Raw genomic sequence first — 115,343 nt, 5'->3', positions numbered from 1 at the left:
CGCATCGCGGATCAGCGAACCGTCGTGCCCACGCTCGGCCAGCGTGACGATGATGCCGCGCTCGGTCTCGCAGTCGGTCTCGCGAACGATGACGTCCTGCGACACGTCGACCAGACGACGGGTCAGGTAACCCGAGTCGGCGGTACGAAGAGCGGTGTCCGCCAGACCCTTACGGGCGCCGTGGGTGTTGATGAAGTACTCCAGCACCGTCAGGCCCTCGCGGAACGAGGACTTGATGGGGCGCGGGATGAACTCACCCTTCGGGTTGGTCACCAGACCCTTCATGCCGGCCAGGGTGCGGGTCTGGGTGAGGTTACCCGTGGCGCCGGACTTCACGATCGTGATGATCGGGTTGTCCGCCGGGTAGTACTCCTCCATCGCCTTACCGACCTCTTCGGTGGCGTCCTGCCAGATCTTGACCAGCGACTCGTTGCGCTCGGTGTGGTTGAGCGCGCCACGCTGGTACTTCTTCTCGATCGCCTCGGCCTCGGCCTCGTGGCGCTCCAGGATCTCCTGCTTCTGCGGCGGCACCAGAACGTCGGCCATCGAGACCGTGACACCCGAGCGGGTGGCCCAGTGGAAGCCGGCGTCCTTGAGCTTGTCGACGGTCTGCGCCACCACGATCATCGGGTAACGCTCGGCCAGATCGTTGATGATCCGGGCCTGGACCTTCTTGTGCATCTGCTCGTTGACGAACGGGTAGCCCTTGGGCAGCAGCTCGTTGAAGAGCACCCGGCCCAGCGTGGTTTCGGCAACCCACGCGTCGCCCGGCTTCCAGCCGTTCTCGAACAGGCGGGCCTCGACGTCGGCAGGCGGCCGCAGATCGGTGAGCCGCACCTTGATGCGAGCGCGCACCGACAGTGCTCCGCGGTCGAGCGCCATGATGGCCTCGGCCGGGCTGCTGTACACGCCGGTCTCCGGGGTATCCGTACCGGCCGGGGTGTACTCGCCGGTGTCACCGGCGACCTCGGTGGTCAGGAAGTACAGCCCGGTCACCATGTCCAGACGCGGCATGGCCAGCGGCTTGCCCGACGCAGGCGACAGGATGTTGTTCGAGGACAGCATCAGGATGCGGGCCTCGGCCTGGGCCTCTGCCGACAGCGGCAGGTGCACGGCCATCTGGTCACCGTCGAAGTCGGCGTTGAACGCCTCACACACCAGCGGGTGCAGCTGGATGGCCTTGCCTTCCACCAGCTGCGGCTCGAAGGCCTGGATACCCAGGCGGTGCAGCGTAGGTGCACGGTTCAGCAGCACGGGGTGCTCGGCGATGACCTCTTCGAGGACGTCCCACACCTGCGGCCGCTGACGCTCGACCATGCGCTTGGCGCTCTTGATGTTCTGCGCGTGGTTCAGGTCGACCAGACGCTTCATCACGAACGGCTTGAACAGCTCGAGTGCCATCAGCTTGGGCAGACCGCACTGGTGCAGCTTGAGCTGCGGGCCGACGACGATGACCGAACGGCCCGAGTAGTCGACACGCTTACCGAGCAGGTTCTGACGGAACCGGCCCTGCTTGCCCTTGAGCAGATCGGACAGCGACTTGAGCGGACGGTTGCCCGGACCGGTGACCGGCCGGCCACGACGGCCGTTGTCGAACAGCGCGTCCACCGACTCCTGAAGCATGCGCTTCTCGTTGTTGACGATGATCTCGGGCGCGCCGAGGTCGATCAGTCGCTTGAGCCGGTTGTTGCGGTTGATGACGCGGCGGTACAGGTCGTTCAGGTCGGAGGTCGCGAACCGGCCACCATCGAGCTGAACCATCGGGCGCAGTTCCGGCGGGATCACCGGGACGGCGTCGAGGACCATGCCCATGGGCGAGTTGCCCGACTGCTGGAAGGCCGCGACGACCTTCAGACGCTTGAGCGCGCGCAGCTTCTTCTGGCCCTTGCCGTTCTTGATGGTGTCGCGCAGCGACTCCGCCTCGGCGTCGATGTCGAAGTTCTCGATGAGCTTCTTGATCGACTCGGCACCCATGGCGCCGGTGAAGTACTCGCCGTAGCGGTCCTGCAGCTCGCGGTAGAGCACCTCGTCGACGATGAGCTGCTTGGGAGCCAGCTTGGTGAAGGTGCTCCAGATCTCGTCGAGCCGGTCCAGCTCACGCTGGGCCCGGTCGCGGAGCTGACGCATCTCACGCTCGCCGCCGTCGCGCACCTTGCGGCGCACGTCGGACTTGGCACCCTCGGCCTCGAGCTCGGCCATGTCGGCCTCGAGCTTCTGGGCCCGGGCCTCCAGGTCGGCATCGCGCTGATCCTCCACGGCCTTGCGCTCGACGGCCATCTCGGCCTCGAGCGTCGACAGCTCGTTGTGCCGCATCTCGTCATCGACGGAGGTGATCACGTAGGCCGCGAAGTAGATGATCTTTTCCAGATCCTTCGGGGCCAGGTCCAGCAGGTAGCCCAAGCGCGACGGGACGCCCTTGAAGTACCAGATGTGGGTGACGGGGGCGGCCAGTTCGATGTGGCCCATCCGCTCACGGCGCACCTTGGCGCGAGTGACCTCGACGCCACAGCGCTCACAGATGATGCCCTTGAAGCGGACGCGCTTGTACTTACCGCAGTAGCACTCCCAGTCGCGAGTCGGTCCGAAGATCTTCTCGCAGAACAGGCCGTCCTTTTCCGGCTTGAGCGTGCGGTAGTTGATGGTCTCCGGCTTCTTGACCTCGCCGAAGGACCAGTTACGGATGTCGTCCGCGGTGGCGAGGCCGATGCGGAGTTCATCGAAGAAGTTGACGTCTAGCACGTAACTCCCTTTCCCCTTTCGGGACTAGAAAACAACTCAGGCGAGATCTTCGACAGAGGCGGACTCGTTGCGCGACAGGTTGATGCCGAGGTTGGCAGCGGCACGCTCCAGGTCCTCGTCGTCACCGTCACGCATCTCGATCGCCGCGCCGTCGCTGGAGAGCACCTCAACGTTGAGGCACAGCGACTGCAGCTCCTTGAGAAGCACCTTGAACGACTCGGGGATGCCGGGTTCAGGGATGTTCTCGCCCTTGACGATGGCCTCGTAGACCTTCACGCGGCCGACCGTGTCGTCGGACTTGATCGTCAGCAGCTCCTGCAGGGTGTACGCAGCGCCGTAGGCCTGCATGGCCCAGCACTCCATCTCACCGAAGCGCTGGCCACCGAACTGCGCCTTACCACCGAGCGGCTGCTGGGTGATCATCGAGTACGGGCCAGTGGAGCGGGCGTGGATCTTGTCGTCCACCAGGTGGTGCAGCTTCAGGATGTACATGTAGCCGACCGTCACCGGGTACGGGAACGGTTCGCCGGAACGCCCGTCGAACAGCGTCGCCTTGCCGTCGGCGTCGACCATGACCTCGCCGTCGCGGTTCGGCAGCGTCGACCCGAGCAGGCCCTGCAGCTCACCTTCCTGCGCACCGTCGAACACCGGGGTGGAGACGATGCTGTCGCGCGGCGCGCTGTACAGATCCTCGGGCAGCTTGGCCGCCCACTCCGGAGTACCCGCGGCCACATCGATGTTCCAGCCGGCCTTGGCGACCCACCCGAGGTGGGTTTCCAGGATCTGGCCGATGTTCATACGACGCGGCACACCGTGGGTGTTCAGGATGATGTCCACCGGGGTGCCATCGGGCAGGAACGGCATGTCCTCGACCGGCAGGATCTTGCCGATGACGCCCTTGTTGCCGTGGCGTCCGGCGAGCTTGTCGCCGTCGGAGATCTTGCGCTTCTGGGCCACGTACACGCGGACCAGCTCGTTGACGCCGGCGGGCAGCTCGTCGTCGTCCTCGCGCGAGAACACGCGGATGCCGATGACCTTGCCGGACTCACCGTGCGGCACCTTCAGCGACGTGTCACGAACCTCGCGGGCCTTCTCACCGAAGATGGCACGCAGCAGGCGCTCTTCCGGGGTCAGCTCGGTCTCACCCTTCGGGGTGACCTTGCCGACCAGGATGTCGCCGTCGCGGACCTCGGCGCCGATGCGGACGATGCCGCGCTCGTCGAGATCGGCCAGCACCTCATCGGAGACGTTCGGGATGTCCCGGGTGATCTCCTCGGCGCCCAGCTTGGTGTCGCGGGCATCGATCTCGTGCTCTTCGATGTGAATCGAGGTGAGCACGTCCTCTTCCACCAGGCGGTTGGAGAGGATGATCGCGTCCTCGTAGTTGTGGCCTTCCCACGGCATGATCGCCACGAGCAGGTTCTTGCCCAGCGCCATCTCACCGTTCTCGGTGCACGGCCCGTCGGCGATGACCTGACCGGCCTCGACACGCTGCCCGGCGTCCACGATCGGGCGCTGGTTGGCGCACGTGCCGTGGTTCGAGCGGGCGAACTTGCGCATCCGGTAGGTGTGCCGGGTGCCGTCGTCGGCCATCACGGTGACGTAGTCGGCGGACACTTCCTCGACCACACCGGACTTGGCCGTGACCACCACGTCACCGGCGTCGATCGCGGCACGGAGCTCCATACCGGTACCGACCAGCGGGGCCTCGCTGCGCACCAGCGGAACCGCCTGGCGCTGCATGTTGGCACCCATCAGGGCGCGGTTGGCGTCGTCGTGCTCGAGGAACGGGATCATCGCGGTCGCGACCGACACCATCTGGCGCGGCGAGACATCCATGTAGTCGACCTGGTCGGCCGCCACGAACTCGACCTCGCCGCCCTTCTTGCGGACCATGACGCGGTCCTCGCTGAAGCGACCATCGGCGTCGGTCGGCGAGTTGGCCTGCGCCACGACGTGGCGGTCCTCCTCGTCGGCAGTCAGGTAGTCGATTTGGTCGGTGACGACACCGTCGACGACCTTGCGGTACGGGGTCTCGATGAAGCCGAACGGGTTCACCCGCGCGTACACCGACAGCGAGCCGATCAGACCGATGTTCGGGCCTTCAGGGGTCTCGATCGGGCACATGCGGCCGTAGTGCGACGAGTGCACGTCGCGGACCTCGAGGCCGGCGCGCTCACGGGACAGACCACCGGGGCCCAGCGCCGACAGACGACGCTTGTGGGTCAGACCCGACAGCGGGTTGTTCTGGTCCATGAACTGCGACAGCTGGCTGGTGCCGAAGAACTCCTTGATCGCCGCCACGACGGGACGGATGTTGATCAGGGTCTGCGGCGTGATCGCCTCGACATCCTGGGTGGTCATCCGCTCGCGGACGACGCGCTCCATACGCGACAGGCCGACCCGGATCTGGTTCTGGATCAGCTCGCCGACGGTACGCAGACGACGGTTACCGAAGTGGTCGATGTCGTCGACCTCGACGGGAACCTCGACGCCGCCGGGGACGGTCATCGTGGTCTGGCCCTCGTGCAGGCGCACGAGGTACTCGATGGTGGCGACGACGTCCTCTTCGGTCAGCGTCGACGACGTGATCGGCTGGCCGGCGTTGAGCCCCAGCTTCTTGTTGACCTTGTAGCGGCCGACGCGGGCCAGGTCGTAGCGCTTCTCCTTGAAGAACAGGTTCTCCAGCAGGGTCTGCGCGGACTCCTTGGTCGGCGGCTCGCCCGGGCGCAGCTTGCGGTAGATGTCCAGCAGCGCCTCGTCGGTGCCTGCGGTGCTGTCCTTCTCCAGCGTGCCCATCATGATCTCGGAGAAGCCGAAGCGCTCGGTGATCTGCTCGCTGGTCCAGCCCAGCGCCTTGAGCAGCACGGTGACCGGCTGACGGCGCTTGCGGTCGATACGCACGCCGACGGTGTCGCGCTTGTCGACGTCGAACTCCAGCCACGCGCCGCGGCCCGGGATGACCTTGACGCTGTGCAGGGTCTTCTCGGTCGACTTGTCGATGCTCTCGTCGAAGTACACGCCCGGCGAACGGACCAGCTGGCTCACCACGACACGCTCGGTGCCGTTGATGATGAAGGTGCCCTTCTCGGTCATCATCGGGAAGTCACCCATGAAGACCGTCTGGCTCTTGATCTCACCGGTGTTGTTGTTGATGAACTCGGCCGTGACGAACAGCGGGGCCGCGTACGTCATGTCCTTGTCTTTGCACTCGTCGACCGGAGCCTTGACCTCGTCGAAACGCGGGTCGGAGAAGCTCAGCGACATCGAGCCGGAGAAATCCTCGATCGGCGAGAGCTCGGCGAGAACCTCTTCGAGGCCGCCGACGGGGTTTTCTTCGCCGCGGTCGACGGCGTTCTGACGCCACCGGTCGGAGCCGACCAGCCACTCGAAAGAATCGGTCTGAACGTCGAGAAGCCCCGGAACCTCAAGCGGCTCGCGGAGCTTGGCAAATGAAACTCTGTTCGGTGCTCCTGGGACGGAGTTATTGGTGTTAGCGTTCGCTGTGCTCTGGCTAGAGACTGCCAAGATGCATCCTTCCAGCACCTCATGCGACGATTCGGATGCCGGAATGAACCGGTCCTGCTGTCGCTCTGTTCTGCGTCGGTTCGGCTGGCTTCTCCTGCTTCAGCCCCGTCCAAAATTCCCGGACGCAACGCACGCGACTAGGTGCTGAGCAATGCTCAGGCTAGGACCACGATGTCAGGTACAGGTGAGGTGGGCAGGATGCAGCCAGCGCAACGTCCAACGATAGCGCAGAACGGCGCATTCCTCAACCACCACAAATCCATGCCATGAGATGGGTCACTTGGCGCTGGCTGGCGTCCTGTACCCGTTCACACATGCTGCCCAACAGATTGGCCCGTTTGGGCTCGTCCGTCAAGAGTCCACACGCTTCTTGAGCCGGGAAACTTGTCGGGATATCTCACTTCCGGTCGATCAGCCGGGCAAGCACAGGCCCTCCGGAATGCAGCAAATCCGGCGTGCCTGCGCGGGCCCGCCGGATTTGATGGTGCAGCGACTCAGTGCTGGCTGGGCACCTCGATGACGCCGGTCGGGTCGTCTTCGCCCGAACGCTGATGACGCGCTGTCGGCTCGTCGTACTCGTGGACGGGGAACTTGTGGGTGCCTTCCAGGTCGTCGAGGATCGCGGCCTGGGCGGCAGGCGGCAGGGTGTGCAGGATCTCGCGCACGCGGGCCTGGCGACGCGCCACGGCCTTGCGCTCGGGCATGCCCGGGGTCGCCATGAGCTGCGGCGGCACGCCCTCGATCTCTTCGACGCCACCGTCGTGCTGACCCAGGTCCAACATGGCCTGCTCGGCAGCCGCGGTCGCCTCGTCCTTCTCCTCGGACATACCGATCGGCCCGATCCGGCGGCCGTTGAGGAACTGCTTGACCACCGGCTCCTCGCTGGTCAGCAGCACCTCACGCGGGCCGAACATGACCAGATGCTTGCGGAACAACATGCCCATGTTGTCGGGCACGGTACGGGCGATGTTGATGTTGTGCGTCACGATCAGGATCGTGGCGTCGATCTGGGCGTTGATGTCGATCAGCAGCTGCGACAGGTAGGCGGTACGGACCGGGTCCAGACCCGAGTCCGGCTCGTCACACAGGATGATCTTGGGGTCGAGCACCAGCGCGCGGGCCAGGCCGGCACGCTTGCGCATACCGCCGGAGATCTCACCGGGGAACTTGTGCCCGTCGTTGGGCATACCCACCAGTTCGAGCTTCTCCATCACGATGTTGCGGATTTCGCTCTCGGACTTCTTGGTGTGCTCGCGCAGCGGGAAGGCCGTGTTGTCGTAGATGTTCATCGAGCCGAACAGCGCGCCATCCTGGAACAGCACGCCGAACAGCGTGCGGATCTCGTAGAGCTCCTTGGCCGAGCACTGGATGATGTCGGTGCCGTCGATGACGATCGAGCCACGCTCAGGGCGCAACAGCCCGATCAGAGACTTCAGGAAGACAGACTTACCGGTACCCGACGGGCCCAGCAGCACGCTGACCTCGCCGGCCGGGATGCTCATCGTCACGTCTTCCCAGATCTTCGACGATCCAAATGACTTGCTGAGCCCGGTTACGTCGATTTGGACGCCCATCAAAGATCCTTCCGCCTACGCCTGACCGCGCCACGGACTGCGGCCTGTGGCTTGAGTCACCATAACCTACGCACTACCACCGCCACACGGTTGTGTCTATTGAAATCGCACACACATGCCAGAACAGCAAAGATCCCCGGATCCCATGGGATCCGGGGATCTTTGACAAGCAGCGAACTACTTGACGGTGACCGAAGCGCCGGCAGCCTCGAGCTTGGCCTTGGCGTCGTCGGCGGCCTCCTTGGTGACCTTCTCCAGCAGCGGCTTGGGAGCGGAGTCGACCAGATCCTTGGCTTCCTTCAGGCCCAGGCCGGAGACGATCTCGCGGACGACCTTGATGACGCCGATCTTCTTCTCGCCGGCACCCTCGAGGATGACGTCGAACTCGGTCTGCTCCTCGGCGGCCTCGGCGGCGGCCGGGGCGGCACCGGCGGCCGCGACGGCGACCGGAGCGGCGGCGGTGACGTCGAAGGTCTCCTCGAACTGCTTGACGAACTCAGAGAGCTCCAGCAGCGTCATTTCCTTGAAAGCGTCGAGCAGTTCTTCGGTGGACAGCTTGGCCATGTTGATGGTCCTTCCTTATTTCTTACGGATGTATGGGGAAAGCGGTGGTCTCTACGCGGCGTCTTCTGATGCCTTCTTCTCCTGCAGCGCGGCAGCGAGCCGTGCGACCTGAGAAGCGGGGGCGACGAACAGTGCCGCGGCCTGCGATTGCTTCGCCTTGAGTGCGCCGGCGAGCTTGGACAGCAACACCTCGCGCGACTCCAGGTCGGCGATCCGCTCGACCTCGGAGATCGAGAGCGGACGGCCGTCCATGTAGCCGCCCTTGATGACGAGCGCCTTGTGATCCTTGGCGAACTTCTTGATCGCCTTGGCGGCGTCGACGGGCTCGCCCTGGACGAACGCGATCGCCGTGGGACCGGCGAACAGATCGTCGAGGCCTTCAATGCCGGCTTCCGAGGCGGCCCGCTTCACCAGGGTGTTCTTGGCGACGGTGTACGTGGCCGAGTCGCCGAGTGAACGACGGAGTTCAGCCAGGTTTGCCACGGTGAGCCCGCGGTACTCAGTGACGACGGTGGCCGTCGCCCCCTTGAACTGCTCGGCAATGTCGGCAACCGCCGTGGCCTTGTCAGCCTTGGCCATGCATGCCTCCTTGTGGTGGGTATCGGTTGCTCCACCAGGGCCGCCGGCCTCGAACACTCTTGAAGGGCCATGAAATGACGAACGCCCCGACGCAGACAGGTCGGGGCGTGGAAAATACGCGGGCGTTCACCCGCACATCGAACTAGCCTCGTCCTCCTGCGTGGGCCGCTGGGTTACCCCAGGCCTTCAACCGATTACTCGGTGACCGACGGTCTTCGGTGGAACCCGACCAGAGTAGCCGAACACCCGCCCGACTTCCTAATTCGCGCCTCACGTTGCCCCGCGACCGTGCGCCCCGCGTTGCCCCACGTTGCACCGCGACCGTGCGTGTCTGCTGCCCGCCACGCCGCACGCCACCGACACTCTGCGCACGCTCGCGGCCGCTCAGCGTGCGCCGGCGACCACGAGCAACGCGAACCCCACAGCCAACAGGGCCACCCGCAGCCAGTGCAACCGGTCCCATCGATGCGCCAGTTCCCGGACGGGCACATCCTCGGGACCACCACCCACCGACGCGGTGACGCGATTGTTGATGGGCACCAGCGTGGTGACCGTCAGGGCAATGGTCACACCCATCACCGCGACCGCCGCAATCGCCAGCGGCGAGCGTCCCAGCCACCACACACCGACCAACAGGGCCGCCGCGCCGAAGTACCAGAACGGCATGACGGTGCCGAGGATCCGGCCGCCGGTGGCGCGGGCCTGTCGATAGGCGTCGTCGGGCAAGCGCTCCACGATCGGATTGGTGAATGCCGCGACCCCGAACTCGACGCCGACGAGAGTTCCCATGACGAGTACCGCCACGATCTGCACGATCATTTCCATAGCCTCGACCCTGGTCACTATGCTGACAAAAAACAAGGTACTGACAAATTAGTCAGCACAGCGTGACGAGGAGGCGCAACCGTGGCGGTCTCGAAGAAGGAAATCGGCGAATGCCCGATCGACGCCACCCTCTCCGTGATCGACGGCCGCTGGAAGGGCACCATCCTGTGGCGGTTGTTCGACGGGCCGATGCGCACGGCCGAACTTCGCCGCAGCATCCCCGAGATCACCGAGCGCATGCTGATCCGGCATCTGCACGACCTCGTCGATGCCGGGATCATCGATCGCCACGACGCGGGCACCGTGCCACCGTGCGTGCACTATTCGATCTCCGAGTACGGCATGACGCTGGGACCGGTGCTGCAGGTCCTGTGCGACTGGGGACGCACCCACATGCAGCGCCAGATGAAGAAGCCTCAGGGCCGCAGGAGGGCGGCCGCACCGACCAGCCCGGCGTCGCCGCCCAGTTCGGCGGGCACGACGCGCAACGTGCGCAGAAACGTCAGCCCGGCATAACCCGCAAGCGCGTCCCGGATGGGCGTGAACAGCAGGTCTCCGGACTTGGCCACCCCGCCGCCGATCACGACGAGGTCCAGGTCGCACACCGCTCCCACCGACGCGATCATGGCCGCAATGGCGGCGGCCCCTCGTCGAAAAGCCTTGATTGCCAACGGGTCACCCGACTCGGCCGCCGCGGCCAGCGCCTTGGCGTCGGCACCCTCCGGCGCAGCCCACCCCTGTGCGCGCGCCCACTGCACCAGGTGCGGGCCGGAGGCGATGGTCTCCACGCAGCCTCGCCCGCCGCAGGTACACGGCGCCCCGTCGTCCGGCGCGACGATCACGTGCCCGACGTGCCCGGCATTGCCGGTGCGACCGGCGTACGGTGCGCCGTCGAACACCAGGCCGCCGCCGATCCCAGTCGACACCACCATGCCAAGCATGTACCGCGCGCCCCGACCGGCACCCCGCCAGTGCTCTCCCAACGCCAGGCACAACCCGTCGCCCCCGAGTCGCACCGGCAACCGCGATACCGACTCGACGCGTTCGACGATCGGAAAGCGTTGCCACTCAGTGATATTGATGGGGCTGACGGTGCCACTCGGCAGGTCCACCGGCCCAGCCGATCCGATGCCGACGCCGCGCACCGCCCCCTCGGCCAAGCGCAATGTGTCCACGAGCAATTTCTCGACGGCGGCCCAGATGGCCTCGGCGTCCCCGTGCGGGGTCGGCGCAGTGGCGTGGTGCACCAAGGCGCCGCGGGAGTCGACAAGGCCTGCGGCCACCTTCGTCCCACCGATGTCCAGGGCCAGGGTGAGTGCGCTCATCAGTGCAATCTCTTCTTCGCGCAAGCGCTCATCAGTGTTGTCTCTTCTTCGCGCAAGCGCTCATCAGTGCCTATGGGTGTTGTCCGGCTGCCGCGGATCCCCCGGATGCTCATACCCGGGCGCAAGCTCGACCAGTTCAGCACACCGCACGTCGAGCCAGAGCCGGAAGGCTCGGCGCCGCGCGGCGGCCAGCAGGTGCGCTGCGACCTGATCGCGCACCTCACCGAGCCCGGCCGGCACCGGTTTGGCTCGCCAACCTTGTTGCTGCACGGCAGGTTTCGACGCGAAGCGCAACGGGTTGCGGGCGTGGTACGCGGTGACGTCCTCGTCGCTGATCTCCACAGCCTGAGTGACCTCAGCGAACACCGCCCGCGCGAGCGGCGTGGCCAGCACCGCGGCCGCCACACTGCCGATCTCCAAGCGTGCGGCGACATCCGGCAGCAGTTCATCTTCGCCGACCGCGCCGGCCGGACTCGCCCCGCGGGCGGCCGCCTCCGCGGCGACGACGCGCTCGGCGGCGACAAGCTGTGTCAGCCAACGACGCAACTGCCTGCCCTCGCTCGTGCCTTCACGCGGCAGCGCCGACGCGAGGTTGCCTGCCCGCACCATCGCCTCCCTTTCGTCGATCTCACTGACCAGCACCGGCTTACCGGCGACCATCGCGGCCACACCCATCGAGGCCCCGTGATTCATCGCACCACCACCCGGACAGCAGGGGTGTACAACAACCTTCCGGCACAGCCCACTCTGATCAGCGCCCACCATTGACCCGGGTCCACCCATTCCGGTGGAGACACGTCGAAATCGATCTGCGCCGCCCCACCGGCCGGAAGTTCAAACCCTACGGCAGGCGGCCCCATCCAATCCCATGTGCCCCACGGACTGATCAAGTGCGCCTCGGCGCTCAAGCCGGCTCGGGCATCGGTTCCCACCTCGATCGAAATCTGGCCACTGTCACCGGCTTTGACCTCTACCGGTTGCGGTTCGGCGCTCAGCTTGAGCACCGAACCGCCCGGTTCACCGACGGTGACCAGGCAGACGTCTTCGACCACCTGGCGCCAGGATGGCGGCAGGGCGGCCCCGTCGGTGCCGGTGACCACGAGTTCCGCGCGGATCGGGTACAGCCCGGGCGCGACGCCGGCCGGCATGCCCACCGTCACCTCGGTTTCCAGATGCTCGTCGGGCGGAAGCACAAACGGGAGTTCGGCAGGCTCGGCGGTCCACCCCGGCGGAACGATGACCCGGACCCGGCCGTGCAGCGGGGCGTCGGTACAGTCGCTGGCCGCCGTCAGGCGTAGCACCACCGGGGAATCCACTGACACGGTGAGGTTTTCCGGAAACAGATGCGCTACGGCGGGCAACCCACCGAGCGGTGCCGGACCCCGGTTGTGCAACCAGTAGCGGGCGTAGAGCGGTTGGGCGACTTCGGCCTCCGGAGCCAGTATGCGGTGCTCCGCACGCAGCACCCGAGGCAGGTTCAGCCGCGCCGCGACGGTCGCGATCTCAAAACCGTGTAGCCGCAGCTTATCCCGCGACCTCGGTGACTTCCGCGGCTCCTCGAGCAGGTCCAACGGCGTCGTCTCGGCGGACCGCAAGCCGGACCTCAGCTTGACATCCGTTGCGCTGCCTGCGGTTTCGACCAGCCGGACGGTGATACCGGCCGCCGGTTCGGCGAGCCGCACACTGCCGGAGGCCAACGGGTTGCCGGTGGGCTTGAGCGCAGCGAGTTGGACGTGTCCGGCCGGCTCGACCTCCAGCAGTGAACCCCACGCCGGCAGGCCACCTGCGTGGCTACGCCGAGTCGGGACCGCCCGCAACGGCCGGTTGAACTCCGCCCCGCGCGCGCAGACGCCGACCGCGCGCCAGTCGCCGTCGCCTGCCAGCAAGGCGTAGTCGAAAGTGTGTGTCCAGTGCTGCAATTGGAAGTTCGAACCGTCGGGCGTGGTCCGTCGCGGCGGGTCGATCCACGTGCCCGAGGGCCAGCCGGTGCAGGACCGCATGAGCGAGGTGTGCAGGGTACCGTCAGAGCCGACGGCAAATCCCGGCATGCCGCGGTTGAGTACCGCTACGGTGCGTTGCTCGAACGCTTCAGCTGCGGCCGGCACGTGCTGGTCGACGACGATCTCGGCGTCGGCCAGGTCGTCGACCACGGCCGCGAGATCACCGGCCAAGATCAGCACAGGTAGCGCCCGTGGGGCACGCAGGTCGGCGTCGGGCACCCACTGCTCGCGCAGCGGCGCCGTCGCGGGCACCCACACCCTGGCAGATCCGGTCGCGTCCAACTGGCGCTTCAGTTCATTGCCGTACGCATCGTCCGATTCGGCGAGAACTGCTGCGGTGAACGAGTTTTCACTGGGTCCGCCGAGAGCGAGCCGGGTGTCGGGCAGGTTGGAATCCACTGCTAGGTTGCCGTAGCGCGGTTTGTCCCCCCTGCTGCAGGTGGCGGTCACACCGGCGCGGGCCAGCGCCACCACCAACTCTCGCGCGTCAACGACGTCGGACGAATCGATGAGGTCGGGGGTCACCACCTCGGCCACCGACACCGCACGCACCGCGTCGCCGACCTTGATGCGCACCGCCGAGGACAAGCCGAACCAGCCGTAGGCGGGATTGTCCAGGGTCCACGGATGCTGGGCTGAGTCGACCGCCGTCGGCTCGTGATCGTGCATCAGCCCGAACCCGCGCCCGATGACGGCGTCGCCGACCTCGCTGACCGGCAGTGCCCCGGGCACCGGACACGGCCAGCGCAGCCGCAACAGCTTGTCGGATCCGGTGAAGTCGTCGATGATCGTCCGGCAGTCGACACGGTCCAAGCCTCGCCACAGGGTGATGGTCTGGGTGTAGCGCAGCAGCCCCTCGATACGGCCGCGGACGGTCACGCGTTGTCCCAAAGCGCTTTCTTGACAAAATGTTTCGTCGGCCGCAGTGCCCGACGAGCAGACCACCGGACCCTTGGGCAGCAGGTGCCACGGCCCCTCGCCGGCTTGCGGATGCGCCGAATACTCGTCATAGACCGCGAGTTCGTTGCCCACCGCACCGTCGGCGAGCAGTTCCCGGCCGGACCGGAGAAGCGAGGCCACCCCGCCGCCGCGAGCCGGGTCGACCGTCAGCCGGTAGTGGTCGTTCTCGATGGTGCACCCTGCCAACGGTTTCCACTGCGCCGCGGCGCCATCGGCGAACCGGTAGGCACGCCAGCCCAGTGAGGGCACGTCGCGGGCCAGCCAGCTCACGGTCCTGCCGCCGTGCTCGACCAGCACGGGCACCTCTGAGCCGTCGGTGTCGAGCAGCACGCCACCCACTGGAGCGTCCAGATGGAGGGTAACGACATCGGTACGGTTGTGTGCCAACGAGTTCCACACCACCACGGACCCGTCCACCGCTTCCGAGAGCAGTTCCAGCGCATTGTCGCGGGCTGCGCGGCCCAGTTCCCAGGCGTCGCGCCAGCCGGTCAGCAGGTCGAGGTAGACCTGATCGGACTCCGATCCGGTGATGGCGTCGTGGTGGGCGCCGTAGGCCAGCTGAACCCAGGCTTTGGACAGCGCCGCCTGCGGATAGTCGGCACCGCCGAGCAGCCCCGCGAACACCGCGAAACGTTCGGCGTCGAGCACGGCATCCTCGGCGGCCCGGTTGGCCTGTTTGGTGTCGATGTAGGACACGTCCTTGCCCGTGTAGATCGGGTTCATGTCCCGGGTCTGCGGCGACGGCTTGACGCCGCGTGAGTCGAGTTCGGTTCGTACCGCGGCGAAGAACTCGCTGGGCAGAGCGCACACGAACCTCGGCCAGACGTAGCGGGCGTTCCAGTCGCGGTGGATCTCGGTCACCCATTTGTTGGGCGGCGTGTAGTCGGTGCCGACCGGCAGCAGCACGTTGCGGGTCAACGCGACGCGCTTGAGCTTGGCGAACAGCCGGTAGGTGGATTCTTCGGCCTCGGCCAGCGTCGCCGCGGAATCCATCCACCAGCCGGCCGAGTAATGCGCAGGCATGTAGTGGGTGAGCAGCCCCCGACCCGACGGGGCGATCCACTCGAATTCGCTGGCGAACTGCATGCGCTCGGGATCGCCGTCGTTCTGCATCGGACCCCACTGGTGATGCGGTCCGCGGGCCCAGGAGCTGGACGTCAGGCCCACGTCGGCCGCCATGCCGGGGAACTGCGGGTCGTGCCCGAACACATCGAGCTGCCAGGCCGTCGCAGGGTTCGCACCCAGCACCTGGCGCTGAAAACCGATGCCCGCCACGAAGTTTCGGATGGCGGTTTCCGGGCTGGTGAGGTTGGTGTTCGGTTCGTTGTAGGTGCCACCCATGATCTCGACGCGGCCATCAGCCACGAACCGCCGCAGGTCGGCGCGGTCTTCGGGATGCGCGTCCCAGTAGGGCTTGAGGTAGTCCACCTCGGCCAGCACGAACTTGTATTCCGGTTCGCGGCGCGCCATTTCCAGGTGGGCCGCCACCAGGTCGAATCCGTTGGTCTGCCGGCATCGGCCGGGCGGGTCTTCGGTCCACACGCTGGTGTAGGCGGCTTGGGTGTTCCACCACACCGGGTCGTAATGGAAGTGGCTAATCATGTACATGGTCCAGCCGGGTTCGGCGACGGTGAACTCGAATTCGAATCCCTCGACCACCGCGAGGCGGGTGTCACCGGGTCCGGCGTCGCGCACGGTCACCGGGACCTCGACCACACCATCGCCCGCGTCTGCGACGGCCTGCCCGGACAGGCCGTCGCCGTCCACCCGGATGGTCGTCGCAGCCGTGCATCCCGTGTAGGACACCCGGGCCAGTTGCACCGGCAGATCCGAGGAACCGATGAACAATTCCGTCGACTCCGCGGCGATGACGCGCATGCAGCGAACCTTACGTTCGCGCGGCGCTCCGGGACAGGCGTTCGGCCATTGCCCGAACGGCGGAGGCCAGCTCAGGCGGTTCCAGCACCTCGAAATCGTGACCGAGGGTGGCGAAGTACACCACCATGCGTTCGGGGTCGTCGGCGCCCGCGGTGACGATGCAGGCATCCGGGCCGTCCGCCTCGACCGTGGCCGAAGCGGGTGAAAACATCGGTGCCACAACGTCTTGTGGGGCCGCATAGCGCACTCGCGCCACATACCGATACGGCGATGAGCTGATCGCCCGACGCACGTAGTCTGCCGGGTCGGGAGCGTCACGTGGCGTGAAGGTGCTGCCCAACGCCCTGACCTCGGACATCCGGTCCAGCCGCAGCGTGCGCCAGTCGGCACGGTCGCGGTCGTAGGCCATCAGGTACCACCGGCGCCCCGTCGTGACGAGCTGATAGGGCTCCAGCCTGCGTTGCGTGCTGTTGCCGCGGATGTCGGTGTACCCGGCGGCGACATGTTCGCGGTCGCGGCAGGCGCGGGCCAGGGTCATCAGCACATCGGGCTCGACCGGTGCGTCCGACGAGTTGGGCGACAGGGTGACGGTGGCGTCGTGCACGGCCGATACCTGTGAGCGCAGCCGCGCCGGCATCACCTGGTCGAGTTTGGTCAGGGCCCGCAAGGCCGATTCCCCGACGCCCGCGACGCTGCCGCCGGCGGCCAAACGCAGGCAGACGGCCATCGCGACGGCTTCGTCCGGGTCGAGCAGCAGCGGTGGCAGCGCCGCCCCGGCGCCGAGTTGGTAGCCGCCGCCGTGCCCCTTGCTGGCATGCACGGGATAGCCGAGATCACGCAGTCGTTCGATGTCGCGCCGAACGCTGCGGCCCGTGACGCCGAGCCGCTGGGCCAGTTCCTCGCCCGACCAGACGCGGCGCGACTGCAGCAGGCCGAGCAGTTGCAGCACCCGACTGGTCGTTTCGCCCATGCGGCAAGTCTGTCGCACTCTTAGGACAAAAACTGTCCTCTATGGGTGCGAAGGTGGCTTCATGCAGAGAAACCCGCTGGCCGATCAGCTGGACTACCACTGGACCCACCAACTGCGTCCCCGGCTCGACGGACTGACCGATGACGAGTACCTGTGGCAGCCGGTCCCCGGTTGCTGGACGATCCATCCCGACGGTGCTATCGACTTCAGCTATCCCCCACCGCAGCCGGAGCCGTTCACGACCATCGCGTGGCGGCTGGCGCACGTCATCGTCGGTGTCTTCGCCATGCGCAACCACTCACACTTCGGCGGAGCGCCTGCCGACTACCAGACCTGGCCGTACGCCACCGACGCCGCCACGGCCCTGAGCCAACTCGACGACGCCTACCGAATCTGGATCGACGGCGTCCGCTCGCTGGGCGAGGATGACCTCAAGCAGCCGTGCGGGCCCGCGGAGGGTCCATGGGCCGAGTACTCGATGACCGAGCTGATACTGCACATCAACCGGGAGGCCATCCACCACGGCGCCGAAATCGCCTGCATCCGCGACCTTTACGTCCATTCAAACCACAACCAGGAGAACTGAACATGCCCGGAATGCCCCCACCCGCTGCCGACGAGCGTCAGAACCTCATCGAGTTCCTGCGCCACAATCAGAACGCGTTCGTCGCGGTGTGCCACGGCTTGACCGACGAACAAGCCCGGTCCACTCCGTCGGTGAGCGCGCTGTCGGTCGGCGGCTTGATCAAACATGTCACCGCCGTGCAGCGCAGCTGGGCTGATCGCGTCAGGTCGGCACCGGATTTTCCGCCGCCGGATCCACGGCCCATGGAGGAGATCATGGCCGAGTACGCCGACCAGCACGTGATGCGCGAGGACGAAACCCTCGCCGATCTGGTCGCTGCGTTGACGGCGGAGAACGCCGCCACGCTGCAGGCCTTCGCCGACGCCGACCTGGGTGTGCCCGTGCCGGTGCCGCAGGAGGTGCCGTGGTTCCCCAAGGACGTCGAGCACTGGTCGCCGCGCTGGGTGGCCATGCATCTCGTGGAGGAGCTCGCCCGGCATGCCGGGCACGCCGACATCATCCGTGAATCCATAGACGGCGCAACGATGTACGAGTTGATGGCCGCTGTGGAGGAATGGCCGGAGACCGAGTGGATCAAGCGGTGGCGGCCCGCTGAAGTCTGATTGGCGGCCCGCCGCCGAGTCTGATGGGCGGCCCGCCGCCGAGGGCTAGCGCGCCAACACCAGGCGCAACGCGTGCTCGACCACGGCGTCGAGATCGTCGCCGAGGTGCCCGGCCAGCCACTGCTGGGCCAGCTCGGCCATCGCGCCGGTGTACATGGCGGCGCCGACCTGGGCGGCCACCGGGTCCGAGCCGGGATGCAGGCGGCCGCCCTCGGTCAGGACCGCTTCGCGGAGCAGGTCCTGGGTGGCGGTGCGACGCGCCGCCAGCACGGGGTTGGCCCTGGCGTCGGTGAACAAGACGCGGCCGCGCCGCGGATCGGCGGAGCTGAAGCCCAGCACCGCGGCGATCCCGGCGCGGGTCCGTGTCCGCACCGAATCACCCGCTCCCGCCATGGCCGTCTCGAGTTCGGCCGCAAGAGCCGCGGCCACCTGGTCGTACACGGCGCCGAGCAGGTCGTCGGTGTCAGCGAAGCTCTCGTAGAAGTAGCGGGTGTTCAGGCCGCATTCGCGGCACACCGAACGCACCGACAGCGCGGCCTCGCCGCCGTCGCCGAACAGGCCGAACGCCGCGTCGATGAGCCGCGCGCGGCGTTCGGCGCGGCGGTCCGTCAGCGGCACGCCCGCCCACCGGGTCGGAGATGACATCAGTACAGACTAAGTCTGGTCACGGGTGTAGCCAAAATGTATTGTGGTTACGACCGTAGCCAAACCGTGAGGAGAGCCCCCGCCGTGCTGAGTCCGAGGTCCGTGCCCTTCATGCCGTTCGTCGGGCAGTGGCTGAATCAGAAGTTCGACGCCGACATTCGCCGGAACTATTTCCGTGGGATGGATTTCGAAGGGCCCGCGGGTGACCCGGGGTGGTTCGGCCCGGGCAGCGCGGTGTGGCACGTGCACTCTCACATGCACGCCCTGATCTTCGGGTTGCAGTGCGCGGCCTACATGGAGCGCCTCGATCCGTCGATCTACTGGATGGGCATGCACCACTCCCGGCTGGTGAAGCGCGACGAGGACGGACAGGCCATCCCCCAGATCGACCCCAAGGGCGCCGCCGTACGCCTGGGCCACTCGATCGCGTTCTTCATAGGCACCGCGTACGGCTCCACCGAGACCGCCGAACGGCTGGCCAAGGCTGTGCGGGCCATGCACCACACCATCAAGGGCGTCCGCCCCGACGGTGCACCGTACGACGCCGACGATCCCGACTGGTTGCGCTGGAACTACGCCACGGTGGTCTGGGGCCTGGCCACCGCGCACGAGCTGTATCACCCACAACCCTTGCGCGGCAAGAAACTCGACCGCTACTACGGCGAGTTCATCCGCGTCGGGCACGCCCTTGGTGGCACCGGCCTTCCCGCCACGAAGGCCGAGACGCTCGACTGCCTCACGTCTTACCTTCCCAAGCTCGCGCTCACCCACGGGGCAGCCATGGCCACCGGGCCGAATGTGCCGATGCCGCAGAGCGCGATCGACTGGGCCATCCGGGACACCATGCCGAAGTGGGCCATGCAGCTGATTGCACACCAGTCCCCCAACATCATCGAGCGCACCGCACGCCGGGGCCTGGTGTGGTCGACCATCAACGGTCTGGAGTTGGCGGCCGGGTCCATTCCGGAGTTCCGGCAGGCCCAGGCCCGGGTGGCCGGCGGCGTGGACCCGGCCTTGGCGCCGCATACCGAGCCGTCGTACGTACCAGGCAGCGACCCGGTCCGCAGCCGCGAGGAGGTCGAGCACAGCTTCGCCTGAGGCAGGCGAAATACACTGAGCCCCTGGCCTATTGGCCAGGGGCTCAGTGTATGGGTGGAGCGGGTCAGCTGCGGTGTTCGCCGCGGTGGCCGTAGAAGGAGTGGTCCCAGTGGTGCCACGGCCAGAAGCCCCAGAAGCCCCAGTCGCGGTACTCGCGGTGCTCGCGGTGGTCGCCCGAATCGTGCCGGTAGTCCACCGAGTAGCTGCGGGAATGATCCGAGGGGCCCGGATCGGCGTTGGCGCCTGCCGCCAGCCCCAGTGCGGCACCGCCAAGGATGCCTGCGGCGGCGACCGGAGCCGCAACGAAGCGGGCGAAGAAGCGGGACTTGGTGTTGGTGGTTGTCATCTGAGTTCTCCTGTGTGAGCTGGATTTTGATTGTTTGTGACGCTGTCACGTCTACGAAACTACGGGGCCGCCCAGCCGGTGTCGCGGTTGTGCGCACAACCCGCGCAACATCCGCTTTCCGGTAGATTCGCGCATTGTGCTCAAGCGTTCGTCTGCGCCAAATCGACTGAGCCCCTGCTTGATTCGAATCGAGCAGGGGCTCATCGGTGCAACATGGAGCGCAGATCTACTGCAGAACAGCACCTTTCGTTTCCGGCAACGCCGATGTGCAAACCAGGCTGACCAGGACGACCACGGCCATCATGGCGCCGACAGCAGGCGTGCCCCAGGCGGCCAGTAGCGGTGCAGCGACGATCGTCGGCACGGCTCCGCCGATCAACCCCGCGAGGTTCAGGGACAGCCCGGCACCGCTGTAGCGGTACCTGGTCCGGAAGATCTCCGGTATGAACGCGGCCATCGGCCCGTACGAACTCGCGGCGATCGCGTAAGTACCCGACATGGCGAGCGTGAACAACGCGGCATTGCCGGTGTCGATCAGCGGAAGCACGACGAACGTCCAGGGGACACCGGCGGCCAACGCCACCATGATGACGCGTCGCCGGCCGAACCTGTCGCTCAGCACAGCACTCAGCGCGTTGAACACCACCACGATCACTCCACCGAGCAACCCCACCTGCAGGATCAAATCCGGCGAAAAGCCAACGCGGGTATGGGCGTAGCTCATCAGATACGCGTTGGCCATGTAGCCCAGCGCGAAGAATCCGACCATGCTGCCCGCAGCAAGGAGCACTTCGCGCCGCTGTCCACGTAGCAGGGCGGTCAGCGGTGTAACGGGCGCAGCGCCGCGGGCCTGGCCGGTGAACACCGGGGTCTCCGCCACGTTGAGCCGGACATAGAGCGCGATGACCACCAGCACTGCGCTGAAGAGAAATGGGATCCGCCAGCCCCATACGACGAACGCGTGGCTGGATTCGCCGATGGTCTTGTTCACCGCGAGAAACAGCAGGCTGCTCATGACCAGTCCGCTGCCCACACCCATCTGCGTGAACATTCCGTAGCGGCCGCGCTCGGCAGGCGGTGCGTACTCGGCCGACAGCAGCGCGGCACCGGCCCATTCGCCACCGACCGCGAATCCCTGCACGAGCCGCAGTGTGAGCAGGATCAGCGGCGCGGCCATGCCGATGGTCGCCGCGCTGGGAACCGTGCCGACGGCGACCGTGGACAGGCCCATGATCAACAGGGTGGCGATCAGCGTCGACTTGCGGCCCAGCCGGTCGCCGAAATGCCCGAAGAACGCCGCACCCAGCGGCCGCGACAGAAACGCCGCCGCGAAGGTCGCCATCGACGCGACGGTTGCCATCGTCGTACCGAGATGCGGGAAGAACACCTTCGGGAACACCAGCGCCGCCGCCGTGCCGTAGATGTAGAAGTCGTAGTACTCGATGGCAGATCCGACGAAGCTGGCCATCGCCACGCGCTTCATCGGGGTGCCCTGGGATTCCTGCAGAATCGTGGCCATGTTCGCTCCTCAACCAGTCGTTTTGGCTGAAGCTACGAAGCGCGGGCACCGGTGGCGCGGTTGTGCTCACAAGCGGCCCTAACCAGCGATCTTGAGGTTCTGCGCATTCTGCTCACGCGGCGTCCCTGTGATACGCAGCACACCCATTTTTGGCGGTACCGGCGGTTTTGAGACACTGCCCTAATGAGCACTCCCCCCTCGAAAACAAAACAGCGCGAGGGAGCCAAACTGGATCGGGTGCCCCTGCCGGTCGAGGCCGCACGCATCGGCGCGACGGGTTGGCAGATCACCCGTACGGGCGCCCGCGTGGTCACCAACCTTCTCGGCAAGGGCTCTCTGCAGCAGAAGATCATCAAGCAGGTCCCGCAGACGTTCTCCGATCTCGGCCCCACCTACGTCAAGTTCGGGCAGATCATCGCGTCCAGTCCCGGCGCTTTCGGCGAACCGCTGAGCCGCGAGTTCCGCAGCCTGCTGGATCGGGTGCCCCCCGCCGACACCGACGCCGTGCACAAGCTGTTCAAAGAAGAACTCGGCGACGACCCGCAGAACCTGTTCAAGTCGTTCGACGAGAAGCCGTTCGCGTCGGCCTCGATCGCCCAGGTGCACTACGCGACCCTGCACTCCGGCGAGGAGGTGGTGGTCAAGATCCAGCGGCCGGGCATCCGCCGTCGCGTCGCCGCAGATCTGCAGATCCTCAAGCGCGGCGCGCAGATCGTCGAGCTGGCCAAGCTGGGCCGCCGCCTCTCGGCCCAGGACGTGGTCGCCGACTTCGCCGACAACCTCGCCGAGGAGCTCGACTTCCGCCTCGAAGCTCAGTCGATGGACGCATGGGTGTCGCACATGCACGCCTCACCGCTGGGCGAGAACATCCGGGTGCCGCAGGTGTACTGGGACCTGACCAGCCAGCGGGTGCTGACGATGGAACGCGTGGAAGGCATCCGCATCGACGACGTGGCCGCCATCCGTAAGGCCGGTTTCGACGGCACCGAGCTGGTGAAGGCGCTGCTCTTCAGCGTTTTCGAGGGCGGCCTCAAGCACGGCCTGTTCCACGGCGACCTGCACGCGGGCAACCTGTACGTGGATCACGAAGCCAAGATCGTGTTCTTCGACTTCGGCATCATGGGCCGCATCGATCCGCGCACCCGCTGGCTGCTGCGTGAGCTGGTCTACGCCCTGCTGGTCAAGAAGGACCATGCCGCCGCCGGCAAGATCGTGGTGCTGATGGGCGCGGTCGGCACCGTCAAGCCCGAGGGCGACGCCGCCAAGGACCTCGAGGCGTTCGCCACCCCGCTGACCATGAAGTCGCTGGGCGATATGTCCTATGCGGAAATCGGCAGGCAGCTCTCGGCGCTGGCCGACGCGTACGACGTCAAGCTGCCCCGCGAGCTCGTGCTCATCGGCAAACAGTTCCTCTACGTCGAGCGGTACATGAAACTCCTCGCCCCCAAGTGGCAGATGATGAGCGATCCGCAGCTCACCGGCTATTTCGCCAATTTCATGGTCGACATCAGCCGCGAGCACAAGGACATTGACGAGGTCGACGCGTAGATGACCGACGAGCGCTCGCGCGAGGAGCATTGATGCAAGTTCGTACCGGCTATGCGAAGTCCGGCGATCTCGACATCTATTACGAGGACATGGGCGATCCGAACGACCCCGCGGTCCTGCTGATCATGGGGCTCGGCGCGCAGTTGCTGTTGTGGCGCAACGGTTTCTGCGAGAAGCTCGTCAACCAGGGGTTGCGCGTCATCCGCTACGACAATCGCGATGTCGGGCTGTCGACCAAGTTGTCCGGCCAGCGCGTCGACACCCCGTTGCCGTTGCGGATGGCCCGCTCATTCCTGGGATTGCGCAGCCCGTCGGTGTACACGCTCGAGGACATCGCCGACGACGCCGCGGCCCTGCTGGACCACCTCGGCATCGACAGCGCGCACATCGTCGGCGGCTCGATGGGTGGGATGGTCGCGCAGGTGTTCGCCGCGCAGTACCGGCACCGGACCAAGACCCTCGCGGTGATCTTCTCCAGTAACAACAAGGCGCTCCTGCCGCCGCCGGGGGTCAAGCAGCTGCTGTCGCTGGTCACCGGCCCGCCGCCGGGTTCGACGCGAGATGCCGTCATCGACAACGCCATTCGGCTCGGCAAGCTCAACGGCAGCCCGGCCTACCCGACGCCCGACTACCAGATGCGCGCCGAGGCCGCGGAACTCTACGATCGGTCGTACTACCCGGCAGGCGTCGCGCGGCATTTCGCCGCGATCCTCGGCAGCGGCAGCCTGTTGCGCTACGACCGGCGCATCACGGCTCCCACCGTGGTGATCCACGGCCTCGCGGACCGGTTGATGCGGCCGTTCGGCGGACGGGCCGTGGCCAAGGCGATCGCGGGCGCCCGCCTGGTATTGATCGACGGCATGGGCCACGAGCTACCAGAACCGGTGTGGGACGAAGTCGTCGGTGAGCTCAAGACGAACTTCGCCTGCGTGAGCTGATTCGTGAGTCTGCAACAAGACTCCTCCCGCGGCGCATTTGCCGGGCCCGTGAAGCTCGGTAGCTGGGTAATGCCGGTTTAGGCTTTGCTGCAGTCTGGGGCGGACTCATCAAATCGTGATGCAGCGCAGCCCTCGGACGACTCCGAGAGGCAACACCATGGCCAAAAATCCGGCCAAGCTCACGCCGAAATTCGAAGACGTACAGGCCCACTACGACCTGTCCGACGACTTCTTCGCGCTGTTCCTGGACTCCAGCAGGACCTACAGCTGCGCATACTTCGAACGCGACGACATGTCACTGGACGAGGCCCAGCTGGCGAAGATCGATCTGTCCCTCGGCAAGTTGGGGCTGCAGCCGGGCATGACGTTGCTCGACGTCGGATGTGGTTGGGGCGCAACGATGATGCGCGCCCTAGAACGTTACGACGTCAACGTCGTCGGCCTCACGCTCAGCCGCAATCAGCTGGCGCACGTGCAGCAGTTGTTCGACAGTTCGGACAGCCCGCGCAGCAAGCGCGTGCTGCTCAGTGGCTGGGAGCAGTTCACCGAACCGGTGGACCGCATCGTGTCGATCGGCGCCTTCGAGCATTTCGGTCACGAGCGCTACGCCGACTTCTTCCGGTTCGCCCACGACGCCCTGCCGCCCGACGGCGTGATGTTGCTGCACACCATCACGGGCCTGCATCCCAAGCAGGCGCAGGAGCGCGGCATCCCGCTGACGTTCGATATGGCGCGGTTCATCAGGTTCATCGTCACCGAGATCTTCCCGGGCGGGCGTCTCCCGTCGATCGAGATGGTCGAGGACCACGCCGGACAGGCCGGGTTCACCCTGACCCGCAGGCAGTCGCTGCAATCGCACTACGCACGCACCCTGGACCTGTGGGCGGCGGCGCTGCAGGACCACCGCGACGAGGCCATCGCGATCCAGTCAGAAGAGGTCTACGAGCGGTACATGCACTACCTCACCGGCTGCGCGAAAGCCTTCCGGATCGGCTACATCGACGTAAATCAGTTCACCCTGCAGCGCTAGGCGTGTCGTCTCAGCTTCGCTATCGCGCCGCAGGCGATCCGATTCCCGCTGGCACCGTTGATGCAGTAGACAAAGTGGCGCCCATCACATGTTTGCCAGGTCAAATCGTTGACAGCAGTCAAGGCCCACCGGGCCTGACCTGCTGTAGGCTGACTTTTCGCGAGGGAAATCTATAGGCTTGGAGCAATTTCGAACATGTCAGAATTGACGCCGAAATACGAAGAACTGCAGTCGATCTACGACATTTCGAACGAATTCTACGAACTGTTCCTCGGCCCGACAATGGGCTACACCTGCGGGTACTTCGAACGCGAAGACATGACCGGCGACGAGGCGCAGATCGCCAAGTTCGACCTCGCGCTGGGCAAGCTCGGCCTGGAACCCGGCATGACGCTGCTCGACATCGGTTGCGGGTGGGGCGCCTGCATGGCACGAGCCATCGAGAAGTACGACGTCAACGTCATCGGCCTGACCCTGTCCGGCGAGCAGCGCGAATATGCCATCAAGAAGCTCGCGAAGGTTCCCACCGACCGCAAGGTCGAGGTGCGCCTGCAGGGCTGGGAAGAATTCGAGGACAAGGTCGACCGCATCGTGTCGATCGGCGCGTTCGAGCACTTCGGATTCGACCGCTACCCGGCCTTCTTCAAGATGGCCTACGACGCGCTTCCCGACGACGGCACCATGCTCCTGCACAACATCACCGGGTTCGACCTGCGTCAAGGCCAGAAGCTCGGCCTGCACATGACGTTCGAGGACGCCCGGTTCGCCCGGTTCATCATGACCGAGATCTTCCCCGGCGGCCGGCTGCCCTCGGTTGAGATGGAGAAAGAGCGGGCGCTCGAAGCCGGGTTCAAGCTCACCCAGCTGCAGGAGATCGGCCCGCACTACGTCCGGACCCTCAAGATCTGGGCCGACGCGCTCGAGGCCCACAAGGACGAGGCCATCGCGATCCAGGGCCAAGAGGTCTACGACCGCTACGACAAGTACCTCAACGGCTGCCAGAAGTACTTCGCCTCGGGTCACATCAGCGTCCATCAGTTCACGCTGCAGAAGTAATTTCTCCCGAGCTGTCGGATCGGGGCGGCGTCGTTCGTCGGATGGGTAGAGAGTGGGGACAACAGGTTCTCACTCGCTGACACCGGGAGACGACGATGCACTACTTCGCCCTACTGATCAATCGGGAGAACGCACTCACCCCTGAGCAGGGTGCCGCCGAGATGTCGGCCTACCTGGACTTCCACGCCAAAGCTGCGGCGTCCATACGTGCAGGCGATGCGCTGACCCCGGCCGCGGGTGCTGTCCGCATCTCCGGCGGCCCGGACAATCCGGCCATCACCGATGGTCCGTTCGCCGAGAGCGCCGAGGTGGCGGCCGGTTACTACGTATTCGAGGCAGACAACCTCGACGAGGCGCTCGCGCTGGCCCGCGACATCCCGGCAGCCAAGTACGGCGCGGTCGAGGTGTGGCCGATGGTCCACTGGCGGGCACCCGAGCAGCCGCTGCGCAACGACTGGCTGGCCCTGCTGCTGGAACCGCCGGAGTCCGTGAACGTGCCCGGCACCGACGAGTGGAACAAACAAGCGGCTCTGCACATGGAGCTGGCCAACACCATCGGCGACAAGACGCTTGCCGGTGCGCCGCTGCATCCGCCGTCCACCGCGACCACGGTGCAGGTGCGCGACGGCAAGGTGACCTTCACCGACGGCCCGTACGCCGAGGGTGCCGAGGTGGCCAACGGGTTCTACGTGTTGCGTGCCGCCGACCGCGACGAGGCCGTCAAACTGGCATCGATGATCCCGGCCTCGGCCATCGAGGTTCGGCAGTTGTCCGGTATCGCGGGGTTGTAGTCCCCCGGTGTCCCAGCTGGACGGCGTCTTCCGGCGGGAGTGGGGCCCCGCCGTGGCCACCATCGCGCGGTGGTCCGGCGATCTCGGTGTCGCCGAAGACGCCGTCCAGGACGCCTGCGCGCAGGCGCTGCAGAGCTGGCCGGCCGACGGGATGCCGGCCAATCCGGGCGCGTGGTTGACGACCGTCGCACGCAACCGGGCCCTCGACCGCCTGCAGCGTGAATCATCGCGTGCGGGAAAGGAATTGGCCGCAGTGTACGAGGCACGGGGCGGGGCGACGGGATATGGCACCGGGGCGAGCGAACTGCATCCCGTTCGCGACGACGAATTGCGGATGATGTTCACCTGCGCCCATCCGGCACTCGACCGGGCCTCGCAGTTGGCTCTCACGCTTCGGCTGATCTCCGGGCTCACGGTGGCCGAGATCGCCCGGGCGGTGCTGCAGTCCGAGGCTGCGGTAGGCCAACGGCTCACCCGCGCCAAACACAAGATCCGCCAGGCGAATATCCCGTTGCGAGTGCCGCCGCCGGAGCTACTGCCCGAACGCACGCCGCACGTGATGGCCTGCGTCTATTCGGTATTCACCGAGGGCTACTGGTCCAGCGGCGGCCCGTCGGCTATTCGGGACGAGCTGTGCGACGAGGGTGTGCGACTGGCCGGTGAATTGTGTTCGCTACTGCCTGCGGACCGGGACGCGCACGCATTGGCCGCCCTTGTCCTGCTGCATGATTCGCGTCGGCAGACCCGAGTGGACGACGAGGGCGCACTGGTGCCGCTCGACGAGCAGGACCGAAACCGTTGGGACCGTGGCCGTATCGCGCGCGGCCTGGATCAGCTGCGGCTCGCCGAAGGAGCGGCCGGACCCTATCTGCCGCAGGCGGTGATCGCGGCCCTGCACGCCACCGCACCGAGCTGGCAGCTCACCGATTGGTCCGTCATCTGCCAGGCCTACGACCGGCTGCTCGAGCTCGGCGAATCCCCGGTGGTACGCGCCAATCGCGCTGTGGCCGTTGCGTTTCGCGACGGCTTCGACGCCGGGCTGGCAGCGCTCGACGAGGTGGCGGACGATCCACGGCTGGCCCGCTCCAACCTTGTCGCCTCGATCCGGGCGGATCTGCTGCGCCGCGCCGGACGCAGCCGAGACGCCAAGCACTGGTACGGGATCGCGCTGGAGAGTGACAACGTCTCAGCACCGGCCGCGGCGTTCCTGCGTCGCCGCATCACCGAGTGTTGACTGCCCAGCACTGCCCAACAGACACAAAAGTCCCCCGACAACGGCGTGTCGGGGGACTTTTGTGTCTGCTCGCGCAGGGAGAAAATTACGCCTCGGTGAAGTTCCGGGTCACCGCCGGGTCGACCGGGATGCCCGGGCCCGTGGTGGTGGAGACGGTCACCTTCTTGAGGTAACGACCCTTCGAGGACGACGGCTTGGCGCGCAGCACCTCGTCGAGCGCGGCGCCGTAGTTCTCGGCCAGCTTGGCCTCGTCGAAGGACGCCTTGCCGATGATGAAGTGCAGGTTGGCCTGCTTGTCGACGCGGAAGTTGATCTTGCCGCCCTTGATGTCCTGAACGGCCTTGGCGACATCCGGGGTGACGGTGCCGGTCTTGGGGTTCGGCATCAGCCCGCGCGGGCCCAGCACGCGAGCGATCCGACCGACCTTGGCCATCTGGTCCGGAGTGGCGATCGCGGCGTCGAAGTCCAGGAAGCCGCCCTGGATCTTCTCGATCAGGTCGTCGCTGCCGACCACGTCAGCGCCGGCGGCAACAGCCTGCTCGGCCTTCTCCCCCACGGCGAACACCGCGACGCGCGCGGTCTTACCGGTGCCGTGCGGCAGGTTGACGGTGCCGCGGACCATCTGGTCCGCCTTGCGGGGGTCGACGCCCAGGCGGATGGCCACCTCGACGGTGGCGTCCTGCTTCTTGGACGACGTCTCCTTGGCCAGCTTCGCGGCCTCGAGCGGCGTGTAGAGCTTGTCCCTGTCGACCTTTTCGGCCGCTTCGCGATATGCCTTGCTGTTCTTGCTCATTGAGTCTCCTTGGTTCAGAAGTTGTGGTTGCGAGCCGATGCCAGCTCTCCCACGCAGTGCTTGCTGTCGAGCTACTCGACGGTGATGCCCATCGAGCGGGCGGTGCCTGCGATGATCTTCGCCGCGGCGTCGATGTCGTTGGCATTGAGATCGGCCTTCTTGGTCTCGGCGATCTCGCGCACCTGATCCCAGCTCACCTTGGCGACCTTGGTCTTGTGCGGTTCACCCGAACCCTTGGGCACGCCGGCAGCCTTGAGCAGCAGCCGAGCGGCGGGCGGGGTCTTGAGGGCGAACGTGAAGCTGCGGTCCTCGTAGACGGTGATCTCCACGGGGATGACGTTGCCGCGCTGCGACTCGGTCGCGGCGTTGTACGCCTTGCAGAACTCCATGATGTTGACGCCGTGCTGACCAAGCGCAGGGCCAACCGGCGGGGCAGGGTTGGCCTGCCCGGCCTGGATCTGCAGCTTGATGAGCCCGGCGACCTTCTTCTTCGGGGCCATGCTGTGGTGTTCCTTACTCGCTTATCCGAGGGCGCGTGCCGCGCCCGCTGTTCTAGCCGTTACCGGCTAAATCTTGGCGACCTGGGTGAAGGTCAGTTCGACAGGTGTTTCGCGGCCGAAGATGGACACCAGCACCTTGAGCTTCTGCTGTTCGGCGTTGACCTCGCTGATGGAGGCGGGCAGCGTCGCGAACGGACCGTCCATGACGGTGACGGACTCGCCGACCTCGAAGTCGACCAGGATCTCCGGACGCTCCAGCGTGGCCTCGGTGGAGGCGGCGGCAGCAGCAGCGGGTGCCTTGCCGGCCGCGGCCTTCTTGGCGGCACCCTGCGGCAGCAGGAACTTCACGACGTCGTCGAGCGCCAGCGGGGACGGCCGCGAGGTGGCACCGACGAAGCCCGTGACACCCGGGGTGTTGCGCACCGCGCCCCACGACTCGTCGTTGAGTTCCATGCGCACCAGGATGTAGCCCGGCAGCACCTTGCGGTTGACCTGCTTGCGCTGGCCGTTCTTGATCTCGGTGACCTCTTCGGTGGGCACTTCCACCTGGAAGATGTAGTCGCCGACGTCGAGGTTCTGAACGCGGGTCTCGAGGTTGGCCTTCACCTTGTTCTCGTAACCGGCGTAAGAGTGGATCACGTACCAGTCGCCGGGCCGCAGACGCAGGTCCTTCTTGAGTGCGACAGCCGGGTCTTCGTCTTCGTCGGCCGCGGGAGCTTCCTCGGCAGCCGGAGCGTCCTCGTCGGCCGCAGGCTCTTCGTCGGCGACAGCCTCCTCGGCGTCGCCGTCGGCGGTGTCCTCACCACCCGTGGTCTCTTCGACTGTTTCGTCGACGGTCTCCGCCACAACGGCATCTCCACCGTCTTCGACACTGACGGTCTCGTCGGCGAACGTCTCGTCGCCGTCGAACGTGGTCACGTTGTCAGTCCTCTCTCAAATTCCGGGTCAGGTGCCGAACACCAGCGACACCAGCCGCGCCAGGCCCAGGTCCACACCTGAAATCAGCGCGACCATGAACGCCAGGAAGACCAGCACCACCGAGGTGTAGCTGACCATCTGCTTGCGGTTGGGCCAGATCACCTTCCGAAGTTCGGCAACAACCTGCTTGAGGTAGTTGATGACGAACATGATCGGATTGCGCGACGGCCCGCCGGCAGCCTTCTTGGTCTTCTTGGCCTTGCCGGAGCCGTTCTTGGCGGCATCCTTCGACTCGGCGGTGTCCTCACCGCTGTCGGTCTCGTCGCCCTCAGCCTCGCTGGGCACTCCACGGCGGGACCGCTTACCGGTCGGGCGCAGCGGCCTGGTCACAACCGCGGTCTGACCGTGGTTGTCGCCGGAGCCATGGGCGTCGGTCCCAGTGTCGTCTGCGGAGCCGGCACCTTCGCGCTCGTCGCTCACCGCATGCCTTTCATCCTGGTTGCGTGGTCACCTTCCAGTGTCCACACCTTGTCGAATATTCAGTTGAGCAGGGGCGACAGGACTTGAACCTGCAACCTGCGGTTTTGGAGACCGCTGCTCTGCCAGTTGAGCTACGCCCCTTCAGCGATGGCAAGGTTTTACCTCGTCATCACGTCTTTCGTCCGGGGCTCACACAATTCGCGCGCTCCCCGTTCGCTCGATCAAGCCGACGGACAGCGCGCTGAAATGGGAAAAACCCCGAGAGCCGAGTGTACCCCGGCGTGGGTATCAACCACCAATCGCGTCGGCCACCCGGCTATTCCCCGACTGCCTTGCGGATGACCTGGCCGGTTTCCGGATCCCACTTGACCTGGATGGAATGGTCGCCTTCGTGACCCATCATCGTCGTGAAGGCCTCCAGCACGATCTCACCGTCGTCGTCGGTGCAGACGTTGTGGGTGACGACGATGTCCGCGCCGAACCGTTCGTCGACCGATTTGATCTCCATGACGGCGTGCAGCTGGTCGCCGGCCTTGAGCGGCCTGCGGTAGACGAACTTCTGATCCACCTGGACGATCTGCATGGTCTCCATGCCGACGTCGACGTGCTTGAAGAAATGCTGCTGAACCAGAAGCGCAAGAGTCGAGGCGAAGGTCAGCGGTGCGACCAGTGCGTCGTGACCCAGTTCGGCCGCGGCCGCCTCGTCGTGACTGGCCGGGTCGAAGGCCTTCACCGCCTTGGCGTACTGGCGGATCTGCTCACGGCCGATCAGGAACGGGTCCGGGTATTTCCAGACCATGCCGCGGATATCGGTCTTGAGAGCCATGCCCCCAACCTCCCTAAGCCAGTTGTGCGGTGGCGACAGCGCGCCCGAAGATCTTCTTCCCGCCGGTGGTGGCCGAGATGGCGATGGTGACCAGCTTGTCCTCGGGGTCGACGGACTTGATCCGGCCGTTGAAGACGATCTCCGCGCCGACGCCGTCGTTGGGCACCGGTACCACTGCGGTGAACCGGACGTTGTACTCCTTCACCGCGGCGGGATCGCCGACCCAGGAGGTGACGTAGCCGCCGCCGAGGCCCATGGTGAGCATGCCGTGCGCGATCGCGGTGTCGAGGCCGACCTGCTTGGCGATCTCGTCGTCCCAGTGGATCGGGTTCAGGTCGCCGGAAACACCCGCGTAGTTGACCAGGTCACTACGGGTCAACGGGATGACCTTCTCCGGAAGCGTGTCCCCGACCTTGACCGAACTGAACTCACGCAGCGCCATCAGTAAAGCCCTCTCCATCTTCGCCCGTGCGGCCCGCAAGGGCCGTAAAGGTCTCCTGCACAACGTCACCGGCGTCATCGGTGATGATGGTCTTGAACACGATGAGATCGGTGCCGTGCGCCTGCCGAACCGAGTCCACGTAGACATCCGCGTAGAGCTTGTCACCCGCGAAGATCGGCTTGAGGAACTTCAATGCCTGGTCGACCTGGACGATCTGGGCGTCCTCGACGGCGATCTTGGCGTCGTTCAAGAACGCCAATTGCGCCTGGTAGCCGAAAATGCAGATGAAGGTCAGCGCCGCAGGCAGCTTGGTGTGCCCAAGTTCAGCCGCGGCCTTCTCGTCGTGAAAGTACGCTTCGTCGTTCTTGACGGCGAGCGCGTGCTCCCGAATTTTCTCGCGACCGACCTCGTAGTGCTCGGGATAACGAAAATGCTTCCCGACGAGCTTCGACGATAGAGCCACGAGCGTTGGGCTACCGCGACTCTTTGTGCGGCTGGTGGTGTCCGCAGTTCGGGCAGAACTTCTTGATTTCCAGCCGGTCGGGGTCGTTGCGGCGGTTCTTCTTGGTGATGTAATTACGGTGCTTGCACACCTCGCAGGCCAAAGTGATCTTCGGCCGAACGTCCGTACTCGACGCCACGTCAGCTGCCCTCTTTCACGTCTTACTTGTCCCTGTAGCGGTGGGGGGGCTCGATCCCCCGACCTCACGATTATGAGTCGTGCGCTCTAACCAGCTGAGCTACACCGCCCCGATAGGCACGGGCATCGCTCCGCGACCACCGAGCCCCCTAACGGAATCGAACCGTTGACCTTTTCCTTACCATGGAAACGCTCTGCCGACTGAGCTAAGGGGGCCTACCTACTTCGGCCCGCGGCTGTAAGCCGTGGGCCTTAAAGAGGGTACAGCCTCCCCGGCAGCCGCACCAAACCGCTGGTCAACACGGCTGCCGGGAGGCTTTTTCGGCGCCGGCGGTCAGTCGAGCAGCCAATCGTTGGGCGCGAACAACTCGCAGTGCACCCGCTCAAGGCCGATCCCCCGCTCGCTCAGCTGGCTCCGTACGGCCGCGACGAAGCCCGCGCCACCGCACAGGTAGATCTCGGCGTCCGCCGGCAGTTCGATACCCGCCAGGTTCAGCAGGCCCGGGTGCACGCCGGGGGTGCCCGCGGTGATGCCGTCCTCGTACCAGACGTCGAGGACGGCGTTGGGCAATGCCTCGACCAGCTCGTGCTGGCGTTCCCGCAGCGGATGACTGGTGTCGCTGCGATCCGCGTGCAGCACCCGCACGTGGGTCTCCGGCCGCTCGGCGGCGACGTGCTCAAGGATCCCGATCATCAGGGTGATGCCGATGCCCGCCGAGATCAGCACCAGCGCCTTGCCCTCGGCACCGGACGCATGCAGGTCGCCGAACGGTACGGTGACGTCGAGCAGATCTCCGACGCACAGGTTGGCGCGAATCCAGTTCGACACCTCACCTGCGGGCTGGGCCGAGGTCCCGTCGACCGGCTTCACCGCGAAGGTCAGATCGGTGGTTCCGGCGTCGTTGACGAGGCTGTACTGCCGCAGCTGACGGGCGCCGTCGGGCAGCGTCACACCCACCGAAACATATTGTCCTGGAAGGAAATTCACGGGCGCATCGGAGCGGACCGTGACAAGCACGGCGCCCGACGGGTCGTCGACGCGCGAGACCACCCGCAGCCGGCGGAACACGTTCCCGGACTCGACACCCGCGTCGGAGTAAAGCCCGTTCTCCAGCTCGATGAGCGTGTCGGCCATGATCCAGTACACGCGGTCCCAGGCTTCGGCCACCTCGGCCGTCACCGTCTCGGCGCCCAGCACGTCGACGATCGCCGCGAACAGATTCTCGTGGACTACCGGGTACAGGTCGGCGGTCACACCCAGCGACGCGTGCTTGTGCCCGATCCGCGACAGCAGTTCGGCCGGATGCGGCAGCGCCGGGTCGACCAGATGTGTGGCGAACGTCGCGATCGACGCGGCCAGCGCGCGCTGCTGCGATCCCTGCGCCTGGTTGCCGCGGTTGAACAAGTTGCGCAACAGCGCCGGATGGCTGCCGAACAGCCGGCGGTAGAACTCCGTGGTGATCTCGTCGATGTGGGCACCGATCAGCGGCAGTGTCGCCGTGACGATCTCGGCGTGGTGCGGCTCGAGCTCGACCCTTACGGCTGAGGGTTCGGGCGTGGTGACGGTCATCATTGGGTCCTTTCTCCGGTGAGTTGCAGAACAATCGGGAGGCCGGCCGAAAAGCCGATGCCTCCAGACAGATCGGCGACCGTGTAGCGGTCGAGTTCGGCGTAGAACGCCGCTTTGGCCTCGGCCAGCGCGCGGCGCAGCCGGCATGCGGCGATCAACGGGCACGGGTTGTCGCCGCCGCATTCGATGACCTCGCGGTCGCCTTCGAGTTCACGTACCAGCGCGCCGATCGATGCCGTACGGCCCGCCTCGGTCAGCACCAGGCCCCCGACCCGGCCACGCCGGGCGTGCACCATGCCGAGCTCCGCCAGCCTCGATACGGCCTTGGCGACGTGATGTTCGGACGCGTTGGCGCTCACCGCGATGGTGCGCGTGGTGACCCGGCGGCCGGCCGACTCCGCCGAGGCCAGCAGCATCAGCGTGCGCAGGCCCAGGTCGGTGAACCGGGTGAGTTGCATGGCTTGACGCTATTAAATTCCGCATTCACCATGCGACTTTTAGCGCTGTGCTCTTAAACACCGCGTGACGTGCGGTTTTTTGACCTGCAATGATGGGCAGATGCCTCAGGACCGCCTCTACTTCAAGCAGCTGTTGTCCGGCCGCGACTTCGCCGCGGACGACATGATCGCCCAGCAGATGCGCAATTTCGCCTATCTGATCGGCGACCGCGAGACCGGCGAGGCCCTGGTGGTCGACCCCGCCTACGCCGCGGACGATCTGGTCGACGCACTGGAAGCCGACGGCATGCGCTTGGCGGGCGTGCTGGTCACCCACCATCACCCCGACCACGTCGGCGGGTCGATGATGGGCTTCGAGCTCAAGGGCCTGGCCGAACTGCTGGACCGCATCGAGGTGCCCGTGCACGTCAATACCCATGAGGCCGACTGGGTTTCGCGCGTCACCGGCATCCAGCTGAGCAGCCTGACCCGCCACCAGCACGGCGACAAGGTCAGCGTCGGCGCCGTCGACATCGAATTGCTGCACACACCCGGCCACACCCCCGGCAGTCAGTGCTTCCTGCTCGACGGGCGGCTGGTCGCCGGCGACACGCTGTTCCTCGAGGGCTGTGGCCGCACCGACTTTCCTGGCGGCAACGTCGACGACATGTTCCGCAGCCTGCAAGCGCTGGCCCAGTTGCCCGGCGACCCGACGGTGTTTCCCGGCCACTGGTACTCGGCCGAGCCCAGCGCGCCACTGGCCGAGGTCAAGCGCAGCAACTACGTGTACCGCGCTTCGGACCTGCAGCAGTGGCGCTCGCTGATGGGTGGCTGACGGCCGCCTGCAAGGCTCGCCGAGCACGGATCTGAGCGGCTTCCCGACCGGGCTGCACGGAACTTTCCTGCATGTCGCGGTGCTGTAGCCGACTTCGTCGGCAATACCGTTGCATACGCAAAAACCCGCGTGAATGGGCAAATAGAGTAGCGCAATACTCAGGACACCGTATCGATACCCCGGCAAACTGATTGAGCAGTCTTCCTCGTTTGTTCGGTCGGGGGTCGTTGTGAAAAACATAGTGCTGTGTTTCGACCACACAGATGAGCGTCCCGGTCCCCGAGACGCGACCAACACTGAGGCGTTGTTCCGGTTGCTGGACATCGACGACGAGCAGCTCGGCTGGTATCACTCGGGCGCTACGTCGTCGCGCGTGAGATTCTCCCGGCGCCGTCGCGCCACCGCGGTGACCGAAGCCCGCAGCGCACTCCTGGAGGCCTACCGCTTTCTCGCTGACTGCTGGGAACCCGGCGATGCCATCTACCTTTTCGGCGGCGCGGACGGCGGCCATCGGGCCCGCGAGCTGGCAGCGCTGCTCGGATCGGTGGGGTTGTTGCCGGAGGGGTCCGACGATCTGGTCAGCTACGCGCTGGCCACCTACGCCCTGCCCCGCACGGCACGCACTCCGCAGGACTGGGAACATGTCAAAGGGTTGGCCGCCGAGTTGATCGGCAATGCCGAAAGCACCGTTCCCGTAAGGTTTTTGGGCCTTTGGGATGCTGCCAGGATTCCCGGTGCCGGCCGCCGGACCGCCCCGCTGACCAATGTCGAAAGCGGGCGCCACGCGCTGGCCATCGACGCGCTGCGCCCGGCGTGGCGTGACGATGGCGCCATCGACGAGGTGTGGTTCCGCGGCGGGCATTGCGACATCGCAGGCGGCACCGGCGCGTGCTGGGCGCTCGCCGACATCGCCATGGACTGGATGCTCGACGGCGCCGTCGAGGCGGGCCTGCGGGTGCCTGTGCGCCTGTCCACTCCCACCGACCTGGATGCGCTGGCCGGTACCGCCCCGACCTTCGGCATGGTCCGGCCGCCGCTGGACGCGGCCGTGCACGCCAGTGTCGAGCTGTATCTCCGCGCGCATCCGCAGTACTGGCGGCGCCTGCCGGCCCGCATCGAGTGGGCCGATGCCGACTGGCTGGCGCGCGGCGAGCGACTGCTGCCCGTGCCGGTCAAAACCGAGCCCGAGGCGCCCGTCGTCCTCACGGCGGCCGCTTCCTGAAACTTTGCTGACCGCGTTCGGCCCGGCACTCTTCCGTACGTGATATAAGCCTGTGGTGGGGACTTTTATGCGCATCACGGGTTCAATCACCGATCGGGGGCGCGAGTTGGCTGAGTTCGATCCCGGTGCGTGGACGGCGCTGGCGGCGTGGGTCGCCATCGCCGTCGTCGTCGCCGCACTGATCTACGGGTGGCGGCAGTACCTCAAGGCCAGGGACAAGCGCGCCGAACTGACCCAGCCGAACGTCTCGATGTTCATGGAGCCCAGCGGCTCCGACTGGCATCTGGTCGAGCTGGTCGTGCGCAACTACGGCCAGACCCCCGCCTACGGGCTGCGCTTCGAATTCGCCAACCCGCCCACCGTCGGCAAGTACGAGAGTTCCTACGACGACAACTACGTCGACATCGTGCCCCTCAATCTGCCCGCGGAGATTCCCTATCTGGCCCCGTCGCAGGAATGGCGGATGGTGTGGGATTCGGCGCTGGACCGCAAACAGCTCGGCGAGGCCATCGCGTCGCGATTCGACGGCGCCGTCACCTATTACGATCAGCCGCCCTCCGGCGGCAAGCCTGCCGGCAAGAAGTTCCGCAACACCGCCGTCCTCGACTGGGCCACGCTGCCGCCGGTGGACCGCATGGAATTGCTGACCACCCACGACCGGGCCCGCCAGGAGAAGCAGAAGCTGGAGCTGCTGCGCGGCGTCCTCAACTACTTCCAGTACGCGGCCAAGGAAACCGACGAGCAAACGCTGCGTTCGGAGATCAACCGCATCAACGCACTCGGTGCCGAGGTCCGGGAGCGGTGGAAGAGCCGCTACGAGACCACCGACGACGAGGACGACGACGAGGATTACGACGACGACGATCCCGAGACCGAGCTGATCAATCCCCGCGGGCGCCACAACGCCTGAATTCGCCCGCCCGTAGCATCTGAGCGATGAGCAGCCTGGTGAGCTACGAGCTCAACGAGTCCGTCGCGACCATCACGCTGGATGATGGCAAGGTCAACGCGCTGTCGCCGGCCATGCAGAGCGAAATCAACGCCGCGCTCGACCGCACCGTGGAGGACGGCGCCAAGGCCGTCGTGCTGGCCGGCAACGCCAAGGTGTTCAGCGGCGGCTTCGATCTGAGCGTCTTCGCATCGGGCGACACCGAAGCGACACTGGCCATGCTGGCCGGCGGTTTCGAGCTCTCGCTGCGCTGCCTGACCTTCCCGGTCCCGGTCATCATGGCCGCGACCGGACCGGCGATCGCGATGGGATCGTTCCTGCTGCTCTCCGGTGATCACCGGGTGGGTTCGCCCAAATCCCGTTGCCAGGCCAACGAGGTCGCCATCGGTATGACGCTGCCGATCGCCGCGATCGAGATCATGCGGATGCGCTTGACCCGCGCGGCGTTCCAGCGGGGCGTATCGATGGCCGCGACGTTCGCGGGCGACGCCGCAATCGCGGCAGGGTGGCTCGACGAGATCGTGGAACCCGACGCCGTGCTGACCCGCGCCCAGCAGGTGGCCGCCGAAGCGTCGACGACCCTGAACGCCGGCGCCCACGTCGGCAGCAAGCTCAAGGCCCGCGCCGACGCGATCCTCGCCATCCGCGCCGGAATTGACGGCCTGCCAACCGAATTCGCGGGATAAGCCCGTATCTGCTCCGCGTGCGTAACGCAGTGGCGGCAATTAGGCCGATTTCCCGCCGTGGCGTTACGCACGCGAGGCCCAGGCCGTGGCAAGCCTCTTCAGGATGCCGCCCTTGCCGTCGCGGCACGTGACACGGATGACGATCCAGCCGGTTCTCGTCATCTCCTCGACGCGCAGAATGTCCTTGCGCAGCTGGTCGGGATCCAAGTGGTCGCGACCTTCATATTCGAGCCCGATCTTCATGTCCGGCCACGCCATGTCGACCTCGCCGATCAGGACGCCGAACTCGTTGTAGATGGGGTACTGCGTTTCGGGCGGCGGGTAACCGGCATGCGTTTCGGGCGGCGGGTAACCGGCATGCACGACCAGGAGCCGCAACCACGTTTCGCGTGGCGATTCCGCGCCCGGGTCAACCAGGGCAATTGTGGTGCGTGCCTGCTTGATACCCCTGCGACCAGAGTGCCGCTGGGCCGCCAATTCGATATCGGCCACCTTCATTTTCGTCGCTCGGGCCAGCGCGTCGATCGCAGGCACCGCGGTTGCCTCGGGGAACTTGCAGGCCAGATCCACAGCAGTGCGCACTGCAGTGGTGACGCGCATGCCGGCAATCAGGCATATTTCGTCGTCCTCGAGCGCATCACTCCACGTGACGATGGCGCGGGCCGGTCGCCGATTGGTGTCGATGATGTATGCCGGGAGCTCGGCGTCGACCCAGCGCGAGCCGTGCATGGCCGACGCCGAGAACCCCGCCAGCACTCCATGCCGTCGTGACCGCAACCAGCACGCCTTGGCCCGAAGCACCGCCGTCGGCCGAGTTCCCCTTGCCACATAAACGTCCTGGTGTACGGCAACAAATCGAGTGCGCAGATCGTGGCGGGTCAGACGCCCCGCTGCGAGAGCTTCGCTGCCGATGAATGGTTCCCCCATGACGGGAGTGTGCCCCCGGGTACCGACAGCTCCGCGTACGTAACGCGGTGACGGTAATTCGGCCGATTTCCCGCCGTGGCGTCACGCACGCGGCCGTCGGCGCTCTCTGGTGCCGAACGCGCCCAACTAGTCGACCGCGGCGGTCCAGTCATACGGCAGGAACTTGCCGTCGAAGGTCACCACCACGCGATCGCCCGCGGGGTTGGACTTCTTGGCGATGTCGACGCTGAAGTTGATGGCGCTCATGATGCCGTCGCCGAACTGCTCGTGGATCAGTTCCTTGAGCGCCGGGCCGTACACCTGCAGAGCCTCGTAGAAGCGGTATATGGTCGGGTCCGTCGGCACCGCGGTCGGCAGCCCGCCACGCATCGGCACGGCAGCCAGCACCGGCACCACAGTCGGGTCCAGCCCGAGCATCTCGACCAGCACCTTGCCCTGCTCCGGCGGGATCGGATGTTGACCGAGCAGCGCCGAGGTGGTCCACACCACGGGCCGGTCGATGGCGTCGGCGAGTTGCTGCCAGGTCAGCCCCTTGGAGAGTCGGGCCAGCACGATCTCTTCGGTGATTTCATCTCGGGTCACGGCACCATCATCCATGCGCGGCAGTGTCGGTGGCGCGCCATAGGGTAGGGGCGATGGCACTGCATCTGCACCGGGCTGAGCGCACGGACCTGCTCGCCGACGGGCTGGGCGCTCTGCTGGCTGACGCACTGCCCGATCCGTTCGCCGAGGAGCTGGTGCTGGTTCCGGCCAAGGGCGTCGAGCGGTGGCTGAGCCAACGGCTCTCCAACCGGCTCGGCGTCTGCGCCGCTGTCCGGTTCCGTAATCCTCGGTCGCTGATCGCCGAGATCACCGGAACGCAGGACGACGATCCATGGTCACCCGAGGCGCTCGTGTGGCCGCTGCTGGCGGTCATCGACGAAAACCTGGAGGCGCCATGGTGCACGGCCCTGGCCACCCATCTGGGGCGGTTCGAGGGTGGTGAGGAACGCGAGCTGCGGCAGGGCCGTCGTTACGCGGTGGCGCGGCGGCTCGCCGGGATCTTCGCGTCCTACGCCCGGCAGCGCCCGCAGCTGCTCATCGACTGGGCGGGTATCCCCGACGACCTGGCCTGGCAGCAGCCGCTGTGGCAGGCGCTCACGGCTCGCATCGATGCCGACCCACCTCACATTCGGCATGCGAAAACCCTTGCGCGACTGCAGGAATCTCCCAGCGATGTGCCCGAGCGGCTGTCCCTGTTCGGGCACACCCGGCTACCGGTGACCGAGATCGAGCTGCTCGACGCCCTGGCCGTGCACCATGATCTGCACCTGTGGCTGCCGCATCCGAGCGACCGGCTGTGGCAGGCGCTGGCCGCCGTGAAGGGCGCGGTGCCGCGCCGCACTGATACGAGCCACCGCGCGGTCACCCACCCGCTGTCGGCGACCCTGGGCCGCGACCTGCGCGAGCTGCAACGGCTGCTTCCCACCCCCGCCACTGACGAATTCCTCGGCGCACCAGGCCATCCCGAAACCCTGCTGGGCTGGTTGCAGTCCGATATCGCCGCCGACGAGGTGCGCCCGCAGGGCCGGGTGCACCGTCCCGAAGACCGGTCGGTGCAAGTGCACAGCTGCCACGGCCCGGCGCGCCAGATCGACGTGCTGCGCGAGGTGCTGCTGGGTCTGCTGGCCGACGATCCGACGCTTGAGCCGCGCGACATCCTCGTGATGTGCCCCGACATCGAGACCTACGCGCCGCTGATCACCGCGGGCTTCGGGCTCGGCGACGTGGTGCACGGCGCCCATCCCGCGCACCGGCTGCGGGTCCGGCTCGCCGATCGTGCGCTGGTGCAGACCAATCCGTTGTTGGCGGTGGCGGCGCGACTGCTGACCCTCGCCGGAGGCCGGGCGGGTGCGAGCGAGGTGCTCAACCTGGCCGAGTCGGCTCCGGTGCGGGCCCGGTTCGGTTTCACCGACGACGATCTGGATGCCGTCACGGCGTGGGTCCGCGAAGCCAACATCCGCTGGGGCTTCGACCAGGAACACCGTCGCCCCTACGGCGTCGACTTCCTGCACAACACCTGGCGGTTCGGCGTCGACAGGGTGCTGGCCGGTGTCGCGATGTCCGACGATTCGCACGCCTGGCTGGGTACCACGCTGCCGCTCGACGATGTCAGCAGCAATCGGGTGGAGCTGGCCGGGCGTTTCGCCAACTTCGTCGAGAAGCTGCACAACGCGGTACGGGGGCTCAGCGGCACCAAGACGCTCGCGCAGTGGCTGGCCGAACTGACCGCCGACATCGACGCGCTCGCATTCGACGACGAGGACTGGCCGCGCACCCAGGTACAGCGCGAATTCGACGACATCCTCGCGACCGCCGAAACCTCGACCACGTTGCGGCTGAGCGATATTCGCGCGTTGCTGGAGCGGCACCTGGCCGGTCGACCCACCCGCGCCAACTTCCGGACCGGCACGCTGACGGTGTGCACCATGGTCCCCATGCGCTCGGTGCCGCACCGCGTGGTGTGTCTGGTCGGTTTGGACGACGGCGTGTTCCCCCGCCTTGGCGCGGTCGACGGCGACGACGCGCTGGCCCGCGACCCGGTGACCGGCGAACGCGACATCCGTTCGGAGGACCGGCAGTTACTGCTCGACGCGATCGGCGCGGCCACCGAGACGCTCGTCGTCACCTACACCGGCGCCAACGAGTACTCCGGGCAACCCCGCCCACCCGCGGTGCCCCTGGCCGAGCTGCTCGACACCCTGGATATCACCACCGAGCAGCCGGTGGACGTGGTGACGCATCATCCGTTGCAGCCGTTCGACATTCGCAACGTCATCCCCGGCGCCATGGTGCCCGGTGAACCGTTCACCTTCGACCCGACGGCGTTGACGGCCGCACAAGCCAACACCGGCCAACGTGCCGAGCGCCCGGCGTTTTTCGCTGATCCGCTGCCGCCGCCACCCCCTGACGACGTGGTGCTGGCGGATCTCGTGAGCTTCTTCAACGACCCGGTGAAAGGCTTCTTCCGGGCTCTGGACTACACCCTGCCGTGGGAGGTCGAGGGTGTCTCGGATGTGATGCCCGTCGACATCGACGCGTTGGAGGAGTGGACGGTCGGCGACCGCATGCTGCATGACATGCTGCGCGGCCTCGCCCCGGCCGATGCGCAGCAGGCCGAGTGGCGCCGCGGCACCCTGCCGCCGGGACAACTCGGCTGGCGCACGGCAGGCGCCATCCGCGAGCAGTGCGCGGCGCTGGCTGCCGAAGCACAGCACCACCGCGACGTGGACTCTCAGGCCTACGACGTCGACATCGACCTGGGTGGTGGGCGCCGCCTCACCGGCACCGTGTCCCCCGTCTTCGGCGAGCGCCTGGTCTCGGTGACCTACTCCAAACTCGACGGCAAGCATCTGCTGCAGTCGTGGATTCCCTTGCTGGCGTTGGCCGCCCAGTATCCCGACAGGGAGTTCTCAGCCGTGTGCATCGGCCGCCCCAGGCGCGGGACGACGCCCCGCGCCGAGGGGCTGGGCAGCCCGGACGATGCAGTTGAGCTGTTGATCGACCTGGTGCGGATCTACGACGCGGGCCGCAGGGAGCCGTTGCCGCTGCCTGCGAAGACGTCATACGCGTGGGCGGTGGCCCGGCACACCGGCGACGATCCCGAGCAGGCCGCCGGATATCGCTGGCGCAGTGGCAATTACCCGGGCGAGGACCAACAGCCCGCGCATGTGCGGGCCTGGGGTCGCGGCGCGTGGCTGCGGGATCTCATGCAGCCGCTGCGCCCCGGGGAAGAGGTCGCGGGCGAGACCAACCGGCTCGGCGCCTACTCGGCCCGGCTGTGGTTGCCGATGCTGCGAGCCGAAAGGGCGGCGCGGTGAAGGTTTTCGATCTGCTCGGGCCGCTACCGAGCCCCAACACCACGACGGTACTCGAGGCCAGTGCCGGCACCGGCAAGACGTTCGCGCTGGCCGGCCTGGTCACCCGGCTGATCGCCGAGGGCGCTGCGACGCTGGATCAGATGTTGCTCATCACGTTCGGCCGGGCCGCCAGTCAAGAGCTGCGCGAGCGCGTCCGCGATCAAATCGTCTGTGCGCTGGCCGCATTGACCGACCCGGCACGGGCCCGCAACGATCTGGAGACCTACCTGATCGCCGAGGATCAGGACGCCCGCAGGCAGCGGCTGCGCGACGCCCTCGCGGGATTCGATGCCGCCACCATCGACACCACTCACCAGTTCTGCCAGATCGTGCTGAAATCCCTTGGTGTCGCAGGAGACAGCGACTCCGGGGTGACGCTGGCGGAGAGCCTCGACGACCTGGTGTGCGAGATCGTCGACGACCTGTACCTGTCGCGGTTCGGCGCACAGAAAGACCACCCGCTGCTGGACTACGCGGCCGCGCTGCGGCTGGCCCGCACCGTGGTGGCCAATCCGGCCACCGAGCTTCGGCCCACCGATCCCGACCCGGATTCACCGGCCACCGTCCGGCTGAGCTTCGCCCGGGATGTGCTGGCCGAGTTGGAGATCCGCAAGCGGCGTCGCGGCGTCCTGGGCTACGACGATCTGCTGACCCGGTTGGCCACCGCGTTGGTGGACCCCGACTCCCCCGCCCGCGTACGCATGCATCAGCGCTGGCCGATCGTCATGGTCGACGAATTTCAGGACACCGACCCGGTGCAGTGGCAGGTGATCGAACGGGCCTTCTCGGGGCATTCCACCCTGATCCTGATCGGTGACCCCAAGCAGGCCATCTACGCGTTCCGCGGCGGCGACATCGACACCTACCTGCGGGCCGCCGCGACCGCCGGGGACAAACAGACGCTGGGCACCAACTGGCGCAGCGACAGTGCTCTGGTGGACCGCCTGCAGGTGGTGTTGCGCGGCGCTCACCTCGGCGGCTCCGACATCGTGGTCCACGACGTGACGGCCCACCATCAGGGCCATCGACTGGCCGGTGCACCACACAATGACCCGTTTCGATTGCGAGTGGTGAGCCGCAACGGCAAGGACGCCAAGACCATTCCGATCGACCGGCTGCGCACCCACATCGGCAGGGATCTGGCCGCCGATATCGGGGCACTGTTGACCAGCGGGGCGACCTTCGACGGCAGGCCGGTGCAGGCCCGCGACATCGCCGTCATCACCGAGACCCACAAAGACGCCAGGGCGTGCCACACCGCACTGCTGACGGCCGGCATCCCCGCGGTGTACACCGGGGATTCCGACGTGTTCAACTCCGAGGCCGCCGAGGACTGGCTCTACCTGCTCGAGGCGTTCGACCAGCCGCACCGCACCGGGCTGGTGCGCGCGGCCGCGGCCACCATGTTCTTCGGCGAGACCGCGGAAACCCTTGCCGCGGGCGGGGATGCGCTCACCGACCGGATCGCCGACACGTTGCGCACCTGGGCCGGCCATGCGCGCGAGCGGGGCGTCGCGGCCATCTTCGAGGCCGCCCAGCTGGCCGGTATGGGCCGACGTGTACTCGCGTGGCAGGGCGGCGAGCGGTTGATGACCGACCTTGCGCACATGACCCAGCTGCTGGGCGATACCGCGCACCGGGAAGGGTTCGGGCTGCCCGCGCTGCGCGACTGGTTGCGCACCCAGCGCTCCGAGGGTGGCGGTGAGACCGAACGCAACCGCCGCCTCGACAGCGACGCCGCGGCCGTGCAGATCATGACGGTGTGGGTCAGCAAGGGGCTGCAGTATCCGATCGTGTATCTGCCGTTCGCGTTCAATCGCTATGTGCCCGAACCGGATCTGATCCTGTTCCATGACGACGGCGTGCGGTGTCTGCACATCGGAGGTGCCGATCCGGCGGTGGCCCGCGCCGGCCGCGCCGAGGCGGCCGCCGACGACAGCCGGCTGACCTACGTGGCGATGACGCGCGCCCAGTCGCAGGTGGTGGCGTGGTGGGCGCCGTCGCGCGATGAGCCCAACGGCGGGTTGTCGCGGCTGCTGCGGGGCCGGCGGCCCGGCGAGTCGGCGGTGCCGGACAAGTGCACGCCGGTCAAGATCAGTGACGCCGACGCGCTGGACCGGCTCCGGGCGTGGGAGGCCGCGGGCGGCCCGGTGATCGAGGAGTCCGTCGTCGAGGGGTTCACCCCGGTGCCGGCACCGGCGCCGGCCGAGCACTTGGCCACCCGGCACTTCCACCGCGCCATCGACACGTCGTGGCGGCGGACGTCGTACTCGGGTCTGCTTCGTGCAGCAGAGGATTCGGGTGTCACCAGCGAGCCGGAGGTCACCGAGCTCGACGATGAGATCGACGGCGTCGACGATGTTCTCGCGGTGCCGCCCGTCACCGGCAGCGATGTTCCGTCACCGATGGGCAAGCTGCCCACCGGCGCCGCGTTCGGATCGCTGGTGCACGCGGTGCTGGAGACCGCCGACCCGTTCGCCTCCGACCTCGGTGCCGAGTTGGCCAGCCACGTGCGGACGCATTCGGCGCGCTGGCCGGTCGAGGTCGACGCCGACGAGTTGGCGGCCGCGCTCGTCCCCATGCACGACACTCCCTTGGGCCCGCTGGCTCCCGGCGTGACATTGCGCCATATCGGGTTGCGAGACCGGTTGCGGGAATTGGACTTCGAGTTCCCGATGGCCGGTGGCGACCTGCGGGCCGGCACGTTCGCCCGGCTTGCCGATGTCGGCGCATTGCTGAGCACCCATCTGCCCGCCGACGATCCCATGGCGTCTTATGCCCAGCGGTTGTCCGGCGGAGTCCTCGGCAGCCAGCCGTTGCGTGGATACCTGTCGGGTTCGGTCGACGCGGTGCTGCGCGTCGAATCCCGCTTCGTGGTGGTGGATTACAAGACCAACTGGCTGGGCACGGGCGACGCCGAGCTGACTGCCGCCGACTACACCCGCGAGCGCATGGCCGAGGCCATGCTGCATTCGGACTATCCGCTGCAGGCCCTGCTGTACAGCGTTGTGCTGCACCGGTTCCTGACGTGGCGACTGCCCGGTTACGATCCGGCGACCCACCTCGGTGGGGTGATGTACCTGTTCGTCCGCGGCATGTGCGGGGCCGCGACCCCCGTTGTGGATGGCCATCCGGCCGGGGTGTTCAGCTGGGAGCCGCCCGCCGCGCTCGTGGTGGCAGTGTCGGAGTTGCTCGATGCTTGATCATTTCGCCGAGATCCTCGAGCCCGCCGATGTGCAGGTGGCGCGACGGCTCACCGTGCTGGGCGGCGAGGGCGACGATTCCGTGACACTTGCCGTTGCGCTGGCGGTGCGGGCCCTGCGTGCCGGTTCGGTATGCGTGGATCTGCGGTCGGTGGCTGCGCAGGTCGATCTGCCCGATCTGCCGTGGCCCGAGCTGGACACGTGGCTGGCCGCGGTGAGCGCGAGCCCGCTGCTGAGCACCGGGCCGGTGCTGCGACTGTTCGACGAGCAGCTGTATCTGGATCGGTACTGGCGCGAGGAACAACAGGTGCGTGACGACGTGCTGACGCTCGTCGGCACCCGCCCGCCCGGGGCCGTCCCCGACGTATCACGGCTGTTTCCAACGGGATTCGACGAGCAGCAGGCAGCCGCGGAGGTGGCGCTGTCGCATGGCCTGACGGTCTTGACCGGCGGCCCCGGAACCGGCAAGACCACCACGGTGGCGCGGCTGCTGGCCTTGCTGGCAGAGCAGGCGGCGCTGACCGGTAACCGGTCGCTGCGCATCGCGCTCGCCGCACCGACCGGCAAGGCAGCGGCCCGACTGCAGGAAGCTGTGCAGTTGGAAGTGGACCGGCTCGACCTCGTCGACCGCCGACGACTGGCCGGGTTGCAGGCCACCACCCTGCATCGGCTGCTCGGTCCGCGGCCGGACACCTCGTCGCGGTTCCGGCACCACCGCGGAAATCGGTTGCCGCACGACGTGATCGTCGTCGACGAGACGTCGATGGTGTCACTGACGATGATGGCACGGCTGCTGGAGGCGGTGCGGCCGCAGACCCGCCTGCTGCTAGTGGGCGATCCCGATCAGCTGGCGTCGGTGGAGGCCGGTGCGGTGCTGGCCGATCTGGTCGAGGGGCTGGGATCGCGTGGGGTGGCGGCGTTGCGGACATCGCATCGGTTCGGCAAGTCGATCGGCGCGCTCGCGACGGCGATCCGGGTCGGTGACGCCGATGCGGCGCTGCACGTGCTGGCCACGGGTGACGAGCACATCGAGTGGGTGACCACCGACATCACCGAGCGGTTGCGGGAAGTCGTTGTGCCACATGCCGTTACGCTACGACAGGCGGCGATCCTCGGCGATGCGAAGGCGGCGCTGAGAACTCTCGACGAGCATCGCCTGTTGTGCGCGCATCGGCGCGGGCCGGCCGGCGTCATGCACTGGAACCGTCAGGTGCAGCGCTGGCTCACCGACGAAACGGGCGAACCGCTGTGGGCGTCATGGTATGTCGGGCGCCCAATCTTGGTGACCGCCAACGACTACGGACTCAAGCTGTACAACGGGGACACCGGCGTCACCGTCGCGACGCCGGACGGACTGCGCGTCGCGGTGGGCGGCAACGGATCGTTTGCGACGGGCCGCCTCACCGAGGTGGAGACCATGCATGCCATGACGATCCACAAGTCGCAGGGCAGCCAGGCCGACGAGGTGACCGTGCTGCTGCCGGACATCGAGTCGCGTCTCCTGACGCGCGAACTCCTCTACACCGCGGTCACCCGGGCCAAGACACGCGTGCGCGTCGTCGGGACCGAAGCCGAGGTACGCGCGGCCATCACCCGGCAGGCGGTCCGCGCGACCGGCCTGCGGAAGCGGCTCAGAACCTAAACGGCCCGCCCGGCGAAGAACGCGCCGGAGATGAGGCCGATGGTGATGGCCAACGTGGGCAAACCCATCACGACCGCGACGACGACGGCTGCGATTGCGACGAGGCCCAGCACCAGCAGGAGACTGCCAATAAATGCTCCGACCATGACCGCCCTTTCTATGGTTGCGGTCACACTGTAGCTCGCTTGTGGGTTGAATCACAGCCAGATCGCGCGTCGATTTGGTTAACAATTTCGAGGCGAAATGTATAGCCGAGCTTGGTGAATGCATTCAGAGAAAGGCTGCCTTTGGCCAGGCCGTCTCTACGCGAGTTAACCCAACCGACGCCATGAGTGCACGCCAGCCTGCCAGGATGCACAACGTGGCTCCCGAAAAGGCGCAGACCGTCGCCTACCCCGCACCCGGTTCCCGTCCGACGCGCCCCAACGGCGAAGTGCTGCCGCCGCACGTCATCGTGCTGTTCGGCGCCACCGGGGATTTGGCCAAGCGGAAGCTGATCCCGGGGCTGGCGTATCTGGACCAGTCGAGCTTCAGCCCCGACATCCGCGTGGTGGCGACCTCTTTGGAGGATTACACCAAGGAGCAGTTCCTCGAACACGCCAAGGCCGCAGTCGACGAATTCGCCACCCGTCACCCGACCGACGAGCAGTGGAAGAGCTTCGCCGACAAGGTGCAGTACGTCCCGCAGAGCGCAGGCCCGGCAGCGCTGGCCGCGGCCGTCGCCACCGCCGAGGAAGAGCTGGGCCCCGACGCCCGTCGCTTGCACTATCTGTCGGTACCACCGAAAGCGGCAGAGTCGGTCATCACCATGCTCAAAGAAGCCGACCTCGTGAAGCGCTCCAAGGTGGTCATGGAGAAACCATTCGGCACCGACCTGCAGAGCGCGGTCGCGCTGAATGCGTTCGTGCACAGGACATTCAAGGAATCCCAGATCTTCCGCATCGACCACTTCCTCGGCAAGGAAGCCGCGCAGAACATCCTGGCGTTCCGGTTCGCCAACGGGCTTTTCGAGCCGATCTGGAACCGCAACTTCATCGACCACATCCAGATCGACATCCCCGAAACCCTCGGCCTGGATCAGCGCGCCAACTTCTACGAGAGCACCGGCGCCTTCAAGGACATGGTGGTGACCCACTTGTTCCAAGTGATGGCGTTCGTCGTGATGGAACCGCCGACCGCGCTGGAGCCGCGCGCGATCAGCGAAGAGAAGAACAAGGTGTTCCGGTCGATGTTGCCGATCAACACCTCCGAGGTGGTGCGCGGCCAGTATCAGGGCTACCGCAGTGAGAAGGGCGTGGCGCCGGATTCGGAGACCGAGACGTTCATCGCGCTCAAGGTCGGAATCGACAACTGGCGCTGGGCCGGCGTGCCGATCTACCTGCGGACCGGCAAGCGGATGGCCGAAGGGCAGCGGATCATCTCGATCGCGTTCAAAGAAGCACCGCGGACCATGTTCCCGGCGGGATCTGGCGTCGGCGCGCAGGGGCCGGATCACCTGACCTTCGACCTGGCCGACGCGTCGAAGGTGTCGTTGTCGTTCTACGGCAAGCGGCCCGGGCCGGGCATGCGGCTGGAGAAGCTGTCGATGCAGTTCTCGACCCAGGAAACCGCCGAGATCGCCGACGTTCTCGAGGCCTACGAGCGGCTGATCCTCGATGCCATGCGTGGCGATCACACGCTGTTCACCACCGCCGAGGGCATCGAGTCGCTGTGGGAACGCTCGGAGCCACTGCTGGAGGATCCGCCCGTCGTCAAGATGTACCCGCAGGGCACCTGGGGCCCCAACGCCATCCACCAGTTGATCGCGCCGAATGCCTGGCGGCTGCCGTTCGAACGGGTGTGGCGGGAGTAGGTCGTCACATCCGCACTTCGGTCACGATCGCGGAACCAGTACTCGAGCTGCCCGCCTGTTAGCGACAATCGAGCGCTTCAGCCGAATCAGTGAAAACGGTTGAGCAGCGGGATCTTTTCGATGATGCGGTCGCGCAGCCGCGGCGGGGGCGGCGGCGGTGCGTACACCGGGGCGGGTGGTGGCACATAGACCGGCGGCGCCGGCGGGACGTACGCCGGTTCGGGGGCAGGCGGAACGTACGCCGGTTCGGGGGCCGGCGGGACGTACTCCGGTTCAGGGGCCGGCGGAACGTACGCCGGCTCAGGGGCCGAAGCCTCCTGCACAGGGGCGGGTGGCGGAGCAGCGGCGACCGTCTCGTGAACCGGTGGCGGGGCAGGATGGACGACAGCGGGCTGTGCCACCGGAGGCGGGGCGGGTCGCACGGATTGCTCGACGGCGCCGGTGTTGTTCAGCTCCGTCGACTCGGGGGTCAGTCGCAGCCCGAGCGCAAGCGACAACGAGACGACGAAAACGACGACCGCGGCAGCCAGCACCGAGGACAGCACCCCGACGCGGGACAGCAGCGGTTTCGCAACCGGCGCAGGCGCGGCGTTGACCGTGCGAGCCGCGGCCAACGCGGCGCCGCGGGTCAGCGCGAGATCCGCTTCGGCAGCAGTGAAGACGGGCCGGGTGGTCTCGCCGCGCAACACGGTCACCAGAGCGTCGGCGGCGTCGACGTCTGAGCCGAGGACGAAGACGGCGTCGGGGCTCGGACGTGCGTTGCGGACGGCGGAGCTGGCCTGATCGACCAGGGCGGAGTCGATGCGGTCGATGCGCTCGGCGCGGACGCGCTGATCGTTCACGGTCGCGATGAGCGCGGCGTCGGGTTCGACCAGGCAGACGACGAGGAAGTTGTAGTCGGAGATCTCGGCGATGCCGCCGGCCAGGACCTCGGCGGCCTCGACGTCGGGGACGTCGACCACGCGGGCCCCGCCACCGACGGCGTCGAGTGCCGCGCGGACCTTGGCGGCCACGGCGTCGGCGCCCGTCGACCAGGTCAGGCCGACAGCGTGCAACTCGCCGCCGCCGAGCACGTTTTCCAGCAGCGCCTCGGCGTCAAACGCGTCGACGTCGGATATGTCCAGTGCCCCGCGGTCGACAGGGGCACCCTCGCCCGTGATCCCGTCGACCAGCACCCACCGGACGACGTTCGATGTCATCGAGAGACCCAGTACGAGGTCCATGGATGACCTCCGATCGTTCGTCAATCGCCCATGAGGGTACCGGTAGGACGGCGCTGTCGCCCGTTCCGCCTGTCAACAGCGCCGTCTACCAGTCGTTTTCACGCGAAGTAGTGCCCCTGGGCCAAATCGTCGAGCAGGACCGGGCCCGTCGGCTCCCACCCGAATCGCTCCCGCGTCAGCGCGCTCGAGGCCGGGATGTCGAGTGCGAACATGCCGCCGATCCATCCGAAGTGATCGAAGGCCTGCTCGACGGGAACCGAAGTGACCGGAAGGTCGAGATGGCGGCCGATGGCGGTGGCGATGTCACGGCCGGCCACCCCCTCCTCAGCCACGGCATGCAGAACTGTCCCGGTGGGAGCCTGCTCGACGGCCAACCGGAACAGCGGCGCGGCGTCGAGGCGGTGCACGGCCGGCCAGCGGTTGGCGCCGTCGCCAATGTAGGCCGCGACCCCTTTCTCACGCGCGATCTGGATCAGCCTCGGCACGAAGCCGTGATCGCCCTCGCCGTGCGTCGTGGGCGAGAGCCGCACGATCGAGGCCCGCACCCCCTTGTCGGCGAAAGCCAGCGCGGCGGGCTCGGACAAGCGAGGTAGCCCGGGTCGGAATTCGTCGTTCTCGGTCAGCGCCCGACCCGGGGGCTGACCGGCCATGCCGGAGGTGACGACGAGCGGACGGTCCGACCCCGCCAGCGTGGTGCCGAGGACCTCGATGGCGCGACGGTCCAGTTCTCCGGCATCGGCGAAGTTGTCGAAGTCGTGATGGAACGCCAGGTGGATGACGCCGTCGCTGGCGTCGGCACCTGCCCGGAGGCTCTCCGGATCGTTCAGGTCACCGCGGTGCACGCCGGCTCCGGCCGCGGCGAGGGCATCGGCCGAGGCGTCCGAACGCGCCAGGCCGAGAACGTCGTGTCCGTTGTCGATGAGATCGCGGACGACCGCCGACCCCACGAATCCGGACGCGCCGGTGACGAAGATCTTCATGAATACCTCCTGATGTCAGTGACTGCCATAGCCTGACAACACGATGACAGTCACTGACATTCCCTAAAATCGGAAGCTATGAGCCGGTGGGAGCCCAACGCGCACGATCGCCTGCAAGAAGCCGCGCTGCAGCTCTATACCGAACGTGGATTCGACCAGACGACCGTCGCCGAGATCGCCGAGCGGGCAGGGCTGACCGAGCGCACGTTCTTCCGCTACTTCGCCGACAAGCGCGAGGTGCTGTTCGGCGGGCAGGCCCTGCTGACCGAGCTCCTCGTCACCGCCATCGCCGAGGCCCCCGACGATGCGCGCCCACTCGAAGTCATCGCCACGGCGCTCGCCGCGCTCGGGCCCGTGTTCGAAGGCCGGGTCGACCATGCCCGGCGCCGCCAGGCCATCATCGATGCCCACCCAGGGCTTCAGGAACGCGAACTCATCAAGCTCGCCACGATGACTGCCGAGACGGCCGACGCGTTGCGGCGCCGCGGCGTCGGCGATGCGGCGGCCCGGCTGGCCGCCGAAACCGGGGTGGCGGTGTTCAAGGTCGCGTTTTCGCGGTGGATCACCGACGACTCCGCAGCCGGACTGGCCGCCGTCATCGCGTCGTCGTTCGATGAACTCAGGGAGCTGACGGCCTGATCACGACGGATCGCGCAGCGCGGCCAGTTCGTGGGCCGTGCGGTGGATGAGCGACGTGCCCACCTGTTCGACGACGTCCTCACGGCCGTCCTGGGTGATGCGCCAACGCTCTTGGCAATTCGCGGTGTCGATGGCAACGACGTCCCGCGTGTAGCCGTGATACTCCTCGCTGAGGACGATGCGCCCGTCCGAACCCACGAAATGCGTGAAGTCGAGCGGGCAGCTCGCGCCGGCCTGCCCGGTTTCGAGGCTCCACTGCTGCCAGGCCGGGCCGGACTCGATGTAGAGATCGTGGCCCACCGTCCGGAATTGCGGTGCCTGGTACAGAGCGTCGGCCGCGGGTAGTTCGAGGCGTTGCTGTCCGTCGGACGAGTAGACCCGGAACACGGGCTGGTCGAGCACGATCGGGACGGCAACGTTGTCGAGCAGGTTGTAGCCCTGGAGTTGATGCTGGGCCAGCAGCCTGCCCGCGGTGTTGTAGAGGAGCACGCCCGCGGTATCGCCGGCCTCGTATTGATAGGCGAACCCGCCGGGGTAGACGACGGCCCGGCGCAGCGTCGTGCCGTTAGGCGGCGTTGGCGTCTTCTCGGTGCCATCGATGACGGAGAACACGCGGTAGTGCGGATCGTCCGGTGTCGGGATCTGCGTGGCCAATGTCAGCGGTGCGGTGTCGGTGACCGTCGGCGGCGACAGCACCAACTGACCACTGCCGGGGACGAACCACGTCAACTCGGCCTTCGCGCCCAGCCCGTAGACACCTTTACCCGGGACGGTCGCCACGAGCCGGGTCTCGCCGCGCGGGTTACCGACGGGCCTTACGTTCGGCCCGGTGACGCCGTCCTGCTGCAGGTCGGTGTCACCGCTGTGGGGCACGGATCCGTGCTCGAGGTCGACGACCCAGACGTGTGTGCCGGTGAGACAGATCGCTGCCGACGGGCCGTTGAGCCGACAGGTGTGGTCGTCAGGTCTGTCGAGCAAGACCGGTGTGAAGAGCCGAGCACCGGTTCGCAGGTCGATCCCGTAGACGAATCCTCCGCCACACCGGGAGCCGCACTCGGCGACGAAGTACGCACGGTCGCCGCTGCTGCCGAACGGCTTGCCGATGGAGACGTCGTCGGGCAGCCCGATGTCGGCGCTCGTGATCCGCCAGCGATCGACCGGTTGACGGTCCAGCGAGAACCCGATCAGCTGTGGCGTCGGCGCGGCCTCGTCGTCGCCGTGCCGGGTCCACAGCACCACCGCGACGATCGTCACCACGACGGCGAGCGCCACCGCGAGCGCGACGACCACTGCCCTGCGCACGGCTAGAACACCCAACTGCCGGCGGGCCGCAGCACGAACCCGTGGTTCACGATCGGGTCGATGCACGCGACGCCGTCATCGGTGACCGCACACGTGTTGTTGGTCGCGGTGAGCTTCTGGCCGACGGCCAAGCGCGGAAACCCGTCCGGCGGCGCGCACGTCGCCTCACCGCTGCGGGTGAACACATACAGCGTGGAGACATAGGTGTCGGCCGACGAGCGGGCGGGCTCGTAGACCGAGCCGCAGCGCATGCCCGGTGCGCCGGGAAGCCCGGGAAGTTGCCCGTGGCACTGCACCGGGACGTGCCGGTCGGGATCGTCGATGTAGTCCCAGCTGCAGGTCAGCGCCGGCGTCGTGAACCCGATCGTGTCGAACTTGGAGCGCTGCACGTGCTGCGACGGGTCCGCCGCGGAGAACGCGCCCAGGTCGGGGAAGCCGGGCGGCGCCGCGGCGGCCGGTGGCGCGAGGACCCCGGCACCAAGCACGACCGCCAGCAGAATCCCCCACCGCACGACCGTGGATCCGATCAGCGCAGCGCGCTTCCCTGGATCCACTGGCCCCACGGCACGCTCCAGTCGCCGTTGTGTTTGAGGGTCAGCGGTTCGCCGCCGGTGTTGCGGACCTCGACGATGTCACCGGGCACAGCGAAGTCGAAGAACCACTTGGCGTTCTCGCTGTTGAGGTTCAGGCAGCCGTGGCTGGTGTTGGTGTTGCCCTGCGCCCACACCGTCGCGTTGAGCTGATGCAGGTAGATGCCATCGGTGCTGATCCGGGTGGCGTACGGGATGGTCTCTTTGTAGCCAAGCCGGCTGTTGACGGGCAGGCCGAACGTCGAGGAATCCATGATCACCGGGTTGGCCTTGTCCATCACGGTGTAGATGCCGCGCGGCGTCCAGAAGCTCAGCGTGGTGTCGCCGATGGTTTCGGTACCACCCATGCCCATCGAGGTCGGCATGGTGCGGACCAGCTTGCCGTTCTCGAAGACGCTGACCTGTTTGGTGTTGTCGTCGGCGATCGAGATGTGCGAGTCGCCGATGGTGAACGACACCTTCTCGTCCTCGGCCCCGTAGAGACCGTCGCCCAGTTTGGCGCCGTAGATGTCGGCGTTGACGGTGACCTGGGTGCCCGGCGTGTAGTACTTCTCGGGCCGCCAGTGTGCGGTCTGATCGTCGATCCAGTTCCAGGCGCCGAAGACGGGCGGGTTCGTGGTGACCTTGAGACGGCGTTCGGCGCTGGCCTTGTCGGTGATCGGCTCGTCGAAGCGCGCGACGATCACCATGCCGACGCCGTACTTCGCGCCGTCCTGCAGCATGGCGCCCGAGGTGCCGTCCAGGTACACCTGGGCCTGGTTGCTCGGGGTGAGGGTGCTGAACGTGGTGACCTGCCGGGTCGGCATGCCGCCGGGGCCCTTGGCCGAGACCGTCATCGTGTAGGTGCGGCCGAACCCGAGCGTCGTCGTCGGCTTCCACGTCTTGGCGTCCGGCGTGAGGATGCCGGGGATCTGCTTGCCGCCGTCGTTGACCATGGTGACGCTGTCGATCGTCCCGGTCTCGGCGGTCACGAGGATGCGCGCCAGCGGATCGACCTCGGCGTTGGGCTTCGGGGTGATCGTGAGCTTGGCCGGTTCGGTGGGTGACGCCTGGGGCGCACCTTGAGGGGCGGCGGCCAGCGTCTGGCAATGCTCACTGCAGTCCGGCAAGGCGGTGACGACCACACCGCCGAGCACGGCGAGCACAGCAAACGCGACCGCAAGGCAGGCACGGCGAACAGACGTCAACGTCACTCCAATGTGTTTTCCGGCGAGGGCCGTATCGATCGAGCGCCGATCGGGTGCGCTAATCCTAACCGGGCCACGGCGCGTGTGGCGCGACGGGCACGGCTAGCGCGCGCGTCGTGATGTGGTCGTTGCGTGCGTGAGGTATGGGCGCGACGCGACACCGAGTGGAGCGTCCGCGAAACGCGCTATCGCCGCTGCTACCACCGAATCTGGCAGCGCCGGCGAGAGCACATTTTGGCGCGCCGGCGGTGCCGAAACTGGCCATAGGCTTCGACCGTGCGAATGGGAATTCAGGTTGCGGTCCTGGCATCGGTGTTGCTGACGGCCGCATGCACAGGTGAGTCCGCGACCCCGGCAGCGTCGCCCACGCATGCGGTCAGCACCGACCGTGAGGATGTACTGCGCAGCGTCCGTGCTGTCGACACATGTGCCCTATACGGCGGCGAACAGTCCGTGGCCGGTCGGGCCTTGACGGTGCTGGGGCCGACCTCGGTTCTGGCTTGCGACGCCCGGATCGGCGAACCCGGCGACAAGATCGACGTATCGCTGGGCCTCAATGTCGGTCCGGCGACGCCTGCCAAAGAAGACAGTTGGGTCAAACATCGCACGATCGACGGGGTCGACGTCAGCTCGGTCTCTTCGCTCGACGCACCGAACGCTCCACCGAAAGACCAGGTGGTGAGCTGGAGCTGCAACTTCGTCGCCCGGTACCCCGACGCCACCGCGATCACGGCCACAGTGACAGCACCCCCTGCGGTCGATGCCTGCCCGATCGGCGAAGAGCTGATCCGCACCGCGATCCGCCAGTTCGCCGAACGGCCGCAGCGGGGGCAGTCCGATTTTCCGACCACTGTGCTCACCGGCGCGGACCCGTGCGCCGCGATCAAACGACTGCAGCCCGCGCACCGCATCGACTGGAACGTGCCCGACTCCGCGGTCAGCACCTGCACGTTCAGCGTCGACGGCGCCGAGCTGACCACGTCGTTCGACTATCGAGATCCGGCCCAGCTCGCGTACGACGGCGAGCAGCCCGCGGTCGGCGGTCATCGTTTCGTCGGCGACATTCAGAGCGGGGTCTTCGAGGTCGTGGTCGGCGACGAGTTCCACGTTGCCGACAAGACGCTGCAACCCGTGGTGAGCATCGTCGATCTGTCGCCGGAGATGAACCGGATCCGATTGGTCGCGCAGGCCGTCGCCGACGAGTACTGACTGCTCAACAGTGGTATCACTTCGGTATCATCGAGCAGGTGGGCATGACTCTGCGAACCACCGATGAGCAAACCGAAGCGCTGCGCCGCCAAGCGGCCGCGGAAGGTCGGTCCATGCAAGCCGTCGCACTGTCGGCCATCGACGAATACATCGCTCGTCGCGCACACAAGACCCAGGTCGACACGGTGTTGCAGCGTGTGATCGCCCAGGAGGCCGGGGTGCTGGAGCGCCTCAAGGACGCGTGACCGAGTACCTGGATCTCGAAGATCTCCTGGAGATTGCCCGCCGGGCCGTCGGAGCCGACGTAAAAGTTCGCGATTACGGGCTGCTCGAGTCGGCCCTGGCTCGGCCGTCCGCCTCGGTGTTCGGCGAGGACGCCTATCCGGATCTGCACCTCAAGGCGGCCGCGCTCCTGCACTCTCTCGCGCGCAACTACGCGCTGATCGACGGGAACAAGCGCCTGTCCTGGACGGCCTGCCTGACGTTCTTGGCGATCAACGGGCAATGGATCACCGCACCCGAAGACGACCGGTTCGACTTCGTCATCCGGGTGGCCACCGGCGTCGAGTCGGACATTCACGCCGTCGCCGACCTACTACGGGCGTGGAGCCACCGCGAGGCGTGACCGGCTCAACTCGATTACTGATTTATCGCAGGTCGGCCATACCATCGCTGACGAGATGACCGACAACGCCCTCGACACCCCGACCGCCACCGAACCGCCGAAAGGCGACCGCGTCTCCGCGGAAGCGGCCCGCCGCCGAACCTTCGCCGTCATCAGCCACCCCGACGCCGGTAAGTCCACGCTGACCGAAGCACTGGCCCTGCACGCGCGCGCCATCACCGAGGCCGGCGCGATCCACGGCAAGGCCGGCCGGCGCTCCACGGTGTCGGACTGGATGGAGATGGAGAAGGCCCGCGGTATCTCGATCACGTCGACCGCGCTGCAATTCCCCTACCGCGACTGCGTCATCAACCTGCTCGACACCCCCGGCCACGCCGACTTCTCCGAGGACACCTACCGGGTGCTGACCGCGGTGGACTGCGCGGTGATGCTCATCGACGCCGCCAAAGGCCTTGAGCCGCAGACGCTCAAGCTGTTCCAGGTGTGTAAGCACCGCGGTATCCCGATCATCACGGTGGTCAACAAGTGGGACCGGCCCGGGCGGCACGCCCTGGAACTGATGGACGAGATCCACGAACGCATCGGGCTGCGCACCACACCCCTGACGTGGCCGGTCGGTATCGCCGGGGATTTCCAGGGTGTGATGGACCGTCGCAAAGGGCACTTCATCCGCTTCACCCGTACCGCGGGCGGCGCCACGATCGCACCTGAGGAGCACATCCCCGCCGACGCGGCCCATGACGCCGCAGGGGTCGACTGGGACACGGCAGTCGAGGAATCCGAGCTGCTGTCGGCCGACGGATCCGACTACGACCGCGAGACGTTCCTCGGCGGTGAGTCGTCCCCCGTTCTGTTCACGTCGGCGGCGCTGAACTTCGGCGTCAACCAGCTGCTCGATGTTCTCGTCGAACTCGCGCCCGCTCCCAGCGGCGCGCTCGACGTCGACGGTGTTCGGCGCGCACCCAACACGCCGTTCAGCGCCTTCGTGTTCAAGGTGCAGGCCGGTATGGATTCCGCGCACCGCGACCGCATCGCCTACGCGCGGGTGGTTTCCGGCACGTTCGAACGCGGCGACGTGCTGACCCACGCCGCCACCGGCAAGCCGTTCGTCACCAAGTACGCGCAGTCGGTGTTCGGCCAACAGCGCTCGACGCTCGACGATGCGTGGCCCGGTGACGTGATCGGGCTCGCCAACGCCGCGGCGCTCCGTCCAGGCGACACGCTGTATCGCGATGTGCCCGTGGTGTTTCCGCCGATCCCCAGCTTCTCCCCCGAGCATTTCGCGGTGGCCCGCGGCACCGACCCCAGCAAGCACAAGCAATTCCGCAGGGGCATCGAACAATTGGAGCAAGAAGGCGTCGTGCAGGTGCTGCGCTCCGACAAGCGCGGTGAGCAGGCCCCGGTGTTCGCCGCCGTCGGTCCCATGCAGTTCGAGGTGGCCGCCCATCGCATGGCCACCGAACTCAGCGCACCCATCTCGCTCGAATCACTGCCCTACCAAGTCGCCCGCATCGTGTCGCCGGAAGATGCCGACTTCGTGAATCGCCAAGTGTCAGCAGAAGTTCTGACCCGCACCGACGGCGTGATGCTCGTCCTCTTCTCGACGCCGTGGCGGCTCGAAGGCTTCCAGCGCGACAACCCGAACATCAAGCTCGGGTCGTTGGTGGCTGCTGAGGGGTAGTCGAGCGCAACATGCGTGCGGCGTCATCGGGCGACGGGCCGCGCCGACGAAGTCGCTCCTAAGAGCGCCACAGTCGATCAGTTGTGTTGTCTCACAAAAACTCCGGCGGCAGATTGCGACCGTCGACTCCACGATACCGCTACTGGTACCTAAATCAGGTACCAGTCTCAGTAAGCAGCCACCGTCACGACCCTGCTTCAGCGCGCCGTCGCATCAACCGCTCACCGGCATCGTCGGGCGATGGACCGGCATCGACGAATCCGTTGCGTTCGTAGAGCGCGATGGCGGGCCGATTGTGTGCCTTGACCGAGAGCACCACGTCACGATCTCCGGCCCAATCGAGCACGGCCTGCACAGCGGCGTCGCCGACGCCGCGTCCACGAGCAACCGGACTGACCCACATAGATATCAGTTCCACCGCACCGCCAGGCTGCTCGTAGGCGCCGACGATCCCGGCCGGTTCCCCATCACAATGAACGACAATGTTCAGCGGGACGGTGGAAAATCGTTGGCGCCAGCGCTCTTCCGTGTCACCGGAGCCCGTCCACTCAGCCAGCGTCGACCCATACATGTCGGGTGACTCTGCCAGTGCCTGCAGGCGGAGATGACGCCAGAGCGGCCAGTCATCGGTGCGCAGGATCTGTGCGTGCATCACGTGGAAGTCTGCCACGTGCACACAACCGCATTGAAGCCGTCAAAAGTTTTGACGCTGCCTCTCACCACACTGCCCAATCCGCTGCACGCGCACCCGTCAGTGCACACGGATACCATCGAGGTGCGTGTTGAGAGGCCGTCGTCAAGCACCGATGGCATGCCACGCTATCTCCACGCTCGGATGCCAGCGGTCAGCAGGATCACTCGGACGAAGGGAGCCCAAGAAGTGACGGTGCGGGGCTACGACATCATCGGCGACGTCCACGGATGCGCCGCCCAACTCGAAGTGTTGCTTCTGGATCTCGGCTATCAAAAGCAGGACAACACAAGCGAATACCGCCACCCGGACCGCCAGGCCATCTTTGTGGGCGACCTGATCGACCGCGGCGACGAACAACTGAAGGTGTTGCACATCGTCAAATCCATGGTCGACGCCGGCAGCGCAATGATCGTCATCGGCAACCACGAGTTCAACGCGCTGGCCTACGACACCGAATGGCCACCTGGCAGCGGCACATTCTTGCGCCCGCACACCGAGAAGAACACCAACCAGCACCAAGCGTTTCTCGACCAGGTCACAGGCGACGACCGCCGTCGATATCTCAAGTGGTTAACAACAATTCCACTGTGGCTCGACCTCGGTGACCTGCGAGTGGTCCATGCCTGCTGGCACGACGACTCGATCGCAGTCGTCGAGCAGCAGTGCGGCTCGAGCGCACCCTTCACAAACGTCAACCATCTCGCCGCCGCCAGCGACGAGAGCCATCCGTTGTTCACGGCGGTCGAGACGCTCCTGAAGGGGCCGGAGATCAGCCTGGTCAACCACGACCAGCCGCCCTACCACGACAAGGACGGTCACCCACGGGAGAACGCCCGCATGCAGTGGTGGAACAGCGAGGCCCGCACCTTGCGCGACATCGCCGAGATGGGCGGCAATTTCACCACAGAGGCCGGTGATCCCTACCCGCCGTTGCCGGAGTTGGAGGTGGCCGACACGCTCACCCACGTCTACTCCGACACCGTCCCGGTGTTCTACGGCCACTACTGGCGGCAGCAGCCGCCGAAGCAACGCCACGACTGGACCGACTACACCGCATGCGTCGACTTCAGCGCCGTCAAGGGCGGAGCGTTGACGGCGTACCGCTGGTCCGGCGAAAAGCGAATCCGCCCTGAGCATTACAAGTCGTCGAGCGCGATGTAGCCATCCTGGATCGCCCGCGCGGCCAGGGCCGCTTTGGTGGGGGCGGGCCGTCCCGCTCGCTCGTACTTCGCGCGCACCCGCGCTGCAGATACGTCGCAACGGTGCCGGGCGCGATGAACAGCGCCCGCTCCACAGCGGCTTTGCCTTCTGTTCTCAGCCAGGCAATCAGAATCTCGCGCTCACGCGTAGAAAGCTCGACGCGCGTGCAGTGGCCGGTGTTCATCGGAACGTCTCCATCTTTCTGTTCGGACAGCCCGCACACGCGAGCCGAACAGAATGACAGAGACCTCCGACAACTAGTTCTCCTCGGCCGGCTTCCCGCCGACCAGGGCGTGGATGCGCCCTTGCGGATACGGCAGATCGATGCCGTGCTCGTCGTAAGCGCGGAGAACCGCCCGTCGCAGTCTGCGTTGCACTGCCCACTGCGCGTTGGGCTTCGTCTTCACCGTCATCCGCAGCTTCAGCAGATCGGCCGACAACTCCTGTACACCAAGCATTTCCGGCTCACCGACCACTTTGTGAGCCATCGTCGGATCGGCGATGACTTCGTGCGCGGCGTCGAGGGCGACCTGCTCGGCCCGGTCGACATCAGCGGTCAGTGCGACCGGCACCTCGACCCGCGCGACGGCAAAATCCTGGCTCATGTTCCCGACGCGAGAGATCTCGCCGTTGCGGACGTACCAGAGGGTGCCGTCGATATCACGCAGCGTGGTGATCCGCAGGCCGACGCTTTGCACCTCGCCCGTCACATCCCCAACGTCAACGGTGTCGCCGACGCCGTACTGATCCTCCAAGAGCATGAAGATGCCGGTGACGAAGTCTTTCACCAAGTTCTGAGCACCGAAGCCGATGGCGAGGCCGACCACGCCGGCGGAGGCGATGAACGGCGCGATGTTCACGCCCAGTGTGCTGAGTAACGCCAGCACCACCCAGATCAGCAGCAGGATGGACACGGTCGATTTGAGAACAGATCCGATGGTCTGGGCGCGCTGCTGACGCCGTTCGGCCGCTCTGCCTCCTGCTGCTGATGCCCGGTCGCGCAGATAGCGCACCAGCGGTGGTCGTTTGGTCTCGACTTCCATGTCCCCGCTACGGACCTCGCGCGATTTACCGGTGGTCGCGCGATCGATCATGCGGTGCAGCAAAAATCGCACGATCAGTGCGACGGCGATGTACGCCGCGATGCGGATGGGGACCTCGATGAGCCAATGTCGATTGGTTTCCGTCCATTCGAAAGCCACGTTGTACACACTCATGGTTCCGACCGTACGGAAGGAGTTTCGCGAAAGTCGAACCCTGACCGCGGTCCGGCAGGACTAATGCCCACCCACGGGCGGCTGCCCACCGGCCGGCCCGTACGGTCCGTTCTGGACGCCTGGCCCCGGCATCGGCCCGGGGGTTCCGGTGACGGCCGGCGGCGTCACCGCACATGTCGGCGGACCCGCGACATCGGCGGGAGTGCCGCCGCTCTGGCACTGGTTGGGCTCGTCAGCTGCGGCGCCGGGCGAAAGCGCAACGGCCACTGCGGTTGCGGATCCCGCGAGCAATAGGGTCATGCGTGTCGGTGTGAAGGTCATACTTGTTTCACCCACTTTCCTCGGGAGTTTTGCGCCGAAAGGTCGGGATAGCCGAGGTCGGCACGTCGTAAACCCACCTGCGGACGTGGTTGATCTCACTTCGCCGCGCGCCGAAACAACTCGGCCGGGCGCCCTCGCCCGCCGGCCGTCACATTGCCGGTCGCTTCCAGCTGGCCTTCCATAGCCCGCCGAAAAGTGTCGCGCTGCAACGGTTCTCCCGCAACCGCCTCATGGAGCAGTCGCAGATCCCGCAGGGTGAATTCGCCACCCAGCAGGCCGTCGGGATCAGGTCCTACCTGGTAGCGGCCGCGCACCTCGGCGACGGCGAGCTCGATGATCTTGTCGTGGTCGTACACCAGTCGGCCCGGGGCGTTCACCGGTACCAATCGGGTGCTGTCGACGACGCGCGTCGCCAACCGCTCGGGCGGGACGACGGCGACGTGCGCAACGGACAGCACCCACCCGCGGTCATCGCGGTCGAGGGCATCGAAGACCTGGAGTTGGCGCGGCAGCACGCCCTGGACGTTGGCCTTGTCCGCAAGGGATCGCTTCACGGCGTCAGCGAGCGTCTCGCCCTCGTGCAGGAAGGTGCCAGGCAGCGCCCAGCCCGGGCCGCTCGGGCGGCGCACCTGAAGCACCACCAGCCCTTGCGTGGGATCGATGGTCAGCAGCGCCGTGTCGACGGCGACCGACGGCCGCGGGTAGTCCTCAAGACTCTTCCCGTGGCTATCTCGATGGCTCCGCTTGTCCATGTCAGTGCCTCAGCGTACAGTGAAACCCAATTAGCGCAGATATGCGCAAAATGTAATCGAGGAGGCCGCGATGGCATCACTGAATGACCGAATCGAAGGTGTCCTTCTGGGGACCGCAGCCGGAGACGCACTGGGCGCTCCGTACGAGTTCGAGCCCGCGCGCGGCCCCGAACTGCCGGTGGAGATGGCCGGGGGCGGCCCATGGGAGCCGGGCGAGTGGACCGACGACACCGCGATGGCGATCGCGATCGCCGAGGTAGCGGCCGCCGGGGCCGATCTTCGCGACGGTGCCGCACACGACGCGATCGTCGCCCGCTGGCACGAATGGTCCTTGGGCGCGAAGGATGTCGGTATTCAGACCCGCTCGGTACTCAGCGCCGCGGCTCGTGATGGCGCACTGTCGGGCGCCGGGGCTCGCGCGGCGTCGGCAGTGCTGCACGAACAAACCGGACGCACCGCCGGCAATGGGTCACTGATGCGAACCGCGCCAGTCGCTTTGGCCTATCTTGACGACGAAGCCGCCATGGTCGAAGCAGCCCGAGCCGTCAGTGAGCTCACCCACTTCGATCCCGACGCCGCCGACGCGACAGTGTTGTGGTGCAGCGCAATTCGCCACGCGGTGTTGACCGCGGAGATAGACGTGCGAATCGGCTTGCGCCACATCGACTCCGGCCGCCGCGACGTGTGGTCTCAGCGGCTCGACGAGGCCGAGTCGTCGCGCCCGGCGGACTTCCCCAACAACGGCTGGGTGGTCGCGGCCCTGCAAGCGGCGTGGTCGGCCATCGCGACCACCAACGCCACCGGCCCCGAACATCTCCGCCGCGGGCTCGACGCGGCGGTGCGCTGCGGAAACGACACGGACACCGTCGCCGCGATTGCCGGCGGCCTGCTCGGCGCGGCATATGGAGCCTCGGCGGTTCCACTGCAGTGGCGCGCCCTGCTGCACGGCTGGCCGGGCATCACCGGCCGCGGGCTCGTCGGACTCGCGACGGCGATCGCACGCAAGGGCCCGGGCACCGATCCCGACTACTCCTGGTCGCGCGCCGACATCCTCACTCCCCACCCGCATGATCCGAATGTCCTGTTGGGCAGCGTGAATGCGCTGCGCCGGTCGCCGGCCGAGGTGGACGCGGTGGTGTCGCTGTGCCGGATCGCGGAAAGCGATGTGCCCAAAGGCATGCACGTGGAAGTGCGACTGATCGACAGCGTCGAGCCCGACGAGAATCCGCACCTGGACTTCGTGCTGCGCGAAGCTGTGCAGGCGATCGAAGACCTTCGGGCCCAGGGGCGCACTGTTCTGGTGCATTGCGTGGAGGCATACAGTCGCACACCGACAGTGGCGGCGCTCTACGGTGCGCGGCGCCTTGGTATCGACATTGACGACGCACTCCACGACGTGCTCGAGGTGCTGCCCGACGCGAATCCCAACCCGGCGTTTCGAGAAGCGTTGCGGCGGTTGTCCGCTCTGGCCTGACACCTCGGTCGTCGACGTTCCTGTCGTCCGAATGTCGTATTCCGCCGCACCAAAGAAGCTGGCACCGTTGGAGATCCACCACAACGGAAGGGGCTCAATATGCTCAAACTCGTTCGTCGGCTACGGGCCGTCTGCCCGCGCTGCAATGGCGCAGGAGGCCACAGCGACTTCGGCAACTGGGTCAACTGCTCCGCGTGTCGCGGCACCGGCCAGAAGTAATGCCGCAGGCGATGAGCCCGCACAGCTCGAGCTTGGCGGGCTCATCGTTTGCAGCACCGCTGAATTATCCCAGCACGGAATGATAATTCACGCTCCATTGACTTAGCTGTGGCCAGATCCGCTGCCGTCAATGGCATCGCCCTTTACGGTTGACCCATGTCGGCCGCCGCAGCCAGTCCCGTACTGATCCGGTCTGATCGGATCTTGCTGATCCTCTCGGCGGCACTTGCCCTGTGCGCCGGGCTCGCCCATTTCGGTGGCTGGAATTCGGTGGTGGCGTTCCTGGTCGCCGCTGCGGCGGTCGCCGTGCTCGCGGCGCTGGTGGGCCGCAGCGTCGACCAACTCGGCGACCGGTTCGGCGCCGGGGCCACCGGCGTCCTGCAGTCCGCGCTCGGCAACCTGCCCGAGTTGTTCATCTGTTTGTTCAGTCTGCAGGCCGGCCTGGTCGACGTGGTGCGCGCAGCGCTGGTCGGGTCCATCCTCGCCAACCTGTTGCTCGTGTTGGGGCTCGCGTTCCTGGTCGGCGGGCTTCGGCACGGCACCCAACAACTCGGCTCGGAGCGAGCGCGGACCATCACCGTGTTGATGCTGCTTTCCGTGACGGCGCTGTCCATTCCGTCGGTGGCCTACTGGATTCACACCCCCGCCGCCGAGCACGAGGGCGCGTTGTCCATCGTCGTCTCGGTGCTGCTGCTCGGCCTGTTCGCGCTGTCCTTGCCGGCGTCGCTGCGCCGCGACACCACCGAGGCTCCGTTGCAGCCCGACGTCGCCGCCGAACCGCAGGAACAACCGCGCTGGCCCGTCTGGCTCGCGATCGGCATGCTCGCCGTCGCCGGTATGTTGGCCGCCTTCGTGTCGGACTGGTTCGTCGCCGCGCTCGAACCCGCCATGGCCACGCTGAACATCTCCCAGGCATTCGCCGGTTTGGTGGTGGTCGCGATCGCCGGTAATGCCGTGGAGAATTTGGTCGGTATCCAGCGGGCAATCGGCGTACGCGTTCTCGGTGGTCCTCAATTCCCCGCTGCAGATCGCCCTGGTGCTGGCGCCGCTGCTGGTTCTCATCTCCCAGTTCACCGGGCTGGCCGCGCTCACCCTGGTCCTCAGCCCGATGTTGGTGGTGGCGCTGTTGCTGGCGGTCATGCTGGCCGCATTCATCTCTTTCGACGGTGAGTCGACATGGCTGGAAGGTGCGACGCTCGTCGTCCTGTACGGGATCATCGCGGCATCGTTCTGGTGGGGCTGACGGTTCGGATCCCTGCGCCGATCGGCCCTCGGCGCCGCGGCCCAGCGCTTACCGTTATTCAGCAACTGCGACCAAGAGGGGGCCGAGGTGACCGCGTCACCCACCACATCCACGCTGCGTGAACTGACCGTCCGGGGGATCCTGCTCGGCGGAGCGATCACGCTGGTGTTCACCGCCGCCAACGTCTACCTCGGCCTCAAGGTCGGTCTGACATTCGCCACCACCATCCCCGCCGCGGTGATCTCGATGGCGATCCTGCGCAATTTCGCCAACCACTCCATCGTGGAGAACAACATCGTGCAGACCGTCGCGTCGGCGGCGGGCACCCTCTCGGCCATCATCTTCGTGCTGCCCGGCCTGGTCATGGTCGGCTGGTGGACCGGGTTCCCCTACTGGATCACGCTCGCGGTGTGCGCCGTCGGCGGCATCCTCGGCGTGATGTACTCCATCCCGCTGCGCCGTGCCCTGGTGACCGGGTCGGATCTGCCCTACCCCGAGGGGGTGGCCGCCGCCGAGGTGCTCAAGGTCGGTGACAGCAGCGGCGGCGCCGAAGACAACCGCACCGGCATCCGGGTGATCGCGTTCGGTTCGGTGGTCTCGGCGGCATTCGCGTTGCTGGCCAACCTCAAGGTGCTGGCCAATTCCGTGGCGGCGTACTTCCGCGTCGGCGCGGGCGGCTCGATGTTCGGCGCGAGCCTGTCGTTCGCGTTGATCGGCGTCGGTCATCTGGTCGGGATGACCGTCGGCATCGCAATGCTCGTCGGGCTGGTCATCTCGTTCGGGATCATGCTGCCGATCCGCACCAATGGAGCGTTCGGCACCGACAAACCCATCGGCGACGTCATCGACAGCGTGTTCGCGCACGACGTGCGGTTCATCGGCGCCGGGGCGATCGCGGTCGGCGCAGTGTGGACGCTGCTGAAGATCCTGCGCCCCATCGTCAAGGGCATCACCGAAGCACTGACCTCGGCGCGTGACCGCCGACAGGGCAAGCTCGTCGACGTCACGCAGCGCGACATCCCGTTCCCCATCGTCGTCGGCACCGTGGTGGTGATGCTGCTCCCGATCGCCGTGCTGCTCTGGGAATTCACCCGCGGCACCGCGCTGCAAGGCAGCGCGGCCGGGATCATCGTGGCGAGCCTGGTGTTTGTCTTCCTCATCGGACTCGTGATCGCAGCGGTGTGCGGTTACATGGCCGGCCTGATCGGCTCCTCGAACAGCCCGATCTCTGGCGTTGGCATCCTCACGGTGCTCATCGCCGCGCTGGTGATCAAGCTGGTGTTCGGCCACACCAGCGACAGCCAGTCCACCGCGCTGATCGCCTTCACCCTGTTCGTCACGGCCGTAACCTTCGGCGTGGCCACCATCTCCAACGACAACCTGCAGGACCTCAAGACCGGCCAGCTGGTCGGCGCCACACCATGGAAACAGCAGGTGGCGTTGGTGATTGGAGTGCTGTTCGGCTCGGCGATCATCCCGCCGGTGCTCGACCTGATGCAGCGCGCGTTCGGATTCCTCGGCGCGCCGGGCGCCAAAGAGAACGCTCTCGCCGCACCCCAGGCCGCGCTGATCTCCTCGCTGACCAAAGGCGTGTTCGGTGGATCGCTGAACTGGTCACTGATCGGGCTGGGCGTCGCGATCGGCGTCGCGGTCATCATTGTCGACGAGATTCTCAACCACACAACACGATTCGCCCTGCCACCGCTGGCCGTCGGGATGGGCATGTACCTGCCGATGAGCCTGACGCTGATCATCCCGTTCGGCGCGTTGCTGGGCTACTTCTACAACCGCTGGGCCGACCGGACCGGCGGCAACGTCGAACGCAAGAAACGCCTCGGTGTCCTGCTGGCCACCGGCATGATCGTCGGTGAAAGCCTCTACGGCGTCATCTTCGCCGGATTCGTCGCCGGCACCGGCAGCGAAGACCCCTTCGCGATCTTCTCCAGTAACACCGGCAACCTCGCCGAGATCATCGGGATCATCGCGTTCGTGCTCGTGATCGGCTGGATGTACAAGTGGACGCAAAAGACTGCGGGGCGTGACGTGAAGGTCGACAGCTGACGCTTCCGCCACAGCACACTGCCCCTGCCACGTCGCTGAACTGAGACTTTGGCGCGCGGCCCAGTCGTGTCACGGCGTCGCAGATGGGATCGGGGACGGACGGCAAACCGATGGCATAACGGTGTGATATTGAAACGAAAGTCGACTCGCGAGGCTACAGCAGTCTCAGCAGTCACTTTGTTACCGTCGAGCGGTGCAGGTTTCCCGGCGTGACGTGCTGCGCTATGCCACTGCGGCCTCGGCCCTCGTCGGGCTGAGCGCTGCATCGGCATGCGCGGGCACACCCACGGCATCCGCCGCCGCGCCCACGCTCATCGACTTCGCCGCGCGCCAGATTCCGGCCCAGGACATCCGTGCCGCCGGCCACTCCGGGGTGATCAACTACGTCTCGACGTCGCGGCCCGGGTCATCCTTCGGCGCCAAGCCGATCACCCTCCCCTACGCCCAGTCGCTGACCGCCGCCGGGCTGGTGATCGTCAGCAACTACCAATACGGCAAGCCCGGCAGCACAGCACCGTCGGACTACACGCGCGGGTACGCCGGTGGCGTCGCCGACGCGCGCACCGCGTGGCAACTGCACACCGCCGCAGGTGGCGGCCGCAGTGCACCGATCTTCTTCAGCGTCGACGAGGACATCGACCGCAACACCTGGAACAACGTCGCGCTGCCGTGGTTTCGCGGAATCAATTCCGTGATCGGCGCGCAGCGCACCGGCATCTACGGCGGGATCAACCCGTGCCAATGGGCCGCAGCCGACGGCGTCATCGGCCGGTCGAGCACGCCCGGTCGCGTATGGGCGTGGCAGACGCGCTCCTGGTCCGGCGGTCAGGTCTACCCTGCCGCGGTGCTCTACCAGCGTGTGGTGAGCACCGCCTCGAATCCGGGCCCGGCGGTCGGCGGACTCTCAGTCGACGTCAACGATGTCCTGGCCCAGGATTGCGGTCAGTGGAACCTCCATCCGTGATGGTTCACATGGTCACGCTGCATCGTCACTAGCCGGCATCGAGATAACCCCAATAATCCGCCTCCTTCAGGACCTGCCGCTTGTAACTCGACCTCAGCGCATCGATCACCGCAAGCACTCGCGACGTCAGCTCATCTCGAATTCCGCTCTGCGCGTGAGCGAATGGGATGAACGCCCGCAACAGGTCCGGTGCGTCGAGCGCGACCTCAAGCGGAATCCTGTCGTAGTCGTAGTGGTGCGCGGTGCCGATCGCCTGTTCCACGCGTGTTGCGCTCCACCGCAACGGATCCCGGTCATCCTCGAGGAGTTCCAGCAGGAGCTCCCGATGGCCCTGGTCGGTGAACGGCGCCGCGGAATCCATGGCGAAGAACCTGTCGCACAGCTCCTCGATCTCGGGCCAATCCGCGGCCTGCCATCGGTGCTCACCGCCTTCGGGAAGCCGACGGACCAACCACTGCACGAGCGCTCGGTAGAGCGGCCACCGCTCGGTCTCCGGTGCGAATGTTAGCTTGGCGAGCGCATTTTGGATCCACGCGCGGGCATCGGCGAGGCTCATTTCGACAACATCGGTATCGATGCTCAGTTCGGCCACGCGGGCAAGGAATTTGTCGATCGGTTTCGGCACAACTCCCGCTTCGGCAATTCCTGACAGCGTGGTGTGGTCGATCCACACTACGACCGTCAGCTCATCCTCGCCATCGATGCGCGCACCGAGCACGATTATGTCGGCATCGCCAAGTACATCGCTTCTGCGCACCGCCCGGTACACGTCGACGTGCGATAGAGCGGGAATCCACTGCGGCACATGCTCGTCGCGTCGGCCCAGCTCTTCACGACATCGCAGCTGTGCCGCCGGCTCATCTTCGAGAAGTTCAGCGAGCACGGCCAGCAGCGCCGTCGTCTCCCGATTCCGGTCACCGATCAGGTGGGTCAGGATGTTGTTTAGCCGGCCCGCATCCTGCTGAACCACGCGGAACACCCTGCTGGCCAGATCCAGCAGATAAACAGGATGCCCACGCACAAGTGCTCTGCGGACGAAGTCGCTCAGCGTCGCGTTCTGTACATCGCGCTTCTTCGCCCGTCGCGCGTCACGTCGGACCTGTTTGGCCCTGCGCGCTCGTCGTTTGTCGTTCATGAACGGAGGCTACGCACGGGCACCGACATGTTCGGCTGTCGTTCAGAGCCGCCTGGCGTCGAGCGCATTCGTCAGTGCGGACCGCTTGCGGTAGTCCTGACGTATCTGCGCCGTGAACGACGCGAAGTCTGCACTGCGGCCGGCTTTTTCACAGAGGCGTGCCATCGTCGCGAGGCGCTCGGCGATGTCCGGGTACAGCTTGGAGTAGATGAGGAGGTATCCAAGACTGTCATCGGCGATGCGGTTGAGCCGCCAATACTCCCGGCCTCCCCCCTCCGCTCGGGACACCCAGACCTGCAGTGGCGCCGATATACCCAGTAACTCCCGGCTCCACCGGAATCCACTGGAGAATGACTAATGAGGGTCATCGACCATGCCGACCGCAGTCCTGACAAGCCGCCCACCATCGAGACCCTCAGTGAGGTCGCGAACTCGTTTGGCACAACACCGTGACGGACTGAACGCGGTCCTCGTTCGACACTGCCTCCAATCTGCCGGCACCGGCGACGATCTGCGCTCACTGTCCCAGACGTACGCCAGAGTTGAAATATCTCAATCAAAGCGTTGTCGTTGGCCATAATGCCGCCTCCGATCAGGGCGTGGCGCTCCCGAATGGGCCCACTACCTAGAGTGAGAAACAGCTAACAGCGGGGCGCCCGCGAGGCGACCACAGAATAAGTAACAGGCCCTACAACCCCCGCACCCAGTAATGCAGCGAAATCACCGATGCAAACTGCGCAGAACAACAGCTACCGCCACCGGATGTGCGAATGTGTCATGGTGGATGATCCGCTGCTGCTAGGTCAGCGTGTGGTCGCGATCCTGGAAACGGGACAGCGGGACGCGACATACAAGCTGGCGACCTTGATGGGCCTCATCGAACACTGCATCGAGAATCTCCCGCCTGAGCCCGAGGATCGCCTACTCGTGCCACTCCACGACCTCGCCCACCGCGTACTGGCTATCTATTGGCGACAAGTTCGAACCTTCGACGGCCACGTATTGCTGCAACGCCGGACAGGCGCGAAAGCGCGCATACTCGACGCGACACAGGCACTGCGCACTGCTGCTGGAGCCGGAAACAGCGGCCTGTCGCTGGAGGTGGCGAAAGTTCGGGTGCCCGAGGACTATCAGGCCGCAATCGACAAGGTCATGATCGCGATGGCCAAGCAACCGCTGCCGCGGCTACAGAAGCTGCCCGGCGCAACCACCAGCGAGCCGTTCCTGTACGACGACTCGTTCCTCGGGGAGAACGTGTCACGAAAGACACTGCGCGCCCATGGCGATGCGATCGAGATGATGCCCGGCGTCGCACACGGGTTAGCCCGGCTTGCGGGACTGCTCAAACCCGCGCTCGAGATCATGTGGGTCGAGGATGTCCGGAGGATGAACAAGTTCCTAAAGGCTGACGTGCCTGACGTCGCCGGGCACCTGTTCGGCCGGGACCGCACGGCTCTGGCAGCCGTCCGCGCTCCCTTCAAAGAAGCGTTCGGACCGCACTGCTTCTACTGCGATACCCATTTGCCAGACGATAATCCGATCGACCATGTGCTGCCGTGGTCGTTGGTGGGCATCGACGGGCTGGCCAACCTGGTGCTGGCATGCCGTCGATGCAACGGCGACAAGACCAATGCACTACCGGCGATCAGCATCGTCGGCCGTGCCCTAGACCACAAGCGTTGCGACAAGCTGGAGCAGATCTCCGACGAAATTCGTTGGCCGACAGAGCGTATGCGCGTGGTGGCCGCGGCCCGCGGGATCTACCGCGGACAACCATCTGGCGTTCCTACATGGTCAGGCTATAAAGCGAGTACCCGGTTGGATATTGGGTTTCCGCCGTGGTGGGCGAAGCCGTAATTGGGCGGTCTCGTGCTACGCGTCGAACGGGGTCGGCGTGATGCAGTCAGTCACATTCCGACGCATACAGCGCGATGGTGTGAAGAGGACAGAGCACCGACTGTTTTGCCATCTCGGCTTGAGTCATTTACACCTGCACAGAAACCGCTCTGGCGCAAAGGGATGGCTCGCCCCTCCCGGTGGCAATTCCGCCGTGCCACTCGACTCGGGTCGGGTTGACTGGCGTGCGTACGGTTCACTCGGTAAATCTCGTCCCTGAGATGTGTTCCGCCGACAATGCAAGTTGTTCCAGATCGCTGATGGATTGACCAGCGGCATTTCGCCAGGATGTACGCCCGTTATTCGTGCCTCCAACAAGCAGTCCGCCCGCGGCCGACGGGCTCGTGAAGAGGTGGTCTTTCAGAAAGAGCAGGCTCGAATCCTCAAGCTTGATCACCCCTTCTGCGAGGAGGCTATCTCGTTGGCCCGCAAGCCTTGGAGGTGCGGACGGACGAAGCGCAGATCGGCCCCTTGAGCCAGCGAGCACTAAGAGTCCTTCAGAAGTTTGGTAAGCCTTTGCATCACAGCCGGATTCATTGAAAAACAGCTCTTCCGGAGATTCCGCCGAGTCCGACGAGTCTGCCGATAACATGACCATGGACGGCTTGACGGCCTCCAAGACCGGGGCGCCGAGGGTCGCGAGCAACACCGCAATGGTCTCGATGAACTCTTGACAGTCAGCTTCCAGCGGTTCCGGCGTGAAGGGGTTGGAGGCATTGTTACCATTCACTACGGTGTACCGCCCAGCGGCCTTTGCGCGGTTCAGCGACAGCCATTCCAGAAATGCCACATGCGTCGAGGTCCACTCGTTGGTTAGCGATACCGCTACCATCGCCCTGGTCCAGAAGTCCTTGGATGTGGTGTGTTGCTGAAGCCGGACACCCACATTTCCCGATTGACCGACATAGCATTGCGGAGTGTCATCTTCGTTTGAGCCGAACAGGTAGTACACGCCGACCTGTCCAGCTTCAGAGCGCTCCAAGAACTGGGCTAAGAGCGAACGGGGCACGTCAAATACACGCACCGTGCGGGTCGTCAGGTTCGCGACCCGGATACCCGCAGGATCGCCCGCTGGCAGATAGATCTGAATTGTCTGAGCTCGCGGCATAATTGGAATCCCTATCCCCCGGTGGTCATTCTCTGAGTTCCCCGGGTGGTCATTCTCTGAAGCTACCGTCCTGACCTGGTGCATATATCCCACATCTGCTGGACCACGTGCCGGCCTCTGCAACCGAAGGCTGCAGCTTGTACGCATGCTGATGTACAGCGCTGGCCGGCCCATGCGAGGGATTTTGCATGCTTCTCAGCTCAATCCCGTGGAGCGCTCCCAACATCACTAACTTCGAGCTCATGGTCAGCGGCCGAAGCTTGTTGAGTGGGGAGAAGTCCTTGTTGGGTCCCGCTAGTCTGGCCTGGATTGCCGCCGAAGTGATCACGATCCACGATTATCCGAAAGACGCCGGGCCGCGATCTCACGCCACCGCAGCCCGCGCTCCCAAGTACACCTCGGTCGGCATTGCCTGACGCAAGCGCCACGTAATGGCGATCGGCCGGTCGCCCTCATGCGAGACATAGTCGGCCGGCCCCAGAAAGATGTACGGCGCGCCATCACCCAGCCCGGACTTCTTGGTCTCCCGCACGAACAGCAGGATGTGAGACCCACGCTCACGGTGGTGGATGTAGCGCTGCCCGGTCGGTGACGCCGCTGATGTCGTCGATTGTGACTCCCAGTGGAATAGTTCCGGGCTCAACGCGAAGTCGCGGTACATGGTCGTCGGTGAGTAGTCGGTGTCGGACTTCTTGAGCGTGATGAGAAATGCATCAGCGTTGACAGCTGGGCACCACGCCACGCCTTCCCGCATGGTGGCCGGCGTCCGCTTCTCCGACACCCAGCCCAGGGCGGCAAGGATCTCCTCCCGCGAATAGCTGGCATGCAGGGCGAGCGGCACCTCGACGAACTCGTCGCTCATATCCCACAGCCCATAGGTGCTGCGGTGGGCGCCGTCAAACGCGATGTCGATCACCTGACGCATCTCGTCAGTGACGGCTTCGCCTCGGAGCGCATCGAGTCCTGCTGCCACACTGTCGAATCCACCGCCATTTGGGAACAACGAGTAGTACAGCATGGCCTCTAGCCGCGCCTGGGGCACACCGCTCTCGGACTGGCGATGCTGCAGCAGCGCGTCGTAAGCGTTCCACCGACGCGGATCGTCCACATGAGCGAGCGCCTTCACGCGCTTTACCAGCTCGGTTTCCCGTGGCCCGGGTTGCTCACCCAATTTTCCGGCGTCGCGGCACAGCGTGGTCCAAGACCGATCAGTCCGCAGAATGTCTTCGAGCCCGCGGCCCGAATCTTCCAGATACGACGCCAGCCGATTGTCTTGATGCGCTCGGATCTCGGAGACCAGCGCCACCTTCTTCGGCGACACCTGCTGGCGCACGTTCTCCAACACAAGCACCCGCGCCACCGAATCCAGCACGATCTGGCTGCCCGATGGCAGGAACGGAAACCCGTCCTTGACTTGCTTTTCCAACTGCTTGCGTCCCAGCCCCGTCAACGCCCGGAACCGCTGGTCGAACCGGAACTCGCTATGTTGGTGCCCGACAAAGTCAAGTGCGGTCAACACGGTCTTGCCGGGCGCAAGCCGCAGCCCGCGACCCAACTGTTGCAGGAACACCGTCGCACTCTCGGTGGGCCGCAGAAACAGCACAGTGTCGACCAGCGGGATGTCGAGGCCTTCGTTGAACAAGTCGACCGTGAAGAGCACATTAATGTCGCGGTTACGGAGCGCGGTCAGCGCCGCCCGCCGTTCGGTGCCGTCGTCGAGGCCCACAATGGCCCGCGCGGGGATGCCCGCGGCGACAAACTGCTCGGCCATGTAGCGAGCGTGCTCGATGCTCACGCAGAACCCCAGCGCCCGCATCGCCCCAACATCGGCGATCTTGTCTTGTAGTTGATCGAGCACGATGCGGGTCCGGGCGTCATTGCCGGTGTAGATCTCGCTCAGCTCGGCTAGGTCGTATCCGCCGCGCTTCCATTGCAGGGTCTCGAGGTCGGTGCCGTCATGGATGCCGAAGTAGTGAAACGGGCATAGCAGGTTTTGCTCGAGCGCATCCCACAATCGCAGCTCCGCGGCCACCCGCCCACCAAAAAATGCTGTCCGCACGTCGACACCGTCCCCGCGTTCCGGAGTGGCGGTGAGGCCCAGCAGCTCCATCGGTGCGATGTGATCGAGGAATCGCCGGTAAGACGCGGCTTGCGCGTGGTGAAATTCGTCGATCACCACGATGTCGAAGCGACCGGCCTCCAGGCTGGAAAGCCGTTCCGCCGTGAGGGATTGGATGCTGGCGAACACATGGCGCCAGCGGGTGGGCTGATCACCGTCGACGAGCAGCTCACCGAACACGGAGTCGGTAAGCACTTCCTGATACATTCGCCGCGCCTGGGTCAGGATCTCCTTGCGGTGCGCAACGAATAGCAGTGTCAAGTCGCGGCCATGGACCTCTCGAACCAGCCGGCGGTAATCCAGCGCGGCGATCACGGTCTTACCGGTGCCCGTGGCGGCGACGATGAGATTGCGATGCCGGTCGTGCAGCACACGTTCGGCATCCAGTTGTTCAAGTAACTCAGCCTGATAGGGCTTGGCTGTCACTTCCAGCCCGGACAATGTGACCGTCAGCGGGTCACGCTGCTTCCTGCCCGAGGCCACCTCCAGCGCAGCCCGCAATTTCTCGGAATCTTCAGACGGGCGGTAGAGCTCGAATTCACGGTTCTCCCAATAGGAGTCGAAGGTGGCCCGAAACTTCTCCAGCAAGTGCGGGGTGGAGATTGCCGACAGGCGAACGTTCCACTCCAGACCGTCGACGAGTGCGGCATGCGACAGGTTGGATGATCCCACGTAGGCGGTGTGGAAACCGGTATTACGCCGTAGCAACCACGCCTTGGCGTGCAGTCGGGTGCGGTCGGTCTCGTAGTTGACCCGCACCTCGGCGCCGAAGTCGTTAACCAACGCGTCCAAGGCACGCGCGTCGGTAGCACCGAGATATGTGGTGGTGATGACCCGCAGCGGCACTCCATGTTCTCGCAGTTCGGTGAGCTCACGTTCCAGCAGCCGCAGGCCCTGCCACTTCACGAACGCACATAGCAGGTCGACGTGGTCAGCACTAGCGAGCTCGGCCCGCAGCTCCGCCGCCAGCGTGGGTTCGTTGCGGGCGTTGGTCATCAATGCGGTGTCTGATAGCGGTGTCGCGGGACGTGGAAGCACCGCGGCACCGAGGGTTTTCATGCGTACCGCGTCAAGACGATGAATCTTCGCTGCGTCATCGATATGCAGCACTTCTTGCTGCGCGTCAGAATCATCGAGAACCTTGAGGAGGTTGCGGAGCAGTTCTGCGCGCGCTTCAGCACTTCCAGCGGCTTTCAACTGTCGCTCAATCAGTGGCGTGAGATGCCGGGCGATAGTCAACGCTTGTTCGGCGTCATCGACCGTGCTGAAGGTGGGCTCCAGGTCTGGACGATCCACTAGGGCAGCATTGAGCCGCTCAGTAAGCAGAGATTCGTACAGTCCAACGTCCACGCCGGGAGACTAACGCAGTGCACTGACGTTCGTCCGTCGGCGCGCGTCCACACACGACAACTCTTGCCGCCGTCAACCCTGGCATCGATCGCCAGAAGCGAAGACCAGAGATTTGCCCCAAATCCCACCCCGCCCAGCAACGATTGCGCTTAGCCTGAGAGAGATCGGCTGCCGGGGGAATGACGCTAAGCCAAGGATGTCAGTACCCCGCGCTACGTTCGCCTGTTCGCCAGTCGAGGAGGCACAGGATGGTTCAGAAGAACTCGCGCGTGGGTAGCACGTTCGGCAAATACAAGCTGACCGGCCTACTCGGCCGCGGTGGCATGGGTGAGGTGTATGAGGCGCACGACTCCGAGAAGGACCGAACCGTTGCCCTGAAGATCCTCCGCGAGGAGTACGCCCAGGACGAACGGTTCCGAGCCCGGTTCCTCCGGGAGTCGCACGCGGCGGCGGACCTGCAGGAGCCGCACATTGTGCCGATCCACGACTGGGGAGAAATCGACGGGAACCTCTACATCGACATGCGTCTGGTTCGCGGCCAGACGTTGCAGGAGCTCGTGACCGCATACCCTCTCGACCCACACCGCGCAGTAGGCATCATCGAGCAGGTCGCCGCTGCGCTGGACGCCGCCCACGCTCAAGGGCTGATCCATCGCGACATCAAGCCGCAGAACATCATCGTCACCGACGCGGACTTCGCCTACCTGCTGGACTTCGGCATCGCTCAGGCACAAGGGGATTCGAGCCTCACACAGGCGGGCATGCAGATCGGCTCGTTCGGCTACATGGCCCCGGAGCGGTTCGGTGAGACGCCATGCACGCCGGCCTCCGACATCTACTCACTGGCCTGCGTGCTGTACGAGGCGCTAACCGGAGACTCGCCATTTCCGGCCAACAGCTACGAGCAGCTGATCACTGCCCACCTCGCCGCCCCGCCACCACGGGCGAGTGTGGTCCACGCAGGCATCCCGACGTCCCTGGACGCGGTCATCGCACGCGGCATGGCCAAGGAACCCGACGAGCGCTACGGCAGCGCCGGCGCTCTGGCCCGTGCCGCGCGACGCGCCCTGCAGACCAGTCCCGAAGAGGCGATTGCGGCGAGCGCCGACACCATGCTGGCGCCCAACACGTCACCGCCTTTGCTCACCGCAACACCGCCGGTCACGCCACCCGCACCCGGGCCGCGGCAACAATCACTGGTTCCGTTGGCGGTTATCGGCCTGGTGTCAGCACTCCTACTGGGCGCCGTGGGGCTCGTCATCGGTCTGCTCGTGTCGAAGAACTCGACGCCGTCGGTCAGCTCGACACCAGTGGGGGCGACAACAGTTGCCCCGCCCCCAACCGTGACGGTCGCCGGACCGACCGTCTACAAGACGGCGCCGACCGCGAAACCGCCGACGCCGACGTACACCCCAACGGCGGTCCGCGATCCCGAGGTCTCGAGCGCTAGCCAGCTGCGCCAAATCGCCGAAAGCGACTACACCGTCGTGAGCACGCAAGGCGCCGACCGGTGGGTGCCGCAATTGAGTTCCAAGCGCCCGGGCGTCGTCGATGAGGGTGTGGTGTGGAACAACGCCCTGACATTGGAGGAGCATCTGCGGCTGCGCCAATGGTATGGCGCCAAACTGCTGTGGTCGGGTGACTGGTCGACCTTCGACTCCTCCAACTTCTGGGTGACCATCGCACCGTTCACGTTCCCCAGCGCGGACGGGGCATTGGCCTGGTGCAGTGAACAAGGCTTCGACCGGGACCACTGCTACGCGAAGCTCATTAGCAAGACGCACGCCGTGCCGGGCAGCACGGCGTTCAACTGACCAGTACCGCTCGTTGAGATTGCGCGCAGGGTCGTGAAATGGCACGGACAACGACCCTCAGCGCAACCGCAGGGGTGCCGAAGGTGCACACGCGGTTCGGCTGGACCACACGCATCAGAGTTGGTCCAAGAGCCGGTCGACGACACCGCTCAGCTTGGCGAAATGTGAACCGCGCCAGTAGATCCGTCCACATTCGGTGCAGCGGATGAATTCGTCGTAGTAGCGGCGGGTCAGCGGCTCGAGGTGGTCCAGCACCTCGTCCTTCGACACGGCGACCAGGCTGCCGTTGCACCGCACGCACCGGGTGAACGGCGCGACCCGCTGCTGCAGGTTCAGCCGTCGGAGCACGGAGAGGGTCTGCTCTTCCGCCTGCTGGGAGTGGACGAACAGGCCGTGGGTGACGGCGCGACGCTTGAGCAAGCCACGATCACGGGTCAGCAGAATGCGGTGTTGCGTCAGGCTGATCTCGGCGAGCGTCTCATCGTCAGCGTCATTCGACCACCACACGTCGAAACCGAGCAGCCGAAGCAGCCGCGCCAGCCGGCCGAGGTTGACATCGATCACGAACCGCGGATCCCGCAGCGGCACCGGCCGCAGCCGCGCCGTCGCGCCGATGTCGAGCGCCTCGAACATCGGATACGCCGCGATGCGGTCGCCCACGGCCGGTCGATGCTCGAATCCCGCCGGATGCCCGTTCACCAGGATCAGGTCGACTTCGGTGTGCGGTATGCCCATCGCCTCCAGCACATCCTTGACCGTCTGATGGCTCCGGAACGGCCGGCGCACGGTGATGCCCCGCGACTCCGGTCCGAGGAAGTCGTTGAGTTCGGCGTAGGCCCGGACCGTCACGAAGCCGGCCATACCGCCATGGTCTCGCGCGCCGCGGTCACCAGCAATTGGAGACCACACACCACCTGGGCAAGGCGGAATTATCGGCCTAGCGTGAAGTCATGACAGAGCAGTCACCCGCGGTCACCGTGGCTCACCCTTCGGCCATGATGCTCCGCATCGTGAATCCGGCCATGCGGTTACTGTTGCGCACGCCGCTGGCCGGCCCGGCGCGCAACCAACTCATGGTTGTGACCGTGCGCGGCCGAAAGACCGGGCGGCAGTATGAGATTCCGCTGAGCGCCCACCGCATCGACAACACCCTCTACGCCCTCACCGAAGCGGCGTGGAAGAACAACTTCCGTGACGGCGCACCCGCTGAAGTCCTCCATGACGGCAAGACCACGACCATGCGCGGTGAGCTCATCGAGGATCGCGCGACGGTCGCCGACCTGTTTCACCGCTGCGCCGAGTCATACGGTGCCAAACGCGCCCAACGGATGATGGGCATGGCGTTCCGCGACCAGCGCGTCCCGACGCTGGAGGAGTTCAGCGAGGCGGTGGACCGGCTGCACCTCGCGGCCATAAAGCTGACGCCCGCCGAATAAGTCGAGGGTCAGTCGTAGATGACGTCCAGCCCCCGCCGCCGGAGATCAGCCAGCCCCTCACGCATCGCGTGCAACTGCTCGGGTGAATGCCCCACCCAGTCGGTGACCTCCCCAACGATTTTCACGGGCTCACGAGTCCGGTAGGAGCGGGTCGGATTGCCGGGCAGCTTCTTGTCCGTCACATTCGGGTCATCCTCCAGCGGGCCTTCGGGTTCCACGATGTAGATGCGGCCCGGGCCGTCACCCACCGCGAGCTCGGCACCCCACACCGCGGCATCCAGCGTTTGAGTGACATAGACGTGATTCATGATCCGGCCCGCTTCGTAATTCGACTCACGGCCGGGCACCAGCCGATCCCCCACCGCGAGATCGGCTTTGGTGCCGTGCAGGTAGGCACCTGACGGATGTACTTCAAATGGTTTTGGCGTGCTCGTCACAACATCCCCCATCAGCAGTTGGTCAACGGCCGGACGATTGTGCAGCACGCCAGGGGCCTTGCCGCAAGCCCCACCCCCGGCCATATAGTGAGAGTGGGAACAGCAGCTCGCTAGTCTCAGGCCCATGCGACAGTGGCCGCACGACGACGTCCTCCATGCCTGGTGGGTTGAGCCGCACCGGCTCCTGGCCGGGGAATACCCCGGCTCGGCCACGGCCGAGGAGGCCGACGCCAAGGTGCGTGTCCTGGTCGAGGCCGGCATCGACACCGTCATCGACCTCACCACCGACGAAGACCACCTGACGCCGTACCGGGAGCGCCTGGACGCGGCGGCCGGACGCACGGTGCGGTACTTCGCGCACCCGATCCCCGACTTCGGCGTCCTCGACCACGCAGGCTACGACGCGATCCTGGCCCGCATCCACGCTGAATTGGACTCGGGCCGGACGGTGTACGTGCACTGCCTGGGCGGGAAGGGCCGCACCGGGACGGTCGTCGGGTGCCTGCTCGCGGAATTCGGGTTGAGCTACGCCGACGTCATCGCTTGCATCGCGGAGTTACGTTCGGGCACAAGGAAAGCCAGCGACGCGTGCCCTGAGAACACTGCCCAACATGACATGCTGCGTGCGCGCTGCGGCCGGTGACCTGGTTGCCAGGCGCGGCGGATTTGATCTGCGGCTCTAAACCTGTGCGGTCCGCTGATCGACGAACGCGCGCAACGCATCCCGGTCGACAGGCTTGCCGTCGAGCAACTCGCTGAGCGACGCGCCGCCGATCACGTCGTAGACAGCCAGCCGCGCGAGCCGGATCCCGGAACCTACCGCGGCGATGTCGCGCATCGCGTCATAGAGCGCCCGCTGCTTCCAGCGTGGCGAGCCCGCGCCGTCGAGCATCCGAGCGGGCCCTGCAGGCCCGAACAACCGCTCCGTCGCGATGCTCGTCCAGTAACTGCCCCAGCCCCGCTCTGCCGAGCATGTGCTCTCGTACTGCACGCAGTACCGCATGTAGGTCTCACACCAGGGAAGCCGTTGCGCCCACGCCTGTTCGAGCGTCTTCCTGCGGTACCTGTTGAAGTGCTGGCTTTCGTCGAGCTCGACGATCAGACCACCTTCGAGCACGCAGTCCCAGGGGCCGGGCCTCAGCCGCGGCTCGTCGAGAATGCCACCGAGCGCGCGGTACAACCCCAAGATCTCCTGCTGATCCTGCGGTCGCAGGCTTTTCAGGTGCGGGCGCATGGATCGCGTCGCCGCCGGCTTGTAGCCCGCCTCGACCAGAATGTGTGCCAACGCATCCTGCCGAGTTCCCATGCCGATCACCGAACCTCAATCCATCACTGAACCCGACATCGTTTCCATACCCACCGGCAAGCGGACGCAACCGTCCACTTCGGCTTTTTGTGCCAGGCTTAGACCGCCTTCACCTGCGTCAATATCTGCGTTTCGGACGTCTCGCGACTCTGCGCGAACCGTGCTGGCTATTTGGCGTGGTGGTTGCGCTGGTGGTGGTGATGCTCCGAGGTGCCCGGCTTGGGGGTGTTGTCCTGATGCGCGGTGGCGTCATGATGGCTGACCGACGGGCCGTGGTTGGCGACCGAAGTGTCGGCGTGGGCCGAGGCGGCACCCAGGAAGATGACCGCGGGGGCGGCGGCGAGGGCGAAACCGGCGGCGATGCGGCGGGTGATGGTCATGTCGACTCCTTTGTCGGATAAGGCTTTTCGGATTCCAACCGGTGTGTTCCGGTGTTGATATAAGAATGCCGCCGGCCCGACTCACCAACCATCGACCGACCGGCCCATACCCCGGCCGAATCGCCTGTCCCCCGATTGGGGGAAGGGCTCGCGGGGGGTCCGTACCTGCCCCATGAATTGCCGCGCCGACGGGCCATGTTGCGGGCATAGGATCGGCCAACAGATCTGAGGGGGAACCGTGACCGCAGAGCCCGCGGGTGAGCAGCTTGATGGCCAGTGAAGCCGACAACAAGGCCATCGTGAGCCCCACCAACAACAGTCGCCCCAACTGCAGCACACTGTGAGCGACGACGAGGTGCTGGCCCGGCTGCGCCGGGGCATCGCCGACATCGAGTCGACCGGCCCTGTCGACAAAGACGCGGCCGCGGCGGCCCGCAAGGCGCGCAAGGAGAAGCCGAAGCCGGGACCCGAGCCGCAGCCCGAGTTCGGCATCCCCGACGATGACGACTGGATGGACAACCTCCCGGTCTGGTTACGCGACGGCGAGAACGGCTTCGACCGGCGGTTGATGGAGGATCTCGCAGCCGCCGGATACCGTTGCTACACGATCAATCGGTTTCCCGGGCGCACCGTCCCCAAGGCCATTCCCATCGTTCTCGACTGGCTGGAGCACTTAGAGGAACGCATTCCCGGCCCGGAAACGCGTCACCGCGAACTGATTCGCGGCGGGTTGATCTGGCGGCTCAACGACCCGGCAGCCCGAGGCAATCGGCGCGCCATCGATCTCGTGATCACCCAGATACGCCGGCAGCAACCGCCACTGCCGTCCCCGTTCTCGGACGGCGCCGGGCAGGTGCTGGCCCGCATCGCGTTGCCCCGAGACTTCGAGCAACTCGTCGAGCTGTTCGGTGAACTCGATGACGACAACAGCGCAAAGTTCTTCCTCACCGAATACTTCGGCAAGGTGAAGACCACGCAGTCGCGCGACGTCGTGCTCCCCTACCTCGATCGATGGCCGAGCGTCGTGATTCCCACGCTGATCAAGATGAACGCCACCGGCGTGCGTCACCTGATCGAACCCCACCTGAAAGACAGCTGGCCGCCGACACGCAAGTACGCGCGCCGCGCAATGGAACGGCTCACCTGACCAAACAGATTTGCGCACAGCATCTTTCATGAGCTCGCAAGGAAGTCTGGCCAGCGAGCAATTAGCGGAGTAATGTTCCGAAGCGGCGTATGAAGAAGCGGTACGTCAGTCAGCTATCGAATCCTGCCAATAGACGGGCGGCGGATAGTGACAGCTACCCGATGCGATAAAACCAGAACACCTTTCATCGGCGCGCGGCCCGGCGAACGACACGGGTCGACGGCAGACGAAGTCCGCTCTCATTACGACTTGTCCAACGACTTCTTCCGGTTGTGGCAAGACCCCACCCAGACCTACAGCTGCGCCTACTTCGAACGTGACGACATGACGTTGGAGCAGGCACAGATGGCGAAAGTCGATCTGGCCCTTGGCAAACTGGGCCTGCAACCGGGGATGACTTTGCTCGACATCGGGTGCGGCTGGGGCTCGACCATCATGCGCGCGGTGGAGAAATACGACGTCAACGTCATCGGCCTGACGCTCTCACACAATCAGCTCGAACATATCGAGCAGCGTTTCGCACAGTCTGACAGCAAGCGCAGCAAAGAGGTTCGGCTACAGCCGTGGGAAGACTTCACCGAGCCGGTCGACCGGATCGTGTCGATCGGGGCGTTCGAGCACTTCGGCTTCGAGAAATATGACGACTACTTCAAGAAGACGTACGACCTGTTGCCCGACGACGGTGTCATGCTGCTCCACACCATCGTCTCCACCAGCAAGGAAGAGGTCGCCGAACTCGGGCTGCCGACCACCATGTCGCTGATGCGGTTCTTCAGGTTCATCGTCACCGAGATCTATCCGGGCGGCCGGATCCCGCTGATCGCGATGGTCGAAGACCACGCCACCACAGCAGGATTCGACGTGACCCGCAAACAACGCCTGCGTCCGCATTACGTCCGCACCCTGGACACCTGGGCCGCCAACCTGGAAGCCCACAAGGATGAGGCCATCGCGATCACGTCCGACGAGGTCTACGAGCGCTATCTGAAGTACTTGACGGGCTGCGCGGACCTGTTCCGCAAGGGCTACACCGACGTATGCCAATTCACCTGCGAGAAAACATAACTCAATCACAGAGGGGGTCATCCGATGGCTGAGAGCAGCACGGCTACGGCGCAGATGCGGCCGTACTTCGAGGATGTGCAAGCCCACTACGACCTCTCGGACGACTTCTTCGGACTCTTCCAGGACCCGTCGCGAACGTACAGTTGCGCGTTCTACGCGCGCGACGACATGACGCTCGAAGAGGCTCAGATGGCCAAGATCGACCTCGCCCTGGACAAACTCGGCCTGCAGCCCGGTATGACGTTGCTCGACGTCGGGTGTGGCTGGGGTGCGCTGATGAAGCGCGCGATCGAGAAGTACGACGTCAACGTCGTCGGCTTGACCTTGAGCAGGAACCAGCACGCGTACACGCAAAGCCTTTTGGACACTGTCGCCACCGATCGGTCGCACCAGGTGCACCTGCGGGGCTGGGAACAGTTCGACGATCCCGTGGACCGCATCGTGAGTATCGAGGCTTTCGAGGCCTTCGGAAAGTCGCGGTACGCAGCGTTTTTCGACATGGCACACCGGGTTCTGCCTGCCGCGGGGTCGATGGTGCTGGAGACGATCTTCACCCATCCGATCAACTACTGGCGCGAGCACGCGATCCCGGTGACCATCAGCGACATGAAGTTCACGCGGTTCATCGGCAAAGAGATATTCCCCGGCGGCCAGCTGCCCTCCGACGAGGACGTCCTCGAATACTCTTCCGGTTCCGGCTTTTCCACCGTCGAGCTGCAACTGATGAATCCACATTACGTGCGCACGCTCGACACCTGGGCGGCGAATCTGGCCGAGCAGCGGGACGCGGCGATCGCCACGACCTCGACCGAGGTCTACGAGCGATACATGCACTACCTGACGGGTTGTGCCGACTTCTTCCGCCGCGGTATCGCGGAGGTCGCGCAGTTCACGCTCGTCAAGCGAAACTAGTACGCCCCGAAGGCCAACGCCACGTTGTTGCCGCCGAACCCGAACGAGTCGCTGATCGCATAGCGGAATCGGCCGCGGCGCGGCTGGTCTGCCACCACGTCCAGATCGATCTCAGGATCGTGGTTCTTGTGGTTCAAGGTCGGCGGGATGACACCGTCGCGCAGGGCCTGCACCGTCAGCACCGCCTCCACCGCACCTGCGGCCCCCAGCGAATGGCCCAGCGCCGCTTTGGGTGCGTATACCGCGGGTGTCTGCGCGCCGAGGGCGCGGTGGATGGCATGCGCCTCGGCTTGATCACCAACGACCGTTCCGGTCGCGTGAGCATTGACGTGATCGATGTCGGCCGGGGTGAGGCCGGCCAGTTGGATGGCCCGGCTGATGGCGGCGCCGGCCTGCTCACCTTCGGGATCCGGTGCCACGACGTCATGACAGTCGCAGGTGATCCCGACTCCCATGAGCCGAGCGAGGATACGGGCGCCGCGCGCCTTGGCGTGCTCCTCGGTTTCGATGAGCATCAATGCGCCACCCTCACCGAACACCATGCCGTCGCGGTCGGCGTCGAACGGACGGCACGCAGCAGACGGATCCTGGTTGTAGGTCGACAGCATGCCCAACTGGCAGAACGCCGCGACGGGCACCGCCTCGATCCACGATTCGACACCGCCGCAGATGGCGATGTCGGCGTCACCGAAGATGATGTGCCGCCACGCATGAGCGATGGCCGAGGCCCCTGACGCGTCGGCCATCAGTGGTGAGATGACGCCCGCCTTGGCTTGCCGCTCCAAACCAACCGCGGCAGCCGCACCGTTGGGCATGTACTTCGGGATCGCCGTCGGAGGCACCGCACGCAATCCCTTTTGCAGCCAGGTGTCGTACTGGAGGGTGAGTTCTTCGGTCGAACCCAGCGCCAGACCGATCGAGACGAGCAGCCGCCGGGTGTCGACGTCGGGGGCGCCTGCGCTCTCCCACAGTCGCCGGCCGAGCACCGTCGCCATCTGCCCGGTGTACGAAAGACGTTTCCGCTCAACACGACTAAGAATCTCGTCGAGATTCTCCGTGAGCTGCCCACCAATCCTGACGGGCGAATCGAATTCCGTCACGAACGGGCTGTCGAGGTCGCGAATACCGGTGCGGCCCTCCAGCAACAACTGCCAGGTCTCCTCGGCCTCCGCCGCCAGTGCAGTCGTCGATACCGCCGCCGTAACCACGACGTCGGCCAATCCATCGCCTGTAGTCTTTGCACCCATCATGGCCCCTTGAGGTGACAGCAATAACTGTAGGACTACCCACGCCGGCGCGGGTCTAAATCAGCACAGTCGGGCATTCATAAGCCAGACTGAGTTCGTGACCGAACCCGCCACCCGCGTCGCGGTCTACCTCGACTTCGACAACATCGTCATCTCACGTTACGACCAGGTCAACGGCCGCAGCTCGTTTCAACGTGACAAGGCCAAGGGACTCGACGCGGACAAGCTCGCCAAGGCCACCGTCGACGTCGCCGCGATCCTCGACTTCGCGTCGTCCTTCGGAACCCTGGTACTCACCCGCGCCTACGCGGACTGGTCGGCCGACGTCAACGCGGGATACCGCGAACAGCTCGTGGGGCGCGCCGTGGACCTGGTGCAGTTGTTCCCGGCCGCGGCATATGGCAAGAACGGCGCCGACATCCGGCTCGCGGTCGACGCCGTCGAGGACATGTTCCGGCTGCCCGACCTCACGCATGTGGTGATCGTGGCCGGCGACTCGGACTACATTCCGCTCGCACAACGCTGCAAGCGGCTGGGGCGTTACGTCGTCGGCATCGGGGTCGCGGGCTCGTCGAGCCGCGCGTTGGCGGCGGCGTGCGACGAATTCGTCATCTACGACGCGCTTCCCGGCGTCCCCACCCCGGAACCGGCCCCAGAACCCAAGCAGCAGAAGCGCACCCGCAAAACCGCTGAGCCGGACCCGCAGGCCGAGGCCACCGCGTTGCTCACCCGCGCCCTGCGGATCGGGCTGGAAAAGGACGACGTGGAGTGGCTGCACAATTCGGTGGTCAAGGCGCAGATGAAACGCATGGACCCGTCGTTCAGCGAGAAGTCGCTGGGTTTCCGGTCTTTCAGTGATTTCCTGCGGTCGCGCTCCGACGTCGTCGAGCTGGACGAGAGTTCGACGACGCGGATGGTGAAGCTGCGGTAGCCGGTCAGGGCTTCAGCATCATCTTGACCGCACCGTCCTGCTTTTTCTGGAACAGCTCGTAGGCCCGCGGCGCGTCGTCGAGCGGCAGAACATGGCTTGCGAAGGTGTCGACACCCAGCGGATCGTCGTCGGTGAGCAGCGGCATGATGTCGTCGACCCACTTCTTGACGTTGGCCTGCCCCATCCGGAGTTGCACCTGCTTGTCGAACAGCGTCAACATGGGCAGCGGATCGGCGCTGCCGCCGTACACCCCGATGAGCGATATGGTGCCACCGCGCCGCACGATGTCGATCGCCGAGTACAACGCGTCGAGCCGGTCGAGTCCGGCCACCTGCATCATGGGTTTCGCGATCATGTCCGGCAACGCCGCCGTCACCCGCTGCATGGCCTGCGCGACCGGTGAACCATGCGACTCCATCCCCACCGCATCGATCACCGAATCCGTGCCGCGGCCGCCGGTCATCGACCGGATCTCATCGCCCAGCGAGCGGTCGAGGCCGTCGAGGTCGACCGTGGTGATCCCGCGGGCCTCCGCGCGCAGCAGCCGCTCGGGCACCCGGTCGACTGCGATGACCCGGTAGCCGAGGTGACTGGCGATGCGCGCCGACATGTCCCCGATCGGGCCCAGCCCCAGGACGGTGACGGACCCGCCGTCGGGGATGTCGGCGTAGGCGACCGCCTGCCAGGCGGTCGGCAGCACGTCGGACAGATAGACGAACCGCGAGTCGGGCGGTCCCTCGGGCACTTTGATGTGCGTGAACTGGGCCTGGGGCACCCGCAGGTACTCCGCCTGACCGCCGGGCACCTCGCCGTAGAGCTCCGAGTAGCCGAACAGAGCCGCGCCTTTGCCCTGCTCGCGTACCTGCGTGGTCTCGCACTGCGTGTAGAACTGCCGGTCGCACATGTAACAGTGGCCGCAGGAGATCTGGAACGGGACGACCACCCGGTCGCCGACGGCCAGGTCACCGACGGACGAGCCCACCTCTCGTACGATGCCCATGGCCTCGTGGCCGAGGATGTCGCCCTCGTGCATGAAGGCGCCGAGCACTTCGTACAGGTGCAGGTCGCTGCCGCAGATGTTGGTGGAGGTGACTTCGATGATCGCGTCATCCGGTTTTTCGATTTTCGGATCCGCGACGGTGTCCACCCGTACATCGCGTCGCCCGTGCCACGTTACCGCTTTCACAGCAATTCCCCGTCCGCTGGTTCCGTCGGCTTGATCGGCGCACCCGCGCAAGCCCTGGGCGCTCGGCTACCCCGGGAATCTGGGCACTAAACGCCGAGCCCCGCCCCATTTCCCGCGTGGGTTCTGGTGATCGTCGGGTCTTGATAGCCCGCAGCGGCGACAGCCCGGCGCACCGCGTCGCCGACGGCGTCGGCCCGCTCGTCGGGTACGAGCGCGATGACGCAGCCGCCGAAGCCGCCACCGGTCATCCGTGCACCGAACGCGCCCGCCTGCACGGCGGTCGCCGCGATGAGGTCGAGGTGCGGCGTGGTGATCTCGAAGTCGTCGCGCATCGACGCATGCGATGCGGTCCACAGCGCACCGGCTGCGGTGAAGTCCGAAGTAGCCAGCGCCGCAACGCAATCGAGCACACGCTGGTTTTCGGTGACGATGTGACGCGCCCGCCGGGCATCGACGGGATCTTTGACGACCTCGAGCGCCGACGTCGTGGAGACCTCACGCAGCGACGCCACACCGAGAGCGGACGCTGCGCGTTCACACGATGCGCGCCGGGCCGCGTACTCGCCGCCGGCGTGCGCGTGCCGGGCGTGCGAGTCGATCAACAGCAGCGCCGTGCCGGACGATTCAGGGTCGAACGGCACCGACTGAACGGTGACGTCACGAAAGTCGATGAGCATGGCCTGCGCGGGTTCCCCGAACAGGGAGGCCAGCTGGTCGAGTAGACCTGTGGGCGCGCCGACGTACTCGTTCTCGGCGCGCTGGGCAAGGCGGGCCTGGTTGATGCGGTCGAGTTCGATGCCCGCTGACGTGAGGAGGGCACCGAGGACCGCGCATTCCAAGGCCGCCGACGACGACAGCCCCGAGCCCACCTCGACGTCGCTGGTGATCGTCATCGTCCCGCCCGGTACCGCATGCCCGGCGCAGCGCAGCGCCCACACGACCCCGGCGACATAACCGGCCCAGTCCGTCACGCCGCCGGGCATCGTCGCGAGCGGAACCCGCACCGACCCGTCGCCCAGCGCGCTCGAAACCTCCAGCACGTCAGAGGTATCCGGGTCGAACACCACCGATGTGCGCTGCGGCAACGCGATCGGCAATGCGAATCCCAGGTTGTAGTCGGTGTGTTCGCCGATGAGGTTCACCCGGCCCGGCGCGGAGTATCGGACGGTCATGCCAGTTCCCGCAGCCGCTGCGCCACGCTCTCGGGCGTCACGTCACCGATGAACGCATCCATGGCCGATTCGGAACCGGCCAGATATTTCAGCTTGGTGGCGCTGCGGCGAATGGACATCAGCTCGATGTGAAAGTAGCCGTCGCCCTGCACACCGGCGCCCGAATACTGGTGCAGCGCCGATATGTACGGCAACGGCGCCGAGTACATGCGGTCGAAACGGCCCAACACGTCGAGGTAGATTGAGGCCAGCGCGTCGCACTCCGCGGTGGAAAGTTCAACGACGTTGGGCACCAAGCGGTTCGGGTAGATGTGTACCTCGACGGGCCAGCGGGCCGCGAACGGCACGAATGCGGTGAACAGGTCGTTCTGCGCCACCAGCCGCTGGCCGTTGGCTTGCTCGGCGGCCAGCAGCGACTCAAAGAGGTTGCCGCCGTGAATCTCCCGGAACTCGGCGGCTTGGCGCAACATGACCTCCGTGCGCGGCGTCAGGTATGGGTAGGCGTAGATCTGGCCGTGCGGGTGGGTCAGCGTCACGCCGATCTCCTCGCCGCGGTTCTCGAAGCAGAAGACCTGCTCCACACCGGTCCGCTTGAGAAGGTCGGCGGTGCGGTGCCGCCACGCGTCGACCACCAGCCGGGCGTGCGGGAGGGGGAGCGCTCCGAACGATCCTGTGTGGTTGCTGGTAAAGCAGATCACCTCGCAGCGACCGTAGCCGGGTGCCGCGACGAAGCCGGCAGTTTCCGGTGGCCCCACCACACCCTCCCCCGCCAGGCTCGGGAAGCGGTTCTCGAACACCACCACGTCGTAGTCCGGCGCGGGGATCTCACTGGTCTCGCCCGTCGGCCCGGGGCACAGCGGGCACTGGTCTGGCGGCGGCTTGTAGGTGCGGTCCTGCCGAGCGGCCGCGATGATCACCCACTGCCCGGTCGTCCGGTCGAACCGCAGTTCGGTCGGATGCGACCCGCCCGGGCCGAGCGGCCGTTGATCGGGCACCGGGGCGGGCACATGGCCTGGCAGCGCGAAGAAAAACAGGTCGCGACCGTCGGCCAGTTTCCAATGTGTCGGCTCCGTCACACTTCGGAACACTAGTATCTTTCCTGACCTCTGGACGAAGGAGCGAAAACGGATACCAACGTCCTGCACTTGAACGTCGGCATACTCGACTATGCGCTGATCGCGATCTATTTCGTATTCGTGCTCGGCATCGGCCTTCTGGCGCGCAGCCAGATCACGTCCAGCCTCGATTTCTTCCTGTCCGGCCGCCGGCTACCCGCCTGGGTCACCGGCATCGCGTTCGTGTCGGCGAATCTGGGCGCGGTCGAGATCATGGGCATGTCGGCCAACGGCGCCCAAATCGGCCTGGCCACAATGCATTACTACTGGATCGGCGCCGTCCCGGCGATGCTGTTCCTCGGCGTGATCATGATGCCGTTCTACTACGGCTCCAAGGTGCGAAGCGTCCCGGAATTCATGCGCCGACGCTTCGGCCCCGGCGCTCACCTGGTGAACGCCATCAGCTTTGCCGTTGCGCAGGTGCTGATCGCCGGGGTGAACCTGTTCCTGCTGGCGACGGTGATCAACGCGTTGCTCGGTTGGTCGCAATGGGTTTCGCTGATCGTCGCCGCGGCGATCGTGCTGACCTACACCGCACTGGGCGGTCTGTCGGCGGCGATCTACAACGAAGTTCTGCAGTTCTTCGTCATCCTCGCCGCACTCGTACCGCTGACGATCTTCGGGCTCATCAAGGTCGGTGGCTGGAACGGTCTGCGGGACAAGGTGATCAACACCGTCAAAGCCGACGGCTCGGTGACGGCCACCACCCACGAGCAGCTCACCACCTGGCCCGGCCAGGCGCTCAGCGGTTTCACCAGCCCCGTGTGGTCGGTGATCGGCATCGTGTTCGGCCTCGGGTTCGTGCTGTCCTTCGGCTACTGGACCACCAACTTCGTCGAGGTGCAACGCGCCATGGCGTCCAGCTCGATGTCGGCGGCGCGCCGCGCGCCGATCATCGGCTCGTTCCCGAAGATGCTCATCCCGTTCGTGGTGGTGCTTCCCGGCATGATCGCCGCAGCCACCATCGGCGACGTGATGCAGCTGAAGTCCACGGGCAGCGGCCAGGTCACCTACAACGACGCCATCCTGCTCATGGTCCGCGACATCCTGCCCAACGGTCTGCTCGGGGTGGCCGTCACGGGCCTGATCGCGTCGTTCATGGCCGGTATGGCCGCCAACGTCTCGGCGTTCAACACGGTGTTCAGCTACGACATCTGGCAGCAGTACATCGTCAAAGATCGCCCCGACCACTACTACATCCAGGTCGGCCGGTTCGCGACGATCGCCGCGACGGTGCTGGCGATCTTCACCGCGCTGATCGCCTCGGGTTACTCCAACCTGATGGACTACCTGCAGACGCTGTTCGGCTTCTTCAACGCGCCACTGTTCGCGACGTTCATCCTCGGCATGTTCTGGAAGCGGATGACCGCCACCGCCGGCTGGACCGGCCTGGTGGCCGGGACACTGTCCGCCATCACCGTTTTCGCGCTGTCCAAGGCGGGCGTAATCGACTTGCCGGGGCAGGGCATGCCGTTCCTGGCCGCCAGCGCCGCGTTCGTCGTCGACATCATCGTCAGCGTCGTGGTCAGTTTGGTGACCGCACCCAAACCGGAGGCGGAGCTCACCGGGCTGGTGTACTCACAGACCCCGGTGAAGCTGTTCGGCGATCCCGAGGATGCCGGAAAACCGTGGTACCTCAAGCCCGTTCCGCTGGCCGGCGTGATGTTGGCCTGCGTCGTCGTCCTCAACATCGTGTTCCATTAGGAGGTGCCGGTGTTTACGCGTCTGTTCGACATCCGCAATATCGTGGGTGCGCTGCTGGGCATCTTCGGCGTGCTCCTGACCATCGCCGGGCTCGCGCCCACGATTCTCGGTCCGCACCAGCCATCCACCGCGCACAACACGGTCGACCTGTACGTCGGTACCAGCGCCAACTGGTGGGTGGGCCTGGTGCTGATCGCCGTGGCGGCGACATTCATCGTGTGGGCGCTGCTGCGTCCCGTCCCCGTCGAGGAGATATCTGCCGAGACGTCTACCGACACCCCGGACTGACCTTGAGCAGCGTCACCGTGTGCGGGGGTACCGGCTCGCGGCCGATGACATCCAGGGTGTGGGTCTTGGTGCGGGCCCACAGATCTCGTACCGCGTAGCAGGTTGCCGGGCCCATCCCGATCTGCACGGCCGTCGTGGAGATGAGCTGCGGTGTGTCGGCCGAGTTGTACAGCGCGACAGCCACTGTGCCGTCGGAGAGCGGCTTGACCAGGACCCGGGGATCGGCCATCGGCCGTGCGGGACCGACCGAGGGATCCTGGTCGATCGCGATCACGTCGGGGTTGATGAGAATGTCCCGCGTCTGGGTATCGATCGACCGGACATCGTTGCCGGCGATCAGCGGTGCCGACAGCATGGCCCACAGCGACAGGTTCGCCCGCTGTTCGTCGGCAGTCATGTCGGGTTGCCTGAGCAGAAGCTGGCTGAGCTGAGCGTCGGGCATCTCCGTCGGGCTGACCTTCAGATGGTTGCGGACCGACGGTAGGTGGTGTGCGACGAAATCGCTCCAGCTCACGCCGACGACGAGAGCGTCGGGATCGGTCCAGTACCCGCGCTTGCTCGGCCCGACAACCTTTGCGGCAGCAGCAAATTGGTCAGGTGTGCCGCGGAAGGCGTGGTCGCCGAACGGATCCGCCGGCCCGAGCGGGGGCATGGTGTCTCTCCACACCGGCACCAGATCAGTTGTGGTGCGGGCCATGTCGGCGACATCGGACCAGTCATAGCGTGAGCCCGCGGTCGGATCGTCGGAGCTGTTGGGGTTGATGCTGTACAGGATCGGACGACCGGTGGCGCGCAACGCGTCCCGCATCGCGGTGAACACCTTCACCTGGTGCGTGTGGTCGGCCTCGTCACGGCACCAGTCGTACTTCAGGTAGTCCACACCCCAGTCGGCGAACTCGTGCGCGTCGGTGTCCTCATGCCCCACGCTGGCGAGTGCGGGCTGGGCGCTGCACCGCTCGTCGAACGGGCTGGCGTAGAGCCCGAGCAGCATGCCGCGGTCGTGAGCGTGCCGGGCCACCGCAGCCATGCCGTCGGGAAACCGCGTCGGGTCTGCCTGCAACTCGCCGTTGGAATCCCGTTGCGGCGCAGCCCAACCCGCGTCGATGTTGACGTAGCGGTAGCCGGCCTCACGCATCCCGGACGAGACCATCGCATCGATGGTCTCGTCGATGTTCTTCTCCGTGAGCGCGATGCCGGAGTTCCACGAGTTCCATCCCATCGGCGGGGTCGAGGGAATGGGCGCCGGCGGCGCCGACGTGTGCGCCGTCGCGCAACCCGCTTGCAGCGCAACGATCACGCCCAGCACGACCATGGCCCCCAACACCCGCCGCATCGCGGATCAGCTCACCGGATGGTCCGCGCGAAAGCGCTCGATGTAGGCCGGCCAGTTCCAGGTGGCCAGGAAGTCGGTGGTGGCCTGGTACCCGTTGTCGTAGAGCACCTCGGCTTCGTCGCGGGTGATGTCGAAGTCGAGCACCCCGGTGGCAGTGGAATCCACCTGGATCGCCCGCACCTTCACCCACGGTTGATTGAGGTAGGTCTGGTCGTGGCCGACCAGCATCGTGGTGATCAAGCTCTCCAGCAGCGGCGGTCCGTGCAGAGGCGCCAGCCCGGGAATCAACTGCTCGATGGTCGGCGCGGGCAGGTAGGGAATCACGGTCGCGCCGAACGTGGGCCACCGCGGCACCTTGCCGTCGGGCCGGTCGAAGGAGTCGATGGGGAAATTGGACAGCACTCCCCCGTCGACGAGGGTGTACTGCTCCCCGCCGACCCCTTCGAGGGTGACCGGCTGGAACAGGAACGGGATTGCCATCGAAGCGCGCACCGCATCGGCCACCAACTGCTCATCCGGATCCAGACCGTAGAGCCGCCGGTAATCCCAAGGCAGCCGCACCAATTGGCCCGATGTCAGATCGGTGGCGGTGACCACCAGGCGGTAGCGCCGGTCCGGCGGCAGTTGGTCGTCGTCGATGGCCAAGTCGCCAAAGGTGCTGACGCCCAGGTTCTTCAGCTCGGTGCGCATCCAGGAATGCGCGAAATCCCCGCGGTAGATCCCGGTCTCACGCAGCAGCCCCCAGGCCGGGCCCAGAATCGGGATGCGTTCGATGGGCCCGCTGTCCCGGAACTTCCGGTAGGGCACGCTCAGCGCCAGCTCCCGCAGCTGCTCGCTGGTCAGCTGATCGCCCTGCGCCGCCGCAGCCACGACCGCGCCGACCAGCGAACCCGCCGACGTGCCCGATATCCGCTGGAGCTCATATCCCGCGTCTTTCAGCGCGACGGCGGCACCCACCAGCCCGATGCCCTTGACGCCGCCACCGGACAGCACGAGGTCGGCACGCAGACGGCGTGGATTGTGATTGGCAGCCATGGCCCCAGCCTGGCACGCGATGCTGGGGATCTCCTCGGATTCGCCGCAGGGGCCTATGGCTCGTCGGCCCCAACGGTGTCGACGCGTTCCCCGACCGGGACCGTGATGCGGTCGCGGCACTTCACGTACACGGCCACGCCGAGAATGCCCAGGCTCACCAGGGAGATCACCATGCTCCAGTTGACAAACCACGGCTGCCCGGGCTGCGTGCGCGGCCACAACACGTTGAGCACCTCGAAGGCCAGCCATGCGGCGGCCGCGTACGTCACCGGAGCACCCCAGCGTCCCAGCGTGAACGCCCCGGGAACCCAGCGCCCGGCGAGCCGGGTGAGTGCGGCGGCGAAGACCGGGACGGCAAACGCGATGTAGGGACCCATCACCGAGAAGTTGACCAGCACGTTGTACAGGTCGGAGCCGGCGAACAACAGGAAGAACGCGGCGACCACCGCGGTCAGCCCGATCGCCCGGATCGGCATCCGCTCGGGACCACCCAGCTTCGACAGGAACGCCGCGCCGGGAAGAGCGCGGTCACGCGCCATCCCGTACACCGCCCGCGACACCGCCGACTGCACCGCCAGGCATGCCGACATGAAGCCGATGACAAACATCAGCAGCAGCGGCTTGGCGATCGAGGAACCCAGCTGCGCCGTCAGGGTTGCCGACACCGGGTCGTCACTCTGCTCGCTGAGCACCGCCGACAGATCGGGGATCGCGAGGATGACGGCGGCCGCGGAGTACATCACGATGATGCCGACCAGGAGCAGGGCGAAGACGATGGCCTTCGGCACGTTGCGTTCCGGGTTTTCGACCTCCTCGGCGATCGACCCTGCCGACTCGAACCCCAGGAACGCCCAGCCCACAAAGGCGACCGCGATGAGCATGGTGCTCAACGTGCTTCCGGAGCTATCCGGGAGACCTTGGAAAAGCGTCGACACCGGGTTGACGCGATGGAACAGCAACAGCACGGTGCCCAGCCCGACCGAGCCGACGATCTCGCAGATGATGCTCGCGACGATCATGACCTTGAGGACCTGGCGGCCGATCATGTTGGCGGCCGTGGTGAAGCAGATGACGCCGATCGAGACCGCGGCAAGGAGCCAGCGGCTGGGCGACTCGACTCCGAACACTTCGAGGATGAATCCCGCGGCGGCGTAGGCCATCGTGGAGAGGGTCAGGGTGAGCCCCCAGATGTAGGCCCATGCCGCCGTCCAGCCCCAGGTTGTGCCCTTGGCGTGCCGCGCCCACTGGTAGACGCTGCCCGCGTACGGAAAACGCGAGGCCAGTTCACCGAAGACCAGCGCGACGAGCAACTGGCCGCACAGCACGATCGGGAAGGCCCAGAAGAACCGGGGCCCTGCCGCGAACAGGCCGAGGGCGAAGATCGCGTACAGCGCCACGATCGGCGAGATGTCGGCGAACGCGAGGGACAACGCGGCTCGGAAGCCGAAGCCGCGGTTCAGGACATCGTGACCGGTCGCGCGCGACGGCGTCACCGGATCGTCGGCGACGCTCTCTGGGCTGCCAAGGGCCATTGTTTCTCCTTGAGGCTGAAGTGGCCCAATCGTGACGATCGGCGTGACAACGCGCCAGCCGCATCGAGGCACATCCTCACCTGGGAAGTTTGTGCGAATGTCTAAGGATGGCCCGCAGCGGACCTGCTCAAGGGTGCCCACACAAGTGAAGAGCCCGGACAATGTCCGGGCTCCTCGGGCAACGCCGATCAGGCGTGGTTGTTCTGGTGGTGGTGATGCACCGCGGTGCCGGGCTGCGGGAAGTTCTGCTGGCCCGGGAACGCCTCGTGGTGGCTCACCGACGGTCCGGTGTTGACGGGCGAGACATCGGCGCGGGCCGAGGCGGCACCGAGGAAGATGAGGACCGGAGCGGCGACGAGAGTGACACCAGCGGCGTATCCGGCGGCGATGCGGCAGGAGATGCTCATGATCAGATCCTTTGTCTCAGTGAGCTTTTGAAGTTCTCATCCGGTGTGATCCGGTGTTGAGAAAAGAATGCCCCACTGCGACACACGTCAGTATCGACCGACCGGCCCACGCATCAGATGAACCTGCTGTCCCCCGATCGGGGGAAGTCGGGCGAGCAGACACAGAGGTCCGGGAACTGCGGCGTGTCGGGGTACCTCAGTGACTGCTCGCGAGAGAAGTGCTGGCGCGAGAGAAGTGCTGGCGCGGGAGGAGGTGCCTAGGCCGTGCCGACGTAATAGGCCTTGGCGACGGTGTGCTTGGTCGGCGTGCCTGTCTCGGTGCCAACCTCGACGGTCCAGCCGTCGGGACCGCGGTGAATTCCGGACGCGTCGTCGGGCGACGTGCCCCAGATCCCGATCAGCTCGGGCCCTTTGCCGCATGTATAGGCCGGGGCGCCGCGCTGGCCCCAGGCTCCGCCGATCACGGCGCGGCACTGGGTCCCGTCGTCGAGCGCCAGCGCCATCGGGACGGCGTCGCCGCTGCGCGGCTCGCTCGGATCGCCCAGCCCCGTGGCGTTGCGCAGATAGAGCGTGGTGCTGAACGGATCGGCCAGACACAGCACCGCCGCACCGTTCTCGGTCGGCCAGCAGGCATCGCCCGAATCGGCAGTGCCGCCGCACCAGCGGATCCCGGTGCCGACGTCATAGGGCGACGTGCCCCAGCAGTCGACCGGGGTGTCGCGGTGGCTCTCGTCCTGCGACCACCCGTTCTGGAGGTTGCCTTTGGCGTCAACAGGTTTCAGCACCACCCGCTCCGGGCCGGCGGGCCCGGGCGTCGAGCTGGGCGCGCCCGCGGAATCGTGGCTGCCGCAACCGGCCAGCACAACACATGCTGCAGCCGCCGCCGCGAGCAGACCCGTCACATCCATCCGCGCCATATCGCTCTCCTCAGCCGTCAGAGTTGGTTGATCGTAGCCAGCGCCTGCCCCTTACCGATCACTAACGTGGTGGCGACACCACCCGCGATCAGGAGCTGAACAATGCACGTCGTCTTCCTGCACGGCATCGGAGACGGAAACCGCGACTACGACTGGCTCGACGGGCTCAACCGGGGCCTCACCCAGGCCGGGTTCGAGCCCGTCGACCGCGCCGACGTGCTCGCACCGCGCTACGCCGACCTGCTCAAGACCGACGGCATCTCCGCCAAGCTCCCGGCCATCACCTACAAGGCCAAGGACGACGCGCTGGCACGCCGCGAGTTCGAGCGCCGCCAGGCCCGCGTGCAGCGCCTGCTGCGCCAGGAGTTCGGGGTGCGCACCTACGGGTTCAACCTGATTCCCGACCCGGTCTGGAACGCCGCACCCGGCGCCGTCGTCGACTACCTGTCCATGTACGACCTCGACCAGGTTCGTCGCTACATCGGCAATGACGGGCTGCGCGCCGCGATCATGCTGCGGATCATCAACGCACTGCCCGACGACGGCGAGGTCGTGCTGATCGGGCACAGCCTCGGCAGCGTCATCGCCATCGACCTGCTCGACCACCTGCCCGAGCAGTTACATGTGCGGCGGTTCATCACGATCGGCAGCCCGGCCGGCATCCGCGCCCTGCACGAGGGCAGCGAGCGGCTGCTCAAGCGGTTCCCCTACAGCCGCGTCGACGACTGGTCGAACTTCCTCAACGTGCGTGACATCGTCACCGGCGGAAGGGGTTTGGCGTCGACATTTCCCGGCGCACAGGACTTCATGCTGACCGTGCGCGGGCACCAGGCCGACACCTATCTGGGTGATCCGGCGGTCGCCGGGCTCATCGCCGACGCGTTGTACCCGCCGGTCGAGCCGGCCGCCCCGACGGGCACCGACATCGCGGTGCGGATGAGCGAAGCCGAGGCCTCGGCACTGCTCGTGCAGCATTTCGGCGAGGCCGTCGCGCGCCATATCAAGGATTCCGAGCGGGCCGACCGGTATCGCGCGACACTGCAGATCCTGCGCGACGACCTGGCCGCCCAGCTCGCCCAGCAGGCCGCCGGCGGGCAGCTGCTCGCCCCGGAACTGCAGGAAATCATCGCCGGTAGTCTGCCGACCCTGCCGCACCGGTGGGAACTGCACGAGGCGATCGGCGAACTCGTGGTGCTGGCCCTGACCAACTGCGTCACGCCCTACGAGATCGACACCGGTGACGCCCCGATCAAGGCACTGGAGGACATCGCCGAGGCGCTCGGCTTCCGCCGCGACGTCGGCAAGACCGTGGCCACCGCGATCAAAGATGTACAGGCCGCTGTCAGCGGTAAGAGCGGGGTGCCGTGGGGCCGGGTGCTCACCGCCGCGGCCGGTGTGGCACTGATCGCGGCCGGACCGGTCGGGTTGGCCGTGGCCGCCCCGGCCGGTGCGTTCGGTGCGGCCGCGGTCGCGGGCGGACTGGCCGCATTCGGTCCGGGCGGCATGGTGGGCGGGCTGGCGATGGTGAGCGGTCTGGCAGGCACCGGCGCCGCGACGACAGCGGCGGCGCTGGCCAGCGGGCACGGAACTGCCGAAGCCACACCGAATCTCGACAAACTCATGATGCGGGTGGCCGCCGAGCATGCCCGCAAACTACTGGATCTCGGCTACGACAGCCGGCTCTGGTATCAGGTCACCGACTTCGAAAGCCAGGTCTCGGCGGTGATCAACCGGCTCGAGCCGTTCAACGATCCCAAGTCGGCGCGAGTCACCCAGTTGACCGCGGCGAAAGTCGCGATCAATGCGTTGCTGCAATTCATGTCTGCAAACGGATTGGCGCCCAACGCAATCACCGACGGCGACGAGCCGTGAAAATAGCAATCGAAATTGAAAGTCAACGTACGGCAACGAAATAATAAACATGCATTGGAAATTTCGTTCGCGGTCTTACCCTTTCGTCAATGGTCATTCATTGAACAGGGGGACAGCAGGTGAACGGCTCACTCGTCTCAAAACTCGGGGCTGAACTCTTCGGAACGTTCTGGTTGGTTTTCGGTGGCTGTGGCAGTGCGATTTTCGCCGCCAAACAGATCGCCCAGGATGCCGACGGCAACAACGTCTATCAGGTGGGTATCGGATTTCTCGGCGTGGCACTGGCTTTCGGGCTCACCGTGGTGACCATGGCGTACGCCGTCGGCCACATCTCGGGTGGTCACTTCAACCCCGCGGTCACCCTAGGTGCTGCGGTCGGCGGTCGGCTGCCGTGGAAAGACCTGCCCGGCTACTGGATCGCGCAGGTTGTCGGCGGCCTGATCGCCGGCCTGCTGCTTCTCGTCATCGCCAAGGGCCAGCCCGGTTTCACGGCAACCGGAAACATGGCGGCCAACGGTTACGGCGCCCACTCCCCCGGCCACTACTCGTTGGCGGCGGTGCTGATCGCCGAGATCGTGCTGACGGCGTTCTTCCTCATCGTGATCCTGGGAGCGACCGACGACCGGGCACCGAAAGGCTTCGGCCCGCTGGCAATCGGCTTGTCCCTCACCCTCATTCACCTGGTATCGATCCCGATCAGCAATACGTCGGTCAACCCGGCGCGCTCCACCGGCGTCGCGTTCTTCAACGGCAACGGAGCCCCGGCGCAACTGTGGGCGTTCTGGCTGGCACCGCTGATCGGTGGCGCTCTCGGCGGCATCGTGTACCAGTTCGTGTTCGCCAACCGGCAGGCCGACGCCACCCCCTAGCCGCTGTGCGTCGTCCGGATTTCCGACCTACTCTGGTGGTAGTGGCCCGGTTTGGGCCACGTGCAGAGTGGCGGAAGTATGACGAGCGGAGTTGCGAAACAGATGGTCTCGGGCCGGTCGCCCGCCGAACGACAGTCGCGCTCGACGCATCCGCGCCGCCGCAAATCCCCACAGGAGGAGTTGACCGCCGCCGTCGTGCCGGTCACCGACACCCTGTTTGCCGACGTCTCGGAGTTTCAGAGGGTCGTCGACGACAGCTATCCGTACGCGGTGCTGTCGATCCGGGTCAGTGACGGCACCTACCGTGACCACAATTTCGCCGCCAATTACGCCTGGATGCGCAAGGCGCTCGACGACGGCAGATTGGTGTTCGGCATCGTCTACACCTACTGCCGGCCGAATTGGCAGGCCAATGCCAACACCGTGCGGTCCATGATCGACGCCAATGGCGGGCTGCATCCCCGCGTCGCGCTCATGCTCGACGTCGAACAGGGCGGCAATCCGACCGGCGACGGATCCTCGTGGATCAACCAGCTGTACTGGAACCTGGCGGACTATGCCCAAAGTCCGGCCCGGATCATCGGCTACGGCAACATCTACGACCTCACCGCCATGTGGCGCACCAAGCCGACCGGCCTGCGGCTCATCATCGCCAGCTACGGCAGCAACCCGCCGTACCCCGGCAAGGTCGCCCATCAGTACACCGACGGCAGCGGCTTCGGCGGCGGATTGCCCGAAGGGGCACCACCTTTCGGGAATTGCGATATGAATTCCGCCGACGGCCTCAACCCGGTCCAGTTCGCCGCGGCGTGCGGTGTCGTGCCTCCGCCTGCCCCGGGCACCGAACTGGTCTGACTCGGAAAACTGCCGTCGGGACCGGTCGCGATGCGGGACTAGGATCAGCACCGGACCCGAAAGGTGAACTGATGAGCAAAACCGGTGCTGCCCTGGCCCTGGCGGGATTGCTTGCGGTGACCGGGTGCACCCGCACCGTGCACGACGTGGCCACCCCTCAGGTCGATGTCCTGGGCAGCATGCTGGCCAGCGAATCCGAACTCAACACCATCATGAGCACCACGGGCCTGCGATCGAAGACGGCGCTGCGCCAACCCGCCAAGCTCGACGCCGGCGAACGTGCGTCGCGCCCCGAGTGCGTGCCCGTCATCGGCAACGCCATGGATTCGGTGTACCAGGGCAGCGGTTACACCAACTTCCGCGAAACCCAGTTCGCCGACGACACCGACAGTTTGGAAGTCGACCAGGCGGTCGCGATGTTCGACACCCCCGCCGCGGCCCGCGCCGTCGCGGCGAAGACGGTCGGGCTGTGGCGACAGTGCGCCGGTGACACGCTGTCCATGACCGACGGCGGCAGCAGCAAGTCCTATCAATACGTCATGGCCGCTCCCGGGCGAATCGACGGCGTCGACGTGACGCACGACGAGCGACCGGACTATCCCGGGTACGGCGATCGCCGCGCGGTTCTGGTTGCCGACAACGTCGTCGTCGACGTCCGGATCAGCGGCACCGACGTCACCGACAGCCAGGTCGTCCAGTTGGCCAAGACCATCGGCGGCCGTAACTCGCTGTGAGCGTCAGTGCACGGCGCCGTTGATCCTCGGGTGATCGATCATGCCCTTCTCCAGCCCCCACTTGGTCACGATATTGCGGTACTCACCGGTCGCGATGAGCTGCTCCAAGGCCTGCCGTAACGAATCGGCGAGCGCGGAGCCCTTGGCCACGGGCCAGCCGTAGGGCGCGGAATCGAAGACCTCGCCGGCGGGCTGCAAGGCTCCGCCGCTGAGCTTGATCGCGAACCCCGTCACCGGCGAATCCGCCGTCATCGCATCGGCGTCCCCGGCGACCAGCGCGGCGGTGACCTCGTCCTGACGGGTCAGCTGCACCTTCTGGATCGGCGAGAGGCCCGCCGCCACGCAGGTGTCGCTCTTGGCCGGAAGCTCTTTGGTGTCCTGAATCGTGCCGTACTTCACCGCCACCCGCAGACCGCACGCCGCCGTCGGGTCCACGCTCGATCCGGTGCGTTGCGCCCACAGGGTGCCCGCATTCAGATAGGTGACGAAGTCGGCCTGGCGTTCCCGCTCGGCGGTATCGGTCATGGCCGCCATCCCGACGTTGAAATTGCCGTCCCGCACCGAGGGCAGCACGCCGTCGAACCCCGTCTCCCGGAAGTCGGGCACCAACCCGAGCACGCGGGTCATCGCTTTCATGAGGTCGACGTCGAAGCCGATGAGGTCACCGCCGGAGTTCTTGAACTCCAGCGGTGCGTAGGGCACGTTGACGCCGATGACCAGCCGCCCGGTGTCGCGGATCTGCTGTGGGACCGTCGCGGCGATCGCCGGGACCGCGCCCGACGGCTCAGCCACGCGGCCGGCCGCCGACGACGTGTCGGCGAGCCCGGGTCCGCGGTCGCCGCGCAACTGCCAGACCCCGACCGCACCCACGGCGGCCACCACGACCGTCGCGGCCGCTATGGCCAAGACCTTTCGCGGCAACCGAGCCCATGGCCTGGCCTTGACCCGCTGGGCCGAATGACGCCCGGAGCGGCCCGTGGTACGGACCGGGACGCTGAGCGCATGGCGCGCGGCAGCCGCCAATTCACCCGCGGTCTGATACCGCTTGGCCGGCTTCTTGGCCATGCCTTTGGCGATGACTTCGTCGAACGCCGCGAGCCGAGGGTCGGTGGCCGACGGCCGCGGCACCGGCTGCACCATGTGCCCGGCGATCTGCTGTTCCAGGCTGTCGACCGGGTAGGGCCGCGCGCCCGTCAGGCATTCGTAGAGCACGCACGCCAGCGCGTAGACATCTGACCGCGGATCGGTCTTGCCCGCGGAGTCGAACCGCTCGGGCGCCATATAGGCCAGCGTCCCCAGCGTGTTGCCGGCCGTCGTCATGCCTGCCTCGCCGGCCGTGCGCGCGAGACCGAAGTCGATCAGATACACGAAGTCGTGATCGGTGATGAGGATGTTGGACGGTTTGACGTCCCGATGGATCAGGCCCGCGTGGTGGGCGGCGTCGAGCGCGTCGGCAACCTGCTCGACGACGCTCACCGCGAACGCCGGTTTCACGGGTTGATCGGCCTTGGCCAGGATGGCCCCGAGGTTGCGGCCCTCGATCAGACGCATGTCCAGATACAGCCGGCCGTCGATCTCGCCGAAGCCGTGGATCGGCACCACATGCGGATCGTTGACGCCGGCCGCGGCGTGCGATTCTTTGCGGAATCGTTCCTGGAACGAGGCGTCCTGGGCCAGGTGCGCGGGCAGTACTTTGAGCGCGACGATGCGATCGGTGTTGGTGTCGAAGGCCTCGTACACCTCGCCCATACCGCCGCGGCCGATCAGCTTTCGCAGCTGATAGTGGCCAAAGGGTGTCGTCTCCACCGCTTTCCCTCTCGGCGCAGGCCCCCTGCGCCGCTGTGTCGATCGAAGTTACATCACCGAGGGCGCATGTGTCTCCGGGGCGGCTTACGCGGGTGGTAATTGCCGCGGGCCACTCGAATCAGATAGCTGGCCGCGCTCGTGCCCGCCACCGAGCGCCGGACCCCGCTGGGATTCGATGCGACCGCTCGGGACATGGGTGGGCCAGGCCTCCGCCGAGGGGGCGGAGGTGGCGGTGGCTGCCGACGCCGAAGCTGGTTGTGCCTCGGTCTCGACGGTGACCTTGTGCGTGCGTTTGACGGTGAGGTGGATTTCCTCGGTTTCCTCGAAGACCTGCCGGATGGGCTTGGTGGCGTTGTCGATGGCACCAGCGACGATCGGCGGTACGAACGGCCGCAGCCAGCGCACCGCGGCCTTGGTGACATCGGGGATGACGGGAATGGCCGGGATGCCGGGAAGTGCGGGGCCACGCTTCGGCTGAGCCGCCTCGGCGGGTGTATCCAGCTCTCCGGGCTGCGCCGCGACCGGAAGGTTGTCTCGCTCGGCGGCCTGCGCCGCAAAGCTCGCCGCCTCGGCCGCCGCGGCGATCGGCAGGTACAGATCGGCGACCGGCTCCGCGGGCACCGCCTCGATCAGCTCGGGCCGCGGTTCTTCGACCGGTCGGTGCGCCGTGACGGGCCGCGGGGGCACCTGCGCCTGCAGCGGCTCCGGCATAGGTGCGTCCAGCGCCGCGATGACCCGGCGGCGCTGCTGTTCCCGGTCGATCTCGTTCTGCGCCTCGATGGCCAGTTGCGCACGGGTCAGCTCTTGCTCGGCCCACATCTCGTCGATGGTCGCCCGCACCTGGGCACGTTTGACGGCGATCGCGGTCTCGGCGTCCAGCTCGGCGCGTTCCTGTTCCGCGCGGGCATCGTCGGCGCGCTCCGGCGTCGTCTCACCTCGCCACAGTCGCAGGATCAGCGGCAACGCGCTCAGGAGCACGAAGAACCCGACCACCAGCAACCGCAGCGCGAGCGCACCGGGATGGGTGAAGGTGTAGCTGTTCATCGCGAGCCACCGCGCTCCCACGCCCCCGGCCGTCGCCGCTTGGCGGGCCTGCGCGAGCGTCTGCTCCCCGGCGGCGATCTGCGCGTCCAACCCGGCGGCGCGGCCGTCCCGGTCGGCGACCGCGGTATCCAGCTCCCGCTGGGTGTCGGCAAGGAAATCGTCGGCAGTGCGGGTCTCGGGTCCCGTGCCCGGCACTCCGGTGATGCGGACCTGCGGGCACTGCGGTGATGGGTTGAACTCACAGCGCGCGACCACCAGCGCCTCGTCCCGGCGCTGGGCCGCCTGCGTGACGGCGTCGTCGAGCTTGCTGCGGGCCGCCCGCGCCTGGTCCAGCTCGGCGGCGGCCGCGGTGACGGTAGGCGCGGCCGACGCCTGCTCGGCCAGCACCCGGTCGATCGAGCCGCCGAACACCACCATGGCCGCGAGTTCGCCGACCACAGCACCGACGGCCACCGCAACCGCCCAGCGTCCGACGACGGCAGAGCGTGCGCCCGAGACCGCCCAACTCGCGACCCCGAACAAGACGCCGACGATGACGCCCACACCGATCACGGCCGCGGTCGGCCACCGCGTGGCACCTGACAGCGCACCGATAACGGCCAGCGTGGCCAGCACAGTGCCGAGGACAAGGACGGCGGCGACAAGAGGTTCAGGTATTCGACGGGCACGCATCTAAGGCTCCAATGAGTTCGGTGTGCTGTGCGCCAAGCGGATTCGTCACGCCGGTGCGTCAATGCCCCGATCCTCTCACAGCCCTCCGAGGCGCGCTGCGCAGGCAAACCGCAACCGAGCATCACGACCAATGACCGGTATCGACGATGCAGCCGGTTACCTTTGTCGCGAGCCGCGAAAGGGGGAACATGCGCGTTGACGGACGGGATATCACCGTCACCGGCAGCCTGCTGCAACCACTGACCCGGCGTACCAACGACATCCTGCGCCTGGCGATGGCCACCTTGTTCCTCGCGACGGTTATCACCAGCTCACTGATCACGCGCTACGAATGGGTGGCGCTCGAGCGGTCGATCTCCCGCATCGTCGGCGTTCTCACGCCCACCCAATCCAATCTGGTGTACCTGGCCTACGGCATCGCGATCCTGGCGCTGCCGTTCGTGATCCTCGTCAGCCTGGTCCTCTCGCGGCAGTGGAAGCTGCTCGGCGCCTACGCCGCAGCCGGTCTCATCGCGATCCTCTCGCTGTCGATCACCGGCAACGGCATCGCCGCTCCGCAATGGCATTTCGACCTCACCGACCGGCTCGATACCCAGCTCTCACAGTTCCTCGACGACCCGCGCTGGATCGCGATGCTCGCGGCGGTGCTGACCGTGTCGGGCCCGTGGCTTTCGCGCCGGCTGCGCCGCTGGTGGTGGACGCTGCTGCTGGCCTTCGTGCCGATCCATCTGGTGGTCAGCGCCGTGGTGCCGGCCCGCACGCTGCTGGGCTTGGCGGTCGGCTGGTTCGTCGGCGCGCTCGTGGTGCTCGTCGTCGGCACTCCCGCGCTGGAGGTGCCGCTCGACGGAGCCGTACGGGCACTGGCGCACCGCGGTTTCACGGTGTCCTCGTTCACGGTGTTGCGTCCCGCAGGCGCGGGACCGCTACTACTCAACGCGGCATCGCCGGACCCGGCCGCCACCGCGGTGGTCGAGCTCTACGGACCCAACCAGCGCAGCGGCGGCGCGGTGCGCCAGCTGTGGAGCAAGTTTCGGTTGCGCGCCAACGAAACCGCGCCACTGCAGACCTCGATGCGCCGCGCCGTCGAACACCGCGCGTTGATGGCCATCGCCATCGGCGACCTCGGGCTGGCCAGTACGTCGACGATGTCGGTGGCGGCGCTGGAACGCGGCTGGACGCTGTACGCCCACAATCCCAAACGCGGTCTCCCGCTGGACCAGTGCACAGAAGAGGTCGGCGTGCAGAAGGTGTGGAATGCCTTGCGCATGCTGCACGACCACCAGATCTCGCACGGAGATCTGCGCAGCCGCGAGATCACCGTCGAGGACGGCGCGGTGTTGTTCGGCGGATTCGGCAGCGCCGAGTACGGCGCCACCGACACCCAGCTGCAATCCGACATCGCGCAGCTGCTGGTGACCACCTCGGCGCTGTACGACGCCCCCTCGGCGGTCGGCTCGGCGATCGAAGCGTTCGGCCGCGAGACGGTGCTGGCCGCGTCGGGCCGGCTGACCAAGACCGCGGTGCCGGGCCGGGTGCGCGACGCCATACCCGATGCGAAGGCCGTGATGGCCCGGGCCCGCGACGAGGTGAAGCACCAGACCGGCGCCGATCAGATCCAGGCCGAGACCATCACGCGGTTCACCCGCAACCAGGTGATCCAGCTGGTGCTGCTGGTCGCGCTGGTCTACGTGGCCTACCCGTTCATCAGCACCGTGCCGACGTTCTTCTCCGAGCTGGGCACCGCGAACTGGTGGTGGGCGCTGCTCGGCCTGACGGTTTCGGCGCTGACCTACGTCGGAGCCGCGGCCGCGCTGTGGGCGTGCGCCGACGGACTGGTCAGCTTCCGGCACCTGGCGATCATGCAGGTGGCCAACACCTTTGCCGCGACGACAACCCCGGCCGGCGTGGGCGGTCTCGCCCTGAGCACCCGCTTCCTGCAGAAGGCCGGGCTGAGCACGCTACGCGCCACGGCCGCGGTGGCCCTGCAGCAGACCGTGCAGGTGATCGTGCATGTGCTGCTGCTGATCCTGTTCACCACCGCAGCGGGCGCCCGGGCGGACCTGTCGCACTTCGTACCGTCGGCGACCGTGCTGTACCTGATCGCGGGCCTGGCCTTCGGTTTGATCGGTGGGTTCCTGGCGGTTCCGAAGCTGCGGCACTGGCTCGCGACGGCCGTGCGGCCGCGGCTCAAAGAGGTGACCGACGACCTCGTCGATCTGGCCAAGGAGCCCAAGCGGCTCGGCCTGATCGTGTTGGGCGCGGCGGGGACGACTCTCGGTGCCGCACTCGCGCTGTGGGCCAGCGTCGAGGCGTTCGGCGGGACCACCTCGTTCGTCACCGTCACCGTCGTCACGATGATCGGCGGCACGCTGGCGTCGGCGGCTCCGACGCCCGGTGGCGTGGGCGCGGTCGAAGCCGCCCTCATCGGTGGTCTGGCCGCGTTCGGGTTGCCTGCCGCGATCGCCGTGCCCGCGGTGCTGCTCTACCGGGTGTTGACGTGCTGGCTGCCCGTCTTCGTGGGGTGGCCGGTGATGCGCTGGCTCACGAAGAACGACATGATCTAGCGGGCTTCACCGCGGACGGCGGCGTTGGCGCGGTGCATGTCGGCGGCCAGCCGTTCCATCAGATCCCGCAATGGGGAGTCCGGCAGCTGCGCACTGGCCTCGAAGCTGCCGCTGAGGTCCAGTCCGGCGCGGGCACACTCCATGAGCGTCCACGGGATTCCGGTCTCTCCGACATCCAGTTGCTTGCGGATGGTGTCGACCGTCCGCAACTGCAGCCGGTCCATCTCGGCAACGGTCGAGACGATGCGGTGCTCGTGACGGGCGCGCGCGACCGCTTGGCTTTCCGGGGCGCCCCGGGTGTCGGATCCGACCGCCACGCCTCCGCCGGCTTGCACGATGAAACCGTCCGCGGTGGCCGTGGCCTCCGCGTCGAGCTTGTCGGATTCCAGCGCCTGCATGCCGTCGATGCAGTCGGTCACCGTCGTCAGCGCCGCCATCACGCGCTCGGCGAGTTGCTCGCGACGCGGCTCGGCCCGGTCCCCCGCCTCGCGGTCGGCCAGCCCCTTCACCAAACCCCGCCGTGCGCACGTCGCTGTCCTCGATGTCTCCGACATCGCATATCGGGGAAAGCCGTACGGCGGCGCGGTGATCGCCAGCAGCCGGTCGAACTCGGCTACCAGATCCTCGACCTGGCTGCGTGGGAGCAACGGGTTGCGAGCCATCTCGCGGTACCGCCGCTCGGTGTCGGCATCGGTGGCCGAGGGGTCCTCGTCCATGTCTTCACGGTAGACGCAGCGGAATCGGCGCACGCGACACGACGGTGAGGTGGGATGATCAACTGTCATGGAGCGCGTCGACCTCAGCGAACTGGTCAACCGCGCCGACGGCACACTCGCCGACATCGGCAAACTCCGGGCCGAGGTTGCCGCGAACATCCGGGCCAGCACCGACGCCATCGTCGCCAAAACCCTGCAGTCCGCACCCGTCGACAGCGTGCGCGCCTACCTCACCCGTGGGGCCAGGCTCGGCGGTCTGGCCAATTCGCCGCAGTACCGCACCGTCGCCGACATCCAGTCGGTGCCGGCCCGAGCACTCACCCAGGTACCGGGTGTCGATATCGCCACCGCCCAGGCCGTGCAGGCCGCGGCCCAAGCCAAGGCCGACCACCTCCGCGGCGGCGTCCGGCCCCGGCTGACCCCCGAGCGCGACACCGAACTGGTCGGCAACCTACTCGCGCTGAGCAAGGCCGACACATCCGTCAAGCAGCTACGGCGGCTGCTGCCGCGGCTGCGCGCCCGGGCCGCGGCGACCCAGCCCGCCGCCGAATCCGATGTCCCCGATCCTGTGGTCGCCAAGGCCACCGAACTGATCGACCGCATCGAAGAAGCCCGCCAGCCCGCATCCGACGTGTGGGCCGAGTACCGCCGCGACCCGACCGGCGTCGACACCCTGCTCGGCGAATTCGCCTCGGGGACCACCATTGTGGATGCCCAGCAGGGATTCGTCGGTGCCGAGGTGACGGCACAGGCCGAGCATGTGTCGCTCGACCGGTCGCTGCTGCGTACCCAGCTGCGCGGGTACCAGACGTTCGGGGCGCAGTACGCGCTGGCACGTCAGCGCGTACTGCTCTGTGACGAACTCGGGCTCGGTAAAACGCTGCAGGCCCTGGCGGTCGCCGCGCACCTGGCCGCGGCCGAGAAGATGCGGCACGTGCTGGTGATCTGCCCGGCCAACCTCGCCATCCACTGGGTCAACGAAACCGTCAAGCACACCGCGTTGACGCCGATCGAGATCCGGGGCAGCCAGAGCGAGGAACGACTGGCCGAGTGGGAGGCCAAGGGCGGGGTCGCGATCGTCACCTTCGCCACGCTGGTGCGGATCACGCTTCGGGTGCGGCCCGGCCTGGTGATCGTCGACGAGGCGCATCTGCTGCGCGATCCGAAATCGGACCGCGCCCGGGCAGTGCGCAATGTGCTCACGTCGGACAACCGCATCATGTTCCTGACCGGAATCCCGATGCACAGCCGCATCGACGGTTTCCGCAATCTGGTCGATTATCTGCAACCAGAAGTCGCCGCAACGGTGGCGCCCAACGCCGGCATGCGGGGGTCGATCGGATTCCGCCGCGCGGTGGACCGCGTTTACCTGCGCCGCGATTTCCGTGACGTGATCGACGAACTTCCGCTGCGCGTCTCGACCGAGGAATGGGTCAGGTTCGGGCGGTCCGACCGGGAACGTTATCGGCGCGCGGTCAGCAGCGGTAACTTCACCGCGATCCGGCAGGGCGCATGGCCGTCCGGGTCTCCCGAACCGGCCGCCAAGCTCGACCGCTTGATCGAGTTGACCGCCGAGGCCCACATCAACGGCGCCCGGGTGGTGGTGTTCTCACAGTTCGTGCCGGTGCTCGAGGTGATCCGGAAAGCGCTGTCCAGCAACGTGTTCGGACCACTCGACGATACGGTACCCGATCCGCGGGCGGTGATCGCCGAATTCGCCGCCCACCACGGGCCCGCCACCTTGCTGGCCCAGGTCGACTGCGGAGCCCTTGACCTGCGCAAGGTTCCGGCGCCGCTCGTCGTGATCATCACCGAACCGCAGTGGCGCCCCCAGGTGGAACGCCAGATCATCGGGCGCACCCAGCGCATCAGCGAGCTGCCCACGGTCCGGGTCTACCGACTGCTGGCCCGCAGCAGCATCGACGAGCCGATCCGCCGCCTCGCGCAGAGCCACGACGATGCCCCGCCGCATCAGGATCAGCTGGTGCGCGCCGAGCAGTCCCGCCTCAGCCGGTAGACAACGCCAAACCCGTTGTCAGGAATCGGTATTCGGTGATTTCAGCACGTCGGCGTGCCCGTTGCGCCTGCACCAACTCACGATGTAACGAGCATGCAGGCCGCACCACCGGTAGACCGCGGGCAACGTCAACGGCAGGTCGGGATCGTGCTCACCACGCTGAACGATGATCGGCCCGAGATAGTGGGCGGTGACCTTGTTCGCGGTGTTGACCGCAACGCCTGCGGCGGCGGCGAGTGTCACGCCGTCGGTCGCCCGCCCCACCGCGATCGCCCCGGCCAAGCGTCCGGCCGTCTGCCCCTTGCGGCTGCGGAATGCCTCGTACAGAGGAGGTTTCCGCGATGCCGGCACAGCAGCGATGTGTCGTCTGCCCACCGCGGCATCGCGGACGAGCGTCGAAAGCTCTCCGGCACCAATAGACTTGGGAAACACGGCGGCGATCTCGGGGCGCAGCCTGGCCTCGTCGAGCAGGTCTAGTTCGATCGTGTGTCCCTGGGTCGCCAGTATCACCGGTGCCGGGCGGTCTGCCGCACGCAGGATGTCGAGCACATCGAGGCCGTCAAAGCTGTATTCCAGATCGGGGTGATTCCACACCAGATCGGCGATCACCACGTCGTAGCGAACCCTGCCGGCAACCTGTCGGCGGACATCGTCACGGTCCAGCGCCTCTTCCACCGCGCCGCCGGGGAACGCATTGGCCAGCGCCGGCGTGATGATGCGAGCCAGCGGCGATGCCACCAGGATTCGAGGACTGCGGTCCATAATCAATCTTCCTATGCCCGGCAAGATCTTGCCCGAAGTTCTCAGTTATTGACGTTTCGCCGACTCCAAGTCTGGCAAATAGGTGCAAATACCACCTGCTTTTGCTGTCGTCCGAACGGACGATAGGACCACGTTTCAGGTTGAGAGGTGTCCCGGATTTGTCTGTTCCCGATATGACACCTGCTGTCCAACCAGAACTCGCGCCCCGAGAAGTCGAGGTGCTCGTCGCCTGGTTCCACACCGAAAGCAAAGAAGCGGTCGCCCGTCAATTGCACATCGCGCCCACCACGGTCCGCACTCACCTCCAGCGGGTGCGCGCAAAGTACGCGGCAGTCGGACGACCGGCGAAGACCAAGGCCGCCCTCGTCGCACGCGCCATTCAGGACGGCCTCATCCACATCGACGATCTGTGAGCAGTCGGCCCGGCGTTGTCATCCGTTGGACTGACAGTCAATCGCGACGCCAGATGATGTGATTGGGTGGCATCGTCCGCGCCACACAGCCTGCCCGAGGAGGTCCCAATGGGAGTGGTCGGTGCCGATCTCGGCCAGATGCGAGCCCTGGCACGGACGCTGCAACACGCAGCCGATCGCCTGGAGGCGGCGTCGACCGCGGTGACCGGCTCACTGTCGGCAGTGCCCTGGCGCGGCCCCGACGCGGAGCGCTACCGGTCTGAGTGGCACGGCCGGTCCCGCGCGGCGATGCGTAGTGTGGCGGGCGCGCTGCGGGACGCAGCGACCGCCGTCGAGCGCAATGCCGGTGAGCAGGAACATGCCAGCGCCGCAACGGGTTCGACCATCGCCAAGTCGGCACTGCAGGTTCTGCCGGGCGGGTTCGAGCAGCAGTCCCTCAACCCACTCGTCGGCATCCGGGATTTCCTCAATTCGAATGCGGTGTGGCCCATCACGTGGGGAACTCTGCTCGGCCGATATGACGACATCGGCGCCATTCCCCTGCTGGATGCCCTCGGGCTCGCCGGGGATACCCGGCTGACGCCCGAGGAGAAGATCGGTGAGGCAGGCAATTCACTGGTCGACCTCGCCAGCGGATTGCTCAAGGGCACCGACACCCCGGTCGGCTATCTCTCGGGTGTGGCGTTGTCGCAATGGCGTGACGTCGCCGAGCAGGCGGCGCAGGCCGACTTCAGCGCCGGGGGCGTCAAGACCGTCACCGACTACATCGCCTCGGACCCCGGCGGCGCCTTCGACGCCGCCAAAGACGCCGTAGTCGGCTACGTACCGAAACTGTTCTCGAATCTGGTTCCCTGGTAGAGAGGCCGATCCTGCGTGGACGACACCGCACTGCTGACCGACGACGAGATCGTGGCGCTCTGCGCCGCCGACGGGCGGCCGTGGCCCATCGGGTTGAGCACCGTGGCCGCGACGCCCGAGGAGCTCGCGCGGGCGGGCATGCGCGGCATGCGTTCCCTGATGGTGCGCCGGCTGGCTCGGGCGGACGCGGACCGCCCCGGCATGCGCCCACACGAGATGATCGCCGACGATCTCGCGGCATTTCTGGACTCGGAGCACCGCGTCGGCGCGTATATCGCACCGGCGTCGGATCATTCGGTGCTGGGCGGTGCATCGGTGACCGCGGCACAGACACCCGACGGCTGGGTGGTGGACACCACGACGGCAGCCGGCGTCCACGCACTGCGCCCGGCGTCCGCCGAAGACGCCGCCGCAGCTGTCCTCGGGCTCGCCGAACACACTTATGACGGAACCGCTTTCACCGAAGAAGACGAGCGCGCCGCCTGGGTGTGTGTCATCCGCGACGGGTCCGACCTCATCGCGATCGGTCACGGATCGGTCAGCGGCACAGTCGACGGGAAGCCGACCGATCGGTGGGATCCCGCTGCGATCCGCGCCCTCTTCGGGGCGCTCTGACGATCACGCCGGTATCAGGCGATGGCGGACCACCACCCAGACCAGATCACCTGAAATAACCACCTCGGCGCAGTCGGCGGACTCCAGGTCGCGGGTCAATTCCGGATCGTCGTCGGCCATCCCCTCGCACACGATACTGACGCTTACCTCTGAATCCGTGCCGTTGACCACGAGCCGTGTCGATGCGGGTGCAGCTCTCACGACACGCTCCAAAGGTATTAGCAGCACATCGATTTCGTCGGGTTCCAGTACCGGCAGGGTGCCTGCCAGGTCGATCGTGACCTCGATGCCGGAAGACTCGGCGGTATCGACCAGCCGTCGGACCTGTCGCACGAGCGGGTGATCGAAGGTCGCCTCTTGGTCGAAGAGAGCTCGCAGCCTGCGCGATTCGGAGCGCGCCGCACGCTGCAGATCAGCGTCGGCGTTGCCGGAATCGCTCAATTGGCGCAGCAGCGGCAACACGTTGCCGACCAATCCGGCATAACGCCGCTGATACTCGTCACGCACTGCCCGACTCACCCGATCCGCGGCGACGAGCCGGTGATGGGCATCGGTCTCAGCGTGCGCCTCGGCGGCGGCACCCCGTACCAGACCGTTGAACAGCAGCGCGAACAACTGGACGGCCAGAATGCTTGCCGTCCCGAGGCCGATGTTCACCAGCAACGCCCAGTCCGGTCGGCAGATCAGTTCGGCGGCCGCGCCAAGCGTCCAGAAGCCGACCAGGACAGCCGCGCCACGACCGGTCGGCACACCCAGCAGCAGCGGCAACACGCACCAGCCGACCGCGTTCTGCGCCCAATGTGCGTAACCGCCGACCAATTCCGGCGGCAGCAGCAG

Annotated in this window: 104 protein-coding genes, 3 tRNA genes and 2 pseudogenes (2 of these 109 cut by a window edge); 48 read left to right on the top strand and 61 right to left on the bottom strand. The window is 66.3% G+C overall.

Annotated elements, in window-relative coordinates; all coding sequences use genetic code 11:
* The 6 genes from RMCB_RS14350 to RMCB_RS14325 form a co-directional block, all read right to left on the bottom strand.
* A protein-coding gene (locus RMCB_RS14350; protein ID WP_062829288.1) for a DNA-directed RNA polymerase subunit beta' crosses the window boundary here: on the bottom strand, positions 1–2,739 show its 5' portion. It extends 1,215 nt beyond the left edge of the window; only the first 2,739 of its 3,954 coding nucleotides appear in the window; its start codon is at positions 2,737–2,739; the stop codon falls past the left edge of the window.
* A 36-nt stretch (positions 2,740–2,775) separates the two neighbouring features.
* Positions 2,776–6,285, bottom strand: a complete 3,510-nt coding sequence (gene rpoB, locus RMCB_RS14345) for a DNA-directed RNA polymerase subunit beta (protein ID WP_062829287.1) — start codon at positions 6,283–6,285, stop codon at positions 2,776–2,778.
* A gap of 476 nt (positions 6,286–6,761) precedes the next feature.
* Complete coding sequence (locus RMCB_RS14340; RefSeq protein ID WP_029373154.1) at positions 6,762–7,841, bottom strand: ABC transporter ATP-binding protein; 1,080 nt, start codon at positions 7,839–7,841, stop codon at positions 6,762–6,764.
* 177 nt (positions 7,842–8,018) lie between these two features.
* Positions 8,019–8,405: a 50S ribosomal protein L7/L12 gene (gene rplL, locus RMCB_RS14335; protein ID WP_029373155.1), complete on the bottom strand. Its 387-nt coding sequence runs from the start codon at positions 8,403–8,405 to the stop codon at positions 8,019–8,021.
* 51 nt (positions 8,406–8,456) lie between these two features.
* Complete coding sequence (gene rplJ / locus RMCB_RS14330) at positions 8,457–8,984, bottom strand: 50S ribosomal protein L10 (RefSeq protein ID WP_029373156.1); 528 nt, start codon at positions 8,982–8,984, stop codon at positions 8,457–8,459.
* Positions 8,985–9,368: 384 nt separating this feature from the next.
* Positions 9,369–9,809 carry an anthrone oxygenase family protein gene (locus tag RMCB_RS14325; RefSeq protein WP_062829286.1) on the bottom strand — a complete coding sequence of 147 codons (441 nt, stop codon included), beginning with the start codon at positions 9,807–9,809 and terminating at the stop codon, positions 9,369–9,371.
* Positions 9,810–9,890: 81 nt separating this feature from the next.
* Here RMCB_RS14325 and RMCB_RS14320 point away from each other — a divergent pair, with 81 nt between their 5' ends.
* Positions 9,891–10,325 carry a winged helix-turn-helix transcriptional regulator gene (locus RMCB_RS14320; protein ID WP_072278472.1) on the top strand — a complete coding sequence of 145 codons (435 nt, stop codon included), beginning with the start codon at positions 9,891–9,893 and terminating at the stop codon, positions 10,323–10,325.
* On the opposite strand, the gene RMCB_RS14315 is transcribed toward RMCB_RS14320, so the two are convergent.
* The 4 genes from RMCB_RS14315 to RMCB_RS14300 form a co-directional block, all read right to left on the bottom strand.
* Positions 10,226–11,134, bottom strand: a complete 909-nt coding sequence (locus RMCB_RS14315) for an ROK family protein (protein ID WP_062829284.1) — start codon at positions 11,132–11,134, stop codon at positions 10,226–10,228. The two genes, RMCB_RS14320 and RMCB_RS14315, sit on opposite strands and share 100 nt — an antisense overlap.
* Positions 11,135–11,197: 63 nt before the next feature.
* The gene (locus tag RMCB_RS14310) at positions 11,198–11,809 is read right to left on the bottom strand and encodes a DUF7158 domain-containing protein (protein WP_062829543.1); all 612 of its coding nucleotides are present in this window, start codon (positions 11,807–11,809) and stop codon (positions 11,198–11,200) included.
* Between the two features lie 14 nt (positions 11,810–11,823).
* Entirely contained in the window at positions 11,824–15,972 is a 4,149-nt protein-coding gene (locus RMCB_RS14305) for a glycoside hydrolase family 38 N-terminal domain-containing protein (protein ID WP_062829283.1), read from the bottom strand.
* 10 nt (positions 15,973–15,982) lie between these two features.
* Positions 15,983–16,942: a helix-turn-helix transcriptional regulator gene (locus RMCB_RS14300; RefSeq protein ID WP_062829282.1), complete on the bottom strand. Its 960-nt coding sequence runs from the start codon at positions 16,940–16,942 to the stop codon at positions 15,983–15,985.
* 61 nt (positions 16,943–17,003) lie between these two features.
* Here RMCB_RS14300 and RMCB_RS14295 point away from each other — a divergent pair, with 61 nt between their 5' ends.
* Positions 17,004–17,528, top strand: coding sequence for a DinB family protein (locus RMCB_RS14295; protein ID WP_062829281.1), 525 nt, complete (start codon positions 17,004–17,006; stop codon positions 17,526–17,528).
* 2 nt (positions 17,529–17,530) lie between these two features.
* Complete coding sequence (locus RMCB_RS14290) at positions 17,531–18,130, top strand: DinB family protein (RefSeq protein ID WP_062829280.1); 600 nt, start codon at positions 17,531–17,533, stop codon at positions 18,128–18,130.
* Positions 18,131–18,175: 45 nt separating this feature from the next.
* Here RMCB_RS14290 and RMCB_RS14285 read toward each other — a convergent pair whose 3' ends face one another.
* Positions 18,176–18,775 (bottom strand): TetR/AcrR family transcriptional regulator, encoded by a 600-nt coding sequence (locus RMCB_RS14285; RefSeq protein WP_062829279.1) that lies wholly within the window; start codon positions 18,773–18,775, stop codon positions 18,176–18,178.
* Between the two features lie 111 nt (positions 18,776–18,886).
* Between RMCB_RS14285 and RMCB_RS14280 the strand changes: the two genes are divergently transcribed.
* Positions 18,887–19,873, top strand: coding sequence for an oxygenase MpaB family protein (locus RMCB_RS14280; protein WP_062829278.1), 987 nt, complete (start codon positions 18,887–18,889; stop codon positions 19,871–19,873).
* A gap of 64 nt (positions 19,874–19,937) precedes the next feature.
* On the opposite strand, the gene RMCB_RS14275 is transcribed toward RMCB_RS14280, so the two are convergent.
* The gene (locus RMCB_RS14275) at positions 19,938–20,219 is read right to left on the bottom strand and encodes a hypothetical protein (RefSeq protein ID WP_062829277.1); all 282 of its coding nucleotides are present in this window, start codon (positions 20,217–20,219) and stop codon (positions 19,938–19,940) included.
* Positions 20,220–20,445: 226 nt separating this feature from the next.
* Positions 20,446–21,738, bottom strand: coding sequence for an MFS transporter (locus RMCB_RS14270; protein WP_062829276.1), 1,293 nt, complete (start codon positions 21,736–21,738; stop codon positions 20,446–20,448).
* Positions 21,739–21,921: 183 nt separating this feature from the next.
* On the opposite strand from RMCB_RS14270, the gene RMCB_RS14265 reads away from it, so the two are divergent.
* The 6 genes from RMCB_RS14265 to RMCB_RS14240 all read left to right on the top strand — a co-directional run bounded on the left by RMCB_RS14265 (position 21,922) and on the right by RMCB_RS14240 (position 28,335).
* The gene (locus tag RMCB_RS14265; protein WP_062829275.1) at positions 21,922–23,286 is read left to right on the top strand and encodes an ABC1 kinase family protein; all 1,365 of its coding nucleotides are present in this window, start codon (positions 21,922–21,924) and stop codon (positions 23,284–23,286) included.
* 32 nt (positions 23,287–23,318) lie between these two features.
* Positions 23,319–24,224: an alpha/beta fold hydrolase gene (locus tag RMCB_RS14260; RefSeq protein WP_062829274.1), complete on the top strand. Its 906-nt coding sequence runs from the start codon at positions 23,319–23,321 to the stop codon at positions 24,222–24,224.
* Positions 24,225–24,381: 157 nt separating this feature from the next.
* Positions 24,382–25,254 carry a cyclopropane mycolic acid synthase family methyltransferase gene (locus tag RMCB_RS14255; protein ID WP_062829273.1) on the top strand — a complete coding sequence of 291 codons (873 nt, stop codon included), beginning with the start codon at positions 24,382–24,384 and terminating at the stop codon, positions 25,252–25,254.
* A 195-nt stretch (positions 25,255–25,449) separates the two neighbouring features.
* Positions 25,450–26,310, top strand: coding sequence for a cyclopropane mycolic acid synthase family methyltransferase (locus tag RMCB_RS14250; protein ID WP_029370098.1), 861 nt, complete (start codon positions 25,450–25,452; stop codon positions 26,308–26,310).
* 95 nt (positions 26,311–26,405) lie between these two features.
* The gene (locus RMCB_RS14245) at positions 26,406–27,101 is read left to right on the top strand and encodes a YciI family protein (protein WP_062829272.1); all 696 of its coding nucleotides are present in this window, start codon (positions 26,406–26,408) and stop codon (positions 27,099–27,101) included.
* Positions 27,102–27,108: 7 nt separating this feature from the next.
* Complete coding sequence (locus tag RMCB_RS14240) at positions 27,109–28,335, top strand: RNA polymerase sigma factor (protein WP_062829271.1); 1,227 nt, start codon at positions 27,109–27,111, stop codon at positions 28,333–28,335.
* An 85-nt stretch (positions 28,336–28,420) separates the two neighbouring features.
* Here RMCB_RS14240 and rplA read toward each other — a convergent pair whose 3' ends face one another.
* From rplA to RMCB_RS14175, 13 genes are all read right to left on the bottom strand, one after another.
* A complete protein-coding gene (rplA, locus tag RMCB_RS14235; protein ID WP_029368123.1) occupies positions 28,421–29,128 on the bottom strand; it encodes a 50S ribosomal protein L1 in 708 nt (235 codons plus the stop codon).
* Between the two features lie 71 nt (positions 29,129–29,199).
* Complete coding sequence (gene rplK / locus RMCB_RS14230) at positions 29,200–29,628, bottom strand: 50S ribosomal protein L11 (protein WP_018598681.1); 429 nt, start codon at positions 29,626–29,628, stop codon at positions 29,200–29,202.
* A 66-nt stretch (positions 29,629–29,694) separates the two neighbouring features.
* Complete coding sequence (gene nusG / locus RMCB_RS14225; RefSeq protein WP_029368124.1) at positions 29,695–30,546, bottom strand: transcription termination/antitermination protein NusG; 852 nt, start codon at positions 30,544–30,546, stop codon at positions 29,695–29,697.
* A gap of 27 nt (positions 30,547–30,573) precedes the next feature.
* Positions 30,574–31,026 carry a preprotein translocase subunit SecE gene (secE, locus tag RMCB_RS14220; protein WP_029368125.1) on the bottom strand — a complete coding sequence of 151 codons (453 nt, stop codon included), beginning with the start codon at positions 31,024–31,026 and terminating at the stop codon, positions 30,574–30,576.
* A gap of 68 nt (positions 31,027–31,094) precedes the next feature.
* Positions 31,095–31,167, bottom strand: a tRNA-Trp gene (locus tag RMCB_RS14215).
* Positions 31,168–31,342: 175 nt separating this feature from the next.
* Positions 31,343–31,852, bottom strand: coding sequence for a (3R)-hydroxyacyl-ACP dehydratase subunit HadC (gene hadC, locus RMCB_RS14210; protein WP_062829270.1), 510 nt, complete (start codon positions 31,850–31,852; stop codon positions 31,343–31,345).
* A gap of 13 nt (positions 31,853–31,865) precedes the next feature.
* Entirely contained in the window at positions 31,866–32,294 is a 429-nt protein-coding gene (gene hadB, locus RMCB_RS14205; RefSeq protein WP_029368128.1) for a (3R)-hydroxyacyl-ACP dehydratase subunit HadB, read from the bottom strand.
* Entirely contained in the window at positions 32,281–32,757 is a 477-nt protein-coding gene (hadA, locus tag RMCB_RS14200) for a (3R)-hydroxyacyl-ACP dehydratase subunit HadA (protein ID WP_062829269.1), read from the bottom strand. The genes hadB and hadA overlap by 14 nt, the downstream gene beginning before the upstream one ends.
* Positions 32,758–32,767: 10 nt before the next feature.
* Positions 32,768–32,935 carry a 50S ribosomal protein L33 gene (gene rpmG / locus RMCB_RS14195; protein ID WP_023985310.1) on the bottom strand — a complete coding sequence of 56 codons (168 nt, stop codon included), beginning with the start codon at positions 32,933–32,935 and terminating at the stop codon, positions 32,768–32,770.
* A gap of 35 nt (positions 32,936–32,970) precedes the next feature.
* A tRNA-Met gene (locus RMCB_RS14190) sits at positions 32,971–33,044 on the bottom strand.
* Positions 33,045–33,077: 33 nt separating this feature from the next.
* A tRNA-Thr gene (locus RMCB_RS14185) sits at positions 33,078–33,150 on the bottom strand.
* A 118-nt stretch (positions 33,151–33,268) separates the two neighbouring features.
* Positions 33,269–34,504, bottom strand: coding sequence for a globin domain-containing protein (locus tag RMCB_RS14180; protein ID WP_062829268.1), 1,236 nt, complete (start codon positions 34,502–34,504; stop codon positions 33,269–33,271).
* A complete protein-coding gene (locus RMCB_RS14175; RefSeq protein WP_062829267.1) occupies positions 34,504–34,962 on the bottom strand; it encodes an RrF2 family transcriptional regulator in 459 nt (152 codons plus the stop codon). Before RMCB_RS14175 ends, RMCB_RS14180 begins: the two co-directional genes overlap by 1 nt.
* 100 nt (positions 34,963–35,062) lie before the next feature.
* Here RMCB_RS14175 and RMCB_RS14170 point away from each other — a divergent pair, with 100 nt between their 5' ends.
* The 4 genes from RMCB_RS14170 (at position 35,063) to RMCB_RS14155 (ending at position 38,633) form a co-directional block, all read left to right on the top strand.
* Positions 35,063–35,776 carry an MBL fold metallo-hydrolase gene (locus RMCB_RS14170; RefSeq protein ID WP_062829266.1) on the top strand — a complete coding sequence of 238 codons (714 nt, stop codon included), beginning with the start codon at positions 35,063–35,065 and terminating at the stop codon, positions 35,774–35,776.
* A gap of 229 nt (positions 35,777–36,005) precedes the next feature.
* Positions 36,006–36,998 (top strand): phospholipase effector Tle1 domain-containing protein, encoded by a 993-nt coding sequence (locus tag RMCB_RS14165; RefSeq protein ID WP_062829265.1) that lies wholly within the window; start codon positions 36,006–36,008, stop codon positions 36,996–36,998.
* Between the two features lie 67 nt (positions 36,999–37,065).
* Positions 37,066–37,908 (top strand): DUF8453 domain-containing protein, encoded by an 843-nt coding sequence (locus RMCB_RS14160; protein ID WP_062829264.1) that lies wholly within the window; start codon positions 37,066–37,068, stop codon positions 37,906–37,908.
* Between the two features lie 26 nt (positions 37,909–37,934).
* The gene (locus tag RMCB_RS14155) at positions 37,935–38,633 is read left to right on the top strand and encodes a crotonase/enoyl-CoA hydratase family protein (RefSeq protein WP_062829263.1); all 699 of its coding nucleotides are present in this window, start codon (positions 37,935–37,937) and stop codon (positions 38,631–38,633) included.
* Between the two features lie 63 nt (positions 38,634–38,696).
* Here the strand turns inward: RMCB_RS14155 and RMCB_RS14150 are convergent, their stop codons facing one another.
* Positions 38,697–39,560 (bottom strand): putative endonuclease domain-containing protein, encoded by an 864-nt coding sequence (locus tag RMCB_RS14150; RefSeq protein WP_062829262.1) that lies wholly within the window; start codon positions 39,558–39,560, stop codon positions 38,697–38,699.
* 126 nt (positions 39,561–39,686) lie between these two features.
* On the bottom strand, positions 39,687–40,142 hold the full coding sequence (gene cynS, locus RMCB_RS14145; protein ID WP_062829542.1) for a cyanase: 456 nt from the start codon (positions 40,140–40,142) through the stop codon (positions 39,687–39,689).
* 53 nt (positions 40,143–40,195) lie between these two features.
* Between cynS and recC the strand changes: the two genes are divergently transcribed.
* The 3 genes from recC to recD are packed head-to-tail and all read left to right on the top strand — an operon-like array spanning position 40,196 to position 48,304.
* On the top strand, positions 40,196–43,420 hold the full coding sequence (gene recC, locus RMCB_RS14140) for an exodeoxyribonuclease V subunit gamma (protein WP_062829261.1): 3,225 nt from the start codon (positions 40,196–40,198) through the stop codon (positions 43,418–43,420).
* On the top strand, positions 43,417–46,662 hold the full coding sequence (recB, locus tag RMCB_RS14135; protein ID WP_062829541.1) for an exodeoxyribonuclease V subunit beta: 3,246 nt from the start codon (positions 43,417–43,419) through the stop codon (positions 46,660–46,662). Before recC ends, recB begins: the two co-directional genes overlap by 4 nt.
* The gene (recD, locus tag RMCB_RS14130; RefSeq protein ID WP_062829260.1) at positions 46,655–48,304 is read left to right on the top strand and encodes an exodeoxyribonuclease V subunit alpha; all 1,650 of its coding nucleotides are present in this window, start codon (positions 46,655–46,657) and stop codon (positions 48,302–48,304) included. The genes recB and recD overlap by 8 nt, the downstream gene beginning before the upstream one ends.
* Here recD and RMCB_RS14125 read toward each other — a convergent pair.
* On the bottom strand, positions 48,301–48,450 hold the full coding sequence (locus tag RMCB_RS14125; protein WP_087074512.1) for a hypothetical protein: 150 nt from the start codon (positions 48,448–48,450) through the stop codon (positions 48,301–48,303). The two genes, recD and RMCB_RS14125, sit on opposite strands and share 4 nt — an antisense overlap.
* 206 nt (positions 48,451–48,656) lie before the next feature.
* On the opposite strand from RMCB_RS14125, the gene zwf reads away from it, so the two are divergent.
* The gene (zwf, locus tag RMCB_RS14120) at positions 48,657–50,156 is read left to right on the top strand and encodes a glucose-6-phosphate dehydrogenase (protein ID WP_062829259.1); all 1,500 of its coding nucleotides are present in this window, start codon (positions 48,657–48,659) and stop codon (positions 50,154–50,156) included.
* An 86-nt stretch (positions 50,157–50,242) separates the two neighbouring features.
* On the opposite strand, the gene RMCB_RS14115 is transcribed toward zwf, so the two are convergent.
* Positions 50,243–51,379, bottom strand: a complete 1,137-nt coding sequence (locus RMCB_RS14115; RefSeq protein ID WP_062829258.1) for a DUF7159 family protein — start codon at positions 51,377–51,379, stop codon at positions 50,243–50,245.
* Positions 51,380–51,477: 98 nt separating this feature from the next.
* The gene (locus RMCB_RS14110; RefSeq protein WP_062829257.1) at positions 51,478–52,359 is read right to left on the bottom strand and encodes an SDR family oxidoreductase; all 882 of its coding nucleotides are present in this window, start codon (positions 52,357–52,359) and stop codon (positions 51,478–51,480) included.
* A 78-nt stretch (positions 52,360–52,437) separates the two neighbouring features.
* Between RMCB_RS14110 and RMCB_RS14105 the strand changes: the two genes are divergently transcribed.
* Positions 52,438–52,998, top strand: coding sequence for a TetR family transcriptional regulator (locus RMCB_RS14105; protein WP_062829256.1), 561 nt, complete (start codon positions 52,438–52,440; stop codon positions 52,996–52,998).
* Here the strand turns inward: RMCB_RS14105 and RMCB_RS14100 are convergent, their stop codons facing one another.
* The 3 genes from RMCB_RS14100 to RMCB_RS14090 are packed head-to-tail and all read right to left on the bottom strand — an operon-like array spanning position 52,999 to position 56,083.
* Complete coding sequence (locus RMCB_RS14100; protein ID WP_131805527.1) at positions 52,999–54,300, bottom strand: 9-bladed beta-propeller domain-containing protein; 1,302 nt, start codon at positions 54,298–54,300, stop codon at positions 52,999–53,001.
* Between the two features lie 2 nt (positions 54,301–54,302).
* Entirely contained in the window at positions 54,303–54,854 is a 552-nt protein-coding gene (locus RMCB_RS14095) for a hypothetical protein (RefSeq protein WP_062829254.1), read from the bottom strand.
* Complete coding sequence (locus RMCB_RS14090) at positions 54,827–56,083, bottom strand: L,D-transpeptidase (RefSeq protein WP_029368163.1); 1,257 nt, start codon at positions 56,081–56,083, stop codon at positions 54,827–54,829. The genes RMCB_RS14095 and RMCB_RS14090 overlap by 28 nt, the downstream gene beginning before the upstream one ends.
* Positions 56,084–56,353: 270 nt before the next feature.
* Between RMCB_RS14090 and RMCB_RS14085 the strand changes: the two genes are divergently transcribed.
* From RMCB_RS14085 to RMCB_RS14070, 4 genes are read left to right on the top strand one after another with little or no spacing between them, the layout of a single operon-like run.
* Positions 56,354–57,286 (top strand): hypothetical protein, encoded by a 933-nt coding sequence (locus RMCB_RS14085; RefSeq protein WP_131805526.1) that lies wholly within the window; start codon positions 56,354–56,356, stop codon positions 57,284–57,286.
* Between the two features lie 38 nt (positions 57,287–57,324).
* Complete coding sequence (locus RMCB_RS14080; protein WP_062829252.1) at positions 57,325–57,531, top strand: hypothetical protein; 207 nt, start codon at positions 57,325–57,327, stop codon at positions 57,529–57,531.
* Positions 57,528–57,911, top strand: coding sequence for a type II toxin-antitoxin system death-on-curing family toxin (locus tag RMCB_RS14075; RefSeq protein ID WP_062829251.1), 384 nt, complete (start codon positions 57,528–57,530; stop codon positions 57,909–57,911). The genes RMCB_RS14080 and RMCB_RS14075 overlap by 4 nt, the downstream gene beginning before the upstream one ends.
* 55 nt (positions 57,912–57,966) lie before the next feature.
* A complete protein-coding gene (locus RMCB_RS14070; RefSeq protein WP_062829250.1) occupies positions 57,967–59,592 on the top strand; it encodes a peptide chain release factor 3 in 1,626 nt (541 codons plus the stop codon).
* Between the two features lie 184 nt (positions 59,593–59,776).
* Here RMCB_RS14070 and RMCB_RS14065 read toward each other — a convergent pair whose 3' ends face one another.
* The gene (locus RMCB_RS14065) at positions 59,777–60,244 is read right to left on the bottom strand and encodes a GNAT family N-acetyltransferase (RefSeq protein ID WP_109784305.1); all 468 of its coding nucleotides are present in this window, start codon (positions 60,242–60,244) and stop codon (positions 59,777–59,779) included.
* A 183-nt stretch (positions 60,245–60,427) separates the two neighbouring features.
* On the opposite strand from RMCB_RS14065, the gene RMCB_RS14060 reads away from it, so the two are divergent.
* Positions 60,428–61,447 (top strand): metallophosphoesterase, encoded by a 1,020-nt coding sequence (locus RMCB_RS14060; RefSeq protein ID WP_062829249.1) that lies wholly within the window; start codon positions 60,428–60,430, stop codon positions 61,445–61,447.
* Here the strand turns inward: RMCB_RS14060 and RMCB_RS36550 are convergent.
* From RMCB_RS36550 to RMCB_RS14045, 4 genes and pseudogenes are all read right to left on the bottom strand, one after another.
* Positions 61,423–61,649: pseudogene (locus RMCB_RS36550) on the bottom strand (LuxR C-terminal-related transcriptional regulator); the annotation flags it as partial. The gene RMCB_RS14060 and the pseudogene RMCB_RS36550 sit on opposite strands and share 25 nt — an antisense overlap.
* 94 nt (positions 61,650–61,743) lie before the next feature.
* A complete protein-coding gene (locus RMCB_RS14050; RefSeq protein WP_062829248.1) occupies positions 61,744–62,703 on the bottom strand; it encodes a mechanosensitive ion channel family protein in 960 nt (319 codons plus the stop codon).
* Between the two features lie 60 nt (positions 62,704–62,763).
* Complete coding sequence (locus tag RMCB_RS35830) at positions 62,764–63,003, bottom strand: hypothetical protein (protein ID WP_131805525.1); 240 nt, start codon at positions 63,001–63,003, stop codon at positions 62,764–62,766.
* 116 nt (positions 63,004–63,119) lie between these two features.
* Positions 63,120–63,776, bottom strand: a complete 657-nt coding sequence (locus tag RMCB_RS14045) for an NUDIX hydrolase (protein ID WP_062829247.1) — start codon at positions 63,774–63,776, stop codon at positions 63,120–63,122.
* A 70-nt stretch (positions 63,777–63,846) separates the two neighbouring features.
* On the opposite strand from RMCB_RS14045, the gene RMCB_RS14040 reads away from it, so the two are divergent.
* The 5 genes and pseudogenes from RMCB_RS14040 (at position 63,847) to RMCB_RS14025 (ending at position 69,737) form a co-directional block, all read left to right on the top strand.
* A complete protein-coding gene (locus tag RMCB_RS14040) occupies positions 63,847–65,250 on the top strand; it encodes an ADP-ribosylglycohydrolase family protein (RefSeq protein ID WP_062829246.1) in 1,404 nt (467 codons plus the stop codon).
* Between the two features lie 375 nt (positions 65,251–65,625).
* Positions 65,626–66,393: pseudogene (locus tag RMCB_RS36545) on the top strand (sodium:proton exchanger); the annotation flags it as partial.
* A 25-nt stretch (positions 66,394–66,418) separates the two neighbouring features.
* Positions 66,419–66,712 carry a calcium:cation antiporter family protein gene (locus RMCB_RS36540; RefSeq protein ID WP_234792105.1) on the top strand — a complete coding sequence of 98 codons (294 nt, stop codon included), beginning with the start codon at positions 66,419–66,421 and terminating at the stop codon, positions 66,710–66,712.
* A gap of 87 nt (positions 66,713–66,799) precedes the next feature.
* Entirely contained in the window at positions 66,800–68,773 is a 1,974-nt protein-coding gene (locus RMCB_RS14030) for an OPT family oligopeptide transporter (RefSeq protein ID WP_062829245.1), read from the top strand.
* A 193-nt stretch (positions 68,774–68,966) separates the two neighbouring features.
* The gene (locus RMCB_RS14025) at positions 68,967–69,737 is read left to right on the top strand and encodes a DUF1906 domain-containing protein (protein ID WP_062829244.1); all 771 of its coding nucleotides are present in this window, start codon (positions 68,967–68,969) and stop codon (positions 69,735–69,737) included.
* A 28-nt stretch (positions 69,738–69,765) separates the two neighbouring features.
* On the opposite strand, the gene RMCB_RS14020 is transcribed toward RMCB_RS14025, so the two are convergent.
* Complete coding sequence (locus RMCB_RS14020; RefSeq protein ID WP_062829243.1) at positions 69,766–70,872, bottom strand: hypothetical protein; 1,107 nt, start codon at positions 70,870–70,872, stop codon at positions 69,766–69,768.
* Positions 70,873–70,914: 42 nt separating this feature from the next.
* Entirely contained in the window at positions 70,915–71,160 is a 246-nt protein-coding gene (locus RMCB_RS14015) for a hypothetical protein (protein WP_062829242.1), read from the bottom strand.
* Between the two features lie 438 nt (positions 71,161–71,598).
* Here RMCB_RS14015 and RMCB_RS14010 point away from each other — a divergent pair, with 438 nt between their 5' ends.
* Positions 71,599–72,729: an HNH endonuclease gene (locus tag RMCB_RS14010; protein WP_234792104.1), complete on the top strand. Its 1,131-nt coding sequence runs from the start codon at positions 71,599–71,601 to the stop codon at positions 72,727–72,729.
* A gap of 235 nt (positions 72,730–72,964) precedes the next feature.
* Here RMCB_RS14010 and RMCB_RS14005 read toward each other — a convergent pair whose 3' ends face one another.
* Both RMCB_RS14005 and RMCB_RS14000 read right to left on the bottom strand, forming a co-directional pair.
* Entirely contained in the window at positions 72,965–73,876 is a 912-nt protein-coding gene (locus tag RMCB_RS14005) for a GIY-YIG nuclease family protein (protein ID WP_072278471.1), read from the bottom strand.
* A 364-nt stretch (positions 73,877–74,240) separates the two neighbouring features.
* On the bottom strand, positions 74,241–77,345 hold the full coding sequence (locus RMCB_RS14000) for a DEAD/DEAH box helicase (protein WP_062829241.1): 3,105 nt from the start codon (positions 77,343–77,345) through the stop codon (positions 74,241–74,243).
* Positions 77,346–77,593: 248 nt separating this feature from the next.
* Between RMCB_RS14000 and RMCB_RS13995 the strand changes: the two genes are divergently transcribed.
* On the top strand, positions 77,594–79,159 hold the full coding sequence (locus RMCB_RS13995) for a serine/threonine-protein kinase (protein WP_062829240.1): 1,566 nt from the start codon (positions 77,594–77,596) through the stop codon (positions 79,157–79,159).
* A 114-nt stretch (positions 79,160–79,273) separates the two neighbouring features.
* Here RMCB_RS13995 and RMCB_RS13990 read toward each other — a convergent pair whose 3' ends face one another.
* The gene (locus RMCB_RS13990; RefSeq protein ID WP_062829239.1) at positions 79,274–80,020 is read right to left on the bottom strand and encodes a Mut7-C RNAse domain-containing protein; all 747 of its coding nucleotides are present in this window, start codon (positions 80,018–80,020) and stop codon (positions 79,274–79,276) included.
* An 89-nt stretch (positions 80,021–80,109) separates the two neighbouring features.
* Here RMCB_RS13990 and RMCB_RS13985 point away from each other — a divergent pair, with 89 nt between their 5' ends.
* A complete protein-coding gene (locus RMCB_RS13985) occupies positions 80,110–80,595 on the top strand; it encodes a hypothetical protein (RefSeq protein ID WP_062829238.1) in 486 nt (161 codons plus the stop codon).
* Between the two features lie 8 nt (positions 80,596–80,603).
* Here the strand turns inward: RMCB_RS13985 and arr are convergent, their stop codons facing one another.
* Positions 80,604–81,044: an NAD(+)--rifampin ADP-ribosyltransferase gene (arr, locus tag RMCB_RS13980; RefSeq protein ID WP_063979617.1), complete on the bottom strand. Its 441-nt coding sequence runs from the start codon at positions 81,042–81,044 to the stop codon at positions 80,604–80,606.
* Between the two features lie 112 nt (positions 81,045–81,156).
* Between arr and RMCB_RS13975 the strand changes: the two genes are divergently transcribed.
* A complete protein-coding gene (locus RMCB_RS13975; protein WP_062829237.1) occupies positions 81,157–81,675 on the top strand; it encodes a protein-tyrosine phosphatase family protein in 519 nt (172 codons plus the stop codon).
* A 36-nt stretch (positions 81,676–81,711) separates the two neighbouring features.
* Here RMCB_RS13975 and RMCB_RS13970 read toward each other — a convergent pair whose 3' ends face one another.
* Entirely contained in the window at positions 81,712–82,338 is a 627-nt protein-coding gene (locus tag RMCB_RS13970) for a DUF7255 family protein (RefSeq protein ID WP_062829537.1), read from the bottom strand.
* Positions 82,339–82,505: 167 nt separating this feature from the next.
* Positions 82,506–82,718, bottom strand: a complete 213-nt coding sequence (locus RMCB_RS13965) for a hypothetical protein (RefSeq protein ID WP_062829236.1) — start codon at positions 82,716–82,718, stop codon at positions 82,506–82,508.
* Positions 82,719–83,058: 340 nt separating this feature from the next.
* On the opposite strand from RMCB_RS13965, the gene RMCB_RS13960 reads away from it, so the two are divergent.
* From RMCB_RS13960 to RMCB_RS13950, 3 genes are all read left to right on the top strand, one after another.
* On the top strand, positions 83,059–83,865 hold the full coding sequence (locus RMCB_RS13960) for a hypothetical protein (RefSeq protein ID WP_062829235.1): 807 nt from the start codon (positions 83,059–83,061) through the stop codon (positions 83,863–83,865).
* 186 nt (positions 83,866–84,051) lie between these two features.
* Positions 84,052–84,930 (top strand): cyclopropane mycolic acid synthase family methyltransferase, encoded by an 879-nt coding sequence (locus RMCB_RS13955; protein WP_062829536.1) that lies wholly within the window; start codon positions 84,052–84,054, stop codon positions 84,928–84,930.
* A gap of 24 nt (positions 84,931–84,954) precedes the next feature.
* Complete coding sequence (locus RMCB_RS13950) at positions 84,955–85,842, top strand: cyclopropane mycolic acid synthase family methyltransferase (RefSeq protein ID WP_072278470.1); 888 nt, start codon at positions 84,955–84,957, stop codon at positions 85,840–85,842.
* Here RMCB_RS13950 and RMCB_RS13945 read toward each other — a convergent pair.
* The gene (locus RMCB_RS13945) at positions 85,839–87,089 is read right to left on the bottom strand and encodes a KasA/KasB family beta-ketoacyl-ACP synthase (RefSeq protein ID WP_062829535.1); all 1,251 of its coding nucleotides are present in this window, start codon (positions 87,087–87,089) and stop codon (positions 85,839–85,841) included. The two genes, RMCB_RS13950 and RMCB_RS13945, sit on opposite strands and share 4 nt — an antisense overlap.
* Before the next feature lie 97 nt (positions 87,090–87,186).
* Here RMCB_RS13945 and RMCB_RS13940 point away from each other — a divergent pair, with 97 nt between their 5' ends.
* Entirely contained in the window at positions 87,187–88,020 is an 834-nt protein-coding gene (locus tag RMCB_RS13940) for an NYN domain-containing protein (protein WP_062829233.1), read from the top strand.
* 4 nt (positions 88,021–88,024) lie between these two features.
* Here RMCB_RS13940 and RMCB_RS13935 read toward each other — a convergent pair whose 3' ends face one another.
* The 3 genes from RMCB_RS13935 to galT form a co-directional block, all read right to left on the bottom strand.
* Positions 88,025–89,206: a zinc-dependent alcohol dehydrogenase gene (locus tag RMCB_RS13935; RefSeq protein ID WP_062829232.1), complete on the bottom strand. Its 1,182-nt coding sequence runs from the start codon at positions 89,204–89,206 to the stop codon at positions 88,025–88,027.
* 86 nt (positions 89,207–89,292) lie between these two features.
* The gene (locus RMCB_RS13930) at positions 89,293–90,378 is read right to left on the bottom strand and encodes a galactokinase (protein WP_062829231.1); all 1,086 of its coding nucleotides are present in this window, start codon (positions 90,376–90,378) and stop codon (positions 89,293–89,295) included.
* On the bottom strand, positions 90,375–91,454 hold the full coding sequence (galT, locus tag RMCB_RS13925) for a galactose-1-phosphate uridylyltransferase (RefSeq protein ID WP_201028291.1): 1,080 nt from the start codon (positions 91,452–91,454) through the stop codon (positions 90,375–90,377). Before galT ends, RMCB_RS13930 begins: the two co-directional genes overlap by 4 nt.
* A 30-nt stretch (positions 91,455–91,484) precedes the next feature.
* On the opposite strand from galT, the gene RMCB_RS13920 reads away from it, so the two are divergent.
* Together RMCB_RS13920 and RMCB_RS13915 are read left to right on the top strand one after the other, a co-directional pair.
* On the top strand, positions 91,485–93,197 hold the full coding sequence (locus tag RMCB_RS13920; protein WP_062829229.1) for a sodium:solute symporter family protein: 1,713 nt from the start codon (positions 91,485–91,487) through the stop codon (positions 93,195–93,197).
* 9 nt (positions 93,198–93,206) lie between these two features.
* On the top strand, positions 93,207–93,485 hold the full coding sequence (locus tag RMCB_RS13915) for an Asp23/Gls24 family envelope stress response protein (protein ID WP_234792098.1): 279 nt from the start codon (positions 93,207–93,209) through the stop codon (positions 93,483–93,485).
* Here the strand turns inward: RMCB_RS13915 and RMCB_RS13910 are convergent.
* From RMCB_RS13910 to RMCB_RS13890, 5 genes are all read right to left on the bottom strand, one after another.
* Positions 93,466–94,818 (bottom strand): glycoside hydrolase family 27 protein, encoded by a 1,353-nt coding sequence (locus RMCB_RS13910; protein WP_062829227.1) that lies wholly within the window; start codon positions 94,816–94,818, stop codon positions 93,466–93,468. The two genes, RMCB_RS13915 and RMCB_RS13910, sit on opposite strands and share 20 nt — an antisense overlap.
* Positions 94,819–94,824: 6 nt before the next feature.
* Positions 94,825–95,853, bottom strand: a complete 1,029-nt coding sequence (locus RMCB_RS13905; RefSeq protein WP_062829226.1) for a patatin-like phospholipase family protein — start codon at positions 95,851–95,853, stop codon at positions 94,825–94,827.
* Between the two features lie 53 nt (positions 95,854–95,906).
* Positions 95,907–97,385: an amino acid permease gene (locus RMCB_RS13900; protein ID WP_062829225.1), complete on the bottom strand. Its 1,479-nt coding sequence runs from the start codon at positions 97,383–97,385 to the stop codon at positions 95,907–95,909.
* Between the two features lie 188 nt (positions 97,386–97,573).
* Positions 97,574–97,792, bottom strand: a complete 219-nt coding sequence (locus RMCB_RS13895; protein WP_062829224.1) for a hypothetical protein — start codon at positions 97,790–97,792, stop codon at positions 97,574–97,576.
* A gap of 257 nt (positions 97,793–98,049) precedes the next feature.
* On the bottom strand, positions 98,050–98,709 hold the full coding sequence (locus RMCB_RS13890) for a hypothetical protein (RefSeq protein ID WP_131805524.1): 660 nt from the start codon (positions 98,707–98,709) through the stop codon (positions 98,050–98,052).
* 102 nt (positions 98,710–98,811) lie between these two features.
* Between RMCB_RS13890 and RMCB_RS13885 the strand changes: the two genes are divergently transcribed.
* From RMCB_RS13885 to RMCB_RS13870, 4 genes are all read left to right on the top strand, one after another.
* Positions 98,812–100,581, top strand: a complete 1,770-nt coding sequence (locus tag RMCB_RS13885; RefSeq protein ID WP_062829222.1) for a lipase family protein — start codon at positions 98,812–98,814, stop codon at positions 100,579–100,581.
* A 119-nt stretch (positions 100,582–100,700) separates the two neighbouring features.
* Positions 100,701–101,450, top strand: coding sequence for an aquaporin Z (aqpZ, locus tag RMCB_RS13880; RefSeq protein ID WP_062829221.1), 750 nt, complete (start codon positions 100,701–100,703; stop codon positions 101,448–101,450).
* 78 nt (positions 101,451–101,528) lie between these two features.
* On the top strand, positions 101,529–102,305 hold the full coding sequence (locus tag RMCB_RS13875; protein WP_234792096.1) for a glycoside hydrolase family 25 domain-containing protein: 777 nt from the start codon (positions 101,529–101,531) through the stop codon (positions 102,303–102,305).
* A gap of 71 nt (positions 102,306–102,376) precedes the next feature.
* Complete coding sequence (locus RMCB_RS13870; protein ID WP_062829220.1) at positions 102,377–103,039, top strand: sensor domain-containing protein; 663 nt, start codon at positions 102,377–102,379, stop codon at positions 103,037–103,039.
* Positions 103,040–103,042: 3 nt separating this feature from the next.
* On the opposite strand, the gene stpK7 is transcribed toward RMCB_RS13870, so the two are convergent.
* Together stpK7 and RMCB_RS13860 are read right to left on the bottom strand one after the other, a co-directional pair.
* Positions 103,043–104,845 (bottom strand): serine/threonine protein kinase StpK7, encoded by a 1,803-nt coding sequence (gene stpK7 / locus RMCB_RS13865; RefSeq protein ID WP_062829219.1) that lies wholly within the window; start codon positions 104,843–104,845, stop codon positions 103,043–103,045.
* Positions 104,846–104,929: 84 nt separating this feature from the next.
* The gene (locus RMCB_RS13860; RefSeq protein WP_084388462.1) at positions 104,930–106,561 is read right to left on the bottom strand and encodes a DUF4407 domain-containing protein; all 1,632 of its coding nucleotides are present in this window, start codon (positions 106,559–106,561) and stop codon (positions 104,930–104,932) included.
* A 188-nt stretch (positions 106,562–106,749) separates the two neighbouring features.
* On the opposite strand from RMCB_RS13860, the gene RMCB_RS13855 reads away from it, so the two are divergent.
* Positions 106,750–109,125: a lysylphosphatidylglycerol synthase transmembrane domain-containing protein gene (locus RMCB_RS13855; protein ID WP_062829217.1), complete on the top strand. Its 2,376-nt coding sequence runs from the start codon at positions 106,750–106,752 to the stop codon at positions 109,123–109,125.
* On the opposite strand, the gene RMCB_RS13850 is transcribed toward RMCB_RS13855, so the two are convergent.
* Positions 109,122–109,841, bottom strand: a complete 720-nt coding sequence (locus RMCB_RS13850; RefSeq protein ID WP_131805523.1) for a hypothetical protein — start codon at positions 109,839–109,841, stop codon at positions 109,122–109,124. The genes RMCB_RS13855 and RMCB_RS13850 overlap by 4 nt on opposite strands.
* Positions 109,842–109,908: 67 nt before the next feature.
* Between RMCB_RS13850 and RMCB_RS13845 the strand changes: the two genes are divergently transcribed.
* Positions 109,909–111,858 (top strand): SNF2-related protein, encoded by a 1,950-nt coding sequence (locus RMCB_RS13845; RefSeq protein WP_062829215.1) that lies wholly within the window; start codon positions 109,909–109,911, stop codon positions 111,856–111,858.
* 18 nt (positions 111,859–111,876) lie between these two features.
* Here the strand turns inward: RMCB_RS13845 and RMCB_RS13840 are convergent, their stop codons facing one another.
* Positions 111,877–112,620 carry an MSMEG_1198 family transcriptional regulator gene (locus tag RMCB_RS13840; RefSeq protein WP_062829214.1) on the bottom strand — a complete coding sequence of 248 codons (744 nt, stop codon included), beginning with the start codon at positions 112,618–112,620 and terminating at the stop codon, positions 111,877–111,879.
* Positions 112,621–112,793: 173 nt separating this feature from the next.
* On the opposite strand from RMCB_RS13840, the gene RMCB_RS13835 reads away from it, so the two are divergent.
* From RMCB_RS13835 to RMCB_RS13825, 3 genes are all read left to right on the top strand, one after another.
* Positions 112,794–113,033: a LuxR C-terminal-related transcriptional regulator gene (locus RMCB_RS13835; protein ID WP_062829213.1), complete on the top strand. Its 240-nt coding sequence runs from the start codon at positions 112,794–112,796 to the stop codon at positions 113,031–113,033.
* Positions 113,034–113,141: 108 nt separating this feature from the next.
* Entirely contained in the window at positions 113,142–113,891 is a 750-nt protein-coding gene (locus RMCB_RS13830) for a hypothetical protein (RefSeq protein WP_062829212.1), read from the top strand.
* A gap of 15 nt (positions 113,892–113,906) precedes the next feature.
* On the top strand, positions 113,907–114,506 hold the full coding sequence (locus RMCB_RS13825) for a hypothetical protein (protein WP_062829211.1): 600 nt from the start codon (positions 113,907–113,909) through the stop codon (positions 114,504–114,506).
* A gap of 3 nt (positions 114,507–114,509) precedes the next feature.
* On the opposite strand, the gene RMCB_RS13820 is transcribed toward RMCB_RS13825, so the two are convergent.
* Positions 114,510–115,343, bottom strand: partial view of a sensor histidine kinase gene (locus tag RMCB_RS13820; RefSeq protein WP_062829210.1) — the 3' end only. 1,416 nt of this gene lie beyond the right edge of the window; 834 of the gene's 2,250 nt are visible here — the last part of the coding sequence; its start codon lies off the right edge, out of view — the gene reads right to left on this strand; its stop codon occupies positions 114,510–114,512.

The organism is Mycolicibacterium brisbanense (assembly GCF_001570425.1).
Taxonomy (GTDB): domain Bacteria; phylum Actinomycetota; class Actinomycetes; order Mycobacteriales; family Mycobacteriaceae; genus Mycobacterium; species Mycobacterium brisbanense.
The sequence above is the reverse complement of the archived record's forward strand: the minus strand, read 5'-3'. Positions and strand labels throughout refer to the sequence as shown.

Coding starts and splice junctions, on each gene's coding strand:
- RMCB_RS14340 (WP_029373154.1), bottom strand. CDS start 7,841: ATGGGCGTCCAAATCGACGTAACCGGGCTCAGCAAGTCATTTGGATCG.
- rplL (WP_029373155.1), bottom strand. CDS start 8,405: ATGGCCAAGCTGTCCACCGAAGAACTGCTCGACGCTTTCAAGGAAATG.
- rplJ (WP_029373156.1), bottom strand. CDS start 8,984: ATGGCCAAGGCTGACAAGGCCACGGCGGTTGCCGACATTGCCGAGCAG.
- RMCB_RS14325 (WP_062829286.1), bottom strand. CDS start 9,809: ATGGAAATGATCGTGCAGATCGTGGCGGTACTCGTCATGGGAACTCTC.
- RMCB_RS14315 (WP_062829284.1), bottom strand. CDS start 11,134: ATGAGCGCACTCACCCTGGCCCTGGACATCGGTGGGACGAAGGTGGCC.
- RMCB_RS14310 (WP_062829543.1), bottom strand. CDS start 11,809: ATGGGTGTGGCCGCGATGGTCGCCGGTAAGCCGGTGCTGGTCAGTGAG.
- RMCB_RS14305 (WP_062829283.1), bottom strand. CDS start 15,972: ATGCGCGTCATCGCCGCGGAGTCGACGGAATTGTTCATCGGTTCCTCG.
- RMCB_RS14300 (WP_062829282.1), bottom strand. CDS start 16,942: ATGGGCGAAACGACCAGTCGGGTGCTGCAACTGCTCGGCCTGCTGCAG.
- RMCB_RS14295 (WP_062829281.1), top strand. CDS start 17,004: ATGCAGAGAAACCCGCTGGCCGATCAGCTGGACTACCACTGGACCCAC.
- RMCB_RS14290 (WP_062829280.1), top strand. CDS start 17,531: ATGCCCGGAATGCCCCCACCCGCTGCCGACGAGCGTCAGAACCTCATC.
- RMCB_RS14285 (WP_062829279.1), bottom strand. CDS start 18,775: ATGTCATCTCCGACCCGGTGGGCGGGCGTGCCGCTGACGGACCGCCGC.
- RMCB_RS14280 (WP_062829278.1), top strand. CDS start 18,887: ATGCCGTTCGTCGGGCAGTGGCTGAATCAGAAGTTCGACGCCGACATT.
- RMCB_RS14275 (WP_062829277.1), bottom strand. CDS start 20,219: ATGACAACCACCAACACCAAGTCCCGCTTCTTCGCCCGCTTCGTTGCG.
- RMCB_RS14270 (WP_062829276.1), bottom strand. CDS start 21,738: ATGGCCACGATTCTGCAGGAATCCCAGGGCACCCCGATGAAGCGCGTG.
- RMCB_RS14265 (WP_062829275.1), top strand. CDS start 21,922: ATGAGCACTCCCCCCTCGAAAACAAAACAGCGCGAGGGAGCCAAACTG.
- RMCB_RS14260 (WP_062829274.1), top strand. CDS start 23,319: ATGCAAGTTCGTACCGGCTATGCGAAGTCCGGCGATCTCGACATCTAT.
- RMCB_RS14255 (WP_062829273.1), top strand. CDS start 24,382: ATGGCCAAAAATCCGGCCAAGCTCACGCCGAAATTCGAAGACGTACAG.
- RMCB_RS14250 (WP_029370098.1), top strand. CDS start 25,450: ATGTCAGAATTGACGCCGAAATACGAAGAACTGCAGTCGATCTACGAC.
- RMCB_RS14245 (WP_062829272.1), top strand. CDS start 26,406: ATGCACTACTTCGCCCTACTGATCAATCGGGAGAACGCACTCACCCCT.
- rplA (WP_029368123.1), bottom strand. CDS start 29,128: ATGAGCAAGAACAGCAAGGCATATCGCGAAGCGGCCGAAAAGGTCGAC.
- rplK (WP_018598681.1), bottom strand. CDS start 29,628: ATGGCCCCGAAGAAGAAGGTCGCCGGGCTCATCAAGCTGCAGATCCAG.
- hadC (WP_062829270.1), bottom strand. CDS start 31,852: ATGGCTCTCAAGACCGATATCCGCGGCATGGTCTGGAAATACCCGGAC.
- hadB (WP_029368128.1), bottom strand. CDS start 32,294: ATGGCGCTGCGTGAGTTCAGTTCGGTCAAGGTCGGGGACACGCTTCCG.
- RMCB_RS14180 (WP_062829268.1), bottom strand. CDS start 34,504: ATGACCGTCACCACGCCCGAACCCTCAGCCGTAAGGGTCGAGCTCGAG.
- RMCB_RS14175 (WP_062829267.1), bottom strand. CDS start 34,962: ATGCAACTCACCCGGTTCACCGACCTGGGCCTGCGCACGCTGATGCTG.
- RMCB_RS14170 (WP_062829266.1), top strand. CDS start 35,063: ATGCCTCAGGACCGCCTCTACTTCAAGCAGCTGTTGTCCGGCCGCGAC.
- RMCB_RS14160 (WP_062829264.1), top strand. CDS start 37,066: ATGCGCATCACGGGTTCAATCACCGATCGGGGGCGCGAGTTGGCTGAG.
- RMCB_RS14155 (WP_062829263.1), top strand. CDS start 37,935: ATGAGCAGCCTGGTGAGCTACGAGCTCAACGAGTCCGTCGCGACCATC.
- RMCB_RS14150 (WP_062829262.1), bottom strand. CDS start 39,560: ATGGGGGAACCATTCATCGGCAGCGAAGCTCTCGCAGCGGGGCGTCTG.
- recC (WP_062829261.1), top strand. CDS start 40,196: ATGGCACTGCATCTGCACCGGGCTGAGCGCACGGACCTGCTCGCCGAC.
- recD (WP_062829260.1), top strand. CDS start 46,655: ATGCTTGATCATTTCGCCGAGATCCTCGAGCCCGCCGATGTGCAGGTG.
- RMCB_RS14125 (WP_087074512.1), bottom strand. CDS start 48,450: ATGGTCGGAGCATTTATTGGCAGTCTCCTGCTGGTGCTGGGCCTCGTC.
- zwf (WP_062829259.1), top strand. CDS start 48,657: ATGCACAACGTGGCTCCCGAAAAGGCGCAGACCGTCGCCTACCCCGCA.
- RMCB_RS14115 (WP_062829258.1), bottom strand. CDS start 51,379: ATGGACCTCGTACTGGGTCTCTCGATGACATCGAACGTCGTCCGGTGG.
- RMCB_RS14110 (WP_062829257.1), bottom strand. CDS start 52,359: ATGAAGATCTTCGTCACCGGCGCGTCCGGATTCGTGGGGTCGGCGGTC.
- RMCB_RS14105 (WP_062829256.1), top strand. CDS start 52,438: ATGAGCCGGTGGGAGCCCAACGCGCACGATCGCCTGCAAGAAGCCGCG.
- RMCB_RS14070 (WP_062829250.1), top strand. CDS start 57,967: ATGACCGACAACGCCCTCGACACCCCGACCGCCACCGAACCGCCGAAA.
- RMCB_RS14065 (WP_109784305.1), bottom strand. CDS start 60,244: ATGCACGCACAGATCCTGCGCACCGATGACTGGCCGCTCTGGCGTCAT.
- RMCB_RS14060 (WP_062829249.1), top strand. CDS start 60,428: ATGCCAGCGGTCAGCAGGATCACTCGGACGAAGGGAGCCCAAGAAGTG.
- RMCB_RS14050 (WP_062829248.1), bottom strand. CDS start 62,703: ATGAGTGTGTACAACGTGGCTTTCGAATGGACGGAAACCAATCGACAT.
- RMCB_RS35830 (WP_131805525.1), bottom strand. CDS start 63,003: ATGACCCTATTGCTCGCGGGATCCGCAACCGCAGTGGCCGTTGCGCTT.
- RMCB_RS14045 (WP_062829247.1), bottom strand. CDS start 63,776: ATGGACAAGCGGAGCCATCGAGATAGCCACGGGAAGAGTCTTGAGGAC.
- RMCB_RS14040 (WP_062829246.1), top strand. CDS start 63,847: ATGGCATCACTGAATGACCGAATCGAAGGTGTCCTTCTGGGGACCGCA.
- RMCB_RS36540 (WP_234792105.1), top strand. CDS start 66,419: ATGCCGTGGAGAATTTGGTCGGTATCCAGCGGGCAATCGGCGTACGCG.
- RMCB_RS14020 (WP_062829243.1), bottom strand. CDS start 70,872: ATGAACGACAAACGACGAGCGCGCAGGGCCAAACAGGTCCGACGTGAC.
- RMCB_RS14010 (WP_234792104.1), top strand. CDS start 71,599: ATGCAAACTGCGCAGAACAACAGCTACCGCCACCGGATGTGCGAATGT.
- RMCB_RS14005 (WP_072278471.1), bottom strand. CDS start 73,876: ATGCCGCGAGCTCAGACAATTCAGATCTATCTGCCAGCGGGCGATCCT.
- RMCB_RS13995 (WP_062829240.1), top strand. CDS start 77,594: ATGGTTCAGAAGAACTCGCGCGTGGGTAGCACGTTCGGCAAATACAAG.
- RMCB_RS13990 (WP_062829239.1), bottom strand. CDS start 80,020: ATGGCCGGCTTCGTGACGGTCCGGGCCTACGCCGAACTCAACGACTTC.
- RMCB_RS13985 (WP_062829238.1), top strand. CDS start 80,110: ATGACAGAGCAGTCACCCGCGGTCACCGTGGCTCACCCTTCGGCCATG.
- arr (WP_063979617.1), bottom strand. CDS start 81,044: ATGGGGGATGTTGTGACGAGCACGCCAAAACCATTTGAAGTACATCCG.
- RMCB_RS13975 (WP_062829237.1), top strand. CDS start 81,157: ATGCGACAGTGGCCGCACGACGACGTCCTCCATGCCTGGTGGGTTGAG.
- RMCB_RS13970 (WP_062829537.1), bottom strand. CDS start 82,338: ATGGGAACTCGGCAGGATGCGTTGGCACACATTCTGGTCGAGGCGGGC.
- RMCB_RS13965 (WP_062829236.1), bottom strand. CDS start 82,718: ATGACCATCACCCGCCGCATCGCCGCCGGTTTCGCCCTCGCCGCCGCC.
- RMCB_RS13950 (WP_072278470.1), top strand. CDS start 84,955: ATGGCTGAGAGCAGCACGGCTACGGCGCAGATGCGGCCGTACTTCGAG.
- RMCB_RS13945 (WP_062829535.1), bottom strand. CDS start 87,089: ATGGGTGCAAAGACTACAGGCGATGGATTGGCCGACGTCGTGGTTACG.
- RMCB_RS13930 (WP_062829231.1), bottom strand. CDS start 90,378: ATGACCGTCCGATACTCCGCGCCGGGCCGGGTGAACCTCATCGGCGAA.
- RMCB_RS13910 (WP_062829227.1), bottom strand. CDS start 94,818: ATGCGGCGGGTGTTGGGGGCCATGGTCGTGCTGGGCGTGATCGTTGCG.
- RMCB_RS13905 (WP_062829226.1), bottom strand. CDS start 95,853: ATGGCTGCCAATCACAATCCACGCCGTCTGCGTGCCGACCTCGTGCTG.
- RMCB_RS13900 (WP_062829225.1), bottom strand. CDS start 97,385: ATGGCCCTTGGCAGCCCAGAGAGCGTCGCCGACGATCCGGTGACGCCG.
- RMCB_RS13895 (WP_062829224.1), bottom strand. CDS start 97,792: ATGAGCATCTCCTGCCGCATCGCCGCCGGATACGCCGCTGGTGTCACT.
- RMCB_RS13890 (WP_131805524.1), bottom strand. CDS start 98,709: ATGGCGCGGATGGATGTGACGGGTCTGCTCGCGGCGGCGGCTGCAGCA.
- RMCB_RS13885 (WP_062829222.1), top strand. CDS start 98,812: ATGCACGTCGTCTTCCTGCACGGCATCGGAGACGGAAACCGCGACTAC.
- RMCB_RS13875 (WP_234792096.1), top strand. CDS start 101,529: ATGACGAGCGGAGTTGCGAAACAGATGGTCTCGGGCCGGTCGCCCGCC.
- RMCB_RS13870 (WP_062829220.1), top strand. CDS start 102,377: ATGAGCAAAACCGGTGCTGCCCTGGCCCTGGCGGGATTGCTTGCGGTG.
- RMCB_RS13860 (WP_084388462.1), bottom strand. CDS start 106,561: ATGCGTGCCCGTCGAATACCTGAACCTCTTGTCGCCGCCGTCCTTGTC.
- RMCB_RS13855 (WP_062829217.1), top strand. CDS start 106,750: ATGCGCGTTGACGGACGGGATATCACCGTCACCGGCAGCCTGCTGCAA.
- RMCB_RS13850 (WP_131805523.1), bottom strand. CDS start 109,841: ATGGACGAGGACCCCTCGGCCACCGATGCCGACACCGAGCGGCGGTAC.
- RMCB_RS13845 (WP_062829215.1), top strand. CDS start 109,909: ATGGAGCGCGTCGACCTCAGCGAACTGGTCAACCGCGCCGACGGCACA.
- RMCB_RS13840 (WP_062829214.1), bottom strand. CDS start 112,620: ATGGACCGCAGTCCTCGAATCCTGGTGGCATCGCCGCTGGCTCGCATC.
- RMCB_RS13835 (WP_062829213.1), top strand. CDS start 112,794: ATGACACCTGCTGTCCAACCAGAACTCGCGCCCCGAGAAGTCGAGGTG.
- RMCB_RS13830 (WP_062829212.1), top strand. CDS start 113,142: ATGGGAGTGGTCGGTGCCGATCTCGGCCAGATGCGAGCCCTGGCACGG.